This is a genomic window from Enterococcus sp. CWB-B31 (assembly GCF_020567645.1).
In the GTDB taxonomy this organism is placed as follows: Bacteria; Bacillota; Bacilli; order Lactobacillales; family Enterococcaceae; genus Enterococcus_L.
The window spans coordinates 1-115343 of record NZ_JAJDJW010000008.1; the positions used below are offsets into that span (position 1 = coordinate 1).

At 38.1% G+C, this 115343-nt stretch carries 89 protein-coding genes, 2 tRNA genes, 3 pseudogenes and 1 riboswitch; of the genes and pseudogenes, 74 read left to right on the plus strand and 20 right to left on the minus strand.

Annotated features, from left to right (window positions below):
* Window positions 1-122: 122 nt before the first annotated feature.
* Together LI954_RS08780 and LI954_RS08785 are read right to left on the minus strand one after the other, a co-directional pair.
* A pseudogene (locus LI954_RS08780) lies at window positions 123-633 on the minus strand (transposase); the annotation flags it as partial.
* 243 nt (window positions 634-876) lie between these two features.
* Window positions 877-1260 carry a hypothetical protein gene (locus LI954_RS08785; protein ID WP_229444255.1) on the minus strand — a complete coding sequence of 128 codons (384 nt, stop codon included), beginning with the start codon at window positions 1258-1260 and terminating at the stop codon, window positions 877-879.
* A 131-nt stretch (window positions 1261-1391) separates the two neighbouring features.
* Between LI954_RS08785 and LI954_RS08790 the strand changes: the two genes are divergently transcribed.
* The 9 genes and pseudogenes from LI954_RS08790 to LI954_RS08830 all read left to right on the plus strand — a co-directional run.
* Window positions 1392-1643, plus strand: a complete 252-nt coding sequence (locus LI954_RS08790) for a hypothetical protein (protein WP_202068164.1) — start codon at window positions 1392-1394, stop codon at window positions 1641-1643.
* 1113 nt (window positions 1644-2756) lie between these two features.
* The gene (locus LI954_RS08795) at window positions 2757-4220 is read left to right on the plus strand and encodes a TIGR02677 family protein (protein WP_202068166.1); all 1464 of its coding nucleotides are present in this window, start codon (window positions 2757-2759) and stop codon (window positions 4218-4220) included.
* Window positions 4220-5332, plus strand: a complete 1113-nt coding sequence (locus LI954_RS08800) for a TIGR02678 family protein (RefSeq protein WP_229444257.1) — start codon at window positions 4220-4222, stop codon at window positions 5330-5332. The genes LI954_RS08795 and LI954_RS08800 overlap by 1 nt, the downstream gene beginning before the upstream one ends.
* A 1-nt stretch (window position 5333) precedes the next feature.
* Window positions 5334-9431, plus strand: coding sequence for a TIGR02680 family protein (locus LI954_RS08805; RefSeq protein WP_229444259.1), 4098 nt, complete (start codon window positions 5334-5336; stop codon window positions 9429-9431).
* Window positions 9416-10687: a TIGR02679 domain-containing protein gene (locus tag LI954_RS08810; RefSeq protein ID WP_229444261.1), complete on the plus strand. Its 1272-nt coding sequence runs from the start codon at window positions 9416-9418 to the stop codon at window positions 10685-10687. The genes LI954_RS08805 and LI954_RS08810 overlap by 16 nt, the downstream gene beginning before the upstream one ends.
* 176 nt (window positions 10688-10863) lie before the next feature.
* Complete coding sequence (gene proC, locus LI954_RS08815; protein WP_202068170.1) at window positions 10864-11673, plus strand: pyrroline-5-carboxylate reductase; 810 nt, start codon at window positions 10864-10866, stop codon at window positions 11671-11673.
* A gap of 1010 nt (window positions 11674-12683) precedes the next feature.
* Window positions 12684-13739: a bifunctional transcriptional activator/DNA repair enzyme AdaA gene (locus LI954_RS08820; protein WP_202068171.1), complete on the plus strand. Its 1056-nt coding sequence runs from the start codon at window positions 12684-12686 to the stop codon at window positions 13737-13739.
* Window positions 13740-14059: 320 nt separating this feature from the next.
* Entirely contained in the window at window positions 14060-14641 is a 582-nt protein-coding gene (locus LI954_RS08825) for a polymer-forming cytoskeletal protein (protein ID WP_229444263.1), read from the plus strand.
* A 176-nt stretch (window positions 14642-14817) separates the two neighbouring features.
* A pseudogene (locus tag LI954_RS08830) lies at window positions 14818-15078 on the plus strand (transposase); the annotation flags it as partial.
* A gap of 144 nt (window positions 15079-15222) precedes the next feature.
* On the opposite strand, the gene pgmB reads toward LI954_RS08830, so the two are convergent.
* A complete protein-coding gene (gene pgmB / locus LI954_RS08835) occupies window positions 15223-15888 on the minus strand; it encodes a beta-phosphoglucomutase (protein WP_229444265.1) in 666 nt (221 codons plus the stop codon).
* Between the two features lie 445 nt (window positions 15889-16333).
* Here pgmB and LI954_RS08840 point away from each other — a divergent pair, with 445 nt between their 5' ends.
* From LI954_RS08840 to LI954_RS08855, 4 genes are all read left to right on the plus strand, one after another.
* The gene (locus LI954_RS08840) at window positions 16334-18517 is read left to right on the plus strand and encodes a PTS transporter subunit IIBC (protein ID WP_229444267.1); all 2184 of its coding nucleotides are present in this window, start codon (window positions 16334-16336) and stop codon (window positions 18515-18517) included.
* A 63-nt stretch (window positions 18518-18580) separates the two neighbouring features.
* On the plus strand, window positions 18581-19567 hold the full coding sequence (locus LI954_RS08845; RefSeq protein WP_229444269.1) for an endonuclease/exonuclease/phosphatase family protein: 987 nt from the start codon (window positions 18581-18583) through the stop codon (window positions 19565-19567).
* A gap of 251 nt (window positions 19568-19818) precedes the next feature.
* Window positions 19819-20835: a LacI family DNA-binding transcriptional regulator gene (locus LI954_RS08850; RefSeq protein WP_229444271.1), complete on the plus strand. Its 1017-nt coding sequence runs from the start codon at window positions 19819-19821 to the stop codon at window positions 20833-20835.
* Between the two features lie 468 nt (window positions 20836-21303).
* A complete protein-coding gene (locus tag LI954_RS08855; RefSeq protein WP_229444273.1) occupies window positions 21304-21447 on the plus strand; it encodes a hypothetical protein in 144 nt (47 codons plus the stop codon).
* Window positions 21448-21498: 51 nt separating this feature from the next.
* Here LI954_RS08855 and LI954_RS08860 read toward each other — a convergent pair whose 3' ends face one another.
* Entirely contained in the window at window positions 21499-21756 is a 258-nt protein-coding gene (locus LI954_RS08860) for a DUF4368 domain-containing protein (RefSeq protein WP_229444275.1), read from the minus strand.
* A gap of 18 nt (window positions 21757-21774) precedes the next feature.
* Here LI954_RS08860 and LI954_RS08865 point away from each other — a divergent pair, with 18 nt between their 5' ends.
* The 7 genes from LI954_RS08865 to LI954_RS08895 all read left to right on the plus strand — a co-directional run bounded on the left by LI954_RS08865 (window position 21775) and on the right by LI954_RS08895 (window position 29382).
* Entirely contained in the window at window positions 21775-21966 is a 192-nt protein-coding gene (locus tag LI954_RS08865; protein ID WP_229444277.1) for a hypothetical protein, read from the plus strand.
* 23 nt (window positions 21967-21989) lie between these two features.
* On the plus strand, window positions 21990-22772 hold the full coding sequence (locus tag LI954_RS08870; protein WP_229444279.1) for an FIVAR domain-containing protein: 783 nt from the start codon (window positions 21990-21992) through the stop codon (window positions 22770-22772).
* 250 nt (window positions 22773-23022) lie between these two features.
* Window positions 23023-23214, plus strand: coding sequence for a hypothetical protein (locus LI954_RS08875; RefSeq protein WP_229444281.1), 192 nt, complete (start codon window positions 23023-23025; stop codon window positions 23212-23214).
* Between the two features lie 163 nt (window positions 23215-23377).
* Window positions 23378-24760, plus strand: a complete 1383-nt coding sequence (locus LI954_RS08880) for a hypothetical protein (RefSeq protein ID WP_229444283.1) — start codon at window positions 23378-23380, stop codon at window positions 24758-24760.
* Window positions 24760-26871 carry a peptidase domain-containing ABC transporter gene (locus LI954_RS16220; RefSeq protein ID WP_229444284.1) on the plus strand — a complete coding sequence of 704 codons (2112 nt, stop codon included), beginning with the start codon at window positions 24760-24762 and terminating at the stop codon, window positions 26869-26871. The genes LI954_RS08880 and LI954_RS16220 overlap by 1 nt, the downstream gene beginning before the upstream one ends.
* 14 nt (window positions 26872-26885) lie before the next feature.
* Complete coding sequence (locus LI954_RS08890) at window positions 26886-27728, plus strand: hypothetical protein (RefSeq protein ID WP_229444285.1); 843 nt, start codon at window positions 26886-26888, stop codon at window positions 27726-27728.
* Window positions 27694-29382: a hypothetical protein gene (locus LI954_RS08895; protein WP_229444286.1), complete on the plus strand. Its 1689-nt coding sequence runs from the start codon at window positions 27694-27696 to the stop codon at window positions 29380-29382. Before LI954_RS08890 ends, LI954_RS08895 begins: the two co-directional genes overlap by 35 nt.
* Window positions 29383-29633: 251 nt before the next feature.
* On the opposite strand, the gene LI954_RS08900 is transcribed toward LI954_RS08895, so the two are convergent.
* Together LI954_RS08900 and LI954_RS08905 are read right to left on the minus strand one after the other, a co-directional pair.
* Window positions 29634-29834: a cold-shock protein gene (locus LI954_RS08900; protein ID WP_086275065.1), complete on the minus strand. Its 201-nt coding sequence runs from the start codon at window positions 29832-29834 to the stop codon at window positions 29634-29636.
* 1130 nt (window positions 29835-30964) lie between these two features.
* Window positions 30965-32095: a hypothetical protein gene (locus LI954_RS08905; protein ID WP_229444287.1), complete on the minus strand. Its 1131-nt coding sequence runs from the start codon at window positions 32093-32095 to the stop codon at window positions 30965-30967.
* A gap of 790 nt (window positions 32096-32885) precedes the next feature.
* Here LI954_RS08905 and LI954_RS08910 point away from each other — a divergent pair.
* From LI954_RS08910 to LI954_RS08925, 4 genes are all read left to right on the plus strand, one after another.
* A complete protein-coding gene (locus tag LI954_RS08910; protein ID WP_229444288.1) occupies window positions 32886-33566 on the plus strand; it encodes a metal-dependent hydrolase in 681 nt (226 codons plus the stop codon).
* A 9-nt stretch (window positions 33567-33575) separates the two neighbouring features.
* On the plus strand, window positions 33576-34910 hold the full coding sequence (locus tag LI954_RS08915) for a DRTGG domain-containing protein (protein WP_202068180.1): 1335 nt from the start codon (window positions 33576-33578) through the stop codon (window positions 34908-34910).
* Between the two features lie 16 nt (window positions 34911-34926).
* Entirely contained in the window at window positions 34927-35889 is a 963-nt protein-coding gene (locus tag LI954_RS08920; RefSeq protein WP_229444289.1) for a DHH family phosphoesterase, read from the plus strand.
* A gap of 310 nt (window positions 35890-36199) precedes the next feature.
* Window positions 36200-36541, plus strand: coding sequence for a zinc ribbon domain-containing protein YjdM (locus tag LI954_RS08925; RefSeq protein WP_229444290.1), 342 nt, complete (start codon window positions 36200-36202; stop codon window positions 36539-36541).
* A gap of 120 nt (window positions 36542-36661) precedes the next feature.
* On the opposite strand, the gene LI954_RS08930 is transcribed toward LI954_RS08925, so the two are convergent.
* Complete coding sequence (locus tag LI954_RS08930) at window positions 36662-36997, minus strand: hypothetical protein (RefSeq protein ID WP_202068183.1); 336 nt, start codon at window positions 36995-36997, stop codon at window positions 36662-36664.
* A gap of 135 nt (window positions 36998-37132) precedes the next feature.
* Between LI954_RS08930 and LI954_RS08935 the strand changes: the two genes are divergently transcribed.
* The 5 genes from LI954_RS08935 (at window position 37133) to LI954_RS08955 (ending at window position 42340) form a co-directional block, all read left to right on the plus strand.
* A complete protein-coding gene (locus LI954_RS08935; protein ID WP_229444291.1) occupies window positions 37133-38320 on the plus strand; it encodes a VanZ family protein in 1188 nt (395 codons plus the stop codon).
* A 57-nt stretch (window positions 38321-38377) separates the two neighbouring features.
* A complete protein-coding gene (locus LI954_RS08940) occupies window positions 38378-39727 on the plus strand; it encodes a DEAD/DEAH box helicase (protein WP_229444292.1) in 1350 nt (449 codons plus the stop codon).
* A 223-nt stretch (window positions 39728-39950) separates the two neighbouring features.
* Window positions 39951-40871, plus strand: coding sequence for a tRNA pseudouridine(55) synthase TruB (gene truB, locus LI954_RS08945; protein ID WP_202068931.1), 921 nt, complete (start codon window positions 39951-39953; stop codon window positions 40869-40871).
* A gap of 20 nt (window positions 40872-40891) precedes the next feature.
* The gene (gene ribF / locus LI954_RS08950; protein ID WP_202068929.1) at window positions 40892-41845 is read left to right on the plus strand and encodes a riboflavin biosynthesis protein RibF; all 954 of its coding nucleotides are present in this window, start codon (window positions 40892-40894) and stop codon (window positions 41843-41845) included.
* 138 nt (window positions 41846-41983) lie between these two features.
* Complete coding sequence (locus LI954_RS08955; protein WP_229444293.1) at window positions 41984-42340, plus strand: transposase; 357 nt, start codon at window positions 41984-41986, stop codon at window positions 42338-42340.
* A gap of 401 nt (window positions 42341-42741) precedes the next feature.
* Here the strand turns inward: LI954_RS08955 and LI954_RS08960 are convergent, their stop codons facing one another.
* Window positions 42742-43551 (minus strand): aldo/keto reductase family protein, encoded by an 810-nt coding sequence (locus LI954_RS08960; protein ID WP_229444294.1) that lies wholly within the window; start codon window positions 43549-43551, stop codon window positions 42742-42744.
* Between the two features lie 415 nt (window positions 43552-43966).
* Here LI954_RS08960 and LI954_RS08965 point away from each other — a divergent pair, with 415 nt between their 5' ends.
* Window positions 43967-44338: a nuclear transport factor 2 family protein gene (locus LI954_RS08965; RefSeq protein ID WP_229441242.1), complete on the plus strand. Its 372-nt coding sequence runs from the start codon at window positions 43967-43969 to the stop codon at window positions 44336-44338.
* Between the two features lie 317 nt (window positions 44339-44655).
* Complete coding sequence (locus LI954_RS08970; protein WP_229444295.1) at window positions 44656-44910, plus strand: hypothetical protein; 255 nt, start codon at window positions 44656-44658, stop codon at window positions 44908-44910.
* Between the two features lie 369 nt (window positions 44911-45279).
* On the opposite strand, the gene LI954_RS08975 is transcribed toward LI954_RS08970, so the two are convergent.
* Complete coding sequence (locus LI954_RS08975; protein WP_229444296.1) at window positions 45280-49080, minus strand: carbohydrate-binding protein; 3801 nt, start codon at window positions 49078-49080, stop codon at window positions 45280-45282.
* A 1677-nt stretch (window positions 49081-50757) separates the two neighbouring features.
* Here LI954_RS08975 and hemW point away from each other — a divergent pair.
* The 5 genes from hemW to dnaJ all read left to right on the plus strand — a co-directional run bounded on the left by hemW (window position 50758) and on the right by dnaJ (window position 57137).
* Window positions 50758-51924, plus strand: coding sequence for a radical SAM family heme chaperone HemW (hemW, locus tag LI954_RS08980; RefSeq protein WP_229444297.1), 1167 nt, complete (start codon window positions 50758-50760; stop codon window positions 51922-51924).
* Window positions 51925-52093: 169 nt separating this feature from the next.
* Window positions 52094-53137 (plus strand): heat-inducible transcriptional repressor HrcA, encoded by a 1044-nt coding sequence (hrcA, locus tag LI954_RS08985; RefSeq protein WP_202068927.1) that lies wholly within the window; start codon window positions 52094-52096, stop codon window positions 53135-53137.
* A 62-nt stretch (window positions 53138-53199) separates the two neighbouring features.
* Entirely contained in the window at window positions 53200-53745 is a 546-nt protein-coding gene (grpE, locus tag LI954_RS08990) for a nucleotide exchange factor GrpE (protein ID WP_202068926.1), read from the plus strand.
* Between the two features lie 66 nt (window positions 53746-53811).
* Window positions 53812-55641, plus strand: coding sequence for a molecular chaperone DnaK (dnaK, locus tag LI954_RS08995; RefSeq protein ID WP_202068925.1), 1830 nt, complete (start codon window positions 53812-53814; stop codon window positions 55639-55641).
* 323 nt (window positions 55642-55964) lie between these two features.
* The gene (gene dnaJ / locus LI954_RS09000) at window positions 55965-57137 is read left to right on the plus strand and encodes a molecular chaperone DnaJ (protein ID WP_202068923.1); all 1173 of its coding nucleotides are present in this window, start codon (window positions 55965-55967) and stop codon (window positions 57135-57137) included.
* 247 nt (window positions 57138-57384) lie between these two features.
* Here the strand turns inward: dnaJ and LI954_RS09005 are convergent, their stop codons facing one another.
* Entirely contained in the window at window positions 57385-58320 is a 936-nt protein-coding gene (locus LI954_RS09005; protein WP_229444298.1) for a helix-turn-helix transcriptional regulator, read from the minus strand.
* Window positions 58321-58457: 137 nt separating this feature from the next.
* On the opposite strand from LI954_RS09005, the gene LI954_RS09010 reads away from it, so the two are divergent.
* The 4 genes from LI954_RS09010 (at window position 58458) to LI954_RS09025 (ending at window position 63393) form a co-directional block, all read left to right on the plus strand.
* Window positions 58458-58880 (plus strand): pyridoxamine 5'-phosphate oxidase family protein, encoded by a 423-nt coding sequence (locus LI954_RS09010; protein WP_229444299.1) that lies wholly within the window; start codon window positions 58458-58460, stop codon window positions 58878-58880.
* A gap of 591 nt (window positions 58881-59471) precedes the next feature.
* Entirely contained in the window at window positions 59472-60206 is a 735-nt protein-coding gene (locus LI954_RS09015) for a metallophosphoesterase (RefSeq protein WP_229441283.1), read from the plus strand.
* 515 nt (window positions 60207-60721) lie between these two features.
* The gene (locus LI954_RS09020) at window positions 60722-62908 is read left to right on the plus strand and encodes a Tex family protein (RefSeq protein WP_229441221.1); all 2187 of its coding nucleotides are present in this window, start codon (window positions 60722-60724) and stop codon (window positions 62906-62908) included.
* Between the two features lie 8 nt (window positions 62909-62916).
* Window positions 62917-63393: a SprT family protein gene (locus LI954_RS09025; RefSeq protein WP_229444300.1), complete on the plus strand. Its 477-nt coding sequence runs from the start codon at window positions 62917-62919 to the stop codon at window positions 63391-63393.
* 47 nt (window positions 63394-63440) lie between these two features.
* Here LI954_RS09025 and LI954_RS09030 read toward each other — a convergent pair whose 3' ends face one another.
* Both LI954_RS09030 and LI954_RS16340 read right to left on the minus strand, forming a co-directional pair.
* The gene (locus tag LI954_RS09030; protein ID WP_229444301.1) at window positions 63441-64367 is read right to left on the minus strand and encodes an oligosaccharide biosynthesis protein Alg14; all 927 of its coding nucleotides are present in this window, start codon (window positions 64365-64367) and stop codon (window positions 63441-63443) included.
* A gap of 149 nt (window positions 64368-64516) precedes the next feature.
* Window positions 64517-64792: a LuxR C-terminal-related transcriptional regulator gene (locus LI954_RS16340; protein ID WP_420705973.1), complete on the minus strand. Its 276-nt coding sequence runs from the start codon at window positions 64790-64792 to the stop codon at window positions 64517-64519.
* Between the two features lie 425 nt (window positions 64793-65217).
* Here LI954_RS16340 and LI954_RS09035 point away from each other — a divergent pair, with 425 nt between their 5' ends.
* Both LI954_RS09035 and LI954_RS09040 read left to right on the plus strand, forming a co-directional pair.
* The gene (locus LI954_RS09035) at window positions 65218-65370 is read left to right on the plus strand and encodes a hypothetical protein (RefSeq protein WP_229441219.1); all 153 of its coding nucleotides are present in this window, start codon (window positions 65218-65220) and stop codon (window positions 65368-65370) included.
* 233 nt (window positions 65371-65603) lie between these two features.
* Window positions 65604-65686: transfer RNA gene (locus tag LI954_RS09040), tRNA-Leu, on the plus strand.
* A 1909-nt stretch (window positions 65687-67595) separates the two neighbouring features.
* Here the strand turns inward: LI954_RS09040 and LI954_RS09045 are convergent.
* Together LI954_RS09045 and LI954_RS09050 are read right to left on the minus strand one after the other, a co-directional pair.
* Window positions 67596-68156 carry a hypothetical protein gene (locus LI954_RS09045; RefSeq protein WP_229444302.1) on the minus strand — a complete coding sequence of 187 codons (561 nt, stop codon included), beginning with the start codon at window positions 68154-68156 and terminating at the stop codon, window positions 67596-67598.
* Window positions 68157-68167: 11 nt separating this feature from the next.
* A complete protein-coding gene (locus tag LI954_RS09050) occupies window positions 68168-68701 on the minus strand; it encodes a GNAT family N-acetyltransferase (RefSeq protein WP_229444303.1) in 534 nt (177 codons plus the stop codon).
* Between the two features lie 802 nt (window positions 68702-69503).
* Between LI954_RS09050 and LI954_RS09055 the strand changes: the two genes are divergently transcribed.
* Together LI954_RS09055 and LI954_RS09060 are read left to right on the plus strand one after the other, a co-directional pair.
* A tRNA-Leu gene (locus tag LI954_RS09055) sits at window positions 69504-69587 on the plus strand.
* Window positions 69588-69864: 277 nt separating this feature from the next.
* The gene (locus LI954_RS09060; protein WP_202068292.1) at window positions 69865-71082 is read left to right on the plus strand and encodes a pyridoxal phosphate-dependent aminotransferase; all 1218 of its coding nucleotides are present in this window, start codon (window positions 69865-69867) and stop codon (window positions 71080-71082) included.
* Between the two features lie 292 nt (window positions 71083-71374).
* On the opposite strand, the gene LI954_RS09065 is transcribed toward LI954_RS09060, so the two are convergent.
* Window positions 71375-71560 carry a hypothetical protein gene (locus tag LI954_RS09065; RefSeq protein ID WP_202068389.1) on the minus strand — a complete coding sequence of 62 codons (186 nt, stop codon included), beginning with the start codon at window positions 71558-71560 and terminating at the stop codon, window positions 71375-71377.
* A 173-nt stretch (window positions 71561-71733) separates the two neighbouring features.
* On the opposite strand from LI954_RS09065, the gene LI954_RS09070 reads away from it, so the two are divergent.
* Both LI954_RS09070 and nagA read left to right on the plus strand, forming a co-directional pair.
* The gene (locus tag LI954_RS09070) at window positions 71734-72561 is read left to right on the plus strand and encodes a helix-turn-helix domain-containing protein (protein WP_229444304.1); all 828 of its coding nucleotides are present in this window, start codon (window positions 71734-71736) and stop codon (window positions 72559-72561) included.
* A gap of 84 nt (window positions 72562-72645) precedes the next feature.
* Complete coding sequence (nagA, locus tag LI954_RS09075; protein WP_229441216.1) at window positions 72646-73800, plus strand: N-acetylglucosamine-6-phosphate deacetylase; 1155 nt, start codon at window positions 72646-72648, stop codon at window positions 73798-73800.
* Between the two features lie 48 nt (window positions 73801-73848).
* Here nagA and LI954_RS09080 read toward each other — a convergent pair whose 3' ends face one another.
* Together LI954_RS09080 and LI954_RS09085 are read right to left on the minus strand one after the other, a co-directional pair.
* Complete coding sequence (locus LI954_RS09080; RefSeq protein WP_229444305.1) at window positions 73849-74238, minus strand: hypothetical protein; 390 nt, start codon at window positions 74236-74238, stop codon at window positions 73849-73851.
* A 9-nt stretch (window positions 74239-74247) separates the two neighbouring features.
* Window positions 74248-74922, minus strand: coding sequence for a DNA/RNA non-specific endonuclease (locus LI954_RS09085; RefSeq protein ID WP_202068298.1), 675 nt, complete (start codon window positions 74920-74922; stop codon window positions 74248-74250).
* Window positions 74923-75069: 147 nt separating this feature from the next.
* On the opposite strand from LI954_RS09085, the gene LI954_RS09090 reads away from it, so the two are divergent.
* From LI954_RS09090 to LI954_RS09105, 4 genes are all read left to right on the plus strand, one after another.
* Window positions 75070-75771, plus strand: a complete 702-nt coding sequence (locus LI954_RS09090; RefSeq protein ID WP_229444306.1) for an ABC transporter ATP-binding protein — start codon at window positions 75070-75072, stop codon at window positions 75769-75771.
* Between the two features lie 10 nt (window positions 75772-75781).
* Entirely contained in the window at window positions 75782-79201 is a 3420-nt protein-coding gene (locus tag LI954_RS09095) for an ABC transporter permease (protein WP_229444307.1), read from the plus strand.
* Window positions 79202-79793: 592 nt separating this feature from the next.
* Window positions 79794-80318 (plus strand): hypothetical protein, encoded by a 525-nt coding sequence (locus LI954_RS09100; protein ID WP_202068301.1) that lies wholly within the window; start codon window positions 79794-79796, stop codon window positions 80316-80318.
* Window positions 80319-80488: 170 nt separating this feature from the next.
* Complete coding sequence (locus LI954_RS09105; RefSeq protein WP_202068302.1) at window positions 80489-81970, plus strand: flotillin family protein; 1482 nt, start codon at window positions 80489-80491, stop codon at window positions 81968-81970.
* A 1159-nt stretch (window positions 81971-83129) separates the two neighbouring features.
* Here LI954_RS09105 and LI954_RS09110 read toward each other — a convergent pair.
* Entirely contained in the window at window positions 83130-83726 is a 597-nt protein-coding gene (locus LI954_RS09110) for an FUSC family protein (RefSeq protein ID WP_202068304.1), read from the minus strand.
* A 108-nt stretch (window positions 83727-83834) separates the two neighbouring features.
* On the opposite strand from LI954_RS09110, the gene LI954_RS09115 reads away from it, so the two are divergent.
* Together LI954_RS09115 and LI954_RS09120 are read left to right on the plus strand one after the other, a co-directional pair.
* The gene (locus LI954_RS09115) at window positions 83835-84821 is read left to right on the plus strand and encodes an aromatic acid exporter family protein (protein ID WP_229444308.1); all 987 of its coding nucleotides are present in this window, start codon (window positions 83835-83837) and stop codon (window positions 84819-84821) included.
* Between the two features lie 240 nt (window positions 84822-85061).
* Window positions 85062-85259, plus strand: a complete 198-nt coding sequence (locus LI954_RS09120; protein ID WP_202068308.1) for a hypothetical protein — start codon at window positions 85062-85064, stop codon at window positions 85257-85259.
* A gap of 469 nt (window positions 85260-85728) precedes the next feature.
* Here LI954_RS09120 and LI954_RS09125 read toward each other — a convergent pair whose 3' ends face one another.
* Window positions 85729-86685 (minus strand): Gfo/Idh/MocA family protein, encoded by a 957-nt coding sequence (locus tag LI954_RS09125; protein ID WP_229444309.1) that lies wholly within the window; start codon window positions 86683-86685, stop codon window positions 85729-85731.
* 159 nt (window positions 86686-86844) lie between these two features.
* Here LI954_RS09125 and LI954_RS09130 point away from each other — a divergent pair, with 159 nt between their 5' ends.
* The 7 genes from LI954_RS09130 (at window position 86845) to purB (ending at window position 92938) form a co-directional block, all read left to right on the plus strand.
* A complete protein-coding gene (locus LI954_RS09130) occupies window positions 86845-87363 on the plus strand; it encodes a hypothetical protein (RefSeq protein ID WP_202068312.1) in 519 nt (172 codons plus the stop codon).
* 121 nt (window positions 87364-87484) lie between these two features.
* Window positions 87485-88093 (plus strand): glycoside hydrolase family 73 protein, encoded by a 609-nt coding sequence (locus tag LI954_RS09135; RefSeq protein WP_202068314.1) that lies wholly within the window; start codon window positions 87485-87487, stop codon window positions 88091-88093.
* Between the two features lie 26 nt (window positions 88094-88119).
* The gene (locus LI954_RS09140; protein WP_202068316.1) at window positions 88120-88803 is read left to right on the plus strand and encodes a hydrolase; all 684 of its coding nucleotides are present in this window, start codon (window positions 88120-88122) and stop codon (window positions 88801-88803) included.
* Window positions 88804-89109: 306 nt separating this feature from the next.
* Window positions 89110-89205: riboswitch (purine riboswitch) on the plus strand.
* A gap of 56 nt (window positions 89206-89261) precedes the next feature.
* Window positions 89262-89843 (plus strand): xanthine phosphoribosyltransferase, encoded by a 582-nt coding sequence (locus LI954_RS09145; protein WP_229444310.1) that lies wholly within the window; start codon window positions 89262-89264, stop codon window positions 89841-89843.
* Window positions 89844-90028: 185 nt separating this feature from the next.
* Window positions 90029-90517, plus strand: a complete 489-nt coding sequence (gene purE / locus LI954_RS09150; protein ID WP_202068320.1) for a 5-(carboxyamino)imidazole ribonucleotide mutase — start codon at window positions 90029-90031, stop codon at window positions 90515-90517.
* Window positions 90501-91631 (plus strand): 5-(carboxyamino)imidazole ribonucleotide synthase, encoded by a 1131-nt coding sequence (gene purK / locus LI954_RS09155; RefSeq protein ID WP_202068322.1) that lies wholly within the window; start codon window positions 90501-90503, stop codon window positions 91629-91631. The genes purE and purK overlap by 17 nt, the downstream gene beginning before the upstream one ends.
* 14 nt (window positions 91632-91645) lie before the next feature.
* Window positions 91646-92938: an adenylosuccinate lyase gene (gene purB / locus LI954_RS09160; protein ID WP_202068324.1), complete on the plus strand. Its 1293-nt coding sequence runs from the start codon at window positions 91646-91648 to the stop codon at window positions 92936-92938.
* Between the two features lie 106 nt (window positions 92939-93044).
* Here purB and LI954_RS09165 read toward each other — a convergent pair whose 3' ends face one another.
* On the minus strand, window positions 93045-93428 hold the full coding sequence (locus LI954_RS09165) for a hypothetical protein (protein ID WP_229444311.1): 384 nt from the start codon (window positions 93426-93428) through the stop codon (window positions 93045-93047).
* A 295-nt stretch (window positions 93429-93723) separates the two neighbouring features.
* On the opposite strand from LI954_RS09165, the gene purC reads away from it, so the two are divergent.
* The 15 genes and pseudogenes from purC to LI954_RS09235 all read left to right on the plus strand — a co-directional run bounded on the left by purC (window position 93724) and on the right by LI954_RS09235 (window position 115269).
* Window positions 93724-94434 (plus strand): phosphoribosylaminoimidazolesuccinocarboxamide synthase, encoded by a 711-nt coding sequence (gene purC / locus LI954_RS09170; RefSeq protein WP_229444341.1) that lies wholly within the window; start codon window positions 93724-93726, stop codon window positions 94432-94434.
* Window positions 94435-94453: 19 nt separating this feature from the next.
* Window positions 94454-94702 (plus strand): phosphoribosylformylglycinamidine synthase subunit PurS, encoded by a 249-nt coding sequence (gene purS / locus LI954_RS09175; RefSeq protein WP_202068328.1) that lies wholly within the window; start codon window positions 94454-94456, stop codon window positions 94700-94702.
* Between the two features lies 1 nt (window position 94703).
* Window positions 94704-95387, plus strand: coding sequence for a phosphoribosylformylglycinamidine synthase subunit PurQ (gene purQ, locus LI954_RS09180; RefSeq protein ID WP_202068330.1), 684 nt, complete (start codon window positions 94704-94706; stop codon window positions 95385-95387).
* Window positions 95384-97606 (plus strand): phosphoribosylformylglycinamidine synthase subunit PurL, encoded by a 2223-nt coding sequence (gene purL, locus LI954_RS09185; protein ID WP_229444312.1) that lies wholly within the window; start codon window positions 95384-95386, stop codon window positions 97604-97606. Before purQ ends, purL begins: the two co-directional genes overlap by 4 nt.
* Window positions 97591-99027, plus strand: a complete 1437-nt coding sequence (gene purF, locus LI954_RS09190; protein WP_202068334.1) for an amidophosphoribosyltransferase — start codon at window positions 97591-97593, stop codon at window positions 99025-99027. Before purL ends, purF begins: the two co-directional genes overlap by 16 nt.
* A gap of 37 nt (window positions 99028-99064) precedes the next feature.
* Window positions 99065-100117 carry a phosphoribosylformylglycinamidine cyclo-ligase gene (purM, locus tag LI954_RS09195; RefSeq protein WP_229444313.1) on the plus strand — a complete coding sequence of 351 codons (1053 nt, stop codon included), beginning with the start codon at window positions 99065-99067 and terminating at the stop codon, window positions 100115-100117.
* Complete coding sequence (gene purN, locus LI954_RS09200) at window positions 100114-100689, plus strand: phosphoribosylglycinamide formyltransferase (RefSeq protein ID WP_229444314.1); 576 nt, start codon at window positions 100114-100116, stop codon at window positions 100687-100689. The genes purM and purN overlap by 4 nt, the downstream gene beginning before the upstream one ends.
* Before the next feature lie 5 nt (window positions 100690-100694).
* A complete protein-coding gene (gene purH / locus LI954_RS09205) occupies window positions 100695-102236 on the plus strand; it encodes a bifunctional phosphoribosylaminoimidazolecarboxamide formyltransferase/IMP cyclohydrolase (protein WP_229444315.1) in 1542 nt (513 codons plus the stop codon).
* Window positions 102237-102254: 18 nt separating this feature from the next.
* Window positions 102255-103520, plus strand: a complete 1266-nt coding sequence (gene purD / locus LI954_RS09210) for a phosphoribosylamine--glycine ligase (RefSeq protein ID WP_229444316.1) — start codon at window positions 102255-102257, stop codon at window positions 103518-103520.
* Between the two features lie 151 nt (window positions 103521-103671).
* A pseudogene (locus LI954_RS16345) lies at window positions 103672-104026 on the plus strand (IS3 family transposase); the annotation flags it as partial.
* A 500-nt stretch (window positions 104027-104526) separates the two neighbouring features.
* Window positions 104527-104934, plus strand: coding sequence for a hypothetical protein (locus LI954_RS09215; protein ID WP_229444317.1), 408 nt, complete (start codon window positions 104527-104529; stop codon window positions 104932-104934).
* Window positions 104935-104937: 3 nt separating this feature from the next.
* Entirely contained in the window at window positions 104938-114186 is a 9249-nt protein-coding gene (locus LI954_RS09220; RefSeq protein ID WP_229444318.1) for a polymorphic toxin type 33 domain-containing protein, read from the plus strand.
* A gap of 16 nt (window positions 114187-114202) precedes the next feature.
* A complete protein-coding gene (locus tag LI954_RS09225; RefSeq protein WP_229444319.1) occupies window positions 114203-114622 on the plus strand; it encodes a DUF4279 domain-containing protein in 420 nt (139 codons plus the stop codon).
* 86 nt (window positions 114623-114708) lie between these two features.
* Window positions 114709-114924: a hypothetical protein gene (locus tag LI954_RS09230; RefSeq protein ID WP_229444320.1), complete on the plus strand. Its 216-nt coding sequence runs from the start codon at window positions 114709-114711 to the stop codon at window positions 114922-114924.
* Between the two features lie 162 nt (window positions 114925-115086).
* Entirely contained in the window at window positions 115087-115269 is a 183-nt protein-coding gene (locus LI954_RS09235) for a hypothetical protein (RefSeq protein ID WP_229444321.1), read from the plus strand.
* Window positions 115270-115343: the final 74 nt, after the last annotated feature.

Consider the following 115343-nt stretch of genomic DNA (forward strand, 5'->3'; position numbering starts at 1 on the left):
GTTGTTTAAATTCTTCGGTATAGGTTCTTCGTGCTCTTCTTGACATAAAGTGGTTCCTCCCAGTGTGTTTTCTTTTAGTTTACACACCTTATTTTTTATGTCTAGTTTAGTGTAGCCTATCCACGTCGTATTTTTCTTCTGGAAACCATTAACCCAACATCCTTTAAATCATCTTTGATTCTTCTTGCTCCGTAGGAGTTTCGACTACTTGTAAATGATTCAATAACTGCTTTTTCTAAAATAGTCTCTGATTCTTTTCTTTTTACTTCATAGTAATAAGAACTACGAGAAATCTCTAATTTTCGACACATCGCTGATACACTGTAGTTCCCTTTATTTTTTCTACTTTCGTCCGAATATCAGCGCTGCTTGCTTTAAAATATCATTCTCCATTTCAAGCTCTTTATTTCTTTTTCGAAGTTCACGCAATTCTTTTTCTTCAGGAGTTAGGTTATCCTTTTCTTTGAAAGAGCCTGACTGATTGTATTGTTTTACCCATTTGTCGAAGCTTGATGGGGTTAAATCATATTCCCTTACGATGTCTTTTCTTGGTTTACCTGATTTATACAGTTCAACCATTTGTTTCTTAAATGATTCTTTGAATATACGTCGTGGTTTTCTATTCGTTGTCATAAGATAAGCTCCTACTCTGTTTTTTATTAAGTATAGACACCTTATCTTTTTTGTTCAACTAAGTGTAACCTAGTCACATAATAATAAATAAAATAGAAATGGAGCTGATCAATTCCAAATTCATCAGCTCCATAAATAATAATAGTTATCTTTTTATCTTGTAAGTTCTCTAGACCAATCTCATTACTGATAAGAAAATAACTATCGTAATTACAGTCAGCTGCCAGCCATTCAGTTTCTTTGTTAAAAAACTTTCTTTCCATAAAGCGTTGTATAGCTGACATTCAGCAAGAGAACGGACCACCAGCTAAAGAGTCCGACACCTACCTTGTTATCCATTTGAGAAAACACAACAGTAAGAATCAGAAAAAGCAATCCAGCCAGCATTAGCCCGAGGCTTAGAACTTTCTTTTGAAATGGAACATATATTTGAGGTGCTGGAGCTTCATGTCGTTCTGTTTTATTAATAGGTGTCTCTACAGTTCTGGATGTAGGTTCATTTGCAAATGCTGTATGTTTCGTCCTATCTTTTATTAAATAAGAGGTGTTGCAATAATTGCAAACGAAGGAATCGCCTCTTTTTGTCAGCTCATTGCTGCCGCAAGCCTCACAGTATAATTTATCCATATCCATACCAACTTTTCATATTATTTGTTTCCTGGATAGTATACCCTTGGGAAAGTAGGAGAAGCAACTCATTTTTTTGTATGATAAATGAATGATTGCAAATATGAGCATTTTTTGGAGCTGTCAGATAAATGAATGGAGTAGAGCTAAACGCTGAAGCTGATCAAATGCAGAAAGTGTTTAGTGTTTGCCGGATTCAGTCATTTGTTGAGCTTCTTACCTGCAATCATTTGTCTGAGCTGTTCATTTTCTTGTTTGATATGCTGCTTGTAATCAGCATGAAAAATTTGAAAAAGCTGAGCGCAGGCGTGGTACTCCTGGATAATTTTTCGTTTATTTACTGGACTGCTTTGGTCGGAGAAAAACTGTTCGAGAACAGTTAAGGGTTCCTGCCAGGAAGTTAATCTTTCCATTGTTTCCTGCAGAGCAAGGAGATCATGATAGGGGATTGCTTTGATACAGTAGGGCTGATTTTTCATTTTGATTTTCCTTTCTTCTTTTTATATGATGAGATAGATTTTACGTTTTATTTTAGAAATTCGACAATTTTGTCAGATTCTGGCAGAAAAATGTATCATCGTGTAGAAATATTTTGAAAAGTTCGGTACAATAAAAGAGCTGATGCTTTGCATTGGCAAAGGGCAACTTGTTTAGATGGTTACAGCCATTTATTCAGGGCTTTGTTGTTCGGTTGGCGCCGGATGACGAAGTGCCCTTTTTTATTTTTCATAGTTCTGGATATTAAATCAACAGGATAGAAAAAAAGACGATAACAGGAATGTCCTGATACCGTCTTCAACAGTCTGCAAATAAACCTGATTCTGCTTTAGTATGGGAATAGGAGAGCCGTGAATTCTAAGGATGGGAGAATTCCAAGCATACTAAGGAAAATAAGAATTATTTGGACTATTGGCGACTTGCATGGACAGTTACAGCTGTTTCTACAAGGCTTCATTAATCCGGTTGGCGCCGAATCAAGAAGTGCCAATTTTCTATATTTAATTGTTATTAATTTCTATCCTGCATCTTTAGTATAGGTGAAAGAATCGGCGGTTGCAAGGCGAACAAAAATTAAATAACAACGGAGTTTCGGTCCTTTTATATTATAAAGAAAAAATAACAAAAGAAAATTTATTCATTAATAAGGCCTTCGAGTTTCAACGGAAAAATTGAATGAGACAGGAGAAATTTCTATAAGCTCTCTTGGATTAGTGGGGGTTAAAAGCAGCTGCTTTTTCAGACATGTCCTGATTCTCTTTGTTGGTTTCATTTGTATTTTTTCAGATTCTTTATAATAATCATAGAAAGGTATGTTTTATAGTGAAATATATCACAAATAATAAGATAAAAATAAACTAAGAGTTGATACGGACTGTAGAGGGATCAATCTTTAAAAATAAAATGCTGTCTTTTTATTTTTTAGTAAGAAAAAGTGATCATAAGAAAGACAATTTTGTTATACTGTGAGTAGATGGAATAAAAATGGAGGAACGTAAATGTCAGCTAATGAAAAAATTTCTGCAGCTAATTATTTGACTGTAGACAATGTGGACAGATATCGAAAGATTATGAGCTTTTTCTATCAACGACATTTGCAGATGAATGGTTTATTATATCGGCTGGATATTCTGAAAATGATGCAAAATGAGTATGATTTATCTTATTCAAGTCAGGAAATAGATCAGGATCTTCAAAATCTGGTTGATTGGGGAAACATCACGAAGAGACAGGAATTGATTCGACCGAAATCAATTGAGGAATATCGCAATAAGCACTTTCGTTACCAAATTTCAGAAACAGGAATTCTCTTTGAAGAGCTTTTGGTAAAGGTAAGTAAACTGAAAGAAAGTACGCGGGGAGAGCTGGATAAAAATCGATTTGTGCAGTTATTGGATGCTTTAACAGAATTGAAGAATATCTCTGAAGGAGACGGGTTGGAACTTGCCAGAACATGGGAGAAGGTTCGGGAAATCTTTATGAAAATTCAGAAAGATACGTCTGATTACATCGGTTACATTAATAGTAACGAGATTGACAGTCAGATAAAAACAGAAAGTTTTTTGCTGTATAAAGACCAGTTTATCAATTATCTCAGAGAATTTATTATTAAACTTCAGGAGCTGTACTACAAATTAAGACATTCAATTGAAGCGATAGCACCGGAACTTCAAGCGGATATCCGCTTAAGTCTTTATGAAAAAGAAAAACGGACCCCTCATCTTGAAGCGATCGATGCTGAAGAAATTGCTGAACGCTTTAATGGTGAATTATTTGCGCTAACTACCTGGTTTTCCGGAACAAAGGAGCGCGAAAGTGAATATAATTCTTTAATGCGTCAGACAGAGCAGATGATTGCCAAAATGACGGGACTGATCCATTATTTTGGTCAGGAGCTGAAGCAGTATCGCAGTAGAAAAAAAGATTATTTGCAGTTGGCAAACTGGTTCGCAGCAGCGGAAACGTTAGATGAGGGGCATCAAATGTTTGCGGCAATTTTTGGTTTAAGCCATACACGACATATTTTTGTGCCGGAACCAAGTGAAGCTACAGGAAGCAAGGATGACAGCTGGCAGCTTTCACCAGCTGAATTAGTTCTTGGAAAGCGTGGAAGAGGAGGCGGTGGTGAAAGAAAAGCACGGTCGTTTAAATTAAAAAATAAAGAGCAGGAAAAACAGCTTGAAAATTATTTGACTGTTGAAAAAAAGAAAGAAAAACGTGTAAGCAAATATTTTAAAAACGGAAAAATTATTTTCTCAGAACTAACTGATTTAGATAAAGACTCACGAAAAATTTTTTTAAAGTGGATTAGTCAGTCAATAGGGGATTCCCAGCACCTTGTTAATACAGAACTGGGCTTTCCTGTAAAAATAACAATTCATAATGACCGACGAATTAAGATATCCTCTGAAGATGGCGTCCTGGAAATGCCGGAAGTCATTATTGAAAAGGAGGGACAGTAATGGAGCCAGCAGAATACACCCGTGGATTACGTCTGCTTTTTGAAAATTTTTGGATCATTAAAAAAGATATGCCGGCAGAGTATATTTTTCTCAAGCGTCATCAAAAAGCACTTGAAAAGGAAATCTGGCAGCGGTTCGGATTATATCTTGTTGTTCGCCCTCAGTTTATCCAATTATTGAGACGGCCGCACACGCTGGCTTCATGGATGGGGCTTAGTGAATTTACTGATAAAATGGACTATGTTCTTTTTGCTTGTGCTATGGGATATATAGAAGAGCGTGAGCCGGGAACACCTTTTATGTTGAATGAATTGATACAGGAAATCGACCATTTGCTGCCAGAGAACTTATTCGTTGATTGGACTAACTATCAGCATCGGAAAAGCTTGGTTAGAGTATTAAAAAAGATATTGGATTTGAAAGTAATCGAAGATATTCAAGGAACTGCAGATGAGTTTGAAACAAATGTTGACAGCCGGGAAGTGTTGTATATTACGACATCTCAAAGTAGATACTTTTTAGGCAAATCACCAGCCTCTTATCGGGACTATGACACCTTCTCTGCTTTTTGGAAAGACGTTAATCAGTCAAAAGGAATCGAGAAAAATCAGGAGCTGTATCAACGCTTGATGATGGAGCCGGTTATTTTGCGAACGAAGGAAAATGAAGAGCTCTTTATTCGCTTAAGAAATTATAGAAAGTATTTTATGGATTTTGCCGATCAGCAAACTATTTTTCAATTTGAACTGACAAAGGATATGGCCTTGTTCACGACAGAGCAGCGGGATGGTATGGAAGAAGTATTTCCCAGTCGAAAAGTGATTGATGAGCTGCTGATTCAGTTGGCAACAATTTTTCAGAAAAAAGAAAAGTCTGTCGATGAGTATGGGCTGGTACGGCTATCTAGAGGAGAGTGGCTGGAGCTGGTCAAGGAGTCACGAAAAAAATACTTGAATTACTGGTCAAAGGAATTTGAAGAAATGTCTCTTGAGCTTCTTGCAGAAAAATTACTGGTACGGGCTGAAGAATGGCAGTATGTCATTGAACGAAATGATTCTGTAGTAATCACACCGCTCTTTTCAAGAATAGCAGCAGTAATGGAGGAGAATTGAAATGAATGAGGCAACGAATAAATGGCAAATGAATCGTGTGGGATTGTTGAATTTTTGGTATTATCAAAATCAGGTTTTTGACTTTGCTGGTGGGAAAATGCTTTTACGGGGAACAAATGGTTCAGGTAAATCATTAACGATGCAAAGCTTGTTGCCGGTGCTGCTGGATGGTGTAACAGCAGCTGCCCGTTTAGATTCGTTTGGGAGCCGGTCGCGAAGAATGGAGGATTACCTTTTAGGAGAAAAAGGTGTTTCAGATCGGGATGACGGTATTGGTTATTTGTACCTTGAATTGAAGCGAGCTGATCGGGAAGAGTATTTGACCTGCGGGATTGGGATGTCTGCCAAGCGGGGCGGGAAATTGACGAAATGGTTTTTTATACTGGAGGACAATTCTCGAATTGGCACGGATTTTTTTCTTCATACCGAAATTAGAAAAGAGGAGTGGCAGCCCTTATCCCGACGACGATTAATTCATGCGATTGAAGGTCGGGGCCGTGTGTTGGATCGGCAGGGAGAGTACAAGGAGTATATTAATGACCATGTATTTGGTTTTGAAACACTTGAGCAATTTGATGAGCTGATTGCTTTACTGATTAATTTACGCAGTCCCAAGCTGTCAAAGGAATTTCGCCCGACAGTTATTTATGAAATTTTAAAAAATTCCCTGCCTCAGCTGACAGAAGATGATTTGCTTCCGTTATCTCAGACAATTGAGAGTATTGATTCGAATCGAGAGCGTTTGGAAGAACTGGTTCGTGAACAAAAAGATTTGAGGAGCATTACCTTAAGCTATCAAAAATACCGTGATGAACTAGTGGGACAGATAAGCGGAAAATGGCTATCTCTTTCTTCAAATTATAACAAAGAAACGCAGCTGCTGAAAAAAGACAGAACTGAACTGAAGGAAAAGCAAGCCCGTCAACAGGAAATTGGCACACTCATTCAGGAAAAACGGATATCTCTTGAGGTGGCACAAAGAACGATCCAGGAGTTGAGTCACCATGAAGGCTTTCAATTAGTAGAGCGAGGGCATGAGTTGGCAACAAAGATTGAACAACTTGAAATGGATCATTCACAGCTTCAGGAGCAACTGAAAAAGAAACGGCTGAGAGTAGATCAGCAGCAAAGAAAAGTTGCAGAATATCAGAGCAGGCGGGATCAGCTGGAACGAGAAACAGTTGCTTATTTAAGCAGCGGCGAACAATATACAGAACTGCTGAATATGGAACTGCTGCATCAAGAGATGACGAAAAAAATGACAGATGTATTTAGTCAAGCTGATTTCAGCTATTGGCAAAATGAAGTGAAAAAGAAGCGCGAGCACTTTGAAAAGGTACTTGAAACAATGAAGCATACGCAGTTATTAAAAGAACTTTATCAGGAGCGAGATAAAGAATTTGGCGCCTTGCAGCAGCTTATTGATGAACAGCATCGGGATATTCGGCAATGGCAGGATGTACAGGTGCGAGAAATTGAGCGATGGAAGGATTCATTTGATACATGGCGTAAGCAAATTCAGATGGAAATCACTGAAACCAAGTATGGAGAACTGTTATTTAATATTGATCAGTTAGCGGAAGCCCATTCAAAAGAGGAAATAGTTGTTCGCCCGTTATATGAGGAATATCAGCGGAATGTGAAAATTATCGGGCAACAACAGCTTCCTTTAGAGCATAAGCTGAATGAACTTGGAGAAGAAACAGCAGCTGCTGTTTCAGCAATAAAGAGATGGGAAAAAGAAGAAAAGCCATTGCCCGTCAGGTCGGAGGCTAGAAAAATAAATCGAGAAACGCTGAGAGAAAGCAATGCCGTTTGTCTTCCTTTTTTTGAAGCAGTCGATTTCAAAAAGAGTATTTCAGAGCCGCTGAAAAATAAATTAGAAGGGGCATTGGCTTCATCAGGGATTCTGGATTCTCTGATCTCAGCAGATGAATTGATTCTTTCTGATGATTTAAAGCTCACGCCCAATCCTCAATTTTTTCATGCCACATTAGCTGATCATATGGAAGTAATCTCAGATTTGCCAAAGGATATTGAACAATTGACAGCAGATATTTTGCAGACTATTTTAGTGGATGAGGATTTATCGGAAGGAACACCTCAGATATTCACAGATGGGTCCTTTCAAATGACAACCATCAAGGGAGCAGCTGATCCAAACTACCTGGCCTCATTTATTGGTGCTGCCAGCCGTGAACGATACCGACAAGAGCAAATCAAATTGCTTCAGGAGCAAATTGCTGCTGCTGAAGAAAAGAAAGAATTGATTAAAAATCAGCTTCTTCAATTGGAGCAGCAGCGATTGGCGGTTGAAACAGCTTATTTAGAGTATCCTAAAGGGGATGAAGTATATACAGCGTTTGATGAGAAACTTAAGGCTTTGACGAAGCTGGAAACTTATACACATGATGCTGAGTTAAAACAACAGCAGGTCATTCAAGCGAAAAAAGATCTAAGTAAACAGCAGATTTTTGAACAGGAACTAACTTATGGGGATGGGATCAAGCCGACGCTTTCTGCCTATCAGGAGGCATTGAAATATATTGCTGATTATATGGACGATATTGGAGATGCCTATCGTAATTATCAGCAAAAATATGGTATTGAACAGTTTCTTTCTGAGACGCGTCAAAACCTTGCGGACAGCCAAGAGGATGAAAAACATTTGAATCAGGAGTTAATTGATTTATCTAATTCTCTCAGTAAATCAAATGAACTTTTGAAAGCAAACTTAGCACAGCAGAAAATTCAGAATGTCGAAGAATTGCAAAGAGAACTGGAAAAATATAAAAAAGATGAACGTGCACTTTCCAGAACCTTGGAACAGCTGAATCATGAAGACCGGCAGCTGATTGGACTGGTGTCTCAGCTTGCACAGGTTGTATCTGATAAAGAAGGCATAGTAGAAGGATTGAGGATTGAGGAACAAAAATGGCATTCTCTGTTGAAGGCAGAAGCAGGATACAAGAGTGAGGCGCCTGAATTTTTTAAGAAATATGCACAGGAAAAAGCAAGGAAGCTTGATATTGAACAGCTGCGTAAACAGGAGCAGGACTTTGATCGAAATTATACAATTGCAGGAGATCAGTTGAGAGAATACAATCCCAAAATTATTCAGGAACGCTCGATCCCTTTGAATACGGAAGAAGAACACAAGGAATTAGAGACGGACTGGCAAATGTATAACTTTCAAAAAAGACTTGTTTTTGAACTGGAGGAAGAAATACAAACGCCCTTTGAACTGCAGGAAATTTTACTGGAGCAATCTGACAGGCTTCAACTTTATTTGAAAAAAGAAGATGAAGATCTATTTAAGCAAATTATTTTTGATTCAGTAGGGAAGGTGCTGCGAGGATTAATCGAAAATGCATTTAAATGGATTGAAAAAATGAACCGACTGTTATTGGACCAGAAAAATTCCTCTGGATTATCTTTGTCGATTCGCTGGAAAGAGCTTCAGGGAGATTCAGCAGAGGAACTGGATACAAGAGATTTGCTTCAGTTGTTGAGAAAGGATCCTGTAACCCTTTCAGAAGCAGATATAGCATCAATTGTTACCCATTTTCAAGCCAAAATAAGTCTGGCAAAGGATATGTTGGAGCTGGAGGAGGCAACGGATGATTCTTTATATAATGCAGTGAAAAATGTATTGGATTATCGTAATTGGTTTGATTTTGAATTAAAATATAAACGAGCCAATAAAGGGTTTCAGTGGCAGCCGTTAACGGATAACCGCTTCTTTATTTTTAGCGGAGGAGAAAAGGCTGTAGCGATGTATTTGCCTCTGTTTGCCTCAGTATACTCCCGCTACCAGGAAGCTTCAGAAAATGCACCCTATATCATTACCTTAGACGAAGCATTTGCTGGAATTGATGATTTGAATATTTCAGAGCTTTTTAAAGCCTGTGAGGAATTAGGTTTTAATTATGTAATGAATTCTCAGTCACTTTATGGAGAGTACAGCACAGTTTCTCAGTTAATGACGTATGAATTAGTCCGTCCGTTGAATGCCTCCGTCGTTTCTACTGTAAAATACTACTGGAATGGAAATAAAAAGGTTATGATACTGGAGGGAAATGAGTGGAGCAGCGTTTAAAAGAAGCGAAAGCTTATTTTGTAGATGAAGTCTTTCAATTGTTGGCTCAAAAGTTAGAGAAGAATTATTATCAACAAGGGACTTTTGGGAAAACTATTGGCAAAAAAGAATTTTTAACAGTGGATATGTCTCCGCTGATTCGTTTTTTGGGAATTCCTGATCATGAATGGATAAAGAAGAAACGTCTGTCTATTAAAACACTAGAGAACAGCCTGCTAAGCAGCCGCTTTCAGCTTTCAATAGTGGAGTTTGTTACATTGCTTTCTGGAAATGACCTGTTTACAAAAGAAGAGGAACAGGCTCAAAAGGAGTCTGCCTATTTAGAATTCTTAAAAGCGGTCAATCAAATTTCGCCTGTATTTAAAGAATATCTTGATGAGAAGCAATTAAAAAGCTGGCATCAAATGGTTCCCAAAAATAACTTGACAGCTTTTAAAAATGTTAGCCTGGCATTGAATAATATTCCAGCAGTCTTTACACGGTTGCCGGTATTTGCTTATAAAATGACTGGTGATCCACATGCGTTTGATGAGACGCAGCAATCAGGACGCCTGTTGTTACAGATGCTGGGGAAAATGTATCCGGAGGCAAGTTGCTTAGCTGAAAAGAGAGAGCTGTCAAAAACGGAACAATTCAATGAATTGTTAACAAAGGTCTTCCTGTTGCGAGATGATATTATGAACTTTGTTGCCGTCAACGGTTTAATAGGGAATGACAGGAAAGGTCAAAATATCATGTGGCTTGAGGCAGTTAAGAGGCACAGCTCGTGGAATGTTCCATTGAAGGAGCTATTGGAAATGCAGCAAATTTTTCCTGCATTTGGCAATTATGTTGTAGTAATTGAAAATTCAGGGGTTTATTCTATTTTGCTTGACCGTTTTCCTGAGCTGCCAATGATCTGTTCGAATGGTCAGTTCCGTTATTCCGTTTGGGTGCTGCTGCGTAAATTAATTGATAGTGGCGTCACTCTATATTATTCAGGGGATATGGATCCGGATGGCTTGTTGATGGCAGACAAGCTTCTTCAGATATTTCCTTCTCAAGTTCAGCTGCTGGCTATGAAAGAATCACTGTTTCATAAAGCAGCAGTAAAACGGTCGTATGATCCTAAAATAGTGAAGAAACTGCGACAATTGAAATCCTCTGAATTAATTCAGCTTAAACCGTTCATTGAATCAGGAAAAATTGCCTATCAGGAAGGGTATATTCAGGAATTGATCGAAGAAATTAACCATTTATACAAGGGAAGCTTTTAAGCACTTGTTTTGAAAAGAAATATAAAAAATATTATTAGGATAGAACCTGTCTGAAACCACTAGTGGTGAATAGTTTCTCTGCTTTTATACAACTTGTTTTGTTTAAAGAAATGATGAACAGATTCACTGACAGAGTTCTCAGACCTATCTTAGTATGTTGAAAGGAAGCTGCTTATATGAAAATTGGATTTATTGGAACAGGAAACATGGCAGGTGCAATCGTACAGGGAATTGTTGCCCAAAATTTTGTAAAAGGAGAAGAGGTTTATCTCTTTGATATTCTGACAGACAAGGTTCAGGAGCTTGGCTGTCAGATTTCTGGAAATATCTGCTCTTCAGCAGCGGATGTTATCAAGCAGGCAGACGCAATTGTTCTTTCTGTAAAGCCGAATATTATTCAAAAGGTCATGGAAGAGACAAAGACAATTTTGCTGGATAAAAAACCGTTGCTGATTTCAATTGCTGCTGGAACAACTTTAGATAAATTAGCCGGACTTGCCGGAACAAATGATTTGCCGATTGTTCGTGTGATGCCCAATGTCAATGCAATGATCGGAATGGGTGCAGCTGCTGTAACCGGTAATGAGACTGCATCCAAAGAGCAGGTTCAGTATGTTGTGGATTTGTTTAATGCAGTCGGAAAAGCTTGGGAAGTAGACGAAAAAGATTTCTCTGCCTACACTGCGTTGGCAGGAAGCTCTCCGGCCTATGCGTATCTGTTTATTGACAGCTTGGCTCGTGCTGGTGTTAAGCATGGATTGACAAAGGATAAAGCATTGGAATATGCAGCACAGGCTGTATTGGGCAGTGCGCAGATGATTATGGAGTCAAAAGAAAATCCATGGACCCTGATTGATAGAGTTTGTTCTCCTGGCGGTACGACGGTTGCCGGATTGCTGGCTTTGGAAGAAGAAGCATTCATCTCAACCATTGTGAAGGGAATTGATGCAACCGTAGCCAGAGATGAAGAAATGAAAAAAATGTGAATTTCAACAAAACATGATGGGCGAATCTGAAAACAACGGAGGAAATAGGTTCGCTCCCACGCATCACTGAATTCTCAGCCCATGTTAGGGGGACATACAAGACGTGCCAACGCTTTTCTAAATAGACGCGTTTGTAGGAAGAATCGAATAAGGTGAGGCTTGTAGATACAAGGATTTTCTGTAGTAAACATCCATTTAGTATAATTGCCAATCCCACTTTTGTAGGAACATTTAGTGGGATGTATGATTCGTTCCTCATAAGTAAAAAAGGAAAAGTTTCAGATGTATGCTTAGACACTGCTTCATATTCAGAGAAAAGTTTTTGAATTTTTTCTTTCCCGTATTAGCCAAATCAATAACCTGCAGCATTTCGTCAATCATTGAATAATCATGAATCCCTTTCTGGATACAGATGATTTTCATGTTTTCGTAAGCAGACAGCTTTGCGTAGCCAGCTTTTTTTACTTTTTCCCATTAAGATGATTTTGCCGCCGGATTCTCTGGAAAGACCAGTAATTCGTTTCATAAGCATTGTTTTTCCTGAATCGTTACATTCAATTTAATCTATAATTATCTCCTTTTTTGATTGTTGATGAGACAGTCCTCAATGCATGCTCTTTTCCTAAGCGTTTCGATTCATTTTTTAATGAGTAAGATAGGCTCATTTATAGTTATTCGCTCTTTCTTGTACTGTATTTTATGAATGTCTACTCTTTTTTTGGAGTTGCTCCGTTTCTTTCAATATCTTTCCTGTACCAGCTGTTTCTTAACCAATTCTTAAATCATCAATAAAATGGGTTCACAGAACATAGGAAGAAAAAATTCAATGTTCATTTTTCGGAAGCGTCCCCAAATAGGAAGAGGTATACTAACTAAGTGTAATAAAGGATTCAGTATTAATTCAGCATCAATCACAAAAGTCAGCTATTCTATTTTTTCGGCAACAGTACAATATAGAAGGAAAAAGCAAAGGCAGAGAAGCTGAATGGAAAAAGGAAGAAGGAATTTAGATGATTACCGAAGAAGCAGTAAGAAAAGAATTTTATCAGGCGCTGCTTGAACGAAAAACAGAATATGATGGGATTTTTTTCGCGGGAATTAAAACGACAGGTGTTTTCTGTCATGCCACTTGTCCAGCACGCAAACCTAAATATGACAACTGTCAGTTTTATGAAACAGCAGAAGAAGCACTTTTGTCAGGCTTCAGACCTTGTAAACGGTGCAGGCCATTATCATTTCCTCGTGAGATCCCTGAAACGGTTCAGAAAATGGTGGATTTGGTAGAAGCCCAGCCGGAAAAGCGTTGGAAGGACAGCGATTTTTCAGCACTTGGGATTCACGCTGCGACAGCCAGAAGACAATTTAAAAAGGTGTATGGAATGACATTTGTACAATATGCCAGAGCAAGAAGGATGGGGATCGCAATGAAAACAATCAAGAATGGCGAAAAAATTATAGATACACAACTGGATATGGGCTATGAGTCCACCAGCGGATTTCATGATGCATTTACAAAAATTATGGGAAGAAAACCTGTTCTTTCGAAGGCAATGAAAGTATTGTATGCAGATTGGGTGGATACTGTTTTAGGTCCGATGATGAGTATAGCGGATGATGAATTTCTTTACTTATTGGAGTTTGTCGATCGCCGCGGCTTGGAACGGGAAATTGAACGGTTGAGAAACCGGCTCAGTGCCCAGATCATTCCAGGAAAAACAGCGGTCTCAGAGCAAATCAAAAGAGAGCTGGATTTGTACTTTAAAGGAGTGCTGACAACATTTAAAACACCCATCACTTTAATGGGATCAGATTTTCAAAAAGATGTCTGGCATCAGTTGCAGTTGATTGAACCAGGGCAAACCTCGACGTATAAGGAGCTGGCAGAAAAAATAGATAACCCTAAAGCTATTCGAGCAGTGGGGACTGCGAATGGAGCGAATCAGCTGGCAATTATCATTCCCTGCCATCGGGTGATTCAAACCGGAGGGGGGCTTGGCGGATATGCTGGTGGGCTGGAAAGAAAACGCTGGCTGTTGAATCATGAAAGGAAGAACAGAATGAAGTAAATTTATGTAGGGATAAGCGGATAAATGAATCTTTCAGAAAACTTTGGAAGGTTCGTTTTATTTTTCTGTTCGTCATATAAAAAATAGCTTAGAAGTTTTTCAAGTTTTCAAGATAATAAGCAATTGTAAGCAGCTTTGTTTATTTCAACGTTTTAATATGTCAAGATACGATGCGTAAAAGCAATTTAAAAGTAAATTTTATACTCTGGCATACAGCTTTTCTTACAGTTGAATTGTTATTTAAATTTTGAGCTTTTTGTTTGGATTCATTCGTATTACATGATATAATTTTTTCGATTAAAGAAAGGGAGAATAGAAATATGTTATCAAAAAAATTAGCATTAGTAGGTTTAGCAGGAGTAGCAACTTTGGTATTGGGAGCATGTGGAGCAGATAATGATACTTCAAGCGACTCAACATCAACTTCAGAAACAACAGAAGTAAGCTCAACAAGCAGCAGTGCAGAGGTGGTTTCAACTGCTTCAATCAGTGATGATCCTGCAGTATTGGAAGCAGCATTGTCAGCAGACGGCAACTGGCTTATCGCAGCAACAAGTGATGTAACCTTTGAGTCTGATGTAACAGTTGCCGGAGAATTCCATGATAAAGGGGAAGAAAGCGGCGACATCTACAGAAAACTGGCATTGTATTCTCAAGATGCAGATCGTAATGTGACTGCAGAATACACAATTACAGTTCCAACATTGACTGTAGAATCTGAAAACTTCAATATCGTTCACGGTACAGTGAAAGGTGATATCGTTGTTAAAGCAAATGGCTTTGTTTTAGACGGAGCAACAGTTGAAGGTAACGTTGTGTTTGAAACACAAGAATATCAAGATTCAGCAGACGTAACTAAAAATGATTCATCTGTAACAGGAACAGTGACAGTCAGCGAATAATTTTATTTGAGAGATTGTTAATAGCAGTAATTTAAAAAAGATGGGAGATAACTCTAAGAGTCTTCTCTTATCTTTTTTTACGTTTAAGCGGAGAGTGTAAAAAAATCGTGTAAGTAACCCCTATCCTGGGAATGAGGTTGCTTTACGATGCAATAAAGGAGAGAGGGGATGAATCCATGGCGAAAAAGAAACAGAATCATGTCCCCGTAAAGCTGGCTGAATCCATTCTGAATGTTTACAAATCTTACCAACCTGAATCCGTTGAGGATATGCAGGAAACACTAAAAGACACGTTTTGTCCGTTGTTTGAAAAGATACTGCTGGGAGAGCTAACGAAGTACTTAGGCTATGACACTCATTTAAAATAAGACAAAGAACACGGAAATCAACGCAATGGTTATGAAAATAAGGTGCTTAAAACTAGTTTTGGTGAAATGTCTGGAATGGCAACCCTTTTCTTTTGCTAAAAAACACCAGTGAAATGAACCTTTTTCAGGTATTTCATTGGTGTTTTTCTATGGACCTATGTCATAGTTCTGTTTTCTATAAAAAATTAACTCTGAAACAGATGATTTAGACAGTTATCTATTTTCTATCCAAACCTGTTTTAAATAATCAAACGTTAATTCTTTTGTAGTGGCAACCAAGGGGATGTCTGTGCCTAAATCTTCTGTTTTTCCAATGCCCACCGGCAAAGCGCCGCTTGCTTTGATTGATGCAATACCGGCCTGTGCATCTTCAATACCAATGCAGTCTTTTGCTTCCAGACCAAGCTGCTGTGCAGCAGCCAGATAAATATCCGGAGCGGGCTTCCCGGCTGCAACGGATGCAGGATCAACAATTGCATCAAAATAGTCTGAAAGCTTCATTTTATCCAAAAGCGTTGGACCATTTTTACTGGCAGAAGCCAAAGCAATTTTGATTCCTGCTTTTTTCAGTTCTTTCAGCAAGTCCAATATTCCGGGATAGACATCAGCGGGGGATACCTGTTGAATCATCGTTACATAGTTGTCATTTTTTTCTTTGGCCAAGGACGCAAATTCTTCTGCCGTATAGCGGTCAGACTGATCTCCATGTGCTAGAATCAGCGCAAGTGAATCTTCTCGGCTGACCCCCTTAAGCTTTTCGTTAAATTTTCTGTCAATGGTAATTCCCAACTGATCAGCCAGTTTTTTCCAGGCACGATAGTGGTATTCGGCTGTATCTGTTATGACGCCGTCTAAATCAAATAGTACGCCTTGAAACATAGGATGATTCCTCCTCTATAATGTGTTTGTTCTATTTCTGTCACTGATGCATTCTGCTGATTACTGGATTTACTTATGGAAACCTGCTTTGCTCATCGTGAGAAATTGCTGCACAGAGCAGTGGCAAGATAGAATCCAACTCCTCTTTAACAGTTTAAGCTGAAAAAAGCATACCTCCTTTTTTGTTAAATTTCCATTATCTCAGTCTCTACTTTAATAATAAGTGCAAACGATTTCGTTGTCAATTTTTAAAAAATAGCCTTCCAATCGTTGATTCCAGTTGTTTTAATGGTTTTTAAAAGAAAAATCGTGTTGTTGTTTACTTTTTATAAAGCAAGATATATAATTAATAACGAAAACGGTTGCGCTGATATCGAATAATTACTGTTCATTTTTAATGTCTTAAGCAATTATCGTGTGTTTATTAAAGAAGAGGTGGGAGAATGTGAAAAAATATTTTAATTTTGAATTTCTGCAAAAATTTGGAAAGGCTTTAATGGTCGTTGTAGCAGTGATGCCGGCTGCCGGACTCATGATCAGTCTGGGAAAATCACTTCCGTTAATTAATCCTGATCTTGGAGCACTGGTCACTACAGGCGGTGTTATCGAAAACATCGGTTGGGCAATTATCGGCAATTTACATATACTTTTTGCATTAGCCATTGGCGGGAGCTGGGCGAAAGAAAAAGCAGGCGGTGCTTTTGCTGCTGGAATTTCATTTATTTTGATTAATCGAATAACAGGTTCTATTTTTGGGGTTACTTCAGATACGCTGAATAATGAAGACGCTTTTACTCACACGTTATTTGGAACAAAAATTATGGTGAAAGGATTCTTTACCAGCGTACTGGAAGCGCCTGCATTGAATATGGGGGTTTTTGTTGGAATTATTGCCGGCTTTGTCGGAGCAGCAGCCTATAATAAATACTACAGTTACCGCAAGCTGCCGGATGCTCTGTCCTTTTTTAATGGTAAACGTTTTGTGCCATTTGTGGTAATTATCTGGTCTGTACTGGTATCACTGCTCTTAGCAGTAATCTGGCCGACTATTCAGGCAGGGATTAATAATTTTGGCTTGTGGATAGCTCAATCACAGGAAACAGCTCCTGTCCTTGCACCGTTTTTATATGGAACGCTGGAACGTTTGCTGCTGCCATTTGGGCTCCATCATATGCTGACGATCCCTATTAATTATACGCAGTTGGGCGGCACTTATGAAATCCTCTCGGGAGCGCAGGCGGGAACTCAGGTATTCGGCCAAGATCCGTTGTGGCTGGCATGGGCAACTGATTTAGTTAACTTGAAAGATGCTGGTGATGCCGGTCAGTATGCTTATGTTTTGGAAAATTGGACACCGGCCCGTTTTAAAGTCGGGCAAATGATCGGTTCATCCGGAATTTTGATGGGGATGACATTGGCAATGTATCGAAATGTTGATGCAGAAAAACGCCACAAATACAAATCTATGTTTGTTTCCGCTGCTTTAGCTGTTTTCCTGACCGGTGTAACTGAACCGCTGGAGTTCATGTTTATGTTTGCGGCAGTTCCGTTGTATGTTGTGTATTCTGTGATTCAGGGTGCGGCTTTTGCCATGGCGGATATTGTCTCTCTCCGAGTACATTCATTTGGCAATATTGAGTTACTGACACGGACGCCGATTACAATTAAAGCTGGACTGGGAATGGATTTGGTTAATTTTGTAGTTGTCACAGTGCTGTTTGGTGTGATTACTTATTTTGCAGCGAATTTTATGATTAAAAAATTCAACTTTGCGACACCGGGCAGAAGCGGCAACTATGAAAATGAAGGTACTGAAAGCTCAAATATTGACGGGACAGTAATGAACGCCGATCAGCAAATCATCAATATAGTAAATCTGTTGGGTGGACGTGAAAATATTGCGGATGTTGATGCGTGTATGACAAGATTGAGAGTTTCCGTGAAAGATCAAGAGAAAGTCGGAGATGAGCAGTATTGGAAAAAAGCCGGTGCAATGGGCTTGATTTTGAAAGATAATGGTGTACAGGCAGTTTATGGACCTAAAGCGGATGTGCTGAAGTCGGATATTCAAGATTTATTAGAATCAGGTGTCAAGATTCCTGAGACTGATTTTGAACAGGAGTTTATTAAGGCAGCAACAGGTGTATTTAGCCATACCGAAGAAGCTTCAGGGCTTATAAAAGAATTGAGAGCTGTTGCAGACGGTGAAGTGATTTCAATCGAAGAAGTACCTGATGAAGTATTTTCACAAAAGATGCTGGGCAACGGCTTTGCGGTCGAACCTGTATCAGGAACCGTCTATTCACCAATAGATGGAGAAGTAGTCAGTGTTTTTCCGACAAAACATGCGATCGGACTGAAAACAGAAGAAGGCTTGGAAGTACTGATTCACATGGGTTTGGATACCGTTGAAATGAAAGAACCAGCTTTTGAAATCTTTGTTCAGATTGGACAGAAGCTGACAGCAGGAGAAAAAATAGCGCACGCCGACTTGGCAAAAATCAAGGCTGAAGGGAAAGGAATTACGATAATTGTCGTCTTTACCAACAGTGAAAAAGTTCAAAAATTTACACTGGATAAAAAGGGGAGGCAATCAGGAAAAACAGTGATTGGCTCCGTAACAGTATGAATTAGATATAAAATTTAATAGGAACCTGAAAATTAAGAATTATTGATTTTTTGATTTTTTGTTATGCATGCTGTGTTTTATTGTAAAACAGTAGAGGCGGCATACTGTGATATTTTTAATAATTCAATGAAAGTCGCAGCAGCTTGGAAAAAAGAAAGGACTGAATTGATGCGGGTAATGACCTTAAATACACACAGCTGGATGGAATCAAAGCCTTTGGAAAAACTCGAAGTACTGACAAAAGTAATCCTTGAAAGAGATTATGACTTGATCGCATTGCAGGAGGTTAATCAGCTGACTTCTTCGGAAACTGTTGAAACAGACGCTTATTTTGATACAGGAGCTCTTGCGGAGTATACGATTCATGAAGACAACTTTGCTTTTCTTCTTGCAGAAAAACTAAAGACGGCGGGCACTTTTTATTACTGGTCATGGATGCCTGTGCATCTGGGGTATGGGCAATATCATGAAGGATTGGCACTGTTTTCTAAAGTACCTGTTAAGGCTCAAGGGGCTATTGTTTCAAAGGAAAAAGAGTTTTCTGATTATCGGACGAGAAAGCTTCTTCTGGGCAGAACCGTTTTAGATGGACAAGAGATTCTAGCAATCTGCTGTCACTATTCCTGGTGGTCAGAAGAAACAGCGAAGGGATTCCAATACGAGTGGGGGCAAACACTTAAATTATTGGATAAAATCAAGTGTCCAAAACTTTTATTGGGTGATTTTAATAATCCAGCTGAGTATCAGCAGGAAGGGTATGAGTTAGTAACTAAAAGCTTTTTAGATAGTTATGCAGCTACGGATACAACGAATAGTGGATTTACTGTATCTAAAGCAATAGATGGCTGGTCCGGTAATCAGCAGCAGCTGCGAATGGACTACATTTTCAATGATGAAAATTTCTATGCCGAAGCCTGTGAAGTTCTTTTTGATGGACGAGGAACCCCGATAATAAGCGATCACTATGGAGTGGAAGCAGAGCTGTTCTTCTCAGAATTAATAGAAAAAGAAAATAATACGGTCAAAGCAGAAGCGGAAAGTCTCTATTAGTTGAATTTCCATATTTTTCGCTAACAATCTTATTATATTAGTCGTTGTCGAAGCTGTTTTGTAAATAAATGAAACACGCTTCGAAATACCGTTAGTTCAAGAATCTTCTATATTAATTTCAAAAATTGGGGGTAAACTCAAATCTATTAGTGTTGACAAAGCAACCGTTTGCATTTATTCTTATTAAGATAATGACAGAATTTTCTATAAATAATGAATGATTCTTCAATAATAATAAAGAGGGAAGAACTATGAGTGTGACAATTAAGGATGTAGCCAGAGAAGTAGGGGTGGCGCCTTCAACTGTTTCGAGAACGCTGCAGGATCATCCAAGTATTTCAAAAGAGACGAAAGAGCGTGTAAGAAAAGCCATGGATAAGCTTGGGTATGTTCCAAATGCCTCAGCGCAAAATCTGGCGAAGAAATTTTCCAATACAATTGGCGTTGTCTTCCCTGTTTTATCTTCTGATGACAGGAAGAGCAATCCTTTCTATCTGGAAGCAATTACGGCTATGAATCAGGAGGCGGGGAAGCAGAATGTGACTATCTCATTTGCTTCGGGTGAGACGCAGGAAGAACTGTTGGAAAATGTTCAGCTGATGTATAAACAAAAACGAGTGGATGGTTTTATTCTGCTGTATGTCAGAAAGAATGATCCGGTCTTACAGTATCTGGTTGAACAGAGCATCCCTTATACGGTGATTGGTCAACCCTATCAATACAGCAACGGCACCAGTTGTGTGGATAATGACAATCAGCTTCTGGGAAGAACAGCCACGCAATATTTGATTGATAAAGGTCACAAAAGAATTTTATTTGTGACCAATTATGAGAAAGAAAATGTGTTTCAGGAACGCTGCTATGGGTATCAAAAATCAATGGAAGAATCTGGTTTAGAGCCATTTCCTTATGCAGTGTTGAAACAGCCGAGTGATTATATAGAATTTGAAGAAACGTTGAAAAAGTTGAAGCCGACAGCCTGTATGGCTATTGATGATATGTTTGCCTTACGTGTAATTCAGCTGGCTAATTTGTATGGCTATACGGTGCCGGATAATTTATCGGTGATTAGCTTTAATAACTCAATTTTCACCACACTGATTCATCCTTATATCACCTCTATTGATATTCACACGGAAGAACTTGGAAGGATAGCGGTACAACAGTTTATTCAGCAGCTTAAAGCTCCGCAGGCAATGAAGCAGAAAGTCCTGATTCCGCATACATTGATTGAAAGGGAGACGGTGTTGGACAGGGCAAAAGCATAAAAAAATTTAGTTGAAAATCCGTGAGTTCAGAAATTTTATTGTCTGGCTTCATGGATTTTTCAGCTTTAGAAGTGGTTGAAAGGTTCTAAGCAATTATCGTTTCCAGCGCCCAACTAATTGTATCATTAAAGACAGTCTGGTATTCCTTTACTGTTTTTTGTTTGTAATCAAGTGATCGCTGATAATTAGCAGCGATACCACGTTCAATATAATTTTGGAACGATGCAGAATCTATCGGAAATATATCTTATCTTGAAAAAGCTGAAAATAAGTAAAATATAAAGATTTAGCAGGGAATCTGAAAGGTGAACGGAAATAATTTCTCTTCAGGTTTCTTTTTTGAGGATACGGCCAAAAGCTGTGTAGATGATTTAATAAATATTTTTTTGTAAAATTGTGTATAACTGAGCATAGATAGAGTAAGATTGTTTTGTATACATGTTTGTTAGCTGTTGGAGAAAGTTGTTTATGAAAGGACAGAAAAAAATGAAGCTGATTTTAGATAATGTAACTAAAGGATTTGATGGGAAAACCGTATTGGAAAGTACTGGCTTTACTTTTGAAACAGGTAAGATTTATGGATTATTAGGACGTAATGGGAGTGAAACATAAAGAGGAATATGAGGCAAGGTATATAGTTCTTGCCTCATATCTAGGTGCTTACTACTTGTTAGCGATTTGTTCGTAGATATCTCCAAACTTAAATTCAATTGTTAGGTTTTTATCCTCATGAATAGAAATTTTTTCCACAAGCTCAACTAACATGGCTCGATTTAATTGTTTCACATTCTTATATTCAAGAAAAGTGTTCAAATATGGCGCTACGATATCTCGTTTGTTTCGCTGTTCCTCAAGCTCTGCTTGAATATGTCGAATGACTTGCTTTAAGTGTGTGATTTTCTCTTCAAAAGATGCCTTCATACGTATGTCCCAGATAGAATGTTTGATTATTACAATATGGCAATCACTATCTACTCTGAGATTACAAAAGAACTAAAAATTTCACAATATGAAATCAATGACAGTCAACCAGAAGAAACCGTAACCTACACCATTAAAATGGTGGATACCAATCAACTAAAATTATTGGAGATAACACGATTTTTGCTTTTCAATACAGTAACCAATTAAAAACACTTGATATTTCCATCGAGGTGGTCGGTGAAGCGACTGCAAAAGTTGGGGAGTCAAAAATATATCAATTTTTAGAGACAGTGTATTACAACGATACCTCTAAAAATACTGAAACACTGTTAGATTTCCCAAACGCCTACGGAGCAATTGTTAGTTCTGACCCTAGTGATGTCATTAATGGTGGAACTGTCACTTTTGGCAGCGTAGGAAAACGAATTTTGAAACCAAGTGTATATGGAGAAGGTTTCTTTGAAGTTACCGTAACAAAAGACTTCGAAAATCCAACACCAGACACCACCAGGCTAGAAGAAGCCGTTACAAGTGGCGACTCTAAACTGACTGAGGGCGGTTTTGCAGACGAAACCACTAAAGCATTAGAAGAGGCATTGCAGAAAGCTAAAGACATTCTAGCTAATCCTGACAGCATTCAAAAAGAAATTGATAATGCCTTGTCTGATTTAGAAACTGCTATTAGCAATCTAAAGAAAAAGGATATCACAGATACTAGCAGCTCAAACAGTGGAACTTATGACAGTAATAATTCAAGCACTGGAAATAGCGCAGACACAAGCAATGGCGTAACAGATACAAGTTCCAGTGACTCAGCAACAAATAACGACAGCTCAAAAGGCTCTACAAATAAGTCTAGTGGCTCTAACCAATCAAACAATAATACTAGCTCAAACACTGATAAAGACTTACCAAAAATGAACGAAACAAGTTCAGTATCGGCATTATTAAGTGGTTTGTTTATATTAGTGGGTGTGTTTATTAGTCGGTATAGGAAGGATAGAAGAGCATAATAGAATGTGACTAACAGAAAAAAGACCTACATTTTTGATTTTGTAGGTCTCTTTTTGAAGTGTCAAATCACACTTTTCACTAAAATAAATTTAGTTATTCTATGGAAATGCTTATTATAAATCAATAAAACAATACAATGAAAGTGTTGAGCAACTCTAAGTGGCTGAATATTCTTTTTTTATGTTGAAATTAATTAAATGATATGATATGGTTTATTTGTAATAAATAATTTTTTAGGAGGTGATTACTTTGAAAGAACTCACAGTTAAACAAAATGAAAAAATTGTTGGTGGTTATCATTGGAAATGTAAAAACAACTATCATAGTTCTTGGGCAGGAAATACTTTTGTAAGTGCCTATCATATATTTTTTGGCACTGCTAATGCGGCAATGAATGAGCATAGACGTACTTATGGTCATACAAATACTTGGGTAGCTTAGGAAAAAAGTTTCCAACTATTTTTTCAGTAATATAAAAGCCGATTTGTCGGCTTTTTTAATTTTTTTAGAAAAATGGAAGAGTGTTGGGTTTCAAGTTTTATAACAGAATCATTTATACACCTATACTCTGAGAAAATAAGATGCAACAAGGAGAATAGTGCTTATGGATATAAAAAGACGAAGCCTCATATATGTATCAATTGAATTTATAATGATTATTTTAATTGTCTTTGCATTGTGTATCACTTTCGGAAATATAAAGTTCTATAATGCTGTGGATAACATCATTGGTCCTAAAATGTCAATTATTCAGAATCTAGATAAGATGTCTTTGGATTATGCTACAGGGTATACAATTACAACAACTCTTCCCACTGAAAAAACTATAGAAGATTTAAAAAAGAGAAATGATATATCTTTTTTTAGCCTAAGTATCCCAGCATATCTTGAAATCGAGTCTGACGATCATAACAATCTAGAATATCCAGATACAATTAAAATGGTAGGCATGGATCAGCGATTTTCTTATGATTTTGTTATAGAAAAAGTTAATATTGTCAAAGGAAGAACACTTTCAGAAGAAGAGTTAAATAAGGATTTGGGAGCTTCTATAGTTTCCATGGAGTATGCTTCAAAATATGGATTGAAACTAGGAGACTTATACAAAATAGATTCGGTAATTCATGAGATTGATAGCCCTAATCGACATAGTGAAGTAACTATCCAATTAGAAATTGTTGGAATATTTGAACCTAACAAATTTTCAGCAATCAGTGAAAACAGTGAAGAATCTAAATTTAATAAAGAGATGATAAATAGTAGTATATATGTTTCCAATGAGACTTGTAAAAATATAAGAACGTCTCTTTTAACGGAAGAAGTTAATGCATTTCCTGATAACTATAAAGGCATAATAGACCCGTATGGAGTAGAAATAAAAGGCAAAAGCGACATTATAAACATTTTGGAAAAAGAAAAAAATTATGAAATCAATATTATCCCATCAAAAGATATCAATGTATCTAGACTCGAAAAAGAAATTTCCAAAATTTTAAGCACATATCCTTATGTAACCCTTATTAAAGCATCTGATAGGTACAAAAAACTTAAAATTCTAGGAGATTTCGCTATACCAGTGTTTATAATATCTCTATTATTATTTATCATTTTTAATATTTACATACTTTTGAAAGTTCTAAATGGAGAATTAATATTAAAAAGAATTTCAATCGTTTTTATGTTGGAATCTTTATTGTTATATGTTGGGGGCAATTTAGGTATTTTAGCCGCTAAGAACTTTCGAGGATTTTATCTATTTATTTTAAAAACTTTTTCAAATGTCAGTCCAAAAGATTATGAAATACCCTCATATAATAGGTTGGATAAGGTTATATTGACTAATGAAAATATAGTTGAGTTAATGGGGCTTTCTACAAAAGAATTCTTATCATTATATGGGGTAACTATTGTACTTTGCTTTGTTGCGATAGTCATAATTGCTAAGTTATTAGCACACAATCATAATAGTTATAGGAGGTTGTCATAGTGAGTAAATATTTCCTTCAATATGATGAGACGGACTGTGGTGCCGCTGCTTTAGCTACTGTATTGAGTATATTAAAAAATAAGATTTCTTTATATGAAGTTAAAAATAGAATCAATAAGAATATATATGGATCTTCAATTCAAGATATAATAGTAGCTGCTAGCCTTTTTGAAATTAAAGCAACTGGGTTAAATGGAGATATGGATGATTTACAAACAGCGTTTAAAAATAAGGAAATTAGCTATCCAATAATAGCACATATAGAAAAATCTGATGGGTTATCTCATTTTGTTGTTGTACGAAAAATAACAAATGGAAAAGTGTATATTTTTGATCCTGCATCAGGAAAAGCTGTAAAGAGTCAATCGTCATTTGAAAAAGTTTGGACAAATAATATTATTGCATTTGATAATTCACAACAATCAAAAAAAATCTATGCAAAAGTTAGTATAAATCTATTATTTAAATTAATAAGTCCATATAAAAAGAGACTTACAGTCATATCAGCACTTATTCTATTTATATCTTTACTATCAATAATTGGGGCTAAATCTTACCAAATAGTTATAGACAACTTTATTTCAGCAGAACTTAATACAACAATTAGTCTTTTTAGAGTAATCGTTGTAAACAAAGAGAAGTTCTTTCTATTACTCATTTGTTTTTATTTATTCAAAAATATCCTTTCTTACTTAACTGATATTCTTTTAAATGATACTGATATGAAATTACAACGTACGCTAAGAGAAAATTTTTTGGTTAAATTTTTTTCTTTACATGTTCCATTCGTTAACTCTAGAAAATCGGGAGATTCGTTGACCAGATTAGGCGATTTAGAAAATATTAGTATGTTCTTTTCAAAAATTATAACAAAATTCTTGTCGGATATTACAATGATATTTGTTAGTGGAGTAGCATTAATTTCTATTAATAGACAACTATTCTTGATAGTTATGGGCATTGTTTTTTTATACTCTTTAGTCTCATTTATAATAATTCCTAAATTTTACAGAAAACAAAGAGAACTTATGGAGTATGATGCGAGCGTTATGTCCAATTTCAGTGAAAGTATAAGTTTAATCGAATTAATAAAAACTTCACAATTAGAAAGTAAATTCCTTGGTAAATTACTCAAATTATCAGATAAGTTTATAAGCTCTAGAAAAAGTTATGGTATCTTAGAAAGTACATTCAATTATTTTACAAATAATATACAAGAAATTGGAATGCTTTTAGTTTTATGGAGTGGTATGAATCAGATATCTACCAGTAATTTAACATTAGGAGAACTTATAGCCTTTGAATCATTAATGAGTTTATTCATAGTACCAATTATGAATTTATTTTCTCTTCAAAAAGAATATCAACAATTTATAGTATCATTTGAACGAGTTTTGGAATATGAAAAGGCAAATTCCGAAAACTATGATGATACAAGCATTGATTCAAAAAGATATGATTTAACATTAGATAATCTCAGTTTTTCATATGGAAATAATCCAATACTAAAAAATTTATCATTTAACATAGAAGAAGGAGATAAAATTTTTATTAGCGGGGGAAATGGATCAGGCAAGAGTACATTTTTCAAATTATTAGACAAAGTAAACTCTGACTACGTAGGATCTTTTAAAGTAGGAGATAATGAGTTGAAGAATTTATCAGTTAAAGATGTCAGAAGTTTAATCGAGTACACTCCGTCTGACACCACTGTCTTTTCTGGAACCCTATATGAAAATATAATTTCAAATAATCACAATCATGAAATTAATAATAGGATATTGGATAAAATAATTACTAGCGGGATACTAGATAATCTTTTAAAAAACATGGGCATGGGATTAGATTCTTTAATTTATGAAAAGGGAGTAAACCTTTCAGAGGGACAAAAGCAGATAATTTCATTTTGTAGAACATTGGTTTCAAATAAAAAAATCATGATTTTCGACGAAGATACGTCTCATATTGATAAAGAAACAGAAGAAAAACTATTAAATTTTGCATTTGATAATTTTAGAAAAACAACCTTTATATTTACTGCACATAGTGGACATATTAGGGAGAGATGTAATAAAAAAATAGACTTCAATACAAACAAAATACCATATTAAAAAGGAGATAAGCAATGAGAAGCAAAGTAAAATCATTTTTAAGCATATTTTTGTTGCTAATATTGACTGGTTGTGCAAAAGATTCTTCGTTACCTATGAAAAAAGAAGAGAGCTCTTACGACGGGTTATACTATGACTATGATTCTATAGTGAACAAAGGAGAGAAAGAAGTATTTACTATAGAAAATGGAGAGTTAAATACAGACTCCATTAATGCCAAGTTAAATGAAGATAGTATGAAGTTAGTATCTGAGAAGGAGAACTTCACATTTACATATGACTATGGGGAGTTTGTAGTTTTAGACAAGAATAAAAAAAGTATTCTTGTTGGATATAAAGAAAATTCAAAGTCATATAAGTATATTCAAGAAATATATGGAGATTACTCTGAAAGAATTGAACCAAACTTACAAGAAATTGTAAAAAAAGATATTTCTGAAATAACTAATGGAAAGTATACGAACACGAATTTTGAGTCTATGATACATCAGATAGATATAAAAAACGAGAATCTGGCTATTTGCTACGAAGAAGACTCAAAAGAAGTGAAAGATATAGAATTATCTTTTGATAATATACTATTTGATGAACCTCAATGGGATAAAGATTGGGTAGAAAGTGTAGATAAGACAATGTTAAAAAATTACGTAGCTTGTAAAACAATTGATGATATACAAAGAATGACGGGATTTAATATTAAATTTAGTATAAATAACTCAAAAGAGGAATATATAATCTTAAATTTCCCACAAACTACAGAAGATGAAGCTAATGAAATTGGTATAAGTATTGTCAGTAAATCACTTTTGGGAGCAGAACTTATTGATGATATATTCGAAAAAAGCACACAAGAATAGATTGACTGATAATAAAAAAAGCATTCTAGCTATCATCTTAGTTTCATTCATTTTTATAATACCTCAATTGATTACAAAAAATATGGTAGTTAGTTCAGATACTATTTTCCATTTTAATCGCTTTTTTGATACTTCTGAACAAATTAGGAGTGGAAATTTTGAATATTTCATTTCTCTGTATGGGTTTCAGCAATCAGGTCGCATTGTCAATGCATTTTATAGTCCTTTAATTGCTTATTTACAAGGAAGTTTGGTACTTATTAGTAAAAACTGGTTTTTTTATCAAGTATTGTCAAACCTGATTTTGTTTATAGTATCAGGTTGTAACATGTATGTTTTTCTTTTAAGAGGCCATCTCAATCAAAAAAAAAGCTGTGTGGGTGCAATTCTTTATATGTGTACATATTCTGTTCTGTACTGGTCAACGAGACAGGGATTTTCAAGTTGGGGTGCAGCCATTATGCCTCTATGCCTAACTATCATCTTTGAATCTTTGGAAGAGAATAAAGTACCTAAATTTAAACTAGGTTTTTTTACAGCACTTCTCTTTCAAATACACATACTTTCTGCATTTATTCTAATATTGATATATATACCTGTATTTATTTCTGTTTTTATAAAAAGTGACAGCAAACTCCAGTTTTTACTTGCAATTTTTAAAGAAGTTATATTGTTTCTTTTGTTGACGCTAAATGTATGGGCAACCTATTATACAATTACTCAAGGAAATAAATTGATAGCACCTTTTGTCAATCATACAATGAGTTTGAACACAATTAATCGAAATAGTTATTACTGGATTTTAAATCCAATATCCCTTGTTCTTATATTAATGACTGTACTTGGTGTTACTTTAATAAAGTGGAAAACATATACGTTTGAGAAGAGGCTACTTTTTCTCATTATGTTATTCTTTTTAGTATTATCAACAAGTATTATTCCTTGGAGCTATCTCATTGAACAAGACATTTCCATTGCTAAATTAATTCAATTTCCATTTAGATTTTTTGTTCCGGTTACAATTATTTCAATCTATCTCTTTCTGCAATTTTCTAATAGTAATAAATTAAATAGTCTTTTTGCATTAGTAGGTATTTTTCAAGTTGTTATTTTGATGTTTGTATCCTTAAACCCATGGAATGGTGATGAAAATTATACTTCATCTGGTCCGAAAACGATAATGACAACTAGCAATGATCAGTCTATAAAAGCTTCTTTCTATTCAAAAGATAAAGAGGAAGCTTTAAAACTGGTACAGAAAACAACACCAGACTATTTACCAAGTTATGGTGAGAATGTCACAGACACATACAAACTATATGGAAATAAAATCATTTATGCAAATGAATTCTTCGAAAAATCAATCGAAAAATCAAAATTAATTATTACAATGAAGGAATCAAATAAAGAGTCTATTGAATTCCCTATAATTATATACACTAATACTATTTTAAGTACGAATGGAAAAAAATTATCAAAAAGTAATTACGTATTAAGTGAGATTGGTACCCCTATTATAAATAAAGATTATTTAAAAAATAATCAAGTTGAGATAGAATTTAACCATGAATCTTTAGATATGTTCATTTATCTAACTATTATTTTGTGGATTATATCTCTGTTGAAGTCTCTATATGATTTGTACGAACATTGATACTTTTTATACTGTTTTTTGTAGTATAAAATTGTAACTCTCTGAAACATGGTAACTATCATGTAACATCGTCAACTTAAGAGAAACTCCGAAAAAAAGTTGGAGTTTCTCTTCTCTCCCAAAATCTTTTACTGTAAAAGATTTTGGAGTGATTGTATGTGTTGAAAACCACCGGCGTAGCCGGTGGTTTTCAACACATACAAAAAAAGCCTGACAACATAAATTGTCAGGCTCGAAATTTAATGGTTTAATTAAGCTTTGTTAACGTTAGTCGCTTGAGGGCCACGTTGACCATCTTCGATATCGAAAGTAACTGCTTGACCTTCTTCTAAAGTTTTGAAACCGTCACCTTGAATAGCTGAGAAATGAACAAAAACGTCGTTTCCGTTTTCAGCTGTGATAAATCCAAAGCCTTTGTCTGAGTTGAACCATTTTACTGTACCTGTTTCCATAATAAAAATCCTCCTTATGTTTCCATAAATATTTTGCAATTACTTGAAGGGTGAAAATGTGGAGGATGTTTACTTTAAAATGAAACAACTACACATATACTACCGAACAAAAACTACATCTATTACTATAACACAGAAACTTTGATTTGCATAGAGAATAGCTGACTTATTAAATTTTTCATTAGTATAAAAGAAGTTTGTTACTATTGTTATTTTTTCTGTTATAATACAAATATGTTAAGCGATAAATATGAAAGCAAAACAGAAATCACATTGATGAAATCTATTCCGAAGGCGCAGTCTTGGAGCTGCATAGATTTGAAAGCAGGAAGGGTTCAAGTTGTATAGATGAGATTGATTTTTCGTTAGCTAATAGATAGTTTTTACCTGATTTTCTAACTAATACAATATTTGATCTACCTTAATAAGAAATAAGAATACTTAACTAGTACCCGGAATACTGACAAACCAGTATTCCGGGTACGTCTAATTTCAGAGGATAATTTATAAACTTCATTTTATAGAAATGTGTAAATAAGCTGTACTATACAAATGAAGAACTATTTTATAGGAAGGAGATGGGGATGTATGATGAAGAATGAAGAAATTCAATTAGTTAAACCACTGACAAATTCGGGACAGGGCTATAATGATGTGAATCAACATGTTAAAAAGTATCGAAACATAGTAGCTCGGGAATGTAGAAAGTAAAATTTTCAGATTAATTCTCAGGATGAATACAAGCCTGATACATTAAAAGACTTGTTTCATCATTTAGGAGATGGCTGTTATATTGAATCAAATTTCTTTGTGAAATTTAAGAAACTATCTGCATATAAATACTTGTCTAATGAAAAAGCAAGTGTTGTTTCAAGAGATGGATTTATTTTTTTATTATATTTGTAATTGAGCCCAAAAGATGTAAAAGGAACTATTTACTTTAAACTGGTGCGAATCGCTCTTTTGCTTTTATATTCCCCATTTTTTAGTGCTTCAGCAGCCGAAAGTAAAATAAACAGTTTCTTTCATTGACAGCTCTTTTTTAAAATAATAAATGTTAAAAAATTTGCAGTATAAAAAAGCAAGCCGCTGATGAATAACAACGACTTGCTTCACTAAGCCTACTTATTCTAATATCGTAAGATTCCCAACAGTGATTTTTCATCTGGTGAAGATGGCTGGTCAAGGACAAAAACATTTCCACCCGTTTCAATCACTTGATAAGCAGTATTGTTTAAAAGCTTGCGGTAATCGAATTCTTTTGATGTCATTTTATTTGTCTCATTCACAAAATTTGATGTTGAAATAAAGAAATGTGACAGACGACCTTCTGCTGCTGCAGGTACAATGTCTACCATTTGATCCAGAAATTTCTTATCCAAAAGCTGATTGTTATTTTGGGTCTGTTGATTTTCCAGCTCCTGATTAATTTTTTTCGCTCCTGCTTTGATGTCTTTTATGGAAGCTTGAGCAGGTGAGAGTGAAACAGAAGGTGAGGCTTTAAAGTACGGATTTTTTGCTACTTTCTTAAATATTGTTTGGTTCTCAGGCAATGCATATAAATAAATTGGAAGTTTATTAGGGTTATCAAAAGCATCTTTTAAATAGGCATCAATTGCCTGATAGTAATTTGTCCAGTCAATTTCCACCTCTTCGTCTTTTGGGTTTACCCCGTGGTAGATAACGCCTTCTTTTCCTGAATTGGCAGCACTGGCACTTCCTCTACTGGAGTAATTTAAGTTTCCACCGGTTAATTCATCACCTAAAGTGCTTACCATGTCAGTCGGTGCATTTTTAGGAAGCTCGACTGCTGATACTTCATGATTGTTAACCAGATAAATTGACAAGGAATCTCTGTTTAGTGCAAGAAGATAATAGTTATGAGCAAATTGATTATCTTTGATAATGCCAAGCAGATAAGGTTTCTTACCAACATAGTACTGATTGTCTACAGGGACATTTTGTTTATAAATAAATGTTTGATCCCTGGTGAATATAATAGTGAGACTTTTGGTATTATTACGCCAGAATGCTGCATCTGCTTCTAATGTATCGATTTTTTCCTGAAATGGTGCCCAGTCAAAGTCGCTGAAACGTTTTTCAAAGCGGGCTTTTGCAGACTTTCCAAGGTTCTTAAAAGCCAGAATATCTTTATTGACATCCTGGTGGGCGACATGCACATTCAATACAAATGTGACAAAAGGACCTTGAATTTTATCCGAGAACAATTCATTAAAACGAGTTTTTCCATTATCTGACATAATCAATTCCTCCTATAGTGAAATGTTTTCTATCTATATAAAAAGTGTAGCATAGAGGGGCTAAAGTAGAAAATGATATGATTAGACATTGAAGATATATATTCTATTCTTTTCTCATGGAAATTTTAATAAATCCATATGGATTCCTCATGTGATTCTCTATGGTTTATATTAGAATTGAGCTATGCCAATTATCCCGAATTGGTTTTTCATACTTACTCCTACCAAGAGTAAATAACAACCTTCATTTCCACCACATTACCCGATGTGGTGGTTTTTTGCAGCTTTTTTTCAAAAGCTTTCTGTCGATGCTTATTTGTGTTTAAAGATTTTTCGGTTTTAATGTTAGTATATTCAATAAATTCTTATATGAAGTCAATTTGATATGCAGCGCTTCAAAGCAAGCAATAATGAGTTCTTGTATTTCCAAGATTTTTTGATGGACAGATAAAAATGCCTCTATAGGGATTCTCTCTAATTAGAATAGAAAGTCATCCGTAATTTTTTCGCAAATCTCCGTTCTTATATTTTGATTCTTTGAGTATTTGAAGATAGTCTCAGAAGCAGTTCATTCTGCACCTCTCACAGGTAATTTTCTTTATCATAAATTATACTATATTATTATTTAATAAATACGCAGGAATATTACTGCTCAGTTATTTTTGAATCAATGTTTTTTTACTTCAAATCAATCCTGTACTAAAATGTTTTTTTTCTGTTATACTTTTAAATAGAAGATTGAATGAACGAAGAGATCGTTATTTCTAAAGTGAAGAAGGGAGAATTAATAATGAAGTTGATTTTTCATGGACATTCTTGTGTAGAAATACAACTGGACGATGGAACCAATATACTGTTGGACCCCTTTATTACCGGGAACCCTGTATCAGATTTAATTGCTGATGAAGTGGAAACAGATGTAATTCTTGTTACACACGGACATGATGATCATATTGGCGACATGATTCCTGTCGGGAAACGAAATAATGCGAAAGTAGTAAGTATAGTGGAGATTGCTGAATTTGCTGCTGAACAAGGACTTTCCAGCCATGGAATGAATCTGGGGGGGAAATATGATTTTCCATTTGGACGAGTGACATTTGTCCCGGCGTTACACAGCTCCTGCTACAAGTTTGAGAATCAGAAGCTGTATATGGGAGAACCTGCTGGAATTATTTTTCAGGCTGAAGGAAAGACAATCTATCATGCGGGAGATACTGCACTTTTTTCAGATATGAAGTTGTTGGGTGAGCTGTATGAGATTGATGTGGCTTTTCTGCCGATTGGCGATAATTTTACAATGGGACCGGAAACAGCTGTGATTGCCGCAGATTATTTAAAAGCAAAAATGGTCGTGCCGATTCATTACAATACGTTTGACTTAATAAAGCAGGATGCGGAAGCATTTGTTCAGAAGTTGAAAAACAACTCAGGGAAAATATTGGCAGTCGGTGAAATGATTGAACTCTAGGAGGATAATATGGCGACAAAACATGATCAGATTTTACAGCATATTGAAGGTTTACCGATTGGCGATAGAATTTCAGTAAGAAGTATTGCAAAAAATCTTGGTGTCAGTGAAGGAACCGCCTATAGGGCAATCAAAGATGCTGAAAACATAGGGCTTGTTTCAACCATTCAGCGGGTGGGAACAATTCGTATTGAACGTAAGCTGAAAAAGCATATTGAAAAATTAACCTTTGGTGAAGTTGTTCGAATCATTGAAGGCGATGTTCTGGGAGGTTCAGGCGGCTTAGATAAAGTTCTCAACAAGTTCGTTATTGGAGCTATGACCAAGAAGGCGATGCTGCGTTATATCACTCCCGGCTCCCTGATGATTGTAGGAAACCGGGATGAAGTACAGAAATTGGCTTTGGAAAATGGCGCAGCGGTCCTGATTACTGGTGGTTTTGATACAACAAAGGAGATTGAAAAGCTGGCTGATGAATTGGAAATGCCGGTTTTACGGACTACTTATGATACATTTTCAGTAGCAACTATGATCAATCGGGCTTTAAGTGATCAGCTGATTAAAAAGGATATTATGCTGGTCAGTGATATCTATACAACACTTGAAAAAACTAATTATTTAACAGTATCCAACACAGTAGCAGACTACAAGCATTTGTCAGAGGAAACGAAACATTCCCGATTTCCTGTTGTAAATAAGAATATGCGTCTGGTGGGCATCATTACAGCAAAGGATGTAATCGGAAAAAATGATACTATGCTGATGGACAAAGTTATGATAAAGGAACCAATTGTTGTTAAGAAAACAATGAGTGTAGCTAGTGTCAGTCATCAGATGATTTGGGACGGACTGGAGGTCATGCCGGTTGTCAAAGATGATTTTTCCTTGGTGGGTCTGGTTTCCCGTCAAGATGTGATGAAGGCAATGCAGCTGGTACAGCGGCAAACTCAAATCGCAGACACGATTTCTGATCAAATTTCAGGAGAAATTGTGACTGTAGAAGAACAGAGTCCTGAAACCGGGAAGCTTGAAACTCCGTCTTTTAAGTTCCGGGTAACACCGCAAATGGTTAATAGTGTTGGGACGATTTCTTTTGGTGTTTTAAGTGAAATTATTTCAAATGTAACACAGCGGACAATGGTCGTGAACCAGAAAAGAAACGTACTAATTGAACAGATTAACCTTCATTATTTACGTCTGATTCAGCTGGAAAGTGATTTGAATATCCGTCCAAAAATATTGGAATTAGGAAGACGTTCCGCAAAACTGGATGTGGAAATTTATCTGGAAAATGCAATCGTGGCTAAAGCCATTGTTGTCTGTCAGGTTATGGAACGGTCGTAGGAGGGGAAGTAGCAGTATGAGTGTGAGAAAGGATATTTTCTCAACAATAAAGAACTATGAAACGATAATTATTCATCGGCATCAGCGGCCGGACCCAGATGCAATCGGCTCTCAGGTTGGATTGGCAGAAATTCTTCGTGCCAGCTATCCAGAAAAACGAGTGTATCAGGTGGGAGGAGCTGTCGAAGGACTTGAATTTTTAGCAGAAATGAATGAAATTGAAGATAGCATTTATAAAGATGCGCTGGTTATTGTTACAGACACAGCAAATTCGCCAAGAATCAGTGATGATCGCTATTCTTTGGGGGATAAATTAATCAAAATAGATCATCATCCGAACGATGAACCTTACGGAAATCTTGTTTGGATAAATACCAAAGCCAGCAGCTGTAGTGAGATGATTGTTGATTTTTATGATGAGTTTCAAGATGAGCTGGTAATGACAGATAATGCCGCACGATTGTTATATGCGGGAATTGTAGGAGATACAGGACGATTTCTTTATCCGGCAACAACGCCTCACACACTGGAAACAGCAGCTGAGTTGAGAGGCTATTCTTTTGATGCGACCGGTCTTAACCGTAAGCTGGAGGAGATGTCTTTATCTGTTGCCAAGCTTGCCGGATACGTTTATCAAGCGTTGGCTGTTGACGAGCAGGGAGCGGCTCAGGTGATTATTTCCAATGAACTTTTAAATGAAAACGGCATTGTTGATGCACAAACAGCAGCTATCGTAGCTCTGCCTGGTGCTATTGATGAAGTACTTGCATGGGGGATCTTTGTTCAGCAGCCTGAAGGCTATTATCGCGTACGGTTGCGCTCCAAAGGTCCTGTAATAAATGAAATTGCCAAGCGGCATCATGGCGGCGGACATCCGCTGGCAAGCGGCGCAAATGCCAGAGATATGGAAGAAGTCAATGTCATCTATCGGGAAATACAGGCGATCTGTAAGGCATTTCGCAAACAGCAGATAAAATAGGGTTGTTTAAAAATTAGCATTTTTAAAAGAAGAAAATTGATAAGCTTGTGCAATATATACTGAAAAAAGAACATTTTTGGAGTAGTCGATAAATTATTCTCTTAGAGCATTTTTTATTTTAGTAAAGTAACAAGAAATGTAATTTATTTCTGTCTTTATTTTTTCAGTCAAGTAAGCTAAACTTATACGGGTATTGGTTTAAAGAAGGGTCTTGAACCAAAAAGGATTAGTTATTACAGCGCTAATCTCAATAAATACGAATAGCCCGCTGCATAGAAGCAAGTGGAGACTGACTGAAAGAGGAGATAAAATGGATATTTTGCCAAATTGCCCGGAGTGCGGGTCCGCGTATACTTATGAAGATAGGGGAATGTTGATTTGTCCGGAATGCGGTCATGAATGGACTGCCGGTGAATCAGTGGAGGAAACGGGGCTTGTTGTTAAGGATTCCAATGGGAATGTCCTTGAAGACGGCGACACGGTGACAGTCATTAAAGATTTAAAAGTGAAAGGAGCCAGCGGAGCTATCAAGCAAGGAACAAAAGTCAAAGGGATTCGTCTGGTTGAAAGCAGCGACGGCCACAATATTGACTGTAAAGTAGATGGTTTTGGACCGATGAAGCTGAAGTCTGAATTCGTGAAAAAAGCTTAATAAAAAAATCCTTCCTGCTAAACAGCGTGGAAGGATTTTTTTAACAAGTTAATCATAGAATTGTTTAGAAGCAAAAAAAATGGTAGTTTAATCGTCAGTCAATTCTATTTCATAACAGCTCTACTTTTGCTCAGGATGTCCATGTTTTCTCGATTGTTGGAATAGATAAATCCGTTTAATTCCCCGCCCGCTGTTAAGTATGACTAAAAGAATACCAATAATTAAAGGCAGCCATAAAATTTCGGGAGGATAACCATAAAGTTTATAGGTATCTATGTTGGAAGTCCAAAGGGTTTGCTGCACCTGAAAGCTGAACAGGGTCATAAATGTAGAAATCAGTAAAAGAATGAATCCTATATAGTAATGAATGCTTGTTTTTATTCTGACTAATTCGAAAAAAAGATATAAAATCATTAAAAATATCGGTACACCAAATGCAAAATAGCTGTTTAGCATAATCTATCCCTCCCTTTTCTCTATAATAACTTTAACCAGTATATTTTTCAAAAATTACTTTCTTTCAACAATCATCAGAAATGACAAAAGTACATTTATTCTATAGACTGTAGAGGAGAAAGTGGGGAAGATACAATGTATATTTACGCAGGACCAATTAGGACAGCACTGATTATTTTTCCTTTTTTGGCATTTGCGATATCCTTTATTTTTATTATCTATGAATATCGAAAGTATGGTACGTTTCTTTTTTGGAGGGCACTTATTTTATATTCATTCGTATTCTATGTGCTGTGTGCTTATTTTCTGGTGATTCTGCCATTACCGCCTAGGGAAGAAGTGGCACATTATACCAGTCAGATCATTGAACTGCGTCCGTTTTATACCGTTGTTCGTTTTTTTACTGAAACAACCTTGGTTTTAGGCGATCCAAATACTTATATACCTGCTATGAAACAGGGGGTAGTTCTTGAACCGCTTTTCAACATTGTACTTTTAGTACCATTAGGTATTTATCTACGCTATTATTTTAAATTTTCATTTAAAAAAGTCGTTCTGACAGGTTTTCTTCTGTCATTGTTCTTTGAGCTGACACAGCTTAGCGGACTGTATCTTATATATCCTCGTTCTTATAGGCTGGCAGACATAAATGATCTGATCAATAACACATTGGGAAGTATGATTGGATATGCCATTACTCCTTTGTTTACTTTTTTGCTGCCAAGCAGAGAAGAGATTGATGAAGAAGCATACAGAAAAGGAGCACAGGTGACGGTTTTCAGGCGGCTGTCTGCTTTCGCTATTGACTGGTTTCTAATAGGTATTGTTCAAACCATTATTACGACAATCCCTCGCTTTAGCAGTCAATATCGGATGTGGGACGATCAGGTACATCTTTCTGACAATCGAATTTGGTTTTTTCCAATTGTCTTAATTGTCTTTATGCTAATTCCGACATTCACGAATGGTCAGACTATGGGAAAAAAGATTGTAAAAATCAGGATTGTGGAAGAAGGGAAAGCTAAAATCAGTTTTCAGGCGCTGTTTTTACGCTATGGTTATCTGTATTATATTTTTCAGTTGAGCAGTATCTATGCTTCTTATGCTGATGTATGGTTAAATTCAGCGAATCCAATACTTCAAGCCGTGAGCTTGATTCTGTTTATTTTCAGTCTGATTATTATTCTAATGTTCATATTCAGTATTGGTTATTCAATTTTGAAAAAGCAACGGCAGTTTTTTTATGAACGGGCCAGCCACACGTATACAGTCAGTACAATTACACCAAATAAAAAGTTTGAAAAAAGCACAGAGGAAGTATAGATTTTGTGTTATAATGCTTGAGGGCTAACGTAGAAAAAAAGAAAAGAGGTGGGGAAAATGAGTTCATTCGAACAATTTCAATTTCAACCATTTATCATGAAAGCTTTAGAAGAAAAAGGCTTTAAAGAGCCGACAGAAGTACAGGAAAAACTAATTCCTGTAATCAACAAAGGAAAAAGTGTGGTAGGTCAATCACAAACCGGCAGCGGTAAGACACATACCTTTTTACTGCCGTTAATGGATAAAATCGATCCGACTCTTGATGAGGTTAGTGTAGTCATTACAGCACCCAGTAGAGAGCTGGCTGGTCAAATCTATCGTGAAGCGATGCAAATCGCTCAGTTTAGTCAACCGGAAATACGTGTAACAAATTTTGTCGGTGGTACAGATAAGCAGCGTCAATTGGCTAAGCTTGGAAATCAGCAGCCTCATGTGGTCATTGGTACGCCGGGACGTATTTTAGATATGATTAATGAACAAGCGTTAAAAGTGCATACTGCATCTGCTTTTGTTGTCGATGAAGCAGATATGACGCTGGATATGGGCTTTCTTGAAGAGGTGGATCAAATCGCAGGAAGACTGCCTGCTCATCTGCAAATGATGGTTTTTTCAGCGACTATTCCAGAAAAATTGCGTCCATTCCTTAAAAAATACATGGAGAACCCAGTCGTTGAACATATTAAACCAAAAGCCGTTATTTCTGAGACGATTGATAATTGGCTGATTTCGACAAAAGGAAAAGACAAAAATCGCCTGATTTATCAGCTGCTAACAATAGGTCATCCCTACTTGGCGATTGTTTTTGCCAATACAAAACAGCGTGTGGATGAAATCACTGAGTTTTTAAAAGGACAGGGATTGAAAGTAGCGAAGATTCATGGAGATATTACGCCCAGAGAGCGGAAACGTGTGATGCGTCAGGTTCAGAATCTGGAATTCCAGTATGTTGTGGCAACAGATTTGGCTGCCAGAGGAATTGATATTGAAGGTGTATCACATGTAATTAATGCAGAAATTCCTGCAGAATTGGATTTTTTCATTCATCGGGTAGGGCGGACTGGAAGAAACGGCTTGGAAGGTACAGCGATTACGTTGTACGAGCCATCTGATGATTATATGATTACTCAGATTGAACAGTTGGGAATAAGCTTCCATCCTAAAGAAATTAAAAATGGCGAGATTGTAGAAACTTATGATCGTAACCGTCGTACAAAACGAGTGAAATCAAAAGATGAGCTTGATCCAACATTGATTGGCTTGGTGAAAAAGAAGAAGAAGAAAATCAAACCAGGCTACAAAAAGAAGATTGATCGTGCGATTTCGGCCAGCAATAAACAGAAACGTAAAGTTGAACGCCGACAGCAAACGCGTACAGCGAGAAAATCAAAAAAGAATTCAAATCAGTAAACTATTACAAACCTGAAGAGTCTGCGGCACTAGATGTCTGAGGCTCTTCATTTATTGTGGAAGAATGTTCGTTTTAGCAATTATTCAAAAGAGAGGCATGTTGAATTTTTTTTGGGGGATGAGCTTTGCGACAGAAAGCTTTTTATAGATTTTCAACAATGTTTTCTTCAAGTGTTCTATGCTATAATAACCAAGTTAGCATGTAAATGGAGGAAAAAATAAAATGGATGGAATCTTGCCCTTGTGGAAAGAAAAAGGAATGACCAGTCATGATTGTGTCTTCAAACTGCGAAAAATTTTACATACAAAAAAAATTGGACATGGCGGTACATTAGACCCTGATGTTTCAGGGGTTTTGCCGATTTGTATTGGTAAAGGAACCAAAGTCATTGAATATATGGTAGATTCCGGTAAAACCTATGAGGGAGAGATTACACTGGGCTTTTCTACAACAACGGAAGATGCCGGAGGAGAAGTGGTTGAACAGGAAATTATTGCAAAGCCATTTTCGCTGGAGGAGATTGATCAAGCGATGAAGCAGCTTACAGGTGAAATCACGCAGATTCCACCAATGTTTTCTGCTGTAAAAGTAAATGGAAAACGACTATATGAGTATGCTAGAAATGGTGAAGAGGTAGAGCGTCCGGAAAGAAAAGCGATGATTCATTCCTTCAAACGGACAAGCGTACCGATGTTTAATAAAGAAGAGGGAACACAGTCATGGACCTTTGAAGTTGTTTGCGGCAAAGGGACTTATGTCCGAACGCTTTCGGTGGATACCGGGAAAGTTTTGGGAGTTCCAGCACATATGTCTGAACTGGTTCGAACAGCCAGCGGCGGTTTGAAAGCAGAGCAATGCGTAACGTTGGCAGAAACTGCTGAAAAAAAAGAGCTGGGAAAAATTGATGACATCCTATTGCCCATAGAGATAGCAGTTGCTGAATTTCCAAGAGTCGATTTGACGGATAAGCTCTATGCCAAAGTGAAAAATGGTGTGTTTTTATCGCTTCAGGAATTGAAGCTTAATAAAATGCCTGAGGACTTAATTGCGCTGTATTATCAAGATTTGGTAGTCAGTTTATATAAACAGCATCCAGAAAAAAAAGAGTTGTTAAAGCCAAGTAAAGTACTTAGAAATAATTAAATAGAAGGAAGATTTGTCTTATGAAAATTGTTTCCATTCGTCACCCCTATGATCCGGCACAGATACCTGCTGATAATGTGGTAATGGTATTAGGCTTTTTTGATGGCGTTCATCAGGGACATCAAAAGGTAATTGAAACAGGCCGAAAAATTGCAGATGAAAGAGGTTTGAAGCTGGCAGTCATGACATTTAATCAGCATCCCTCCATTGTATTTCAAAAAGTAAAGCCAAATGAAATGAAATATTTGACTAGTCTTAAACAAAAAGAAGAACGAATGGCTGCTTTGGGGACTGATATCCTTTATGTTATTGAATTTACTTCTGATTTTGCGCATCTCAAACCACAGGATTTTGTAGATCAGTATATTGTTGATTTGCATGCTAAAGTAGCTGTTTCAGGGTTTGATTATACGTATGGACCAAGAGAAATCGCTGATGTGATGCATTTTCCGATATATGCCAAAGAACGTTTTGATATCATAACTGTTCAGCGTGAAGAGATGGACGGAGAAAAAATCAGCTCTACCAGAATTCGGGAAATGATGGATTTTGGGGATATGGAAGAAGTTGCTGATTTATTGGGCTATGTGTATGAAATTGAAGGTACAGTTGTTCATGGAGATGCTAGAGGACGGCTGCTTGGATTTCCTACTGCGAATATTCGTGTGAAAAGCACTGTTCGGCTGCCTCGTATCGGGGTATATGCCACACAGATTAAAATCGGTGAACATTGGTATGTTGGAATGGGATCAATCGGTCATAATGATACATTTGGTGACGGGCGCGAGCTGACTGTGGAAGTTTATATTTTGGATTTCCACAAGGACATCTATGGGGAGCAGGTTGTTGTTCGTTGGAATCATTACCTGCGTGACCAGGTAAAATTTGATGGAGCTGAACAGCTGATTGAACAGCTGAAGCAGGATGAGCAGGATACAGCTGACTATTTTAAAAACAGACATAGTAATTCATAATTAAACGAAGTATATTCAATCAGTTTAATTCAAAAATAAAATCGAAAAAGCAAACAGGCTGACTCGTTGAATTGGTATGCTCCCAACCTAGTAGACACTAGAAAAAACAAAATTTCTAATCTACTATGATGGGAGTTTTTGTATGCGCCGATAGTAAAATTTAGTGTAGAAGAAAAATTATTCTCCGTTCATCAGGTCCTTCAGTCAAGGTTATCTACCAATGCAGAGGCTAAAAGAATTGGTGTGGCAAATGAGACCTTGAAAGACTGGATTCGTAAATATGAAGCAGGCGGAGTTGAACGTCTTGAAGAACTTAAGACTTGGACAAGATATCCAGAGGAACTCAAAATTAGCGCAGTCAAAGCAGTTGTAGATAATGCGAAATCACTCAACGAGGTGATTGAAACATTCTCAATTTCTTCCCACAGTGTTTTAAGACAGTGGATTTCAAAGTATACTAGTAGGGAAGATATCAAATCTACTAGTAAAAGTTAGATAAAGTCAAAATTGGTTATGCAAGAGTTTCCAGCCAAGAGGATTGGAATAGAGGTTCAAAAATCTGCTTTAAGTGATTGCGACATTCTCTTCGCAGAGAAAGAAAGTAGCGGAAAAGATCATTGTCTAGAGTTAACCGATGTCCTTCATCTAGCGAAAGAATTATCAGATAAAAATAATGGGGGTATGCATGTGGTACAAATAAAAAATCCAAGCGGTCAAACACTCCAAGGCAAAGGCTAGGGAGCGAATAACCACTAATGTCATTTTTCTATCAGAGCTTTGCATACCATCTCACTAGATGTTCCTGCACCAGTGGGACTGGCAATAAGTGAGGATTTGTGATGATGAAATCTATGGAAATTACGAAAATGCTCGCCACTAGAGTTTTCAGACAGTTCCTAAAGTTGTGCAATTTTATTTTTCTGTTCTTCAGTCAGTTCAAAATCAAACAAGTCAAGATTTTGTTTTTGCCGTTCTTCATTATGAGATTTGGGAATAACGACTACTCCGCGATCCAGCTGGTATCGTAAAATAATCTGAGCCCATGTTTTACCGTATTCTTCACCAATTGAAGTCAGTATTTTTTTGGCTTCAGGACTGACTCTGGTTAAAGGCCCCCACGCTTCGGGAACAATGTTGTTTTCTAAAGAATAAGCGATAATGTCATCATTCCAGAGACCTGGATGCGATTCGATCTGATTAACAGCAGGCTTAATGCGAGAATGATCAAGTAGATGTTTCAGCTGTTCTTCGTTAAAATTGGAAACTCCAATGGCTTTCAATACACCCTTATCAGTATACTTCTCCAGTACTTTCCATACCGAAGTAATTTCTTCCGGATTATTCCAAGGATGATGAATCAGAAACAAATCAATATAATCTGTTTTCAGCGTACGTAGGCTTTCTTCAACACCTTTTTGAACAGCAGCTTCATTCGATGTATATTCTGGCTTTCCCGGCAGCTTTGAAGTGATAAAAAATTTTGACCGGGGAATACCGCTTTTAGCAATTCCAGAGGCAACCACAGATTCATTTCGATAGCTGATTGCCGTGTCAAAATGACGATAGCCTGCAGTAATCGCTGTCTCGATTTCAGTGGTATCTCCGTTTATTTTACCCATATAGTCACGATTTTCCTTACCAAAAGTATTTGTCCCGCTGCCGATAATCGGCAGTTCAATGCCTGTGTTTAACCTTATTGTTTCCATACAGCACCCATTCCTTTCTTTTGGAGCTTTTTTCTTATCTTAACAAAAATGAAGAGAGGAGACAAAGAATGCTGCTCTTTTTTGATAGGTTTATCATAGATAAGAAAATAGCAGATTCTTTAGTCAAAGCATATTTTGGCAATGCTGACCATATCCGAAAGGCATTACTAATATTCAACTTCAACCTGTATAATAGAAGTAACGGATTTTATAGAAAATGCTTATTTTTAACAAAAACATCATAAAAGGAAAGTGAATGCCTTTTTTAATGAATGATGAACCAAAACAATTTGATTGCCAAATAAAAGAATGAGTAATTGTGATTTTAGGAAATATTTTGTTCACTATCATTATGAAGCGAACAAAGGGAAGAATATATCATTATTGTTAATTAAATGGAGAAAGGGAGGCAAGTATGGAAAAGCAGGAAATTGTTAAGCATTATTTTGAATGTTGGATTAGTCGAGATTTTTCAAAAATAGAAGAGTATTTTAATCAAGATATTACTTATAGAGAGTGTTACGGGCCAGTGTATAAAGGAATCGGTGAGATTTATCAGTGGCTGGAACATATGCTGGAAAAGCAAATAGTTTTGGAGTGGTCTATTTATAGAATTTTGGAAGTTTCAGAAGATATTCTAGTTGTTGAATGGTACTTTAATGCGAAAGAAAAAGAAGAATATGCGTTTGATGGAGTTTCTGTGATTGAATTTTCAAAAGGAAAGATTCAAAGTATCTGTGAATATGAGTGTAAACATGTGACTTATCGTCCTTTTCTCAGAAAGTAAAGTGACGGTTTATCCTTTCAAAATCAGAATTAAATAGAACAGATTCAAGACTTCCTCAGGTAATTAAAGTGATGAATCGTCGCGTTTTCGGAATATTCTCTAAGAAGATATTGAAGATATTCTCTGATCAGTTGTCCTTATTTGGTGAAGCTTCTCCTTTTAATGATCTAGAACCCGCCCGCCCCAGGAATAGTCTGATGTAGGTCAAATTTTTCCAGAGGTTGAGCAGCGTTCGTCAATAGAGGTTCTCCTGATAAAGTACCTTGCAGTTTTCTTCTTTTGATACATCAAAAGTTAAAATATGAATAGGCTACACTTTGTTTGACAATTTTTCTGTGGAAAATAGAGCGTTAAAAAACACGATCTACGGTGGTTCGTTGGCGAAGCGAACCATTGACAATGAGTTGGGGGATGTTATCCGGAGGGAATCGTCTGTGCCGTTTCTAGGCTCAGGCGACAAGACGAAAACACATACCCCAGAAGGCTCATTGTCAATGGCAACCGTAACAGAACAAACGGATGTGCCTCAATTATTTATAGAAACTGTCAAAAAATTGTTGCCATTCCAATAAATGATATTGTTTTACTCCTTCTCTTATACTGAAAGACCTTCACTGAATCATTTCGATCCAGCTTCCCTTTACATGGGTTCGAAGTCCCTGCCTGCTTAAACCAGATTCTAAAATGTTAGTGTTTGATACGAATTCTAAGTTCATGAGGCTATACTTAAGCTTCCTTTCACCTTTACTATATCCTGTAAATAGAAAATAGTGGGGACTGTGACATAAGTATGTTTGAGTCCCCAAAAGCCGAATAAACGGTGTTCCAGTCTTTGTATGATCCCGAGCGTTCGTAAGAAAGAGATATGCTCCTGCGATTACTTGTTGCATGGAGAAGTTTTGTCACAACTTCACTAATCTTAGTATGTTTCTTTGTTCATCTTATTGATTAGAAATACGATAATAATTGTTTAAGCTGCCAAATTTTGAGAGCAGCATTTCATTGCTGGTTGTGAGTGTTCCCATGTTATTTCCGTTTAGGATATTAGTTAACTGCATACTATCAATGTCAGTCCATTTTTTACTTGCTTCACCAGCAGTATCAGCTGTTTCCCAAACTTTTAATTCTTTACCATGGTAGGTAAACGAGCTTGCCCGGTAAGCGTACATAAATGAAAAACGTTTTGTATTCAAGCTTTCAATTGAGAAATATGCTGGGTTATTAAAGACGTAATCGATCCCATGTGAGAAAGAGAAGCCTTCTGCAGCCAAGCTGGTGGAAACGTCGAATACTGCATCCTGTAGGACCTCCACTTTTGCATTTCCAGCTGTATACTCAGTACGAAGCATAGGTCCGTTTCCTTTAGCTGTAAAGCTCGCATTTTCCTGAACTTGCAAGAGTGAGAAGCCGTAAACGGCATTTTGTCCATAGCCGGTACCGCTGTAGCCGGGGTATAATTCAACAATCGCATTTTCTTCAACAATGAATTCTTTTTGTGTATTGCTGTTACCCATTGAAATAACCGTTGAGCCGCTGTCATTGCTGGAACCGCCGCCTTCAGTTGTACCTTTATAAGTTGATCCGGTTTTAAAGGTAACATTTTGAGCGTAGACATTGCTGCCTTTAGTTGAACGAATTTCGTTATCACCTTCGAAGGAAACAACTGCACCTGTAACATTTTGACGAATGAACAATGTGCCGTCAAATTGGATATCCTGTACATTAACATTCATGCCATAAGACTGATTGGCAGAATCGCCGGAATAGATGCTTCCATAATTATTTTGACCTAAGACATGTCCATTTTTAATCGTCAAATTAATACGTTTACCAAGTAATTCGTTTTTTGTCAGGTAGTAGCTGGCGGTATTTAGTGTATAGCCATTCAAATCAATAACAGTATCATCCTGTAATTGAATGTTTGCAGTTAATTGCAGATCAGTCATCAGTTGTAAGTTTGTCAGATTACTGTTGATAGCGGTCTGAAGTTCTGTGAAAGACCGGATCTCAGTTGGGCTGTTTTGGTCATAGGTGAAATTGATGCTGCCAAGATAAGCCAGTTCAGTAGTCTCGCTGGTTGAGGGTCTGCTTACTGTTACATATATATCATGTATTCCGTTTGTTTTAGCTAAATCAATTGTATGATATACCCAAGTGTTTACATTACCTGTACGAGTCAGTACTTTTTCTCCGATAATCGGTCCATCCGCTGAATCAACTCGAACAGTCATTGTTGTATTGTCATATGGCACTGCGGCATTTAATTGAATACTGCCTAAATTCCCATCTAAATCAATATTTTTATAAATAAAGGTATTGTTTGGGCTGATCGATGATTTTGTATTCTGACTGTTTTCAAAAGTGACAACAGTTTCTTTGCTCAAACCTCTGTTTAACAACTGTCCCTCAAAAGAAATAGAGGAGAAGAGAAGATTCATACCGTAATTGGCATTAGTAGAGTCTACACTGTAGAAGCTTCCGTATGGATTTTGCCCTTGAATGATTCCGTTGCGTACATCAACTGAAATCTTTCTGCCCAAAGCTTCGTCTTTGTAGAAATAATAATTGGCAGTATTTAGAGTAAAATCATTTAAATCCAGTTTCGTGTTATCTTTCAGCTGCAGGTTTGTAGTGAATTGAATATTCGTCATCAATTTTAAATTAGTTAGATTGCTGCTGATAGCAGTTTGAAGCTCTGTAAATGAACGGATTTCAGTCGGTTCGTTTTCATCGTAAGCAAAATTGAGAAAACCAAGGCGAGCCAATTCAACTGTCTCTCCAGTTAAGGGTCTGTTAACTGTCACATAAATGTCGTGGATTCCTTCGGTTTCTTTTAAATCGATGGTGTGATATAACCAGGTATTTATATTTCCAGAATGAGTCAGTATTTTTTGACCGATAATCGGACCATCTGTTGAATCAGTCCGAAGAGTAACCGTCGTGTTGTCGTAAGGTACAGAAGCATATAGTTGAATACTTCCAAGATTTTTTCCAAGATCAACTTCTTTATAAACAAATGTATTATTTGAACTGATTGAAGATATAGAACGTTGAACATTTTTAAATTCTACAACTGTTTCTTTGCTTAATCCTCTATTTAAAAGTGTTCCTTCAAAAGCAATAGAAGAGAAAGATAAATTCATACCGTAATTGGCATTAGTAGAGTCTGCACTATAGAAGCTTCCGTATGGATTTTGCCCTTGAATGATTCCGTTACGTACATCAACTGAAATCTTTCTGCCCAAAGCTTCGTCTTTGTAGAAATAATAATTGGCAGTATTTAGAGTAAAATCATTTAAATCCAGTTTCGTGTTATCTTTCAGCTGCAGGTTTGTAGTGAACGAAATATCGGCCATGAGTTTTAAATTGGTAATATTACTATTGATTGCAGTCTGTAATTCAGAAAATGAATGAATTTCAAGAGGTTTCTTCTCGTCAAAACCAAAGTTAATGGCTCCTAAGTTCGCAATTTCAGTAATGGCACTTGTAGAAGGGCGTGAGAATGAAACATATATATCAGCAATTCCTGTATTTTCAGTAAGCTCTACTGTATGATATAGCCAAGTATTCAAACTACCTGAGCGAGTCAGCTTTTTTTCACCTATAATTTCTCCGTCCACAGCACCTTTTCGTATTGTGACTGTTGTATTGTCATAGGGGATGGAGGAGAATAGCTGAATGCTGCCTTTATGAACAGATAGATCAACGTTTTTATAGGAAATCCATGCATCCGGGACAATTCCGCCAATGTAGAATGAATTATTTTGATACGTATTAAGTGATCCGAAAGCAGTATAATAGTCATTTGCTTCAGCAATTCCAGAAATAACTTCAGATTTTCCTTTAAGTCTGGCATAAACATTATTTGCTAACAGTGCAGCTCCGCGTGCGTTTGGATGGACACCATCCGGAATCAGAATGTCTGCGTCTTGAGTTATGGAGTTGTTATCTATGACTGAAACATCAACATCGGCTTTTTTGGCGGACTCAAGAATTTTTGGCAAAATCAGTTTCAGATTTTCATTACTGATATCATAGTTTGTATGAACAACTTTTGGCGGCAGACAAACATAAACGACAGGTTTTGTTTCCATTGCTTTATAAGCGTTAATCAAATTCACATAGTCATTAATATAGTTATCAATTTTTATGAAATTATATGGTTTCGTATCATTGGTACCTAACTGGATAATTACGATATTTTGGTTAACAGCCAAGCTGTTTTTATATTCAGATGTACGAATGTACGGATCATTTCCGTTATTTAGCAGGGTCTTACCGGAGTTTCCGTAGTTTACAACATCATAATTGCTGCCTAAACGGTAACCTAACTGTCTCGGATAAGAGTTTATTAGGGCATTCTCTACATTCATTCCATAGGTAATACTGTCTCCGATAGCTGCTACTTTAACTTTTTGATCTGATGGAAAAATAGTAATAATTCCTTTTACTTTTGCATTTGTTTTTTTAGCAATTCCTTGAATCTCATAAGTGCCAGCTTTCGAAAATATGGATTCATCTATGGAATCCCAGGAAACGTTATCTTGTGAGATCTTTTGATCTTCAGATAAATAAGTAATGCTTTCTGGTAATGCTGATTTTTCATTTTCAACAGTTACTATGTTTACGGGGGGATAGAAATCTTTTGATTCGGCATAGGCGGCTGTATTATTTTCCAAAAATGCTAAAGCAAACACCATAAAAGTGAAAACTAATACGAAAAATTTTGATTTTTTTTTCATGAATATTACTCCTTTGTGTAATTGTTTATCAGTAAAGGATTTTTCAATAAATAATTGGCAAATAAACAGTGATTAAACACTATATTTTTTTACTGTTATTTCCTTTTTAAAAATATCCCGCTAACAGTCTAGCACAAAAGAAAATTGTTTATTTATCTATTTTTTCATTATATTCTCTAAAATGTGAAATTCATAAATAAAATCATGATAAAGTGAATAAAAAACGAAAAATATAAATATTATTCGATATATTTATTTGGTGTATGCTGTTTTGGATTTTTTTATGATTAATTTCAATTGCTGAAACGAACAAAGATGAACTAAAAGTACTGATTAATATTGTTTGTTATTTAGGTTATAATATTAAGAAACATATACCTCTTAAGAAGATGAATGTTTCACATTCAAAGCCTGTCGCCTGCATACAGCTGTCTCTTTGTATATAGAATAAATTTATCCTCAGCAAGAGCATTGCATACCATTCTGCTAATGCTCATAGATGAGCTAGCCTCTATTCAAGGAATACTTATCGAGACCACATATATCATTTCACTAGATATTCCTACACAAGTGAAACTGACAAAGCAGGATTAGCAACTCCCTACTTGCTTTTGAAGCTGCTTACTCCTGTCATTGAAGCATACAAGTAAAAATTTTTTACCATTGAAGATCATTTATAGACTATCTTTTAATGTAATTTATAAGTTGGTTAGAGCGTTGCTTGAGAATCATTTTATGTTCTATAATAAAGCGTTGCTTTATTTGACTGCTTTGCTCAGAAAACTTAAATCAAACTGTAACGACATTGACAGAAACATGTGATAAGATGGGTCTGTGACATTAGTATATCCAGAACCCTTAAAAACAAATAAATGGTGTTCCAGTCTTTGTATGATCCGAGCATTCGTAAGAAGCGTAGGAGCGAAGCCTCCATACTTCGAGGATCGGAACGAAGTCCTTCAATTCTTAGTGGCTTTGCCATTTAGAAATTGATGAGATCGAAACGAAGTGTAGTATAGTGAGAACCGTGGACGTAGAAAAACGGATATAGTGTACTGTTTTGTCTCGAGAATCGTTAGACTCGTAGAGACACAGTTTTTCTACGTACTGTTTTGTCTCGAGAATCGTTAGACTCATAGAGACAGCAGCTCTTCTACGCTTTGCTACGCATACAGCTCTACTACATCAAGTGAGCTAGTTTCATTCAAGGAATATTTATCAAAACTACGCATACCATTCTGCTAAAGTACGAATATAAGCAGAAGCGGCAAAGTAGAACTAGCACTTGTCGGTCCTAATCTGTGCCGAGTAATCGCAAGCAACATCTCGGAAATAAGCCGAATACTCTCAAAAATATGGAAAGCGCCAAGTAGATATCAATCCACAGCTATTCATTTCATGAATAGTGTTCCTTGACAATTTTCGTATATTCCGACGTATTGTCATAAATCACTACGATTGACTTGTCAGAGTAGATGTGCATGATACCTACTTAGTTCTTGAGGCAGAACACTTCTGCTCCAGTGATTACTCGTCGCAGTTAAGGATATGCAAGTGCTCCTATGATTACTTGCCGCATGGGAAGCTTTGTCACAACCTCTTTTTTATTTGAGAGAGTTTTGCAATGATTCATTGTGGAATAGACACTACGATTTTTGACCTCGGAGGATTCAGTAAATGACAGCAGAACCAAATACTATGAGTACTAGCAGAGTCTCAGCTTACATTCACATTCCCTTTTGTGAACATATTTGCTACTACTGTGATTTTAATAAAGTTTTTCTTGAAGGACAGCCGGTAGATGAGTATATAGACGCATTGCTAAAAGAAATTAGGCTGACCACTATTAAAAATCCTGGGAGACCAGTTGAAACTATTTACATAGGCGGGGGTACACCAACCTCTTTATCAGCGGGGCAATTGGATCGACTGCTTTCAGGAATAAGAGAACTTTTACCGTTTAATGATAAAAAAGAATTTACAGTAGAAGCGAACCCAGGTGATATAACGGTTGAAAAGCTGCGTGTAATGAAGAATTATGGAGTAAACAGATTATCAATGGGGGTGCAAACATTTGATAATCAGCTGCTGAAGAAAATTGGGAGAAAGCACACAGCAGAAGATGTATACAAAACGATGGCATTTTTGGAGAAAGAAAATTTTGAAAATGTCAGTATTGATTTGATTTATGCACTGCCAGGACAAACAATTAAAGGGTTTCAAGATACGCTTCAAAAAGCAATTGAACTGGATTTACCGCATTACTCCTTGTACTCACTTATCTTGGAGAACAAGACAATGTTTATGAATTGGGTCAGACAAGGGCGGTTAACCTTACCAGATGAAGATGCAGAAGCAGGAATGTTTGAAGAAACAATTGCAATGATGGCAAAGTCTGGACGTCATCAATACGAGGTTAGTAATTTTGCGTTGAAAGGAAAGGAGAGCCAGCATAATCTTGTTTATTGGAATAATGAGCATTATTATGGATTCGGTGCAGGAGCAAGCGGCTATCTGGGCGATGTTCGCTACAGGAATTTTGGTCCCATTCAACATTATTTGGAGCCTTTACGAAAGGACAATCTTCCTGTTTTAGAAAGGGAAGAACTCACCTTAAATAATCAAATTGAAGAAGAAATGTTTTTAGGGCTGAGAAAGCTTGCAGGTGTGAGCAAGAAACGTTTTGAAGAAAAATTCAATACTTCAATAGAAAAAATCTATGGTTCGGTTGTTCAAGAGCTGGTTCAGGCTGGACTGGTGATTGAAAATCCAGATTCCCTTCAGCTGACAGCTAAAGGCTTATATATTGGTAACGAAGCCTTTGAAGCTTTTCTTCTTGATTGAAAATTTTCAGTTTTTATAAGATAAATAACTGACCGCAGAGAAAGTTAGCACTCGATCGACAAGAGTGCTAACTTTCTCTGTTTTTTTCTTGACAATTCTTAGAGAACTTGCTATATTAGTATTTGTATTAGCACTCGTTAAATAGGAGTGCTAATGAAGGGTGGTATATATGCTTACAGAAAGACAAAAAGATATATTAAGGCTTATCATCCAACACTATACAACTACAGGTCATCCTGTGGGGTCTAAGAAATTGTTGGAGGATGGGATCAAATCCAGTTCTGCTACAATTCGTAATGACATGAAAGCATTAGAAGAACATGGTCTTCTACTAAAGACGCATTCCTCTTCTGGGAGAGTCCCTTCGCTGATGGGATATCGCTACTATGTGGACCATTTGCTTCAACCGACTAAAATGGCGCCAGATGAGTTAAGCCAAATTCGTCAGTCGTTTGGTTCGGAAGTTAGAGAAATTAATGATATTATTGAACAAGCAGCCAGTATTTTATCAGAATTGACCAGCTATACCGCTTTCTCCCTCGGACCGGAAGTGAAAGAAAAGAAACTGACCGGGTTCAGAATGGTTCCTTTGAATGAGCGACAAATTGTTGCAATCATTGTTACGGATAAGGGAAATGCGGAGAGCAAAGTATTTTCGATTCCTGCTTCAGTTTCAAGTGAAGATTTAGAGAAAATGACAAATATTATCAATGAAAAACTCGTGGGACAACCGTTGTTGGTTGTTTATCATCGTTTGAGAACAGAAATCCCTATGATTCTGCATAGATATTTCCAGACGCCGGATGGGATGATGAATCTGTTTGATTCGATGCTCGGGCATGTATTTGAAGAGAAAGTATTTGTAAGTGGAAGGCTTAATCTTCTTGATTTTGGTATCAGCATGAATAATGATCAGTTGAAATCTGTCTATTCATTTATGAAAAATACAGAAGAACTGACCACTTTACTGGATACTTCTGAAGGAGTAAATGTGCCGATTTCTGTTAGAATTGGTTCTGAAATTGGAAATAACTTACTAGATGATCTGAGCATGATCACTGCAACGTATGAAGTTACAGGACACGGGAAGGGAACGATTGCTTTATTGGGTCCGACCAGTATGCCTTATTCAAAAATGTTCAGTTTGATTGATGCTTTTAGAGGCGAGCTTGCTTCACAATTAGGTTCTTACTATCGATTTCTTGATGGGTAAGATGAAAATGCTGTTCTTAAAAATAAAAATAAGTCTGCGAAATGAGAAGGGAAGTTGCTAGATTGAGCAAAAAAGAAGAAACGCAGGATGAGGTTCAAAATCCGGCGGAAGAAACTGAAACAGTTGCTGAAACAGTGGAAAGCACAGAAACAGAACTGACGGAAACAGAAAGACTGACCGCTGAACTCAGCGAAATGGAAGATAAGTTTCTGCGTGCCAGAGCAGAAATTGCGAACATGAACAGTCGTTTTAAAAACGAACGTGAGCTTTTGGTTCGTTACAGATCTCAGGATCTGGGTAAGGCAATCCTGCCTGCTATGGATAATCTGGAGCGGGCAATGGCAATAGAAGTTGAGGATGAACAAGGAGCCAGCCTAAAAAAAGGAATTTTTATGGTTCTTGAAAACCTTACTCATGCACTGAAAGAAGAAGGGATTGAAGAAATTCCTGCAATGGGAGAATCATTTGACCCAAATCTTCATCAGGCAGTACAGACAGTTCCGGCTGAAGGCGATGTTCAGGCGGATACGATTGTCGAAGTGCTGCAAAAGGGCTATAAACTGCATGATCGTGTACTTCGTGCAAGCATGGTAGTTGTGGCTCAATAATCAACGATTAATCGAAAACTAAAAAAAGTAAACAAGACTAAAAACAAAAGACAGGAGACATGCAACATGAGTAAAATAATCGGTATTGACTTAGGTACAACAAATTCAGCAGTAGCAGTATTGGAAGGCGGAGAAGCAAAAATTATTGCCAATCCTGAAGGAAATCGTACAACACCTTCAGTTGTGTCATTTAAAAATGGTGAAATTCAAGTTGGTGAAGTAGCGAAACGTCAGGCAGTGACAAACCCTCACACTATATCATCTATCAAACGTCACATGGGTGAAGCAGGCTATAAAGTAGAAGCAGAAGGCAAGTCTTACACGCCTCAAGAAATTTCTGCAATGATTCTACAGTATTTAAAGGGTTTTGCTGAAGAATATCTTGGTGAAAAAGTAGAAAAAGCAGTTATTACAGTTCCTGCATACTTTAATGATGCACAACGTCAAGCGACTAAAGATGCTGGTAAAATTGCCGGTCTGGAAGTTGAACGTATTGTAAATGAACCTACTGCAGCTGCATTGGCATATGGTTTGGATAAAACAGACAAAGAAGAAAAAATCCTGGTATTTGACTTGGGCGGCGGTACATTTGACGTGTCTATCCTTGAACTGGGAGACGGCGTATTCGATGTATTGTCAACTTCAGGTGATAACAACCTTGGTGGAGATGACTTTGACAACAAGATCATTGACTACATGGTTGCAGAATTCAAAAAAGAAAATGGTATTGACTTAGGCAAAGATAAAATGGCGTTACAACGTTTGAAAGACGCTGCTGAAAAAGCGAAGAAAGATCTTTCAGGTGTAACAAGTACACAAATCAGTCTGCCGTTTATTACTGCAGGGGATGCAGGTCCATTGCACTTGGAAATGAATTTAACACGTGCGAAATTTGATGAATTGACAGCTGATTTAGTAGAACGCACAAAAGTTCCTGTACGTCAGGCATTAAAGGACGCTTCACTGTCAGCTTCAGACATTGATGAAGTAATCTTGGTTGGTGGTTCTACTCGTATTCCAGCAGTAGTGGAAGCAGTACGCAAAGAAACAAACAAAGAACCAAACAAATCAGTGAACCCAGATGAAGTTGTGGCAATGGGGGCTGCTATTCAAGGCGGAGTAATCACTGGTGACGTGAAAGATGTCGTTTTACTTGATGTTACTCCGTTATCATTGGGGATTGAAACAATGGGCGGTGTGTTTACTAAGCTGATTGACCGTAATACAACAATTCCAACAAGTAAATCTCAAGTGTTCTCAACAGCTGCTGATAATCAGCCTGCGGTAGATATTCACGTTCTTCAAGGTGAACGCCCGATGGCTGCTGATAATAAAACGCTGGGAAGATTCCAATTAACAGATATTCCTGCTGCGCCACGTGGTGTTCCTCAAATCGAAGTAAGCTTTGATATCGACAAAAATGGTATTGTAAATGTACGTGCGAAAGATTTGGGTACACAAAAAGAACAAACTATTACTATCAAATCTTCTTCAGGTTTATCAGATGAAGAAATCGAACGCATGGTTAAGGATGCAGAAGCAAATGCTGACGCGGACAAACTGCGTAAAGAAGAAGTTGATTTGCGTAACGATGTAGATGCGTTGCTGTTCACTGTTGATAAAACATTGAAAGAACTTGAAGGTAAAGTAGATGCAGATGAAGTGAAGAAAGCAGAAGAAGCTCGTGATGAACTGAAAGCTGCTGTAGAAGCGAATGATATCGAACTAATGAAAGAAAAACGTGATTCACTAAACGAAATCGTTCAAAATCTAACTGTGAAGCTTTATGAACAGGCTGCTCAGCAACAAGCACAGGAAAACCCTGAAGAAGCACAAAGCGGAGCAGATGATGTGGTGGATGCAGACTTTGAAGAAGTAGAAAAAGACGAAGACTAATTATTGAATGGACAATAGAATGTAAAGAGGTCGGGAAAGAGGTTGGGACAGAAGTGAATAGCAGCTTCTGTCCCGATGTTCGTTCTGAACAACATTTTTCATGAATCTTTTCGTTCAATTGAATAAGCGGCAGTCTCCTTATTTTACATAAATGTATTTAGGTTTTATCTGAATTATGTTATGATAACAACGGTACTTTAGTTGTTAAGAGGCTGTATTGAATTGAAAAGAATAGCTATTTTTCAACAGCCGCTGTTCAGATTTAAACAGATGTGCAGTCTGAATATAAGACTGTGAAGGAATTACTAGTTGGAGGGAAGCCAATGGCTACGAAACGAGATTACTATGAAGTATTGGGATTGTCCAAGGGTGCTTCAGATGATGAAATAAAAAAGGCTTATCGAAAGCTTTCCAAAAAATACCATCCGGATATCAATCAGGAAGCAGATGCTGAGGAAAAGTTTAAAGAAATTTCGGAAGCGTATGAAGTATTAAGCGATGCGCAGAAGAAAGCGGCCTATGATCAATATGGTCATGCAGGAACCGATCCAAACTTTGGCGGAGGAGCTGGCGGATTCGGTGGATTTGGAGGCGGCGGATTCAGCAGTACTGGAGGATTCGGTGGTTTCGAAGATATTTTTGATTCATTCTTTGGAGGCGGTGGCGGTCGTTCTGTTGATCCTGCTGCTCCCAGACAGGGATCAGATCTTCAATATACGATTCAATTGAAATTTGAAGAAGCAATTTTTGGTGTTGAAAAAGAAATAAAATATAAGCGCGAAGATGTCTGCGGAACTTGTCACGGAAATGGAGCAAAGCCGGGGACGCAACCTGAGACTTGTCATAAGTGTCATGGTTCAGGAAGTATCAATGTAGAACGTCAAACGCCGCTTGGTCGTGTAATGAGCCGTCAGACTTGTGATGTCTGCCGCGGAACAGGGAAAGAGATTAAAGAGCCGTGTCCAACCTGTCATGGCTCAGGTCATGAGAAAAAGGCGCATCGCGTAAAAGTCACAGTGCCAGCTGGTGTGGAAGATGGTCAGCAAATGCGTTTGGCTAATCAGGGAGAAGCTGGAATGAACGGCGGACCTTACGGTGATCTGTATGTTGTGTTCCATGTAGAGGAAAGCAATATTTTTGATCGTGATGGGGCTGAAATCTATTATGAACTGCCGTTAAGCTTTGTACAGGCTGCACTGGGAGATGAAGTTCAGGTTCCAACCGTGCATGGAGATGTGAAGCTGAAAATTCCAGCAGGTACACAGACAGGTACAAACTTCCGATTACGTGGCAAAGGTGCACCGCGTTTACGCGGAGGCAGCAGCGGCGACCAGCATGTGAAAGTAAAACTAATTACTCCTAAGAATCTGAGTGAAGAGCAAAGAGACGCATTGCGTGCTTTTGCGAAGGCTGGCGGTCAGGAAATCAGTGAACAGCAGGAAGAAGGCTTTTTCGATAAGATGAAAGATGCTTTTGGCAGCAAGAAAAAGAAATAATCGATTGATGAACAATCTGTTAATTGATGTAAAATAGAAAAGGTCAAATCAGGATATACATATTCTGATTCGGCCTTTTTCTGTTTTGGATTATAAAAAACTCGTCATACTAAATTGCCGTGAAGGGAGGGGCATTTTCAGCAGTTTTTTTTGAGAGAGAAATTTTGCAGAATAGATTTTTTATTTTTGCCGTAATTGGAGAACAAATGTATATTTATCATATTGTATAGATAACAACTGTAAATTCTTATTCATAGAATGCCAACATCTCTTTCATCCGGCTGACAAGTTCTTTTTGAACAAATTCAGGTTTCAGGCATTTACATTTTGTTCCAAAGCCCAAGAGCATGTGATAGCCGTAATCATCTGTCATAAAATACGGAAATTCTACAAGAAACCGATCAGAGTCCTTTTGAGAGACAAATTGAAGGTCGTTAAAACGTTCTGCCAGTTTGTCTTTGATTGAATAATCGACTTCAAGCAGCAGAGGTACAAACTTCTCTTCGTTTATAACACGTTTCCCCAAAGCTGCTGGGGGAGGGGTTCGTTTTTTGAATATTTTATCGACAATTGATATTTTTTTTATTCTGGACAATTTAAAAATTCGGAATTCTTCTTTTTGCAGACAGTAGGCCTGGACATACCAGCTTGATTCTTTTAGGATTAATCGATAAGGTTCAATCAATCTGCTGGAATGATTGCCAGATCGATTTTCGTAATCAATGGATAGAATCTGATCCTTTTCCAGTGCCTGTTGGATGATTTCTATTGATGCAGCAGACAGCTCACTCCTAATCCATGGTGTCACATCAATTACCAGTTGATCAGACTTCATTTCGATTTCATTTTTTACTGCTTTTGGTATCAATGATTTCAATTTTTCTATTGTATAAGGGGAATGCTTCAGATTAAGATGTTTATTCAGGTTGTTCAGACCATTTAGGAGTGAGACTAAATCAGAGGTAGTAAAAAAATGCTGGTCAAATTTATAATTCTCCATAATACGAATCCCGCCATTGCTTCCGGGAAGAGCAGCAACTGGAATTCCGGCCTGACTAAGTGAATCTATATCTCGATAAATTGTCCGAACGGAAACTTCAAATATTTCTGCCAGTTTTGGCGCAGTGATTTGTTCCTGTTCCAATAAAAGCATTGTGATGGCAAGCAGGCGTTCACTTTTCATTTTAACCTCCTGTTTTAAATAAGAATGTGGATATTCTTTAAATAAAGAATAAAACCCTGACAAATAGATGTCAAGGTTCCTTTGATAAGATTGCTTTGTATCAAACGAAATGAGAGTAAAAATTGGAGGAATGAACAATGGATTTCAAGAAAATATTTGAAGAAGTGATGGCTGAGCAACAGGAAATTGCACTGGCAACCAGTGTAGCAGAGCAGCCGAATGTGAGGCTTGTTAATTTTCTTTACTCACCGGAAAGAAAAGTAGTTTATTTCTCAACCTTTGAAGGAAATGACAAGGTGAACGAAATGAGTGTGAACTCTAAAATTTCTTTTACAACAATAGTAGGTGAAGGAGATGATGCGCATGTTCGGGTACTTGAAGGAAGAGCGAAACGAAGTGATCGTTCATTAAAGGATATAGCAGATCCGTTGATCAAAAAATTTCCATTTTATGCGGAGATAATTGATAATTCTGCTGAGCATATTGTTGTTTTTGAACTCAGTTTTAATAAAGCAGTAGTTATTTCCGGGATGGAAATAAGGGAAGAAATCGTTATTTAAAGAGCACTTAATGTGAGCTATTGGATAGGTGTGGTATCAAAGGAATATGTGGAATTGGGAATGGCAGGGGGCTTTTGCCAGTTATGTAGGGTAAATAGGCACCACTTGAGCGGATGAAAGAAGGGGGAGCGCTGATTTATTATACGCCAAAGGTAAGTTTGAAGACGAGGAGCCTCATCAAAAATTCATGGGAATTGGATAAGCTGTTGTAGGCAGTGCCTATTTGTTTCAATTGGCACCTGATTGTATTTCCTATCGAAAAGATAGTAGATATTTATCGATAAGACAATCATTGACGTTAAATGCGGTCAGTCTTTATCCACTTTGGCAGGAAAATTGTTCAAAGCTTCGATTTGGTCATTTTGAAATTCCAAAAGCATTATTTGACTATATCATATCGGGGATAGTTGAGGTATTTTATCTGTTCAGCCAGTCCCAACAGTTAGATCAAAAATTCTAACTGTTGGGACTGGCTCTTTTAAATTACTGCTTTTTTATGGGAAATCAGGATTGAAACGATTATATTTAAATAGAGCATGCGGTATACTGATAGTATTAATGACAAACCGTATAAGCAGAGGAGGAGCGATGATGAAAAAGTATGTCTACGCAATCAGTGATATTCATGGACAGTATGACTTATTTCAAAAGCTGATTAACTTTTATGATGAAGAAAAACACCAGCTGGTATTAATAGGAGATTTGAATGATCGTGGATCAAAAAGCAAGGAGTGTTTTTTACTTGGCAAAAAATTAGTGGAAGAACATGATGCTGTTTACTTGATGGGTAATCATGAAGAAAATTTTCTTAATTTTTTATTGCAGCCTGAAGATTGGTATACTGGTTATGTTCGGTATGGCGGAAAAGAAACGATTGAAAGTCTGCTTCATAAAGGAGCAACAGAAGAATATTCACCAACCGAAATTGCACTGATGATCCGAAGCCGCTATAAAGAGCTGATTAAATTCTTGAAAGAACGTCCTGTCTATTTTGAGTGGAGAGATTATGTTTTCGTTCACGCAGGAGTAGATTTAACGAAGAATGACTGGCGTAAGACAAGCCCGCATGATTTTGTTTGGATTCGGGAAGCCTTCCATCAGGGGAAGAATAATACGGGGAAAACAATTGTATTTGGGCACACGATTACGCCTATGCTTCATGGCGATATGCAGACAACTGATTTATGGATTTCTGACGGGAAAATTGGAATTGACGGCGGCGGAGTGTTTGGGGGTTCCGTACATGGTGTAATCTTTGATGAAAAGGGGATTGTGCAGGATATTGAGTATCAAAATATGAACGGACCTTGGCAGCCAAGCTTATAAAATAATTTTAGAAAACTGATGTCTTATATAAAGCCTGTGTCATCATTTACTTATGACAGATATAGGTAGTTACGATGCATGAACTTGGACAACATTTTCAATAGTACGTAAAAAAGAAGCAGTGAATGATAAGAATGCAGAGTGAGCTGCTCTGGATAAGGCGATGCAAAGAATAGAAAAGACACATTTAGCAACGGGTTTGAAATATTTCTGAAGTTAAGAGAAGGAGTATTGGAGAAGTATTCTCTCTTAGAATCAAAGAGTAAAAAAGAGGCTGGTTTTATGGTTGGGAATTCAATCGAAAGGCAAGCAAAATCAGGAGTTTAAGCAGCAGAATCCCTGCTGTCTTTTTATGGTTTCATTTGATTGAGGAAATCAGTTGAGATTTTTTCGTACGTTAAAATTTATAAGCTCGTATACTCATTTTCCCTTTTTGATACAGGAGTTTCCTACTAAAAAAGTCTTGATTATGCTAAAATAGACAGGTATGTATGCTAAAGAAAGAGGTTGAATAAATGGCAGATAGTTACAATCAGGAAGTAGTAGACCTGCTTCAAAAGGAATTGACAGGATTCCGGCCTAATCAAATTACCACTGTGCTGACGCTGTTGGGCGAAGGAAATACAGTGCCCTTTATTGCCCGGTACCGTAAAGAAATGACCGGCAGTTTAGATGAAGTCCAAATTAGAGAAATTGAAGAACGTTACACGTATCTTGAAAACCTGGAGAAGAGAAAAGAGGAAGTCCTGCGATTAATCGAAGAGCAGGGAAAACTTTCTGAAGAGCTGAAAAAAGATATTTTGTCTTCAACAAAGATGCAGCAGGTAGAAGATCTGTATCGACCTTATAAGCAAAAGCGTCGGACAAAAGCAACAATTGCAAAAGAAAAAGGGCTGGAGCCTCTAGCAGACTGGCTAGCAGAGTTGCCGCAAACAGGTGACGTGTCTGCTGAGGCAGCCGGCTATGTCAATGAAGAAAAGGAAGTCGGCAGTTCAGAAGAAGCATTGCAAGGGGCGCATGAAATTCTGGCTGAGCGAGTCAGTGATGAAGCGAAATTCCGTAAATGGATTCGGGATTTTACCTTTAACAAAGGTCAGTATGTCAGTGTGGTTAAAAATGCTGAAAAAGATGAAAAAGAAGTTTATGAAATGTATTATGATTTTTCCGAGCCTATTAATAAGATGGTTTCCCATCGTGTTCTGGCAACAAATCGGGGAGAGAAAGAAGAAATTCTGAAAGTTTCTTTGCTGGTGGATGAAAGTAAAATCCATGACTATTTGAAACGTCAGCTGATTGGTAAAAATGAACAATCAGTGACTGCCTGCTATGTTGAAGCGGCTTATCAGGACAGCTATAAACGTTTTATTGGTCCAGCGATTGAACGCGAAATTCGTAATGAGCTGACTGAAAAAGCAGATGAACAGGCAATTAAAATATTCGGAGAAAATTTGCGTAATTTATTATTGCAGCCTCCATTGAAAGGGAAAGTTGTTCTGGGCTTTGACCCGGCTTATCGTACTGGATGCAAGCTGGCTATTGTCGATCCAACTGGAAAAGTGTTGGCTATTGATGTCATTTATCCGCATAAACCAGCTTCCGGAGACAAGAGGGCAGCAGCAGGTCCGGCATTTAATAAGCTGGTTGAGAAGCATGGAGTGGAGATGGTTGCAATTGGTAACGGAACTGCGAGTCGTGAATCAGAGCAATTTGTTGCTGAACAGCTGAAACAACTTCCAAGAGATATCTTTTATGTAATTGTCAATGAAGCAGGTGCTTCTGTATATTCAGCAAGTGAAGTTGCCCGGACAGAGTTCCCGGATCTTCAAGTTGAACAGAGGAGTGCAGTCAGTATTGCGCGTCGATTGCAGGACCCTCTGGCAGAGCTGGTAAAAATTGATCCTAAGGCAGTTGGTGTCGGTCAGTATCAGCATGATGTTTCTCAGAAGAGATTGGCTGAACAGCTGACATTTGTTGTAGAAACAGTAGTGAACCAGGTAGGAGTTGATGTTAATACAGCAAGTCCGCAATTACTGCAATACATTTCAGGCTTAAATAAGACGATTGCTCAAAATCTTGTGACTTACCGAGATGAGAACGGAGCGTTTACTGCTCGTAATCAAATCAAGAAAGTTCCTCGCTTAGGACCTAAAGCATATGAACAGGCAATTGGATTTTTAAGAATTCCAAATGGCAAAAATGTGCTGGATAATACTGGGATTCATCCGGAAAGTTATGATACAGCGAAAACCGTACTGGAAAAAGCTGGAGTTGATTTGAAAGATCTTGGCTCTTCCGAAACGACTGAAAAGATTAAAGCGTTGAAATTGCAGGAGCTGAAACAGGAACTGGATGCCGGCTCTGAAACGCTGAAGGATATCTTGTCTTCTCTGGCTCAGCCTGGAAGAGATATGCGTGATGAGATGTCTGCGCCGCTTTTAAGAAAAGATGTTCTGTCTATGGAAGATCTGAAGTCGGGAATGGAGCTGCAGGGGACGGTTCGGAATGTTATTGACTTTGGTGCTTTTGTTGACATAGGTGTGAAACAGGACGGTTTAGTCCATATTTCCAAGTTAAGCAATAGATTTGTTAAGCATCCCACTGATGTTGTAGCAGTTGGCGATGTTGTTACAGTATGGGTAGAGGAGATTGATGTGAAAAAAGGTCGAATCAGCCTGACCATGCTGCCAAAAGCAAAGGGGTAGTTTCTCCGATGGAAAAAGTGAGAATTAGTAAAATGATTGAAACAGACGAACAGCTGCAGGAAGCAGTTGAGCAATTATCTTGGTCCTGCTTTAATAAGCCGTTTATTCATAAAGCATACTTCAACAGCAGACTGAGAACATCTGGAGGCAGATATCATTTATCCACACACAATATTGATTTTAACCCGAGAGTGGCAGCAAAATATGGAGCAGAAGAATTGATTGGCGTGATTAAGCATGAGCTGTGTCACTATCATCTGCATTTAGCTGGAAAAGGCTATCAGCATAAAGACCGTGATTTTAAAGACCACCTGAAGCGGATTGGCGGAAGTCGTTATGTTCGTCCGCTGACAGATGAAGTTTCTGCGATATATGAGTATCAGTGCAGTGACTGTCAAACAAAAATAAGCCGAAAACGACGAGTCAATATTAACCGCTATGTTTGCGGCAAATGTCATGGCAAATTGAAGCTGATTGAGAGATAGAAGTAAAGTCCGCCGGATTCAACGGTCGTTGAATCCGGTGGACTTTTTTATAATACAGTTATTTGTTGTCTGCGATATTGAATTAATTCAGAGTCATACTCAATCTCTTCATAGATCTGAGTATTGTCTTCGTAAAATCGTTGAGCCCATTGTCTGTCACTGAAAAAGTCAAGGAAAGTTTCTGTTGATTCCTGCTCCTGATAAGGTGAGTTTAGAAAATCAGGAAGATCATCAAAGTCGTCTTTACCGATAATAAAAATGTTTTCCGGATTGTAAAAATGATAGTAGCGGATTTTTGAATTGGTCGTAACTAATTTCTTTTTAAAGAATAAGGATTCCAGCGTTCTGAGTGTTAAGCCGGTTTGACCGGAACGCATAATCTCCAGAATACCCTTGCTCTGTGCTACTAAGCTTAAATAATCATTGTAGGGGAGATAGCCTTCTTGATCATTCCCCTTCCCTTTTAAAATAAAGTAGTGACTGTCTATGTGAAGGGTGTTCAGAATTGCCAGAACAGTTTTTGCGACATCCATTCGTCCATTGTTTGAAGCGCCGAAGAACAAGTCGTGCTTCAACTCCCTATCTGGAAGAGTAAGTTGCTTTGAATAAAAGCTTGAGTTATGTTTCAAACTAAATTCTTGTGCTTCTATAGGATCAAAGCTGTAAATATCATCAATATTTTGTTCGGCCTGTGTTTGACGAAGCAATAGAATCTTTTCCTCCGTCATGTGATTCCAAAAAAACAAAATCAGTTTTGCCTGTGTTAAAGGTCTTACAATTTCAGCCATTATTGGCTCAAAACCATAATCCAAAAAAACAATCTGGTAGTAACGGGACAGCTTGTTTTTCCAGTATTCTGAATCAAAAGGAACGCGAAGCAGCTGATTACCGGCGATTACGTCAATACCAGATAAATTACCAAAGAAGTATAAATGTTTATCTTTTGCAACAAGTAATGTCGTTCTGTCTTGCATACTACTCTCCCCGCTTTCCAAAAATAGTGATATTTTTTCATTATATTATCACGTTCTTTTAATTTATGAACCTATTTTGCTTGAAATGATAAGAGAAGGCTGCTGATAGATAAGAAAAAAACTGGTTCTGTGACTGCTAGAACTGGTTTTTAAAACTTTTGTTGATACAGGGAAAATTTTTGCTGAGAGATGACAGAGTTCTTTGTCTGAGTATAAGGAAAATCTGAATAAGCAGTAAAAATTTGTTTTCTTTTTTTGATGTTCAATTCGCTAAAAATATTGTAAGTATGCATTTTAACTGTACCAATAGAAAGATATATTTCGTCAGAAATTTCCTGCTTTTGTTTGTGGCAGGAAGCAGAGTCAGATTTCTTTTTGAGAGAAGCCATAATACTGACAGAGATGTTCAAATTACATAGTTCCATCGGAGTTTTTCTCTTACCTGCTGTTTTTGTACTATCAGGATGTCATGGGTAAAATAGTTCATTAGAAATAGACAGACTAAAATAAAATAGATACCTTCGTACTTATCACAGCTATTCATTTTTAAAGATAAAGGAATGTATTGGTCAATATTAAATATGTATAGATATCTTCCAGTAAAATTAGAAGACCAAAAATCAAAGAGAGAAGAACTGCCTATTTATATATATTGCAGAATTTAAAGACAGTTTATCAATGTATTTTTTCCACTTCAGACAGCTGAAAGGATCAAGATAAATCATCAGCAGTTGATTTTGAAGATAATAAAGCCAGATTTTTAATGCTGAATTTGGAAGCAGAGGAACATTTAGCAGTTATACAGATAAGATAATTAAAAGAATATAGTTATGAGGATAAAAATCCAAATGTGATTTTTGAAGGTCCGGCGAAACTGCATCTGTGGAATGCGTTCGAGGATATATTATCTGCTTTATTTCACTGGCTGGAGTGTCTGACGGATATTAGAAGAGCAGCAAGTGGCGGAGAATGGTATGTTCATCGGGATGATACAGGTGCATAGTGGAATAAAAAGACATGCTGGCAAATGCCGATATGATGAATTGAATAAAAGCGTTTAGAGAAAAGAATCAAAGCCAAGATTGTTTACAGGATTGACAATTTCAGCCAACTGTTTTACTATTACAGAGGTGTATTTTTGTTAAGATAAATTCTTTAGTGACATATTTCGAAGGATTCTCTTACTATTGCGGTCATGGCGGAATGGCAGAAAGGGCACAGAAGATATCAAAAGACGCGGACGTGATGGAATGGCAGACATGCAAGATTGAGGGTCTTGTGGGCGTATGCTCGTGTGGGTTCAAATCCCATCGTCCGCATTAAATTAAATTAATTTTTATTTGGCGTTCTTTATCGAACTTTATTTGTTTGATAAGTGAGCGCCAAAATTGTTGTCTTTCGGAAATCGAAAGAAATCTGTTCTTTGTATGATTCGAGCATTCGAAGAAACCGTAGGAGCAAGTTCCTACATGCCCCCTAGACATGCGACGAGCATTCGAAGAAGCGGAGAAGTAAAGTCCCTCCATGCTTCGAGGATCGAAACGAAGTCCTTCAATTCTTAATGGCTCTGCCGTTTAGAAATTGATGAGATCGAAACGAAGTGTAGTGTAGTAGTGAGAACCGTAGACGTAGAAAAACGGATACAGTGTACTGTTTTGTCTCGAGAATCGTTAGATTCGCAGAGACAGCAGTTCTTCTACGCTACGCATATAGTTCTACTACATCAAGTGAGCTAGTTTCATTTAAGGAATACTTATCGAAACTACGCATACCATTCTGCTAAAGTAAGAATATAAGCAGAAGCGGCAAAGTAGAACTAGCACTTGTCGGTCCCAAACTGTGCCGAGTAATCGCAGGCAACATCTCGGAAATAAGGCGAACTATACTGAAACTATGAGCAGCTCCAGGGAGGTATCAATTCACAGCTATTCATTTTATGAATAGTGTTCCTGGACAATTTTCGTATAGTTCGCCTTATTGACATAAATCACTACGATTGACTTGTCAGAGTAGATGATGCATGTTACCTACCTGGTGTCATAAATCACTACGATTAACTTGTCAGAGTAGATGATGCATGATCCCTACGTGGTTCTTGAGGCAGAACACTTCTACTCCTTCGGTTACTCATCGCATGGAGACGCTTTGTCACAACCTCTAAAGATTGATAGTTAGTAATGTGAGAAGTCATATTTTCCTTTCTACAAAAAAATACGTGTGATGCGAATTAAAACTATGTGCACTAACTATCAATAACTTTCAATGTGTAAGACAAGCTGTTAAGAAAATTACTTCCCCAAGTTATTCTCTTGATAAAAGTATAGCCGTTAAATAATAAGTAAATTTGAAAAAAATATGCAAATTTGCATATTTTTGCGAATCAATAATGACTGTTATTCAAGATTTTACTAAGAATTTAGAACTCTGTATCTAGATATAATGGAGTTTTGGATTCTGCAAGTTAACAGAATTGTAAAACCGATTAATTTATATTTATTCTCATGAACAGACTTCTCTTTGAAATGAAGCAATTAGGCACCTCTGTCAGTTAAAAAAGGAGTATAATTTGGTCAGAGCATTGGAATTGGCAGCGATAAAAAGGAGTGTCGGTAATAAACGCTGGTCAGTTGGAAAAAGTGACATTGACAGAGATAATCGATGTATCAATCGCAGTTCGCATCTAGAAGTATATATGTTATCCGATAATAAAAAAACAGGGGATTTTACAAAAAAATGTGTTTAGAAAAATGTTCACTATTTTTTGTGATCTTTTTTTGTTATGGATTTTTTTCAGTTGGAAAATTGCTGCCGATTTCTATTTATGACACCTTTGGATTTCTGAGTATTTCTTTAATTTTAAACTGGGCAGTCTATTGATTCTGGCTGCACGAAATTGGTAGTTGAAACACTGATTGTTAAAGATTTTGTTTTGCTGTTGTAAGAACAAATAAATTCTGTTAAAGAAATACAAAAACTGTCTGCCTGATACAGCGAACAGCTTTTGCATTGCCTGTCTGTTGAACTTTTTTTAAACTACACTGAACGATTAAAGCTTGGTTATTCCCCCGAGAAGATTGCGGGTTGCTTCTTCAATCAAACAGGTAGTTGAGTTTTTTTATTTACAGTCTTTTGAAGAAAAATGGGGAATAGAAAATACAGGATTTACTAGCAGCTGGTTTAGCTGTATGCAGATTCAGCATTTTTCATTTTCTGATTTATTTAATGATTCTATTGAAGAGAAGCTGTGTACACGACGAATAGTTCGTTGATATAGGTGCTATTTGCTTCACCTGTTGCTGCTCGATATGCATCAAGTTTGTCCTGATAATTGTTGAATACCTCAAATGGGATGAAATATTCCAGTAAACAGCTCTTGTCATAATCACCTTGTTTTAAAAGCTGCTTGAATTCTTCCAAAGTCATTCCCAATTCAGACAAGTCTGTTCCAGCAGCAGCAAGTGAAGCTTCTACATCAGAATCAGACAGCTCTTCATTTTTTAAATAAAGTAGAACAGCGGTGATATATTGCAGCAATCGCGCTTTTTGAAGAATCATTTTGTTGCACAGATAAACAGCCAGTTCTTGTTCTGAAAACTCATGACCTTCAGTTTCTAAGCTGGAAACTATAAACTGGAGATCATTTACTAAAGTATCTGCAGCTGCAGATAAGCGATGATTGTCCATATCCTCTGTAAAGTTGGCATTGGGATACTGGTTCTTTAATTCTTCCCAAAGCATGGTATATTCAGATAACTGAAATAATTCTGAAATGATCGTTTGTGCGTACATCTTTTTGCTCCTTACTCTTGATAAGAGTTATTTTTTGTAACAGAGAATAGATAGTGAGGCATCTCTAGTTCCCTGTAAGTTTTAATAAAATATTTTTGAGGTAGCATGCCGTTCCGGATTGCTACCTTCATGGAGGCTAGATTAGTATCTCTGATAATAGATACAACTGTCTCAGCTTTTAATTCGTTAAAGGCATATTGCTTGCAGCGTTGGGCAGCTTCTATAGCGTAGCCTTTATGCCAGTATTCTTTTGCCAGATGATAGCCGATCTCAAGAAATGTTTCTCCTTCAATCTTCTGCTTTGTTAATCCACATTCTCCAATAATCATACCGGAGGATTTTTTCCGAAGTCCCCATAGACCATAGCCATTTTCAGTGTAACTTTTCAGATTCCATTTCAGCCAGTTTTCTACTTCGTCATCTGAGAAACCATGTTCATAAGCATACATCACTTCAGGATTCTGTAAAAATGACTTTAGTCCGGTAACTGTTTCCTGTGACCACTCAAATAATTCCAATCGTTCTGTTTCCAACTGAATGGACATGTTTGGCTCCTCCTTTGTAAAATGATAACTCTAACAGTTTAACATGGTTTCACACAAAGATAAAAGTACATTTGGGAGTGATTGCTAAATTGGAAGAAATAGTTTGGATACGCTGCAAACCTTTAAATTATTATAATTGTGGATAAATCCTAACCTATGCTGATTCTGATAGGATGTGTTTATTGTTGTTTAAATTTATTTAAATTATTATTTTGTAATTATTTTTTGGTAATCTGACTTACCAGATCTGAGTGTTATTCAATTTCATACAAGCGGTTATCTTTTGCCAGTCGCACTTTGTCAGGGCTGCAGAAAATAGGAAGTACTTACTTGATCCTATTATGCTTAGCAGTCAGTTTAATAGAACAACAATTGAATACTCTTCTGGGGAATAATTTTACCAAGGATAATAGGTTGTTAAAGTGGACTGCGATTCCATTTGATACAGAGGTACTAACACCAGATTAGTCTGTCATAAAAGATGATTCTGAATATCATGGCTATACTGAAATACCAATTGTCTGGAAATAATTTGAATTAGAAGACAAGGGGAAAGGCTGGTTGTAAACGTTGAACGACAGCTTAGCGTGCTTTTTTCATGAAAACAGAAGGAAAAGTAGCTATAATCAGCAGTCTGACAGCATCTCAGAAAACTGCTTGACAACTATTACCGCATATTGTACTATAGGCTAGCGTGGTAAAAACAGTTTGAGCTGTATTTTAATTACTGTGAAAGCCTGATATAGCTGTAAATTTACTGGAGAAATTCAGTAATAACGCAGAAAATGCTGTAAATTGAGTTGCGGTCATGGCGGAATTGGCAGACGCGCTAGCTTCAGGCGCTAGTGGTAGAAATACCGTGGAAGTTCGAGTCTTCTTGACCGCATAAAAGCCCTTATTCTTTTAGGAGAATAAGGGTTTTTTGTACGAAACGTCTGAACCGAAAACAGACTATGATTGTTTCGATTTAGAAATAGGCTAGACCGGGCTTCAAAAGACGAAAAAACAGCGGATTCAATAAAATAATTAAATTTTCAGATACTATTTTTGACAGGATGGAAGACTGTTCAAAAAAGTTTAAAGATTCAGTCAATTTTTTATTGCATTTTTTTCTATACTGGCGTAACTTAGACAGTATAAATTTTAAAAATGAGGGATTCAGTATGAGAAATTTTGAAAAGTCAAAAAAACTTGAAAATGTAAGTTATGATGTTCGTGGTCCTGTTTTAGAAGAAGCAGACAGAATGCAGGAGGAAGGCATCAATATCTTGAAATTAAATACTGGGAATCCCGCCCCATTTGGATTTGATGCCCCAAATGAAGTGGTTCGAGATATGATTATGAATGTACGCAACTCTGAAGGATATTCTGATTCGAAGGGAATTTTTTCAGCGAGAAAAGCCATTGAACAATATTGTCAGTTAAAGAAATTTCCTAATGTGACGATTAATGATATTTATACCGGGAATGGGGTCAGCGAGCTGATTACCATGTGTATGCAGGGCTTACTTGATAACGGAGATGAAGTATTGGTGCCAATGCCGGATTATCCTTTATGGACAGCATCTGTTTCTCTGGCAGGAGGAAACCCCGTTCATTATATTTGTGATGAGCAGGCAGAATGGTATCCTGATATTGATGATATCAAGTCAAAGATTACATCCAACACAAAAGCGATTGTAATTATTAATCCTAACAATCCGACAGGTGCTTTATATCCCAAAGAATTGTTATTGGAAATCGTGGAGATCGCCAGACAGAACGATTTGATTATTTATTCAGATGAAATTTATGATCGTTTGGTAATGGACGGCTTAACTCATGTTCCGATTGCAACATTGGCTCCTGATTTATTTGTTGTGACGTTAAATGGATTGTCAAAATCTCACCGTGTGGCTGGCTTTAGATGCGGCTGGATGGTTCTAAGCGGAGATAAAACAAGAGTGCAAGGATATATTGAAGGATTAAATATGCTTTCTTCTATGCGATTGTGCTCTAATGTACTGTCTCAGCAAATTATCCAAACAGCATTGGGCGGTTATCAGAGTGTAGATGAGCTTCTGCTTCCAGGCGGACGAATTTACGAACAGCGTGAATTTATTTATAATGCAATCAAGGATATTCCCGGGTTATCAGTTGTTAAGCCGAAAGCAGCCTTCTATATTTTCCCTAAAATAGATGTTGCCAAGTTTAATATTTATGATGATGAAAAATTTGTTCTGGACTTTCTTCATGAACATCATATTTTATTGGTTCATGGCGGTGGGTTTAACTGGAATCAGCCGGATCATTTTCGAATTGTTTATCTCCCTAAAATGGAGGATCTGAAATATACAACCGAAAAGATGACAGAGTTTTTGAGTACGTATAGACAAAAATAGCAGTCAAAGACTGGGGCCTCCTAAAGGTTTCCAGTTTTTTCATTTTATTAAGAATTGAAGATAAACTGTTCGAGTATACAGAGTGATTACTGCATAGAGAACAATAGAATATTTATTTGAATGTTACAGGAACTATCTGTTTGAAAATTATTTATTTTATTGCTTAGTCATAATGTTTCGCACAGATTGAATGTGGTAATGGAAATCGTATAAAATAAAGACCGCTTAAAAAGTATTTAAGCAGTCGTCATTTCTTCTCTTTTTGCAATTTTAGCTTACTTAGTAGTCATTTTTAGTCAATCATTGTACATTCTTTTTTGCTGATGACCATTCGATTTGTATATTTTTCTTTCATATCAGAGCTGGGATCATTAACCACAACTAAATATGAATTCTCATACTCTTTTTCTACATAGCCAACATGATTGTCTTTTTCCCAAGTAAAGCTGACTTTTTGTTCTTGTGCGATAAATAACACTCCTTAGTCTTAAAAAATAAAGTGATGTTGACAGTTGGTGAAGTGAATGAAGTTTCTTGCAGTTTATTATGCAATAAAGTACAATAAATTCAAAATGCGAATTCGCATATTTTTAATTAATTAAATGTTTTTGATAATCATTTTTTATAAAATGTTTTATTAGGAGTGAGAGTATGAATTCTTTTGGAAGTGTTATCAAAGAGATACGGAAAAAAAGAAAACTGACTCAAAAGATGCTGTCGGAAGATATTTGTTCGCAAAGCGTTTTAAGTCGGATTGAAAATAATGAAGAGCTTCCGAATGTGGTCGTGATGCAGCAAATCTGTCAGCGACTCGGTGTGACGATGGATCAAATCATGCAGTTTCAATCGAAAGAAGTTCAGATAGTGACACAGATGTTTGAAAAATTTGGCAACTATTTCCGCCACAAGGAATATGATAAGCTGATTCAATCCATAAAAGAAACTGGTTTGGAAGAACGTATTTATCTGGATACGGACTGGCAGCGCTACTATTATTATTTGGGAAGTTGTGAATTTTATTTATACAATAATTATGAACGGGCTGTTTTTTCCTTAAGAAAAGGGCTGTCGTATACCTATCAGACAAATAAGAGTAATCTTTCCGATCTTGAAATTCAGTTAATCAGCTGTTTGGGCAGTGTCTATGGCTTGATGGGGAAAAATGATGCAGCTGAGAAATATTTGAAGCTAAGTATTTATTATTTTCATGAATTGCCAAATGAAAGAATCAATGCGGAACTTACAAAGATCTTTTTTAACTATGCCTCATTTCTTCTTCAGGAAAATAGACCGAATGAAGCGCAGGTTCTTATTGATCAGGGTATTGTTTGGGCACGAAAAAAGAACAGCTATTACTACTTAGAAGAATTATTTGACCTGAAAAGCAAATTGTTGACAATGACCGGTAATGATAAGGATGCAGAAGTCTACAGTAAATTAACTGAACAGATAGGCCAAATAGCAACGATGAAATTATAGAAGGAATGGTCTACACCATTCTTGACTTATTGGCTGAGAAAGAGTAACTTAAACAGTGAGATAATTAAAGAAAGAAGGATGGTTATGAAAACATTTGTCTTTGCAGAAAAGTTCTTTTTGAAAAGTGATGTAAAAGGGCCGGGTTATCTGGAAATAACCGATGGAATATTTGGAGATTTTTACAAAGAACTGCCTGAGGGTGAAGTTCAGGTTATTAAAGAAGAAGGAAAGTGGATTGCCCCGGGACTGGTAGACACGCATATTCATGGATTTATGAATCATGATGTAATGGATAATGATGCAGAAGGGATAAAAGTTATGTCGGAAGGACTTCTTTCCTGTGGAGTGACTTCTTTTCTGCCGACAACATTGACGTCCAGCAAAGAAAGATTGAAGGCTGTTGCTGAAACAATCGGAAAGGTTTATCAGGAAGTTCCTGGAGCTAAGATTCAGGGAATTTACTTTGAAGGACCATTTTTTACTGAGGAACATAAAGGGGCGCAAAATCCTAGTTATTTTGGAGATCCTGATTTGGCTGCTTTCCATGACTGGCAGGAAGCTTCCGGCGGTTTGATCAAGAAAATTGCATTGGCCCCTGAACGTAAAGGTGTTAAAGAATTTGTCAAAACGGTGACTGACGAAGGCGTAGTTGTTTCCTTGGGACACAGCGATGCAACACTGGAGCAGGCTGCTGAAGCAGTAGAAGCCGGAGCAAGTGTATTTGTTCATGCTTACAACGGAATGAGAGCATTGAATCATCGCGAACCCGGGATGGTGGGTGCGCTGATGTCATTAAAACATGTTTTTTCAGAGTTAATCTGTGATGGTCATCATGTTCATCCCAATGCGGCGGATATACTGATGGAAAAAGCCGGACATGACCATGTTGCGTTAATTACAGATTGTATGATGGCCGGCGGTATGCCCGATGGTGATTATAATCTGGGCGAATTTCCGGTAGTTGTCAAAGATGGAACAGCTCGTCTTGAATCCGGTAATCTTGCAGGGAGTATTCTTAAGTTAAAAGAAGCAATCAAAAATGTAGTGGACTGGGAAATTGCGACCCCTGAACAGGCAATTATGATGGCAAGTCTGGTACCGGCAGTCAGCTGTAAAATTGAAGATAAATGCGGAATGATCGCAAGCGGTAGGGATGCAGATTTTATTGTTCTAAACCCGTCAATGGAGCTGGAAGCAACCTATCTTGATGGAGTAGAACGATACCGCACAGAAAAATAAAACATAAAAAACTCTTGGGCTTACATCAAGCCCAAGAGTTTTTATTGTTCATACAGGTGGTAATGTAGGCGATTCGATAGTTCCATCCTCATAGGCAATAAAGAAATCACTTAAAAAATAAGGATAAATCTCAATGTCGGTCTTATAAAGTGATTGAGGAATAACAAAGGTCTCCTCCTTGTTCCCACCGATGAAATCTCCATCAATTGTTTGACACACAACGAGAAAGTCAGCTTCTTTCCAGTCATTCACTTCTTCCATGGACAGTGTCTCTTCAGAGCTCAGAAAATTTATGCTGGTTTCAAAGATTTCTTCAATATTCATTTGAAAGACGAAAAAAGGATCATCGTCGGACTGTTCCTGTTCAGCTGAGGCCAAAGCTAAGAAGCTGTGAGGGACTTTTTCAGTAAGTTCTTCTTTCAGCTTGTGAAAATCCATTTTATTCACCTACTTTTCGTTTTTAATACGCACTAGAAAATTAACAGTTGTATTTCTGGATAGACCTTTTGCTTCCAATTCAATTTCTTTACATAACAAGTCAGAACCTTCGTAAATGGGGGTAACTCGGTAACGGATTGTTTCCCCGTCATCCATAGCTTTTCGCACCTGATTCTCATATTTTGTCATGTAGGGAGTATTTACAGGTGTTTGATAAAGGGTTGTCAGATTTCTTGCATCATCTCCGGTGCCGCCCATTTGTCTGCCGATAAGATGCCCGCGAGAATGATTATAGGGTTCTTTTCCGGAAATAAAGCCGGGAGGACGAATCTCCTGCTTTGCAGAAGTACCAGTATTGACCATTTCTGGTTTAAGTAAGGCCTCAGCTCCTGTTGCTCTGCCCAGAGAATCCAGCTCGTGATAGGTGATCCATCCCTTTTTACTGTCTTTTAGTTCACTGTCAGTGAATGTTGCAGTTCCCAGCTCTTCCGGTCCCGGGTTTGTTGACTCCCCATTTGAAGGAGGGCTAGGAATGCTTTGTTCTACAGGTGCAGGCTCCATTCCAAAAAGCTCCTGAATCTGATCGGGTACCTGTATACCTAAAACACTTAATACTAAAATAATCAGCACGCCTGCCAATAGCAGCATGGGGTGATGTTTAAGAGAATCATTTTTCTTTGCCATACGTTTACTCCTTCATTTTACACTCATTCAAATATTATACGAAAAAAACGGACAAAGGAAAAGGCATTTAAAGATTTTCTAATGGAAGAATATCGGGGCAATTAACTGCTAACTGTGATAAAATTTTTAATGAGAGGATAGATGCAGATGAGTTATATTGATGTAATAAATGAATACAAAAGATATCACATGGGAAATACAGTGATCACGGCCAATGACGGGATTACCTTTTCTGTAGAAAAGGGTGAAGTAGCAGTTATTTTGGGTCCCAGTGGAGCCGGGAAATCAACAGTTTTAAATGTTTTAGGCGGTATGGATTCTTGTGATGAAGGACAAATTATTATAGATACGACAGATATCGCCAAATTCAACAGCAAGGAACTGACCACCTATCGCAGAAATGATGTCGGTTTTGTTTTTCAATTCTATAATCTGGTTCCCAATTTAACAGCAAAAGAAAATGTGGAGCTAGCTTCACAAATTGTTTCAGATGCATTGGAGCCTGTCGAAGTATTAAAATCTGTTGGTTTGGGTGACCGTTTGGATAATTTTCCGGCACAGCTTTCTGGAGGAGAGCAGCAGCGTGTAACAATTGCCAGAGCGATTGCAAAAAAACCAAAGCTTTTGCTTTGTGATGAACCAACTGGGGCATTGGACTACGAAACCGGGAAACAAATTTTGAGCATTCTTCAGGATACAGCCAGAAACACTGGTACAACAGTAATTATTATCACGCATAACTCGGCTTTGGCTCCGATGGCTGATCGGGTTATTCGAATCAATGATGCAAAAGTGCGGAGTATGACTACAAATGAGCATCCTGTTCCGGTTGCCGATATAGAATGGTAGGTTTTATGGAATGAAAAAAACGGCACTGTTAAAAACAAGTTTACGTGAAATCAGACAAACAAAGACACGTTTCCTGTCAATTACGGGGATTATCTTTTTAGGAGTAATGCTCTTTGTCGGCTTGAAGGCGACAGGTCCTGACATGATTGATACGGCTGACCGCTATTTTTCCAAACAAAAACTTGCAGATGGCCGAATCGTTTCTACGTTGGGACTAACAGAAAAAGATCTTGAAGCAGTAAAAAAATCTGAGGATGTTTCTGAGGTTTTACTTCGATATACAGCAGATGTGATGATTTCAAGTGAGAATGTTGCGATAAAATTTATTGGGAAAGATTTGTCTGCAAAGGATCAGTTGGTGGATTATGTAGTTACTGATGGCAGAATGCCTGAAAAAAGCGGAGAAATTGCATTAGACAGTTTGGCTGCTTTAACGAATAGTTACAAATTAAATGATACAATAGAGCTTTCGGACTCAGATGATCCAGACAATCAATTGAAGGTCCATGAGTTTAAAATTGTTGGCTTTGTTCAGTCACCTGAATATATCGAGGATATATCAAGAGGAAATACTACGGTTGGCAAAGGTACATTGGATTACTTTGCAGTCGTATCAGAAAATGATCTGGATCTTTCGGCATATACTGAAATTCTGTTTTCTTTTAAAGGTTTAGAGGGTAAAGGAACATACAGTTCTTCGTATGAAGCAGCGAGAGACAACGGAATTGCTGAACTGGAAAAGCAAACTGCCGCACGCCCAGAAGAAAGGGTGGAAGAAATTCGTTCAGAAGCTGCAGAGGAGCTGGCAGCTGCAGAGAAGCAGATTCTTGATGGTGAAAATGCTTTAAAAGAAGCAGAACAAAAATTGAAGGAAAGCAAGACCGACTTGGATGAAGGACGGTCTGCTTTGGAAGAAGCTGAGGCAGCTTTTGCTTCGCAGATATCAGCAGGTGAAAATGAACTGGCAGAAAATCAGGCAATGATCGATGCTTCTGAAGCAGAGCTGGTTAGTCAAAGAGCTCTGTTGGAACAAAAGAAGGCAGAGCTGGAGGCCGCAGCCGGGCAAGTAATAGAGGGGCAGAATGCTTTAAATCAGCTTCAGTCAAGTCGGGCTGAACTGGTATCAAACTGGAACCTTCTGCAGCAGAAATTTGAAGACTACCAGGGTCTGACGGCCTCTATTACTGCTTTGCAGATGATTGAAGACGACTATTTTGCGAGCGCAGTTGCACAGCAGTCAGCTGAATGGATTGGGATTTTACAGCAGAACCAGGCACCAGCAGAGATTATGGCAGCAGTTCAACAATTGATCAATCAGCCTGTAAAAGAAAATATTGCTGTTTATGTAAATACAGTTAATCCAGTATTGCTTGAAATTCAAAACCAGCAGAATCAGCTAAATGAAGGAATTCAAACAATCGATGCTCAAGCTGCCCAAATTCAACAACAGATTGCTGAGTATAATGCTGGTCAACAGCAGATTATTTCTGCCGAAAGTCAATTACAGCAGGGGACAGCTCAATTGGCTGCCAGCAAGGAACAGCTGGCTGCAGGTTGGGCACAGCTGGAGCAATCTCGTGAAGAAGGACAGGCACAGTTGAATGCTTCCAGACAACAGCTTACTGAAGGCGAAGCTGCCTATAATGAAGGACAGGCAGAATTTGAAAAACAGAAAAAAGAACCTGAACTGGCAGCTGCCAAAAAGGAACTGAATGAAAAGAAGCAGGAACTGGCGGATTTAAAAGAACCGACCTATTATTATTTCACCAGAGACGACAATCCCGGGTACAAAGAATATAAAGAAAATGCTAATCGAATTTCTTCGCTGGCCGTTGTTTTCCCGATCTTTTTCTTTTTGATTGCAGCTCTTGTAAGCCTGACAACTATGACAAGAATGGTGGAAGAGAAGCGAACAGAAATTGGAAGCTTGAAAGCAATCGGTTATAAAAATTCAGAGATTGCGTTTAAATTTCTTCTCTATGGTATTACTGCAAGTCTTTGCGGCACAGTTCTTGGTTTAGCCGTCGGTTACTATCTGTTCCCGGTAATTATTTTTAATGCCTATGGTCAGTTATACAATATTCCGAACTTTATTACACCATGGTACCTTGACTATAGTCTGATTGCTGTAGTGGTTGCTGTTTTATGTACAGTGGGGGCTTCACTGGTTGTGCTTCGGATTGATTTATTTAGTACACCAGCTGTTTTGCTTCGCCCTAAATCGCCGAAAGCCGGAAAAAGAATATTATTGGAACGTCTGACACCGGTCTGGAAACGGATGAGTTTCATTGGAAAAGTCACGGCTAGAAATTTATTTCGCTATAAGCAGAGAATGCTGATGACGGTTTTAGGGATTGCCGGCTGTATGTCGCTGATTATCACTGGATTTGGACTGAGAGATTCCATTTCAGAGATTGTAGTGATCCAGTTTAATAAAATCTGGCATTATCAGGCAGTGGTTACGGCTTCTGATAATGAAACGGATGATGAATATAAGGAATATCAGGCTGAGCTGGATCGGATAGATGGGCTGAAAAGCGTTATGTCTCTCCATGCGGAAATATTTGAAACGACAGATGAAGCAAAAGCGGCGCAGAATGTTTCAGTTTATGTCCCGGAAAAGCCGGATGAAATCTCTTCATTTATTACGTTTATCAATCGCCGGACTAGTGAAGAATACAAATTGGCAGACGATGGTGTAATTATTAATGAGAAGTTGTCTAAGTTATTCGGGTATAAAGTAAATGATGAACTTGTTTTAAAAGATTCTGATAATCAGGAATATACTTTTAAAATTAAAGGAATTGCAGAGAATTATACAGGACACTTTGTTTATATGACACCGGATTATTATAAGAAAGTTATTGGGGAAGCCCCGGTTTACAGAACAGATTTTCTTCTGTTTGATAAGAAACCGACAACGAAGGTTGAAACAGATACAGCTGAAATACTGATGGAAAATCCGGGTATTCTCAATATCTCATTTCTTTCCAGCTCCAGTGATAGTTTGAGTGACACGATCAGCAGTCTTAACGTAGTTGTCTGGGTTCTGATTGTGGTATCAGGCTTGCTGGCATTTATCGTTTTATACAATCTGACGAATATCAATGTATCTGAGCGAATTAGGGAATTGTCAACAATCAAAGTACTCGGCTTCTACGACAATGAAGTGACGATGTATGTTTACCGTGAGAATATTATTCTAACGATCATTGGGATTTTATTTGGTACAGCTCTGGGCAAGATTGTTCATAGATATGTGTTGGAGACAGTGGAAGTGGATATGCTGATGTTTTCTCCAACCATACATTGGATTAGCTATGTGTATTCTGCATTAATTACCTTATTCTTTACTTTTTTTGTAATGATTCTAATGCATAGAAAGTTGGAAAAGGTCGATATGATTGATGCGCTGAAATTAAATGAATAGATTTCTAAAAGATAAGACTAAAGCGTTTATTTAGAAAGATATTGTTTTATTGGACAGTATAGTGTCTTCCTCTTTATCGAGAGGCTGTTAAAAAAATCAATATTTTAACTGTATTACTCAACTTTCGAATTTTAAAATCTAAGCTTATCCATTGTTATTATTGAATCCAAGAAGATTTTAAAAGAACCCTTGAGTTATAAATTAACTTCTGCGAGCTTTTTTTTAAATTGGAAGGCAACGAATACGGAAGCGGTCGTAGTTACAGTTACTTGACTAATTCAATACGAAGTCAAGCTGCAAATTTCCAAATAAAATTAATACAATAAATTAAGTTATGTTTTTCTCTTTCGGCACCAAAGCTTCGTTGTACTTTTCCAGGTTCGAAAGCTGATTCTGTTTTTTGAATCTAGAAAGATAGTAAGAAAATCTGTGTTATAAAATGAGATTTGAAGGTTAGTCAAGCTATATACCTTTTTCTAATAAAATAAACTATTATTTTGCTTCTGATTATTGTTTTTCCGATATTCCCTGTTATTTATGTGTAAATATTGGTAAACTATAAATAGCGTCAAACAAGAAAGGAAGTGAGAAGGTGATACAGGGAATACCGATTCAGACGATCTACTTGTATATCCTGATTATCTGTGCAGGGATTGCAGTACTTCTTTTGCTGATAGGTGATATTTTTGATTTTGACGGTCCCATTGATCCAATGCTGCTTATACCATGGATTGCCTTTACGTCACTCTTTGGCTATCTGGGAGAATACATAACGGACTGGAATCATTGGCTCATTTTACTGGCTGGCGGAGCCATTTCAACCATCATTGTCTTCGTATTGAATTTCTATTTGTTCAGCCCTATGAGAAATGCAGAATCTACGATATCTATCTCAGAAAGAGACATGGAAGGAAGTACCGCAACAGTGATTACTCCGATTCCGGTTAACGGCATGGGAGAAATCCAATTCAAAAGTGTGACTGGATCGCTCAGCAGACCTGCAGCTTTCTATACTCCTCAGGAAAAGGAAGTGGAAAGAGGTCAGGAAGTATTGATTATTGAGGTGCGTGATCGAGTTTGTTATGTTGTACCCTATGAAAATACACTTAAGTTATAAGGGGATATGAGAAATTAAAAGGGAAGTAATGAAGCAGCTGTAATCTCTTGAAGAAATAGTTATAAGCTGCAAAGTTGTTTTAGGATTGGGAATGTATGTCTCTTAAGAAGACAGTCCATCTTCAAGGCGTGGGCTGCCTTAATGCCAAAAAGAAAAAGGAGTTTGATAGTATGGATTTATTTATTTTTGCCCCAATTGCATTGGCTGTATTTGTTTTATTAATGATGTTGATTATTTTTGTTTCCAAGTACCAGACAGCAAAACCGGATGAAGCGTTAATCATCAGCGGAAGCTATCTAGGCTCAAAAAATGTGCATAAAGACGATCGTGGAAACAAAATTAAAATTGTGCGTGGTGGAGGAGCCTTTGTTCTTCCAGTTTTCCAACGTTCAAACCGGATCAGTCTGTTATCAAGTAAACTGGATGTTTCTACTCCTGAAGTTTATACTGAGCAAGGGGTTCCGGTAATGTGTGATGGAACATCGATTATCAAAATCGGTTCATCTGTAGAAGAAATAGCTACAGCTGCAGAGCAATTTTTAGGAAAAACTCGGGAAGAACTGGAAAATGAAGCGAGAGAAGTACTGGAAGGTCATTTGCGTTCTATTCTGGGTTCGATGACAGTGGAAGAAATTTATCAAAACAGAGATAAATTCAGCCAGAGTGTTCAGGAAGTAGCCAGTGTTGACTTGGCAAAAATGGGGCTGATTATTGTCTCGTTCACGATTAAAGAGGTACGCGATAAAAATGGTTACTTGGATTCATTGGGTAAGCCTAGAATTGCTCAGGTAAAACGAGATGCGAATATTGCCGAAGCAGAAGCACTGAAGGAGACAAGAATTAAAAAAGCAGAAGCTGAAAAAGATTCACAACAGGCAGAACTGCAAAGACAAACAGAAATTGCTGAAGCATCGAAGGAAAAAGAATTGAAGCTTGCAATCTATAAAGAAGAACAGGATATTGCCAAAGCGAAAGCCGATCAGGCCTATAATCTGGAAAGTGCCCGAGCACAGCAGGAAGTTATTGCTCAGGAAATGGAAATCAAAGTCATTGAACGCCAAAAGCAAATTGAGTTGGAAGAAAAAGAAATTACGCGTCGTGAGAAACAATATGATTCTGAAGTGAAGAAAAAAGCTGATGCTGACCGTTACGCGAAAGAGCAAGAAGCACTTGCACAAAAAGCGCGTGAAGTCGCAGAAGCGGAAGCAGAACGCTTTAGAGTGGAAAGCTTGGCTGAAGCGGAAGCAAACCAAACACGCTTAGCCGGTCAGGCTCAGGCGGAAGCTATTCTGGCTCGAGGAAAGGCCGAAGCAGAAGCAAAACAAAAAATCGCCGATGCTTTCAAACAATATGGTGAAGCTGCAGTACTAAGCATGGTTCTGGAAATGCTGCCTGAATTAATGAAAGAAGCAGCACAGCCTTTGGGTAATATTGATAGAATTTCTGTTGTAGATACTGGTTCCGGCGGAGAAAATTCCGGAGCAAACCGTATTACCAACTACGCAACCAACCTGCTTGCAGGAACTCAGGAAACCCTGAAAGAAACAACTGGTTTGGATGTAAAGGAACTCATCGAAAACTTTACAAAAAGAGGAACCAGCAGTAGTGTAAATTACTACGAAAACGGTGACTCAGCCGATTCAAAAGAATAGGATAATAAGAAGATTAATCGATCAATTAATGAGACTGGGACATAACTCAAAAAGTTATATTCCAGTCTCTTAAAATCCAGATAAACGGTGGGAGCAGAAGCAACTCCTTGGGAAATAAGCTGAAATTCTCTAAAATTTATGGAGCAATTTTCGTGAATTCCTTCTTATTTCTCGGAGTTAAACATTTGTCCCAACCTCATTATACTGAAAAGTACCTGTCCAGTTTTTTTGCAGTTTGGATAACTAAATGTAAAAAAGTTGAACTGCTGTACTAAAGATTTAAGTATGTGTCGTAATTAAAAACAGAGTTAAGGTCAGAGCATTAGCTGTTTCTAGAATTTTTACAGCTAATTTGAATCCAGTTAGGGATGAAGTCAATGTTCTTTGCTGAGCTGCTCCTGTGTTGGCTCCGCATTTTTTGGATTAGAAGCCTAACTTAGTCTTAGGTTGATCGATACGCTAGAGAGAATGTCGGTGAAGAAGAATAATTAGATGCAAAAAATGGTAGAATCAAAAGTATCAGCTCTTATTTTTCATAAGAAGAATAAATTTTCAGAGATAAAATTTATTTATATAAAAGTTATATTAGTTTAAAAATAAATGAAAAAGATGAAGAAGGTTGTTTTTTCATTTCGAGAAAAATGATTGAAATAGAAAATAAACTATATAATAGTACATAAAATCTAATTCCAGCTGTTGTAAAAATATTCAGAACCAGAAAAAATCTTAGGACACAGCTGTTGCTTCCTGACACATAAAAGGATACATATTAGCATTTTTGAGAACTAATTCAATTTTTGAAAATCGCTATATAAATTTAAAGTTTTTTAATAACTTTTGGAGTAAAGAGTGTAATTTCAGACGTCATTTTGGTTTGCAGAAGAGTTTTTTTGAAGTATCATAGATGTGTCAGGATATAATCAGTATTGCAATTTTCCTTTTTTTATCATCAGATGAAATCAGTGTGAATACTCATCTTTATCCGTAAATCAATAGTAAAGATTGTTGTTATGTGGGAGGTTGTTTTTTTTGTTGTTATCATATTCCACACTATTTCCAATAGTTTGAATTGGAAATTTCAAATGAAAAGAGTAAATAATAAATATTTTAAACAGATGTATTTGATAGAAAAAATGCATCTATATAGAAAATAGAATACCTATTCAGTCTCTTTCTTCTCGTCAATTCTTTTGTTTATTTTCTTTCGCAGCTTCTCCAGTTCTTTCTCTTTTTTTTCCAGTTCCAACAAATCTTCGTCGATTTGGCGTTGTTTTTCAATTGGCTTGGAACGTATAAGAAAATTTATCGAGATTGCCACAAATGTTCCAATAAATGTGTCAAGAACCCGTTCAAATGCATAATAGACAGATTCACCCTGCGGCACACTTAATGCAATCATCAGCAATGTCGCGATTGCAGAGATAATTCCGGGGTTGTTGCCGATGCCGTCTGATAAAACAATAACAATGATAACCAGAAAAGGCAGGAAAAAGAGTTCAACCATAAAATCATTGGAGAAATATTTCAAGACAAAGAAGTATAATAGAGCAAGCATACCGCCAATCGAATTTCCGATTACCCGTGATTTGCCAAAAGCTAGGCTGGAAGTTAGATCCTGACGCAGGGAAAAAACGGCTGAAAGTGCTGCAATCATGGGACCTCCCCGATCAAAAATCTTGAATAATAAAATACATATCATAACTGCCAGAGCACTTTTCATTGTCCGCATGCCCAAACGGAATGGACCGATTACCATAATTTTCTCTCCTAAAAAAATATTTATTATTCCATGATAACCGAAATAGAGGTAAAATTACTAGTGATGAATTTTAGAATCAATAAATTTTTACGAGGAGATGTATAAATGAAAATAGGATTACGAACCGTTAAAACAGCTTTCAGCGCAGCTGTTTCAATTGTTTTAGCCTCCGGATTGGGTTTGCTGAATCCTGCTTCAGCTGGAATCATCTCCGTTTTAAGTGTGACAGCAACAAAGAGATCCTCGTTTTTAACAGGAATTTATCGGCTGCTTTCTTTGGCACTTGCTACAGGTATTGCTTTTTTATGTTTCTATATTTTGGGATTCACGCCTTGGGCATTTGGCATCTATCTGTTATTGTTCATTCCGGCGGCAGTTTCTTTGAATTTGTCTGACGGGATTGTAGTCAGTTCAGTACTCGTCACACATTATCTGATTGCTGGATACATAACTTGGGAATTGATAGCCAATGAATTTCTATTGATGATTATTGGAGTGGGAATGGCATTGCTGATGAACCTTTACATGCCGGATGTGGAAAAACGCTTAAAGGAGGATCAGGAAGTAATAGAAGCAGTTTTTAGAAAAATATTACATGATATGGCAATGTACTTAAATGAAAATCAGAAGGAGCGAAGTTTGTTTGCTCGCTGTGATGATTTGAAAAGCCTGATAAATGAAGGACAGGACTGGGCAAAAAATCATGCGGAAAATCAGCTGCTGTCCAAAGACAGTTACTATCTGGACTACTTTACTATGAGAAGAATTCAAAGTACCATTTTAAAGGATATGTTAAGACTGTTGGAACGTGTGATTGTCGAACCGGAGCAGGTTAAAAATATTCAGGAGCTTCTAGCCTATACCTCTCAAACATTTTCAGAAGCAAATGATGGTAGGGAAATATTGGACAGAATACGTGCAGTTTACGAAATTTACAGAGAAAAACCTCTTCCGGTGTCCAGGAAAGAATTTGAGAATAGAGCGGAGCTTTTCCAGTTTTTGCAGCTGTTTTATTCATTTATTGAAGTGAAGGAAGAATTTGCAAAGGATAACTTAAATAAAATCAATGGTAATAACCGGGAAGAAGGCTGAGCTTTTCGGAAAAGCTAAACGATGAGAAAAGTTTGAAAAGAAAATACACAGACATAAGGCGGAGTAGTATGGATGATTCTGCCTTTTTTTTATTAAAAAGAGTAAGCGGTCAGCCTCTTTTATGACAACCTTTATTTATAAAGATGGAAATGTTAGAATAGTTTTGTTAGTTGAAAGTATTTTTTGAAACATCAATTACCAGAAAAAAAGGGCTTTATGGAGATTCAAGGGGAGAATACAATGGAAATAAATGAAAAAGATTTTTTGCTGGAAAAAGCAAGACAGGCCGCAGACAGTCTTGGTGCATTTTTAGATCAGGAACAGGAAGCAACTGGCGGTTTAGCAAAATCAAATGACAGTCGAATCAAGAAGACAATTCTCAGAAAGCCTCAGGAGGACATGGTACACCTGAGGGCTGAGAGAAAAAAACTTCTGTAATAATAACTTGTAACTGATTTGAATCCGTTGTTAGATTGAGATATTTATCTAAAGTAAGACTCAAAAAGACACGGGAGAAGAATGCTGGAGCGCTCCAGCATTCTTCTCCCGTGTCTTTTTATGATTAGGGTGTGTCTGAAACCTATTGAGAATTGAAATTAAAAGTTGTTCCTACGCTTCTTCGAATGCTCGTCGCATGTCTTAGGGACATACGAGACATGCTATATGCACAGCCTCGATAAATATTCCTTGAATAGAGGCTCGCTCATCTAGGAGCATTAGCAGGATAGTATGCAATGCTCTGATTGAAAGCAATTTATTGGAATTTATTCCCAGTACAAAGGGATAGCTATACGTGTAGACAATATAACGAATGTGAGGATATAGTAACATTCCTTCTTTAAGCAGAATTAGCTCCTATCCATTTTTTCGAAAATATTCGCCGATAGAGTTTCCAAACAGATTCTAATTATTGTTGTGCCCATTTTTGCTGTATCTGATCCAATAAATCAATGGTATCGATTGTCATGAATAATGAGCGGTTTGGTTGATCCCCGCTAATAGCAGCAATCATGTTGCTTATTTCATAATTAAGTGCCTGACTGGTATCTCCTGACACAATCGTTTCTACTGTTCCGTCATTAAAATGTATTTTTGCAAGATCAGCTCTTGGATAGTCTTCAATAGTGATATAGGCATTTTCAAATGAAACAATCCCCACTTTAGGAGCTTTTGATTGAAAACTTAACGTTACTGCAGCCATTTCCTGTTTCTTATTTTGCAGAATGGTCACAGATTGTTCGTCAACTCCGGTAGAAAACGGCTGCATGACAGAGGCTGCCACAAAAGGCTGCTCTGTCATGAACCAGCGTGCAAAAGAAACAGCGTAGGTTCCGATGTCCAGCAGAGCGCCTCCAGCCAAGTCTGGATTAAAGAAGCGGTTCTTAGGATCTGGCTCTTTGTAACTTCCAAAAGGAGCCTGAATCATTTTTAGTTTTCCGAATTTTCCTGTATCAATCAGCCGCTTTAATTCAGTGTAAAGAGGCATGTTGAAAATCGTCATTGCTTCTGCGAGAATCAAATGTTTTTTTTCAGCAAGCTTTACTGCTTCCAGCAATTCTTCGCTGTTCATCGTAATTGCCTTTTCACATAGTACATGCTTTTCTGCCTTGAGAGCAGATAGAATATGTGCAATGTGCTGTTTGTTTGGAACCGATATATAAATAACATCAATGGTTTCATCTGCCAGCAGTTCCTCATAGGAGCCATAATAAGCAGGTATTTGATACGCTTCTGCGAAGTGTTTGGCTTTGTCAGCAGAACGTGAAGCAACTGCTTTTAAGACACTTTGTTCCTGTTGGAAGCCCGCAGCGAACTGATGGGCAATCTCGCCAAGACCAATGATCCCCCAGTTATAGTTTGTCAAGATAGTTTCCTCCTAAATTATTTGATTTCTTTTATTATACTAAATAAAAGAATGTCTACGAAAAGATTTAACGTTAAAAAAGAAAAAAGCTTTCTTTTTAATAATTAATAAGTGCTTTTTTTAGCCATTTTAAGTAAAATGAGAGAAGGAGGGATGAAGATGCATCAAGTATATGTAGATATTATTGTCAGTGCAATTATTGAACAGTTCTTTTCAGAAGAACATTTTTATTTGGAACATCTAAATATAGATAAGGATCAGTGGGAGAACTGGAAGAACGGCAGAGGAAATCTGAACAATGAGGATATGCAAAAAGTAAAGAGTCTTTTTACTGATTATGAGTGGATGCTCACTCAAAAAATTATGCGGCAAACGGTCTTATTTCCTGAAAAGCGGAATATTGCTGTCTCCGAATATAAACGGTTGAAAACAATGATAGCCAGAAAATGGATGAAAAGTGATGTTGGGCGGGCGGAGCTGCTTCCGTTTAACAATTCCATCCAGGATGATGAAGGCTTCATCAATTTAAAAGTGTCAATTGCTTATGGAGAATGGGGATTTGATGATATTATCACATTCCGATTGCCGTCTAAACTACAGCCGCAGCTTGAGGGATCAAAAGTTGAATTGCTGGATTGGATGGATGAAAATTTAATGGAAACCTACGTAATGGATTAGACTGGATTGATTCTGCAGAGAAAAACTGTTATAATTACTGACTTGTAAAGTAATGAGAGCTATTTGCCAAGACAGAGTAATCTGTGTACAGGAAAACAGTAAATAAAAAAGTAGGGATTTTATGAAAGTTAAAAGGGGTAAAAAAAGACAATTTCCTGTTATTTTGTTGGGGTTGTTGATTGTTACAGGAATATTTGTTTTTTCTTTTCGTATGTATTTTGGAGATGACATTGAAAAGACTATCAATACACAGGACAACGCATCTGTATCAAAGGAAGAATTTATTGATCGAATCAGGCCCCATGCTCAAGAGCTGCAGGCATCCTATGGTGTACTGCCAAGTATTATTATTGGGCAGGGAATCCTTGAATCGAACTGGGGGCAGAGCACACTCGCAGCTGAATACAACAATCTTTTCGGCATCAAGGCGTATGGTGATGAAGAGAAGGTCAATCTTGAAACCAAAGAGTACATAAATGAGTTGTGGGTGACAATCCAGGGGGACTTCAGGGTTTATGATACATGGGAGGAGTCAATGGACGATCACACACGTTTGTTTGTAAATGGTGTCACCTGGAATCCAAGACTCTATGAAAATGTTCTTTTAGCAAACAATTATAAAGAGGCTGCACAGGCATTGCAGTCAGCCGGTTATGCGACAGATCCGGATTATGCAGATAAAGTAATCCATGTAATTGAGAGTTATGAGCTTTACCAATACGATCAGTAGCTGAAGCAGTGAAAGGAAGTGCTGAGATGGAAAAAAAGTGGGTACCAGAGGTCATGACACTTTTGAAACAGGACATTATTAAAGTTCCAGAAGTAATCAATGAGGCGAGCGGTATTCTAATTTTCGGGAAAAAGATTCGTTCGATTATTTTTACAACAGATATATCAATTATCAGAAATACAAATGCTGATGCTGTTATCGCAGTCTATCCATTTACACCACATCCTGCAATTACCAAAAGTATCATTGAAGCTGCTGATATTCCTGTTTTTTCAGGAGTAGGCGGCGGGCTGACACAGGGGACACGCTCTGTATACATGAGTATGTTTGCAGAGGCGCAGGGCTCACTTGGTGTGGTGCTTAATGGACCAACGCCGATTGAGACAATCCAAAGTGTATGTGATGTGGTTGATATTCCTGTGATTAGTACTGTGACGTCAAAATACACCCCTCTGGATGATAAACTGAAGGCGGGCGTTTCTCTAATAAATATCAGTGCCGGTAAAGAGACGCCAGCCACTGTAAAATATTTTCGTGAAAAGTATCCAGAGCTGGGGATTATTGCCACTGGAGGACCTACAGAAGAAGTGATCGGAGAAACGATTAAGGCTGGGGCGAATGCTATCACTTATACGCCGCCGTCAAACGGTGAATTGTTCAGTAAGAAGATGCTGAAGTACCGTGAACAGGAAAAAAAAGATATGCTGTAAAATGATTGAATCAGGATGGGAGTAAAAGACTCCTGTCTTGATTTTTTCTTTTTAAGATCGGTCTGAAAATTTTTGAATGCTCGTCGCATGTCCAAAGGGCCTATGAGACATGCTGTATGCGAACGATAAGACGAAGAATATGGGACCATTCTTTCTTTAAACGGAATTCGCCTATATCTGCTTTTGAAAGGGCTTGCTTCAGGGGTTTTTAGACAGGCCCTAAATAAAAACTATTTTTTTATTCTCTTTTATAAGAAAATTCTAAGTATGGTTGTCTTGTATTTTAAATAAAATTGTGGATAATTGAATCTATTATATTTCTTAGTATGTATAGGGTCATAACAGGGGGCCGTTTCTGCCCAGTACCATAAATTCCGGACTATAAGCGAAGAAGTGAGTTCAATAACGCCCCCTTTTTTGCTTTGCAAACTTTTTTTAGTTTAGGAGGGACGATAGAAATGAAAGAATTAGTGGAAAGAATAAAAAAAGACGGGCATGTTCTAAGTAATGGCGTTTTGAAAGTAGACAGTTTTATTACCCATCAGGTGGATGCCGAGTTGATGGAACGAGTGGGGAAAAGGTTTGCTGAAGTTTTTGCAGATAAAGGAATAACCAAAGTAGTGACAATCGAAGCTTCGGGGATTGTTCCTGCTGTCTATGCAGCTCAGGCATTAAAGGTTCCAATGATTTTTGCCAGAAAAGCGAAGAGCCTGACGATGTCCGAAGAGCTGTTGACGTCCTCTGTCTATTCCTTTACAAAGCAGGTAACCAGCCAGATTTCCATTTCAAAAAAATTTTTAACTGGGGAAGATAAGGTTCTGATCATTGATGATTTCCTTGCCAACGGTCAGGCGGCAAAGGGACTGGTCGAATTGTGTCAGCAGGCAGGAGCCGAGGTATCAGGTATTGGTATTATTATTGAAAAATCTTTCCAAAGCGGGCGTGCGCTGTTAGAAGAAATGGGCTTAAATATTGTTTCTCTGGCACGGATTGCTTCTCTGGAAAATCAGCGTGTAGAATTTCTTGAGGAGGACGCATAAAAATGGCGTTGGATAAACAGCAAATTCGTTTAGCAGTGATAGATACAGAATGAAGTCTGAATAATATGAAGTTGTAAAGGCGAACATTTGATGAAAAAAGGATGATAATATTCGATATTTCTTTGACATGATTTCGTCCTGTTGCTAAAATGAAGAGGAGAAAAAGCCATAGAAAGGAATTTAATATGCCAACTGTAGTATCTGTGATTATGGGGAGTATTTCTGACTGGGAAACAATGAAGCTGACCTGTGATATTTTAGAAGAATTTCAGATTCCTTATGAAAAAAAAGTTGTTTCTGCTCATCGAACGCCTGACTATATGTTCCGTTTTGCTGAATCAGCCAGAGAACGTGGAATTAAAATCATTATCGCGGGGGCCGGCGGTGCTGCCCACCTGCCGGGAATGGTTGCAGCAAAAACCACACTTCCGGTTATTGGTGTTCCTGTGCAATCCAAAGCACTGAACGGCTTGGATTCGTTACTGTCAATCGTTCAAATGCCTGGGGGAGTCCCTGTTGCTACAACAGCAATAGGAAAAGCGGGTGCATCCAATGCTGGACTACTTGCAGTTCAGATGCTTTCCATGTATGATTTAGAGATAGCGAAAAAATTAGAAGAGCGACGTAAATCTCTTGAACAAATCGTGATGGAAAGTAGTGATGATCTTGAATAAGCCTGTATTACCGGGGGCTATGATTGGAATAGTCGGTGGAGGACAATTAGGCAAAATGATGGCCTTAAGTGCGAAGGAAATGGGGTTTCGTATTGCCGTATTGGACCCTACGGCTGATTGCCCGGCAGCACAAGTGGCGGATTGGCACTTATTGGCGGAGTATGATGATTTAGAAGCATTGGAAGAAATGGCCAATCATTCAGAAGTAATAACCTATGAATTTGAGAATGTAGATGTGGACAGTCTGGTTCATATTCAGGATAAAGTAGAGATTCCTCAGGGAACAGATCTGCTGGCAATTACTCAGGACAGGCTGTTGGAAAAAAGCTTTCTGGAATCCAATAATATTGTGATTGCTCCTTACGCAACAATTGTCAGCCCAACTGATATTCAAGATGCCATTGACGGCATTGGGTATCCGTGTGTGCTGAAAAATACTCGAGGCGGTTATGATGGAAAAGGGCAGTATGTGTTGTACAGTCCTTCAGATCTGGCACCGTCAATGAATTTGTTAAAAGAAGGAACCTGTGTTTTGGAGGCCTGGATTCCGTTTGAAAAGGAGATATCTGTTTTAGTTGCCGGAAATGGCACCGGAGATATTCAAACATTTCCTGTAGTAGAAAATATCCATAGAAATAATATTCTTCATGAAACGATTGCACCGGCAAGGGTGGATGAAGACGTGAAAGAAGAAGCACAACGAATTGCCCGATTAATCGCTGAAGAAATAAATTTGGCGGGAACACTGGCAGTGGAAATGTTCTTAACGAATAATGGTGGAATCTATGTAAATGAGCTGGCACCAAGACCTCATAATTCTGGACATTATACGCTCGAAGCTTGTTCTTTTAGCCAGTTTGATGCACATATTCGAGGGATCTGCGGCTGGTCAATTCCTGAGATCAAATTGCTGTCTGATGCAGTAATGGTGAATATTATGGGTGATGAAATTTATGAAACCATGGAATTTATTTCAGAAAAGCCTAACTGGCATTTTCATTATTACGGAAAGGCAAAGGCAAAACCTGGAAGAAAAATGGGACATATCACGATTCTGACAGAAAATTTATTTGATACATTAGAAGATATTTATCAAACCAGTATTTGGGATTAAGAAAGGATAATACAATGATCGATCGTTATTCAAGACCGCAAATGAAGAAAATTTGGACAGATGAAAATCGTTATCAGGCTTGGCTTGAAGTGGAAATATTAGCTGATGAAGCATGGGCAGAGCTTGGAGAGATTCCAAAGGACGATGTGAAAAAGATTCGGGAAAATGCCTCCTTTGAGGTAAAAAGAATTCTTGAAATAGAAGAATCTACCAGACATGATGTGGTTGCGTTCACCAGAGCAGTTTCTGAAACGCTGGGAGAAGAACGGAAATGGGTCCATTATGGTTTAACCAGTACAGATGTTGTAGATACAGCCTATGGATATTTGCTGAAACAGGCGAATGATATTTTAAGAGAAGATCTTAAAAATTTTGCTCAAATTATTGCTGACAAAGCAAAAGAGCACAAGTACACTGTTATGATGGGACGTACACATGGCGTTCATGCAGAACCGACTACCTTTGGCTTAAAACTGGCATTGTGGTATTCTGAAATGAAGAGGAATATCGAACGTTTCGAGCACGCCGCAAAAGGAGTGGAAGCAGGCAAAATCAGTGGTGCTGTCGGCACGTTTGCGAATATCCCTCCCTTTGTAGAAGAATATGTTTGCGGAAAATTGGGGATTCGACCACAGGAAATCTCTACACAAATACTTCCGCGGGATTTGCATGCTGAATACTTTTCTTCTATTGCTCTGATTGCCACCAGTATTGAGAAATTTGCGACAGAAATTCGCGGTCTTCAAAAGTCGGAAACAAGGGAAGTAGAAGAATTTTTTGCAAAGGGTCAGAAAGGTTCTTCTGCAATGCCGCATAAGCGTAATCCGATCGGTTCGGAAAATATGAGCGGGTTGGCTCGTGTGATTCGCGGACATATGGTAACAGCATATGAAAATGTTACGCTTTGGCACGAAAGAGATATTTCACATTCTTCAGCAGAACGGATTATTATGCCGGATGCAACGACTTTGCTGGATTATATGTTGAATCGCTTTGGCAATATTGTTAAGAACTTAACTGTATTTCCAGAGAATATGAAGAGGAATATGAATGCGACTTTTGGTTTGATATATAGTCAGCGTGTTCTGTTGAAGCTGATTGATCATGGAATGACGAGAGAAGAAGCATACGATTTAGTGCAGCCTAAAACAGCTTATGCCTGGGATCATCAAACAGACTTCCGTCCACTTTTAGATGAGGACGAAAAAATTACTTCAGTCTTAAGCAAGGAAGAACTAGATGATGCCTTTGACTATAATTATCATCTTAAAAATGTAGATACTATTTTTGAACGTGTAGGTTTATAGCCAATAATAGAAACAGAACCTCCTGAAATCCAAGCCGAATTCAGGAGGTTCTGTTTCCAGAAAAAACGTCACCGCAGATTTTCTATTCTGCGGTGACGTTTTTCATTTATGCTAATACTTCCTCCATGTGAAATGGTTTTTCCGGATTTTCCTGTAATGTTTGCAACAGGCATTCAATAAATGCATAACTGCATTCATGTTTAGCCAAATATACTTCAATACGGTAGCCATTTTTGAAAAAGTGCTGTTCATGTATTTGATTGATCATTAATTCTACTTGTTGGTCATTCACATAATTGAAACATCTTTTTCTTCTTTCAGAATATTTTTTTACACCTCTTTTAATATTCTTAAATGTATAATACGTATGATCCTGATTCATATGATGCACAGTTTTTAAGGCCAGCAGATCATTGTAAAGCCGTATCTTTTCTTTCTTCGTAAGTGATGCCAAGAAATCTTGAGCAATCGTTGTATAATCCTCTTGCATAATGAAGTCCTCCCTACAATCAAAGAAACGTTATCTATTTTTTCTACTGTCATTATTGACTTAAGAATACCATTGAACAAACGAATTGTAAATGCTTACTATTTGTTCTTAATAATTGATTATTCTTCATTTAACTGATCAATTTGCTTAAACACGAACAATTGTATATTAGATTGTGATTATTGTTCACATTTCATTGACTGTGTTTTGGGAACTTGTTAAAATATAGACAAAGTAACGGACGAACAATTTTGAATGTCATAGTAATAATATTTGGAAAGGAAGTACATCATTGTTGGAAAAGACAGAGTTAATTTACACAGGGAAGGCAAAAAGATTATTTACTACAAATCAGACAGGTCAAATATGGATCGAGTATCTTGACCAGGCGACGGCACTGAATGGTGTAAGAAAAGATGAGATTTTAGGGAAAGCCGAACTGAATAATCAGATTACTTCGCTGATATTTAAAGAGCTGGCTAAAAAGGATATTCCCAGTCATTTTATTAAACAGCTTTCCAAGACCGAACAATTGGTGGAGGCAGTAGCTATTATTCCTCTTGAAGTGGTTGTTCGTAATGTTGCAGCAGGAAGCTTTTCAAAAAAACTGGCTATTGAAGAAGGAACACAGCTGACCTTTCCAATTATCGAATTTTACTATAAAAAGGATGAGCTGGATGATCCTTTTATTAATGAGGACCACATAAAGTATCTGGAACTCGCAACTGATGAAGAACTGATTGCTCTCAAAGAAGCTGCACTAAAGGTGAATCAGGTATTAATTGAGCTTTTTGATCAAATAAATATACGGTTGATTGATTTCAAAATTGAGTTTGGACGAAAAGAGGACGGTACAATTCTGTTGGCAGATGAAATTTCTCCGGACACTTGCCGTTTATGGGACAAGACCACAAATGATCATCTCGATAAAGATGTCTACAGAAAAGAATTGGGCGAAATTGTACCAGTATACAAGGAAGTATTTTCACGATTAAAAAATAAATAAGTATAAAGGAGTTTATCGAATGTATTTTGTTAAAGTTTATGTAACTTATAAGGATTCTGTATTGGACCCTCAGGGAGAAGCGGTTAAGGGGGCTATTCATCGTTTAGGCTATGAGGAGATTGAAGAAGTTCGTATTGGAAAGTACTTTGAGATAAAAGTTGCTAAAACAGAAAAACCAATCGAAGAAGCAATTGAAACAATATGTGACCGTTTATTGGCCAATGTCAATATGGAAACGTATCGCTACGAAATTACGGAGGAAGCGTAACATGAAATTTGCAGTCATTGTTTTTCCAGGGTCAAACTGTGATATGGATATGCTGTGGGCGGTTAAAGATATTCTAGGAGCTGAAGCAGAGTATGTTCGCCATGATGCAGCCAGTCTTGAAGGCTTTGACGGAGTGCTGCTTCCAGGAGGCTTCTCATATGGCGACTACCTTCGCTGTGGAGCAATAGCCCGTTTTTCAAAAATTATTGACGAAGTTATTCGTTTTGCAGAAGAAGGAAAGCCGGTTTTTGGTACATGTAATGGTTTTCAAATTCTGACTGAAGCCGGACTGCTGCCTGGTGCATTGATTCGGAATCAGTCTCTTCATTTTGTCTGTAAAACAGTGGGGTTAAAAGTGGAAAATGCTCAAACCATGTTTACAACAGCTTATGAGAAGGGTGAAGTGATTCAAATTCCAGTAGCCCATGGTGAAGGAAACTATTATTGTGATGATGAAACACTTCAAAAATTGAAGGACAATAATCAGATTGTCTTTACTTACGCAGATGAAAATCCAAACGGAAGCCTGGAAAACATTGCAGGAATTATCAATGAGAAAGGAAATGTTCTGGGAATGATGCCTCACCCTGAACGGGCAGTGGAAAGTCTGCTTGGATCAGAAGATGGATTGCGTTTCTTCCAGTCCATTGTTACTAATTATGGAAAGGTGACGAATCAAGCATGATGACAATTAACGAACCGACTGCTCAGGAAATTAAAGAGAAAAGAATTTATGCGGAGTGGGGGCTGACTGACGAAGAATATCGCATGATTGAAGAAGATATTTTAGGCAGAATGCCAAACTACACTGAAACGGGTCTCTTTTCAGTTATGTGGAGTGAGCATTGTTCTTATAAGAATTCAAAGCCTGTTTTAAGAAAATTTCCTATTTCAGGCCCGCAGGTGATTCAGGGACCTGGAGAAGGTGCGGGAATTGTTGATATTGGAGATGGTCAGGCAGTCGCTTTTAAAGCCGAAAGTCACAATCATCCTTCGGCAGTTGAGCCTTATGAAGGTGCAGCAACAGGTGTTGGCGGGATTATTCGAGATATCTTCAGCATGGGAGCTCGTCCTATTGCTATTTTAGACTCTCTTCGTTTTGGTGAACTGGATGACCAGAGAACAAAGTATCTTCTTGAGGAAGTAGTCGCCGGTATCAGCGGATATGGAAATTGTATTGGAATTCCTACTGTTGGCGGTGAGGTCGCTTTTGATCCTTGTTATGAAGGAAATCCTCTGGTAAATGCGATGTGTGTGGGTCTGATTAACCATAAAGATATTCAAAAAGGTCAGGCAAAAGGTGTCGGCAATTCCATCATGTATGTAGGAGCTAAAACCGGGCGTGATGGTATTCATGGAGCAACCTTTGCTTCGGAAGAGTTCGTGGAGGGGGAAGAACAGCAGCGATCAGCCGTGCAGGTTGGTGATCCGTTTATGGAAAAGCTGCTTTTGGAAGCCTGTCTGGAACTGATTTTGGAGCATTCAGATATTTTAGTTGGGATTCAGGATATGGGGGCAGCGGGTTTGGTGTCTTCCAGCTCAGAAATGGCTTCAAAAGCCGGATCAGGGTTAAAACTCTATTTAGATGATGTTCCTCAGCGTGAAACTGGAATGATACCTTATGAAATGATGCTTTCGGAATCTCAGGAACGGATGCTGATCTGTATTGAGCAGGGACATGAAGAAGAAGTGATCGAGCTTTTCAAAAAGTATGATCTGGATGCAGTAACAATTGGTGAGGTAACAGATGATGGCTTATATCGTTTGTATCATCATGAAGTGGAAGTGGCCAATCTGCCGGTAGATGCATTGGCTGAAGATGCACCTGTTTATCAGAAAGAAAAGAAAGAGCCGGCTCGTATTCAAGAATTTGCGAATTTAGCAGACTTTGAACCGTCTGTGACAGACAGCAGCGAATTACTTCTGAAATTATTGCAGCAACCCACTATTGCTTCTAAAAAAATGATTTATCAAACCTACGATTCACAGGTAAGAACAAATACAGTTGTTTTGCCGGGAAGTGATGCAGCTGTTTTACGTGTAAGAGGAACGAATAAGGCGCTGGCAATGACAACAGACTGCAATGCCCGTTATCTTTACCTGAATCCGGAAGTTGGAGGACAAATTGCAGTCGCTGAAGCAGCAAGAAACATTGTTTGCTCCGGCGGTCAGCCGCTGGCAATCACAGACTGCTTAAATTATGGCTCACCGGATAAACCTGAAGGATTTTGGGAGCTGTGGACATCAGCTGATGGTATTGCGAAAGCCTGTGAGCTGTTGGATACACCGGTTATTTCCGGAAATGTATCTCTTTACAATGAAACGAATGGAAAGGCCATTTATCCAACACCAATGATTGGTATGGTTGGTTTAGTGAAAGATATTGCTCATGTGACTACGCAGGAATTTAAAAAGGCAGGAGATTTAATCTACATTGTAGGTGAAACGAAAGCAGACTTTAATGGGACTGAGCTTCAGAAAATGCAGCTTGGGCGTATTGAAGGGAAACTGATGGATTTTGATTTATCTGTAGAAAAAGAAAACCAGGATTTAGTACTGAATGCAATTCAACAGGGACTGGTAGCTAGTGCGCATGATTGTTCTGAAGGAGGTCTTGCAGTAGCTTTGGCTGAGTCCTGTTTCAAAAACGGATTTGGTATGGAAAGTACCATAACTATGCCTCAGTCTTGGCTGTTCTCAGAAACTCAGTCTCGCTTTGTTCTATCTGTTTCGCCTGAAAAACAAGAAGTCTTTGAAGAATTGATGGGCAGTAAAGCTGAAATGATTGGAACTGTTACCAACGATAATACGATGGTGATTCAGGCAGCTGATGGAAATCTGCAGGTAGATACTGCAACAGCCAAAGAATTATGGGAGGATGCCATTCCATGTCTTATGAAGTAAAAAGCCTAAATGAAGAATGCGGCATCTTTGGAGTCTGGGGGCACCCAGATGCCTCCCGGTTAACCTATTTCGGTCTTCACAGTCTTCAGCATAGGGGACAAGAAGGCGCAGGCATCGTTTCCAATGATAACGGGAAATTGAATGGACATAGAGATCTGGGGCTGCTCTCAGAGGTTTTTAAAGAGGATCGGATTATCGAAGAACTAAAAGGGGCTGCAGCAGTTGGTCATGTTCGCTATGCAACTGCGGGAAACGGCAGTGTAGATAATATTCAGCCGTTTCTGTTCAAATTTTATGATGGCTCAGTAGGACTTGCTCATAATGGGAATTTGACTAATGCAAAAAGTCTGCGGAAAAGTCTTGAAAAGGACGGAGCAATTTTTCACTCCAATTCTGATACAGAAATTCTGATGCATTTGATTAGAAGAAGTAAGCAGACAACATTTATTGAACAGCTGAAAGAAAGTCTGCGTCAGGTAAAGGGGGGATTTGCCTATCTTTTGATGACAGAGACAGCGATGATTGCGGCTTTAGATCCCAATGCCTTTCGACCTTTAGCGCTTGGAAAGATGAAAAACGGTGCTTATGTAGTTGCCAGTGAAACCTGTGCACTGGAAGTCAGCGGCGCGGCTTTTATTCGTGATGTGGAGCCGGGTGAGGTAATTATTATTGATGATCAGGGCTATCGTATTGAAAAATACACAGAAGATACGCAACATGCAATTTGTTCAATGGAATTTATTTACTTTGCACGTCCGGATTCAAATATTGCTGGAGTGAATGTTCACACTGCCCGAAAAAATATGGGGAAAATTCTAGCTGAAGAAGCACCTGTTGAAGCGGATATGGTGGTTGGTGTACCAAACTCCTCTTTGTCAGCTGCAAGTGGGTACGCAGAAGCCAGCGGGATTCCTTATGAAATGGGTCTGGTAAAAAATCAGTATATTGCTCGAACATTTATTCAGCCGACTCAGGAACTGAGAGAACAAGGTGTTCGGATGAAGCTGTCTGCTGTTCGAGGTGTAGTTGAAGGCAAGCGTGTCATCATGGTCGATGATTCTATTGTAAGAGGAACAACCAGTCGTCGGATAGTCCAGCTTCTGAAGGAAGCCGGAGCAAAAGAAGTTCACGTTCGAATTGCTTCACCCCCACTGAAATATCCCTGTTTTTACGGGATTGATATTCAAACAAGGAAAGAGCTGATTGCAGCAAATCATTCGATTGAAGAAATTCAGGAACTGATTACTGCAGATTCACTGAGCTTTCTAAGCGAAGAAGGGCTGATTAACGCAATTGGTTTAAACTATGATGCTCCTTATACAGGATTATGCATGGCATATTTTAATGGAGATTACCCAACACCGCTCTATGATTATGAAGAAACATATCTTGCTTCACTGGAAACAGAAAATGAGCGTTGATTAATGGGTCAACCGATAATAAATAAGGAGGTTCAGCATGGCAAATGCGTATGCGAAAGCCGGAGTAGATGTAGAGGCTGGATACGAAGTAGTCGAAAGAATTAAGAAACATGTTAAGCGAACAGAGCGTCTCGGTGTTATGGGAGCTTTAGGAGGCTTTGGCGGGTGCTTTGATTTGAGCAGTGTGGAAGTGAAGGAACCAGTTTTAATTTCGGGAACAGATGGTGTGGGAACCAAGCTGATGCTGGCCATTCAGGCTGATAAACATGATACGATCGGGATTGATTGTGTAGCAATGTGTGTGAACGATATTGCAGCTCAGGGTGCAGAGCCTCTTTATTTTCTTGATTATATAGCAACAGGTAAAAATGTACCGGAGCGTTTGGAAAAAGTTGTCGCAGGTGTCGCAGAAGGGTGTGTTCAATCCGGTGCTGCTCTCATCGGCGGTGAAACAGCTGAAATGCCTGGCATGTACAATGAAAATGATTATGATCTTGCCGGCTTTACGGTGGGAGTTGCTGAGAAAAGCCAGTTAATCACTGGTGACCGAATCAAAGAAGGAGATGTGTTGTTGGGACTGCCATCCAGCGGCATCCACTCAAACGGCTATTCGCTAGTTCGAAAAATATTTTTTGAAATGAATGATTTTAAACTGACGGATCACCTTCCTGAATTAGAGGGAAAAGAGCTGGTAGAAGAACTACTGATGCCGACAAAAATATATGTGAAAACACTTCTGCCTCTTATAAAAGAACAGCTGCTTAACGGGATAGCACATGTCACTGGCGGTGGTTTTGTGGAAAACATTCCAAGAATGCTGCCAAAGAATACTGCGGCGTCCGTTGAATTAGGAAGCTGGCCGGTTTTACCGATTTTTACTCTAATGGAAAAATATGGGAAGATTCCGCCTATGGAAATGTATGAGATTTTTAATATGGGAATCGGTATGGTTTTAGCTGTTTCTCCGAAAAATCTGAATAGTGTTCAAAAAATTCTCGCTGATCTTGGGGAGGAAAGTTATACTATTGGTAAAGTAGTTGAAAGAAAAGAGCCGGAAAAGACTATTCTTTTTACTGAGGTGAGCCGATGAGAATTGCTGTTTTTGCTTCAGGAAGCGGAAGCAACTTTCAAGCCATCGCTGAGTCTGTTCAAGCAGGAAAAATTGATGGAGAAATTGTTTTGCTGTTTTCCGACCAAAAGGATGCAAAGGTGCTTGAAAGAGCCGAAAAATTGGGCATACCAAGTGCTTCTTTTTCTCCTAAAGATTTTTCATCCAAAGGGATTTATGAAGCAGAGCTGCTGCATTTATTAGAAGAAAAAGAAGTTGAGTTAATTGTTCTTGCAGGGTACATGAGATTGATTGGGCCTGTATTGCTGGAAGCATATCCGGAAAAGATAATTAATATTCATCCTTCATTATTGCCCTTGTTTCCGGGACTCCATGGAATTAGAGATGCTTTTGAAGCTAAGGTGGAAGAAACAGGAGTAACCATTCATTTTATAGATAAAGGGATCGATACCGGACCTGTCATAGTGCAGGAAAAAGTTGCAATTCATTCAGACGATACATTGGAAGGTCTTGAAGAAAAGATTCATAAGGTAGAGCATCGACTTTATCCAATTGTCATTCAAAAGATAATTAAAGAAAAGAAGGAGCGATAGACTGCATGACAACAAAGCGAGCATTAATCAGTGTTTCAGATAAGACAGGTGTAGCAGATTTTGCCAGGAAGCTGACAGAATTGGGGATAGAAATCATTTCAACAGGTGGAACGAAAGTGATGCTGGAGCAAGAAGGCATTTCAACGATTGGCATAGAAGAAGTTACGGATTTTCCGGAAATGATGGACGGAAGAGTAAAAACACTTCATCCTAAAATCCACGGAGGACTGCTTGGTCGTCGTGATCTGCCCGATCATATGGCAGCTATGACTGAGCATAACATTCAGCCGATTGATATTGTTTGCGTAAACCTGTACCCATTCAAAGAAACAATCTTGAAGCCGGATGTTTCTGTTGCTGAAGCAATTGAAAATATTGATATCGGCGGTCCAAGTATGCTGAGAAGTGCAGCAAAGAATCATCAGTTTGTCACTGTTGTAGTAGACCCGAAGGATTACAGTACTGTCTTGGAAGAGCTGCAAAGCCAAAGGGAAACAACCTTTGAAACACGGCAAAAGCTCGCAGCGAAAGTTTTTCGTCATACTGCGGCATATGATGCGCTTATTGGTACGTATCTAACAGATTTAGTGGGAGAATCCGAACCGGAAACACTGACATTTACGTATGAATTGAAGCAGCCTCTGCGGTATGGAGAAAATAGTCATCAGCAGGCAGCCTTTTATCAGGATGCACTGCCTGTTCCATTTTCAATTGCCAGTGCGAAACAGCTGCATGGAAAAGAGCTTTCTTACAATAATATTAAGGATGGCGACGCAGCAATTCGTATAGCCAGAGAATTTGATCAGCCCGCTGTTGTTGCTGTTAAGCATATGAATCCATGTGGGATAGGGATAGGTGAAGATATCTTTTCTGCCTATAATAATGCCTATGCTGCAGATCCAGTATCAATTTTCGGTGGTATTATTGTGTTAAATCGGGAAGTTGATCAAGCCACAGCGGAAAAAATGCATGAATTATTTTTAGAGATTATTATTGCTCCCGGCTTCTCAGATGAAGCCTTTGCGATTTTATCAAAGAAAAAGAATTTACGCCTCATGACTTTGGACTTTACGCATAAAGACGAGGCCCATGATGATGAAAAAGTAACTGTTTTAGGTGGCTTGCTCATTCAAAATCAGGATGTTGTAAAAGAAGATCCTGAGGAATGGAAAGTTGTGACAAAACGTCAGCCGACAGCTCAAGAGATGACGGCAATGGCATTTGCCTGGAAAGCTGTGAAGCATGTCAAGAGCAATGCGATTGTTTTGGCGAATGATCATCAGACTGTGGGGATTGGCGCAGGACAGATGAATCGTGTAGGTTCTGTCCAAATTGCTATCGAGCAGGCAGGTGAAAAAGTATCTGATGCAGTATTGGCAAGTGATGCATATTTCCCAATGGGAGACAGTGTGGAATATGCAGCAAAGCATGGAATTAAAGCAATTGTACAGCCGGGCGGCAGTATCAGGGATCAGGAATCAATTGATATGGCGGATAAATATGGCATTGCAATGGTCTTTACAGATGTCAGGCATTTCAGACACTGATTAACAAGGGAGGATATCATGGGCTTAAAAATATTAGTGATCGGCAGCGGTGGCAGAGAGCATGTCATCGCACAAAAATTTATGCAAAGTTCGCTGGTGGATAGTGTTTTCTGCGCTAAAGGAAATCCCGGGATGAAAAAGGATGGGATTCAGTTGGTGGATCTGAAGGAAGACGATCATTCAGGACTGATTGACTTTGCTGAGAAGAAAAAGATTGACTGGACGTTTGTCGGTCCGGAAGTTCCTTTATTGAACGGGATTGTAGATGACTTTAAAGCAGCAGGACAGAAGATTTTTGGTCCTGATAAAGCAGCAGCAATGATCGAAGGCTCCAAAGACTTTGCAAAAGACCTGATGAATAAGTATGATATTCCAACAGCAGGACACCAGACTTTTTTTGATTTTGACCAGGCGAAAGCCTATGTTGAAGAAAAAGGCGCACCAATTGTGATTAAGGCAGATGGACTGGCTGCAGGCAAGGGCGTTGTCGTTGCTGAAACAGTAGAAGAAGCGGCAGATGCTTTGCATGATATGCTTGAGGACAATCGCTTTGGAGAGAGCGGCGCAAAAGTGGTCGTTGAAGATTTTCTTGCTGGTGAAGAATACTCATTGCTGGCTTTTGTCAGAGGAGAAGAAGTTTATCCAATGACTGTCGCACAGGACCATAAGAGGGTATTTGAAAAGGATCTTGGACCTAATACTGGTGGGATGGGGGCGTACAGCCCGGTTCCGCAAATCAGTGAAGAATTAATCAGTGAGTCAATTGAAAAAGTCTTAAAGCCTGCTGCCAAAGGAATGGTCAGCGACGGTTGTCCATTTACAGGCATTTTATATGCCGGATTGATAGCAACGGCGGATGGACCAAAAGTAATTGAATTTAATGCACGCTTTGGCGATCCGGAAACACAGGTTGTTTTGCAAAGACTGGAGAGTGATCTTGTTCAAATTATTGATGATCTCCTTAATGAGCGGACACCCGATATTCATTGGAAAACGAGCGGTTTTAGCTTGGGTGTTGTTGTCGCTGCAGAGGGATATCCGGGTGATTATGAAAAAGGCATCCAATTGCCAGAGTTTTCATTGCTTGATGGTCAGCGAATTTATTACGCTGGAGTGGATGAAAAAGCTCAACAATTGGTTTCTTCAGGAGGACGTGTGTATCTGGTTGAAGCAGAGGGAGACACGCTGGAAGAAGCACAAAAAAAGGTCTACGAACTGCTCGATTCAGTAGATACTGCGGGTACCTTTTATCGTCATGATATAGGCAGTAAGGCGTTGAGATAGAGAACATTTCAACTGAAATAAGAGGATAACGTTAAAAACATCGATATATCAATGTTTTCAAGAGATGCCAAGAAATTGGTACCTCTTATTTTTTTGAAAATAGAGAACACTTTATAAAATAATATTTTTTTAGAAGTGAAAGGAGCACTCTGAGAAAGAATTGGTCGCTCTTCGAAAGCGAAATCAGCAGCTGGAAATAGAGAATGATATTTTAAAGCAAGCGGCGCTGATATTTGGATGAAAAGACAAGTAATTAATGCTAATAAGCACAAATACTCCATATCAGCGATATGCAAACTCTCCCATATTTCTTGGCAATCCTATTATTACAAATCGAAAAACACCCTTGTTAATCGGAGCTTCAAAAGGCCGTCACCGAAGAATTTGAGAATAGCCGAAGGAATTATGGTACGCACAAAATCAAAGTCGCTCTCGCTCGCCGAGGGATAATTGCAAACCGAATAAAAATTGGAAATATCATGAAGATACGCGACTTGAAGTCCAATTATACCAAGGCGAAATTTCGCAATCCTACCACTTCAGTCAACCAATCAACGATTGCGAATCACTTAAATAGAGAATGCTCGAATCGTGAATCATTAGAGGTCTATGATACGATTGATTCTAGCATTAGGAAATGTGCCAACAGTTTGGTTTGTATCTACTCTAACCATGATGGCAGCCTGTAAGTTTCATTGGTTCTCTGCAGCGGAAATTGTAGAGGCCTTTTTTGTACAGAAGATATATTTCATTGCTTCAACGTGTAAAAACTCCTTTCTACCAATAATTAGTTAAACTAGACACTCGAGATCTCTTTATTCAAATGAATGAGTAGTTTCATCCTAAAATTAAAAAATGTTATTTCACAAAATTATTTAACCAAAGAATGATTATTTTATCAAAAATAAATAATTATATTGACTTTTACTAGTTTTTTTATAATTATAGAAATATGCAGTACCTATGAAGACTACTGTATAGTAAAAAAATAGAAGGAGGGGAGAAAATGAAAAAGAAGTATATTTGGGTATGTCTAGTGTTTGTTGTTCTTTTAAGTGCCTGTGCACCAAAAAAGGCAGGGGACATTGAGACAAAGATTTTTAATTTGGAATCTGATTTTAAGGAGAATTATCAGCTTTGGGTGGATATGAAGGCCGATGGCAGTATTCAGTACAAAGAATATGTAACAGATTTAAAATCAGTCGCAACAAAATTCAATTCTATTGGGGATAAAGCAAAATTATCAAGCTACAAAAAACTGTTGTCAGAAGAAGACCAAACGATTTATGAAACCTATCGTTTATTGAGTAAAGACATTAAGAGCATGGCGACAGCGATTCACAAGAAAAATTATGAAGAAGCAGATAAAATTTATCAAGGAATTTTGGACACAGAAGAAAATTTGAAGGAGTAGAAAATGAAAAAGAAAAATTGGAGAAAAGTGGTAATTTTTTCTATTGTGTTTTTCCAGTTTGGGGCAGTGGTTCCTTGGGGATTGGTACCGGCATTTGCGGAAGAAGTGCTTCCGTCAGAATCGACGGCGAGTCATCCTCCTTTAACCGAAGGGGATAAAGTAACAAAGGATGAGCTTCCACAAGATGTACAGGATAAATTGGAACAGGCGCAACAGTCAGAAGAGTCACCAGAAGCTGATTCTTCAACTGAGACTGGAAACAATGGGGTATCAGATGAAATTTCAGAAAAATTTGAAAATTCAGAACGATCCACAGTAGAGGAAATAAAAGAAAATGCGCTTCAAGCAGGGAAGGAAGAGGTTCTGGAAGATCGTAGCGATTATTCAAAGACCTTTATCCATCCTGAGACAGGTGAAGGTGAGACGATCCTATTTACTCGTCCGATCCATGAGCAAGACGAGCAAGGCAACTGGCAGGAAATAACGACGGCGTTTGTTGAGGAAGCAGAAGCTATCACGGGTACAGGAGATGTACCAGTGGTTGTTCCGAAAACAGTGACGACAGAAACACCGGTTCAGATCAGGGATGAAAAAGAGGCTGTGGAAATCGTTCTGCCAAAGGAATCCTATGAGGTCTCTACAGTAAAGGAAGACCGTATTTTATTAGCTTCAGATAAAGAGACGGAGCCGGTAGAAATCGCGATGCACGATGGTTTGGTTGAGTTCTTGCAATATGTAGACGCAGATTCAGCGCTTCAAACTATTCGTTACCAGCTACAGTTATCTGAAGGAAAAACAGCGAAGGAAGAGAAGGAGAAAGGAATCATTGGGATTTATGAACAGGAGCAGTTGACTGAGGTTATTCCGCTGCCAATGCTGCTAAATCTGGACAATGATCTAATCGCACCTTTGAACTATACCTTTGATGAAGAAACGGCAACTATTCAGGTGACTGAAATCAAAGAGGCACAAGTACAACAGGCAAAACAGGCAAAAATTTCACTGCAGGTGATGCCATTAACAAAGGTCACTGTCAATGGTGTTGACTCTACAAGTATTCGTCAATATGACGATAAAATGAGCTATGCCTTTCAGCCGTATATGATGATCGGTTATGACAATGGCTACAGCTCCGGCGATGATGGTGCGGGTCATTTTCAGACCTATGGTGTACTGAAAATTCCTAATCAGAAATTTAAAGAAATCAGCAAGCAGCATGAAATCATGTCTGCTACACTGAAAATGAAGCGTGTCGGTGATCCCGGCTTTTGGGGTGATACTGCAAAAGATGGCAATGGTAAAGTCGTCACTCGATTTTTTGAAGCTGCTGGAATAACAAAAGATGTTGGTGCTTTCTCTTCTTTGAGCTATGACAAGTTCATCAGACAACTGGGCAGCCCCTACGGTCCACCAGCTTATGAAGATGGGAAAGAAACAAAAATGGCAGGGATCGATACCAATAACCGTTGGGTCGATTTCGATATTACGACATTGGCGAATGATTGGAAAAATGGGCTAGACAATCATGGGGTATTGGTGAAAAACAACAAGATGTCGGCGCATGAAATGCCGTATTCACAGGCAGAATTGTTTGGTGGAAAAGGCTGGACAGGTGGAGAGCCATATGTTGTTTTAGAGCATCGTGAAAAACCACCGATCGACAAGAATATGCCCCTGGATCAAACAACCTTGAAACTACGACCATTCGTCCGTAGCGACAATGATGGGCTAGTACAGTTCACGGCGCTTGGGCTTGATGGAATCGGACGTCCGGAAGCAGAAATCACGTATCGTTTAAAAGACAAAAACGATAGCAACAAAGTGATTTATACCGGAACAGAGCCATCGATCGGTCGAGATTATCTATACCCGAATTATCCGGTTTTATTTAAGGATGCGCAACGGTATCTGGATTTGTCCAGCAACTGGCAAACCAAGGAATTATTGACCACTGTATTGAAAGAAAATCATCTCTATCAGGCAGAAGCGACTGTTACGTACAATAAAAACGGGAAAAATGATAAAGCGGAAAAAACCTATGACAACTTCCAATTGTATAAAGTCTCCAGTCAGGACACCTTGTCTCGACTACTGGCCTTTTATGGATTAGAAAAAAATCGAGCCAGCTTCATGAGAGATAACAATATGAAGGATGAGATGCTGACACAAGGAAATGTTGTGTTTATCCGCAACCCGAAAAAGAATGCCGGAAAAGCGTATACGCCAAAACCTTTGACAGATGCAGAAAAGATCCGATTGGATTCTCTATCTATGGGACGTGGGAAGCACTGCCAGTTCAACTTTGAACCGATCAATATCGGCAGCGGAAATCTTTTGTACGAGATGACGGACGGTACGTGGTATGACAATGAAGTAGAAGAGCGATTTACCAGAACGTATAATGCAATGGGCGAAGGACAGGATAGTCCAATCGGACGAAATTGGACCTTGAATCAGCTGCTTAGTTTGAATCAACTGGCAGATAAAAGCATGATGCTGACACTGGATGACGGCGGCAAGGTCTTTTTCACTCGGAAAGATAATGGCAGTTATATAGTTGAAGGTGCGTTGCCTTACGAACTAAGCAAGGTAATGGAGACTGTAGATGAAGTGGAAAAACGGACATTTGTTTTGAAGGATACACAGAAAAAATGGACGTATACTTTTGATGCGACAGGCCAGATCCGTTCGATCCAGACGAGCAATGGCATGAAGAAAGAGTACAGCTACGATAGCGAAACAGGCTTCTTAAAGGAAATCAAACTATTTAACGGGAAGAAGCTGCAATTCAAATGGGATGGCAATGCACATTTATCAGAAGTTACTTTCCCGGATGGAACCAAGAACCAGTACTCCTACAGCGAAGCGGGAGACTTAATTAAGGTCGTTGACGCATCAGGTAAGAAATTTACCTATGGCTATGATGATCAGCACCGCATGCTGAGCTATGCTGGCGATGACGGTAAAACGATTTATGCCAATGAATATGACAAAGAAAACCGTGTGATCAAACAAACCGATGCCGAAGGAAATGTCGTAACACTTTCTTATGGTAAAGGAACAACCACGACAATTGATGGTAACGGCAATAAAACGATCACTACGTACAATGACCATTATCAACCAACAAAAATCGAATATGCAGATGGTACGACTGAAACGAGTAGCTACAATGATCAGTACCAGTTGATGGCGTTTACCGATCGAGATGGTCAAAAAACGACGTACAGTTATGATGAAAAAGGCAATCTGACCAGCACCAGCTATTCAGATGGAACGAAAGAAACAACGACTTACAACGAATGGAGTCAACCGCTTGTTGAGACGGATCGTCAAGGCAATACCATTCAGTATAGCTATGACGCTAAAGGAAATGAGCTCTCGCTGACCGATCAAAACGGACACACGACTCATTTTGAATACAACGCATCAGGTGAGAAAATCAAAGCAACCAACGCTTTGGGCCAAGTGACGAGCTATACCTATGAAAATGGAAACTTGACGAGCGAGACAGATGCTTCCGGATTGATCCGAAGCTATACCTATGATGCGCGTGGACTTTTGTTAACGGAAACAGATGGGAATGGCAAAACAAAATCCTATGAGCGTAATGCACGTGGTGAGCTGACAAAAGAAAGCAACTTCAATGGACAATTTAAGACCTACACCTATGATAGTGAAGGCAATCAAACCAGCGAAACCGATTTTAATGGCAACAAAACAAGCTATAGCTACAATGCGATCGGGCAAGTCATCAGCGAGACTAATGCTGTCGGAGGGATGAAAACCTTCAGCTATGACGGCAACGGCAATGTAATTACTGAAAGCGACTATCTCGGCAATTTGAAGAAGATGTCTTACAATGCTTTGAATCAACGAACGGAAATAGAGTTTCCCGACGGCACGAAAGCAAAATATCAGTATGATAAATCCGGAAATGTCACAAAGGAAATTATGCCAAATGGGAAGACGACGACCTATACGTATGATGTGAACAACTTTGTAGCAACAGAAAAAGACAGCCTTGGACATATCACGACCTATGAACGAACAGCCAATGGCTCACCGACTAAAATCATCTTTGCGAATCAGACGACGGAAGAGTATACGTACGATGCATCCGGCAATCTGCTGACGAAAAAGGACAAGGGTGGAAAAATAACGACCTATACCTATAATCAGCAGCACCAGCCGATTTCAGTCAAAGATGGCGATAGAGAAACAAAACAGTCCTTTGACAGTCGGAGCAATCGAACAGAAGAAACGAATGCACTGGGTCAAAAGACGGGCATCACCTACGATGCCGGAGGGTTTGTAAAAGAAAGTATTGCAGCAGATGGCACAAAAACGTTATACGAATCAGATGGCGAAGGCAATGTGCTGAAAATTACGGAAGCCAATGGCGCGGTCTATCAATTTGCTTATGATGGCAATGGCAATAAGGTCAAGGAAGTAGGACCGGATAAGACAGAAACCTTGTATACCTACAATGCCTTAAACCTGCTGGAAACCCAAGTATGGGCAACAGGAGCAATTGAACAGTACAAGTATGATAAGAATGGCAGCCTGATCGAAAAAACAGATCCAATGGGCAACCGTACGACATACGGCTATACCAAAACCAATGAAATCAAAACGATGACTGATGCTCTAGGAAATAAAACTTCCTTTGCCTATGATGAAGGCGGCAATGTAGCGAGTCTGACCGATTCTTTGGGTAGAGTCACGACCTATGTCTATAATAAAGCCGATCAGCTAGTGGAAGAAACCACGCCGATGGGTGTTGTGACCAAGTATTCATACGATAAAATGGGTAATCTTATTAAAGTCTCCGACAGTACAAAACAGGAAGAAACGTATTCTTATGATGTGATGGGACAGTTATTGTGTGTGACAGATAGTCAGAAGAGACAAGAGACATATGCTTACAATGCGTATGGAGAGCTGATTGCTGAAACAGATATCGCCGGAAATAAAACCTCCTATGGCTATGATGCACTTGGTCAGCTGATCCAAACGACGAGTCCTCAGGGAACGATTGAAGCAAACACTTATGACAGCCGTAATCAGCTGATAGCAGTCCAAAAACATAACGGCGGAAGTGTCGGCTATGAGTACGATAACGTTGGAAATCTGATCAAAGAAATCAATAATGGAAAAGATACGAAATCCTATCAGTACAATTTGAATCGGCAAATGATCCAGTTGACCGATGAAAACAATGGACAAACCAGCTTCGTTTACGATGCGTTAGGCAGAGTCATCGAAACCAAAGATGCACAAGGTTCTGTCAGCAAGCAGAGCTATGATGCTAATGGTAACATCACGAAGGAAATAGATGCTCAGGGCAATGAAACAACACATGGCTATGATGCGTTAGATCGTTTGGTGGAAACAGTCGATGCTAAAGGCTTCAAGCAAGTCTTCACGTATGACAGTGCCGGACGAAAAATAACGGAGAGTGATTTTAAAGGGAATTTGACGAAATATGGGTACGATGCTGGCAATAATTTAGTTGAAACCATCGATCCGCTTAATCGTAAAACCAGCTACACGTATGACCTACGCAATCAATTGACGAACATCACAGATGCTGCCGGAGCAAAAACCAGCTATACGTATAATGATGATGGGACCTTGGCGAGTGAAATCAATGCGAAGGGCTATGAAAAACTGTATGCTTATGACAAGTTCTCTCAATTAACGGAGATTTCTGATGCGATTCATAAGCAGCCGTTAAACACGTATACGTATGATCGATTTGGCCAGTTAACGAAAGAAGTAAAGGCCGGCACACAGGAAACGAGCTATGCCTATGATAAAACAGGCCGTATGACTCGTATGACCTATCCGAATAAAACGAGTATTCAGTACGAATATGATTTATTGGATCGTGTGCAAAACATGATCGATATTCGCGGCAACAAGACAGCCTTTGTTTATGATGGCTTAGGCAACGTGAAGGAAATGATCGCACCAAACGATGCGCATACGACTTATACGTATGATAAGAACGGAAATCTACTAAAAGAAACAGATCCGCTCGAATTTGCGACCAGCTTTGCGTATAATAAAAACAATCAGTTGATTCAAACCACCGACGCAACAGGAGCTGTGACGAAGCAAACGATCGACAGCAGAAATCAAGTGTCCGGCATTACAGATGCGCGCGGGAACAAGCAAACATTTGCGTATGACGGCAACGGCAATCAGACGAAAATCACTGATGCGAAAGAGCAGAGTCAGGTCTTTACCTATGATAAAGTCAACCGTTTAACAGGAATGACCAACCGCTTGGAAAAAACGACCACTTATGCGTATGATGCTCAGGACAATCTGACAACTATTACCGATGCCAACAATGGGCAGACCAAGCTAGAATACACACCAGTAGGAGAGCTGGAAAGTCTGATCAGTGCAAATGGGAAAAAAGAAACCTATAGCTATCGATTGGATGGACAGTTATCTGAAAATACCAAAGCAGACGGGGCAACGATCGCTTACAGCTATGATGAATTAAACCGTATGGTTGGGAAACAGATGAACAATCAGGATTTTGTCTTTAATTATGACGAGAGTGATCAGCTGACAGAAGCGGCTCTTACGACCACCTTTGATTTTAGTGAAATAGAAGAGCAGGCATTCAAGGATCAACTGCCGACAGGTCATACGCTCAACTTTGAGCGAAATGAATTTGGCGACTTGACGAAGGCTGTGACCAACACAGGAGAAGAAGTGGGCTATGCTTACGATGCTTTTGGCCGTCGTACAGAGATCCACTATCCAAATGGTACAAAAACAGCGTATGAATACGACAAGAAAAACCAATTGACCAAAGTCAAGGATGCAGCAGGGGAAACGACATATCGCTACGACGGACTTGGACAAATTTTGGAAATCCAATATGCGAACGGCACGAAATCCATGTATAGCTATCTGGCAACCGGGGAAATCAGTGAAGCAGTCACGCTTGATATCCATGGTCAGGAACAATCCAAGCAAACTTATGCGTATGATGAAAACGGCAATCTTATCAATGAAACACTCAAGTATCCGAAGTTCTCGCTGGAGAAAGCCTATGAGTACGACAAAGAAGATCAACTGATCAAAGCGACGGAGAAAGAAAGCAAGACGACCAGAGTCACCTACTATATTTACGACAATGTAGGGAATCGGGTAGGTGTAAGACAAGAAGTCAATGGCAAGTCTAAGGGCGCACAGGAATGGACGCACAATGCGGACAATCAGTTGGAAGAAATCACCGGTGACAAAGGTGCTGTTTACGAATATGATGCAAACGGTCATGTGAGTAAAAAACAAAGTACTTCCGGGGAAGTGACCAGCTATGTCTATGATGCAGAAGGACGTTTGATTCAAGAAAGCAGTACGTGGGGCAAACAGCTATTCTATTATTACGATGCTTTAGGTAATCGTGTGTCTAAAACGACCGGAACAGAAAACGACCGCAAGTTGAAGACAGATATGATGGAATGGATGAAGGGCACGGATAGAGAAGCACAGCTGCGTTTAAGCAGCAGCGATGTTACGTTGAAGGATGCGTTAACAGCAAAATTCTCACTATTCTGCCTGCCAATGAAAGATCGAACTTGGCGGATCGATCATGAAGCGAAGCGTCGAGAAGTCAAAGAAGAAAAAATGAAAAAAGCATTGGATAAGGATCACACGATCGAAATGATCCAGTATATCAATGACTATACGCAGGAGTATGTCAGTCCCTTACAAATGACAACGACTTCCTACGACCAACGAATCAAAACGACTGAGGAAGCTACACTGTTTTATGATGATCGAGGAACCGCGATCGGAGACGATCTGGATAATTATCATCAAGACGGTTTGGGAAGCAACATCACTCAGACGGAGAAAGCAACTGGCAGATTGTATTCCAGCAACCTGTATCAGGAATTCGGTCGCAGTGAACGACGAATCGACAACCAAGCAGGCTACCGCAGTCAGTACCATGACAACTGGAAGCAGCAGCACCTGCGTGCCAGAGAATATGATACAACCACTGGTCGCTTCACTCAGCAAGACACCGTACTTGGTCAGCAGGATAAACCAGTGACTCAGAACAAATACACGTACGCCAATAATAATCCGTTCATGTATCGTGACGATGCCGGACGTTGGGGTTGGATCAGTAAAGCCGTTAATGCAGCGAAGAATGTGGCGAAGAAAGTTGTAAATACGGTGAAAAAAGTTGTGAAGACAGTTGTTAATACGGTGAAAAAAGTCGTTAACACCGTTGTCAATACGGTTCGGCGAGTGGTAAATACAGTTTCGCGAGCTGTAAGTCAGGCAGTCAGCTATGGCAGCAGTGCGGTTCGAACGGTTCAGCAAACCTATAATGCGGCAGTTAGCTACGCCTCGCAGGGGGTTCGATATGTCAGCAATCAAGTCAATCACTATGCTGGACAAGCCACACAGTGGGTCGCAACGAAAGCCCAACAAGCCCAAATCGCCTATCAACAGGCACGTGAGTATGCGATTCAAGTTGCCCAAGAAACACGTGTGAAAGCAGAAGCACGGATTCGTAAAATGTGTGAAGGTGCAAGCACGTTGTGGAAAGGTGCAAGTACAGCGATTTCTAATGTAGGCAAAACAGTTGGCGGAGTTATTTCAGATTTCGGTAAGGGTGCAGTAGCAGGAGTCATCAACTCACTGGCTAATTCCAATCCGGGCAAAGCAATAGCAGAAGCAATTACAGGGGAAGCTATCCATGCAGATTTAAGCGGAGGCAACAACAGTTTAGCTTACAATGTAGGAGAATTCACTTCTTCATTGGTGACTGGTGTAGGTGGCACCTTACTTGTGACAGGCGGAGGAGCCTTATTTACAGGAAGTGGAGCAGGAACTGTTCTATCAGGGGGTTCATCATCACCGGTGACTGTACCGGGAATGGCAGCAGGAGCTACACTGGTTGTAGCAGGAGGTTCAATCTCTATTGGTGCAGGAGTAAATGCCATTGAAGCCGGACAAAATGTCATTCAAAACATTGTTGGTGGAGATGGTGGTGGGGATTTCGAAGAGCCTACCAATATAAAAATGGCTAAAGACAATTACTTGAAAAGAAATGGATTTGATGCCCATGAAGTAAAAGCAGATGCTTTAGGAACAACTAAAAATCTTGCTCAATATGACATCTATATTGATAAAGATACTGGACAGTTGTGGGTATATAGGAAAGGTGGACAAGGTGAAGGAATTCCTACAGGAGAATATATTAAATAAAGGAGATAGATAGTGCATGGAAAAATCTTCAGTGGTTATAGAAGTAAAAATTGTAGGTGATATATTAGATACCAAAGTGATTTCCGAATATTTGGGAGTTACTCCAACTTATCAATTTACAAAAGGTGAGTACTATCAAAAGAAAACAATGCCTGTTTCAAAAGTTAGAAGTTTCAGCTTGTGGTCTAAAGAAATTGGTAAGGAATATACGTATGATAGTTCTGATTTATTGGACAAAGCCATAAAATTCATTTCTGAAAAAAAAGTAGGTCTTTCTAAGGTAGCAGAAAAATATGATTGTGAAGTTACTATGGAAATAGTGTTAGGAATAGAGGAAGGAATAGTTCCCAGTGTTGTAATTGAACCTAATCAAAGTTTAATTTTAGGGGAGCTAAATATCACTGTTGACGTAGATATTTATGCTTATTCACTTTAAATTAATGAAGACTTTAATATCTGTTTAGAAAAACTGGCTGTACAAAGTGTGGGCAGAATGATCCTTATATTTCAACGACAAGTGATTTGGATGTAGCTAAAGGATTTAACCAATCTGAAAGTCAACTTGGTGTAGTTGAAATTGATCTAAGCAAGGTTCCAGCTAATCAATTGAAGGGTTACGAGAATTTTCCAAGAGTAAGTGGGCAAGAGGGGTTGCCATATCATTACTCAGTATGGCAACAAGAAACATCTATTTATCAGCAGATTCCACCAGAAGCAATAAACGGTTTTGTAAAATAATAGGTTTATAATTTGAAAGGAGGAGTATGAGATGAGTATAGAAGAAATGGATAGATTAGCTGAAGAAATCGATAAAATGATTTTGGATATCTTATTACCAGCTAGAGCAGAGAAAAAATTGGTGAAAAAGATTTTGAAAAATTAAAAGGAATATTAAATGATTTGAAAATACGATTAAGTGATGCTCCAGTTATTTCGAGAAAACTATCGGGTATATTATTTTTTATGTATGTATCATTATCGGATGAAGCAAAGTTTGTTGATGTTAGAAGTAGATTTTTTGTTCAAGTAGCTGAGTTTGAAGAAGATTTAGATAAGATATTTGGCGTGAAAAATGCATTTTAGTGAGTAAGAAAGGATAACTTTATAATGACGATTTACTTTTATAAACGAACAGAAGAATATGGATATATGTCAAA

Excerpts from the sequence above, each read along its gene's own strand:
- LI954_RS08785 (WP_229444255.1), bottom strand. The coding sequence starts at position 1,260 with ATGGATAAATTATACTGTGAGGCTTGCGGCAGCAATGAGCTGACAAAA.
- LI954_RS08790 (WP_202068164.1), top strand. The coding sequence starts at position 1,392 with ATGAATGGAGTAGAGCTAAACGCTGAAGCTGATCAAATGCAGAAAGTG.
- LI954_RS08795 (WP_202068166.1), top strand. The coding sequence starts at position 2,757 with ATGTCAGCTAATGAAAAAATTTCTGCAGCTAATTATTTGACTGTAGAC.
- LI954_RS08800 (WP_229444257.1), top strand. The coding sequence starts at position 4,220 with ATGGAGCCAGCAGAATACACCCGTGGATTACGTCTGCTTTTTGAAAAT.
- LI954_RS08805 (WP_229444259.1), top strand. The coding sequence starts at position 5,334 with ATGAATGAGGCAACGAATAAATGGCAAATGAATCGTGTGGGATTGTTG.
- proC (WP_202068170.1), top strand. The coding sequence starts at position 10,864 with ATGAAAATTGGATTTATTGGAACAGGAAACATGGCAGGTGCAATCGTA.
- LI954_RS08820 (WP_202068171.1), top strand. The coding sequence starts at position 12,684 with ATGATTACCGAAGAAGCAGTAAGAAAAGAATTTTATCAGGCGCTGCTT.
- LI954_RS08825 (WP_229444263.1), top strand. The coding sequence starts at position 14,060 with ATGTTATCAAAAAAATTAGCATTAGTAGGTTTAGCAGGAGTAGCAACT.
- pgmB (WP_229444265.1), bottom strand. The coding sequence starts at position 15,888 with ATGTTTCAAGGCGTACTATTTGATTTAGACGGCGTCATAACAGATACA.
- LI954_RS08845 (WP_229444269.1), top strand. The coding sequence starts at position 18,581 with ATGCATGCTGTGTTTTATTGTAAAACAGTAGAGGCGGCATACTGTGAT.
- LI954_RS08850 (WP_229444271.1), top strand. The coding sequence starts at position 19,819 with ATGAGTGTGACAATTAAGGATGTAGCCAGAGAAGTAGGGGTGGCGCCT.
- LI954_RS08855 (WP_229444273.1), top strand. The coding sequence starts at position 21,304 with ATGAAAGGACAGAAAAAAATGAAGCTGATTTTAGATAATGTAACTAAA.
- LI954_RS08860 (WP_229444275.1), bottom strand. The coding sequence starts at position 21,756 with ATGAAGGCATCTTTTGAAGAGAAAATCACACACTTAAAGCAAGTCATT.
- LI954_RS08865 (WP_229444277.1), top strand. The coding sequence starts at position 21,775 with ATGTTTGATTATTACAATATGGCAATCACTATCTACTCTGAGATTACA.
- LI954_RS08880 (WP_229444283.1), top strand. The coding sequence starts at position 23,378 with ATGGATATAAAAAGACGAAGCCTCATATATGTATCAATTGAATTTATA.
- LI954_RS08890 (WP_229444285.1), top strand. The coding sequence starts at position 26,886 with ATGAGAAGCAAAGTAAAATCATTTTTAAGCATATTTTTGTTGCTAATA.
- LI954_RS08900 (WP_086275065.1), bottom strand. The coding sequence starts at position 29,834 with ATGGAAACAGGTACAGTAAAATGGTTCAACTCAGACAAAGGCTTTGGA.
- LI954_RS08905 (WP_229444287.1), bottom strand. The coding sequence starts at position 32,095 with ATGTCAGATAATGGAAAAACTCGTTTTAATGAATTGTTCTCGGATAAA.
- LI954_RS08910 (WP_229444288.1), top strand. The coding sequence starts at position 32,886 with ATGAAGTTGATTTTTCATGGACATTCTTGTGTAGAAATACAACTGGAC.
- LI954_RS08915 (WP_202068180.1), top strand. The coding sequence starts at position 33,576 with ATGGCGACAAAACATGATCAGATTTTACAGCATATTGAAGGTTTACCG.
- LI954_RS08920 (WP_229444289.1), top strand. The coding sequence starts at position 34,927 with ATGAGTGTGAGAAAGGATATTTTCTCAACAATAAAGAACTATGAAACG.
- LI954_RS08925 (WP_229444290.1), top strand. The coding sequence starts at position 36,200 with ATGGATATTTTGCCAAATTGCCCGGAGTGCGGGTCCGCGTATACTTAT.
- LI954_RS08930 (WP_202068183.1), bottom strand. The coding sequence starts at position 36,997 with ATGCTAAACAGCTATTTTGCATTTGGTGTACCGATATTTTTAATGATT.
- LI954_RS08935 (WP_229444291.1), top strand. The coding sequence starts at position 37,133 with ATGTATATTTACGCAGGACCAATTAGGACAGCACTGATTATTTTTCCT.
- LI954_RS08940 (WP_229444292.1), top strand. The coding sequence starts at position 38,378 with ATGAGTTCATTCGAACAATTTCAATTTCAACCATTTATCATGAAAGCT.
- truB (WP_202068931.1), top strand. The coding sequence starts at position 39,951 with ATGGATGGAATCTTGCCCTTGTGGAAAGAAAAAGGAATGACCAGTCAT.
- ribF (WP_202068929.1), top strand. The coding sequence starts at position 40,892 with ATGAAAATTGTTTCCATTCGTCACCCCTATGATCCGGCACAGATACCT.
- LI954_RS08960 (WP_229444294.1), bottom strand. The coding sequence starts at position 43,551 with ATGGAAACAATAAGGTTAAACACAGGCATTGAACTGCCGATTATCGGC.
- LI954_RS08965 (WP_229441242.1), top strand. The coding sequence starts at position 43,967 with ATGGAAAAGCAGGAAATTGTTAAGCATTATTTTGAATGTTGGATTAGT.
- LI954_RS08975 (WP_229444296.1), bottom strand. The coding sequence starts at position 49,080 with ATGAAAAAAAAATCAAAATTTTTCGTATTAGTTTTCACTTTTATGGTG.
- hemW (WP_229444297.1), top strand. The coding sequence starts at position 50,758 with ATGACAGCAGAACCAAATACTATGAGTACTAGCAGAGTCTCAGCTTAC.
- hrcA (WP_202068927.1), top strand. The coding sequence starts at position 52,094 with ATGCTTACAGAAAGACAAAAAGATATATTAAGGCTTATCATCCAACAC.
- dnaK (WP_202068925.1), top strand. The coding sequence starts at position 53,812 with ATGAGTAAAATAATCGGTATTGACTTAGGTACAACAAATTCAGCAGTA.
- dnaJ (WP_202068923.1), top strand. The coding sequence starts at position 55,965 with ATGGCTACGAAACGAGATTACTATGAAGTATTGGGATTGTCCAAGGGT.
- LI954_RS09005 (WP_229444298.1), bottom strand. The coding sequence starts at position 58,320 with ATGAAAAGTGAACGCCTGCTTGCCATCACAATGCTTTTATTGGAACAG.
- LI954_RS09010 (WP_229444299.1), top strand. The coding sequence starts at position 58,458 with ATGGATTTCAAGAAAATATTTGAAGAAGTGATGGCTGAGCAACAGGAA.
- LI954_RS09015 (WP_229441283.1), top strand. The coding sequence starts at position 59,472 with ATGAAAAAGTATGTCTACGCAATCAGTGATATTCATGGACAGTATGAC.
- LI954_RS09020 (WP_229441221.1), top strand. The coding sequence starts at position 60,722 with ATGGCAGATAGTTACAATCAGGAAGTAGTAGACCTGCTTCAAAAGGAA.
- LI954_RS09025 (WP_229444300.1), top strand. The coding sequence starts at position 62,917 with ATGGAAAAAGTGAGAATTAGTAAAATGATTGAAACAGACGAACAGCTG.
- LI954_RS09030 (WP_229444301.1), bottom strand. The coding sequence starts at position 64,367 with ATGCAAGACAGAACGACATTACTTGTTGCAAAAGATAAACATTTATAC.
- LI954_RS16340 (WP_420705973.1), bottom strand. The coding sequence starts at position 64,792 with ATGGAACTATGTAATTTGAACATCTCTGTCAGTATTATGGCTTCTCTC.
- LI954_RS09045 (WP_229444302.1), bottom strand. The coding sequence starts at position 68,156 with ATGTACGCACAAACGATCATTTCAGAATTATTTCAGTTATCTGAATAT.
- LI954_RS09050 (WP_229444303.1), bottom strand. The coding sequence starts at position 68,701 with ATGTCCATTCAGTTGGAAACAGAACGATTGGAATTATTTGAGTGGTCA.
- LI954_RS09060 (WP_202068292.1), top strand. The coding sequence starts at position 69,865 with ATGAGAAATTTTGAAAAGTCAAAAAAACTTGAAAATGTAAGTTATGAT.
- LI954_RS09070 (WP_229444304.1), top strand. The coding sequence starts at position 71,734 with ATGAATTCTTTTGGAAGTGTTATCAAAGAGATACGGAAAAAAAGAAAA.
- nagA (WP_229441216.1), top strand. The coding sequence starts at position 72,646 with ATGAAAACATTTGTCTTTGCAGAAAAGTTCTTTTTGAAAAGTGATGTA.
- LI954_RS09080 (WP_229444305.1), bottom strand. The coding sequence starts at position 74,238 with ATGGATTTTCACAAGCTGAAAGAAGAACTTACTGAAAAAGTCCCTCAC.
- LI954_RS09085 (WP_202068298.1), bottom strand. The coding sequence starts at position 74,922 with ATGGCAAAGAAAAATGATTCTCTTAAACATCACCCCATGCTGCTATTG.
- LI954_RS09090 (WP_229444306.1), top strand. The coding sequence starts at position 75,070 with ATGAGTTATATTGATGTAATAAATGAATACAAAAGATATCACATGGGA.
- LI954_RS09095 (WP_229444307.1), top strand. The coding sequence starts at position 75,782 with ATGAAAAAAACGGCACTGTTAAAAACAAGTTTACGTGAAATCAGACAA.
- LI954_RS09105 (WP_202068302.1), top strand. The coding sequence starts at position 80,489 with ATGGATTTATTTATTTTTGCCCCAATTGCATTGGCTGTATTTGTTTTA.
- LI954_RS09110 (WP_202068304.1), bottom strand. The coding sequence starts at position 83,726 with ATGGTAATCGGTCCATTCCGTTTGGGCATGCGGACAATGAAAAGTGCT.
- LI954_RS09115 (WP_229444308.1), top strand. The coding sequence starts at position 83,835 with ATGAAAATAGGATTACGAACCGTTAAAACAGCTTTCAGCGCAGCTGTT.
- LI954_RS09120 (WP_202068308.1), top strand. The coding sequence starts at position 85,062 with ATGGAAATAAATGAAAAAGATTTTTTGCTGGAAAAAGCAAGACAGGCC.
- LI954_RS09130 (WP_202068312.1), top strand. The coding sequence starts at position 86,845 with ATGCATCAAGTATATGTAGATATTATTGTCAGTGCAATTATTGAACAG.
- LI954_RS09135 (WP_202068314.1), top strand. The coding sequence starts at position 87,485 with ATGAAAGTTAAAAGGGGTAAAAAAAGACAATTTCCTGTTATTTTGTTG.
- LI954_RS09140 (WP_202068316.1), top strand. The coding sequence starts at position 88,120 with ATGGAAAAAAAGTGGGTACCAGAGGTCATGACACTTTTGAAACAGGAC.
- LI954_RS09145 (WP_229444310.1), top strand. The coding sequence starts at position 89,262 with ATGAAAGAATTAGTGGAAAGAATAAAAAAAGACGGGCATGTTCTAAGT.
- purE (WP_202068320.1), top strand. The coding sequence starts at position 90,029 with ATGCCAACTGTAGTATCTGTGATTATGGGGAGTATTTCTGACTGGGAA.
- purB (WP_202068324.1), top strand. The coding sequence starts at position 91,646 with ATGATCGATCGTTATTCAAGACCGCAAATGAAGAAAATTTGGACAGAT.
- LI954_RS09165 (WP_229444311.1), bottom strand. The coding sequence starts at position 93,428 with ATGCAAGAGGATTATACAACGATTGCTCAAGATTTCTTGGCATCACTT.
- purS (WP_202068328.1), top strand. The coding sequence starts at position 94,454 with ATGTATTTTGTTAAAGTTTATGTAACTTATAAGGATTCTGTATTGGAC.
- purQ (WP_202068330.1), top strand. The coding sequence starts at position 94,704 with ATGAAATTTGCAGTCATTGTTTTTCCAGGGTCAAACTGTGATATGGAT.
- purL (WP_229444312.1), top strand. The coding sequence starts at position 95,384 with ATGATGACAATTAACGAACCGACTGCTCAGGAAATTAAAGAGAAAAGA.
- purF (WP_202068334.1), top strand. The coding sequence starts at position 97,591 with ATGTCTTATGAAGTAAAAAGCCTAAATGAAGAATGCGGCATCTTTGGA.
- purM (WP_229444313.1), top strand. The coding sequence starts at position 99,065 with ATGGCAAATGCGTATGCGAAAGCCGGAGTAGATGTAGAGGCTGGATAC.
- purN (WP_229444314.1), top strand. The coding sequence starts at position 100,114 with ATGAGAATTGCTGTTTTTGCTTCAGGAAGCGGAAGCAACTTTCAAGCC.
- purH (WP_229444315.1), top strand. The coding sequence starts at position 100,695 with ATGACAACAAAGCGAGCATTAATCAGTGTTTCAGATAAGACAGGTGTA.
- purD (WP_229444316.1), top strand. The coding sequence starts at position 102,255 with ATGGGCTTAAAAATATTAGTGATCGGCAGCGGTGGCAGAGAGCATGTC.
- LI954_RS09215 (WP_229444317.1), top strand. The coding sequence starts at position 104,527 with ATGAAAAAGAAGTATATTTGGGTATGTCTAGTGTTTGTTGTTCTTTTA.
- LI954_RS09220 (WP_229444318.1), top strand. The coding sequence starts at position 104,938 with ATGAAAAAGAAAAATTGGAGAAAAGTGGTAATTTTTTCTATTGTGTTT.
- LI954_RS09225 (WP_229444319.1), top strand. The coding sequence starts at position 114,203 with ATGGAAAAATCTTCAGTGGTTATAGAAGTAAAAATTGTAGGTGATATA.